We start from the raw sequence: 115,343 nt of genomic DNA, 5'->3' as shown, positions 1-115,343 counted from the left end.
AGGAGCGGCGGCGGGGCTTTCCGCGCGGCGCCCGCTGCGGTGTCGCGGGGCGCCTGCGCGGGCCGGTCCGCGGGGTGGTTCGCGGGGTGTCGGAACGCGGGCTCTTCGCCGGTTCCGGCTGCTGTCCCCGGGTGCTGTTCGGGGTCCGCCCGCGCACGACGCCGATGAACCGCTCCACGGCCTCGGTGGTCTCGTCCTGCAGCCACGCCAGGGCGACGCTGGACTGCGGGGCGTCCGGGACCGGCCGGGAGGTGAGGTCCTTGCGGAAGTGCAGGCGGAACAGCGACTGCGGGAGGACGAGCAGGCCCTGCCCCGCCGCCACCAGCTTGAGGGCGTCCTCGGTCGTGGCGGGGCGCTCGGCCGCCTCCCGCGCGGGTGGCCGCTCCCAGTCGATGACGTCGTCGAGGGGGCGCAGCAGGACCTGGTCGGCGAGATCCACGGTGGACAGTTCGTCGGCGGCGGTCACGAGGTGGTCCTTCGGGGCGACCACCACTGTCGTCTCGGTGTAGAGGGGGATCGCGTGCAGGCCGGCGCGGTCCCGCGGCAGGCGCAGGAGCGCGGCGTCGACCTGGCGGTCCAGGACCATGGCCGCGGCGTCGGCGGCGGGCGCCTGGACGAGGTTCAGGGGGACCTCGGGAGACCGCTCGTTCCAGACCCGCACCCACTTGTCGGGCGTCACCCCGGGGACGTAGGCGAGCCGGAACGATGAGCCTGTCACGTGGGCAGATTACCGGCCGTGAACGGCGGCGGTCCGCGTGCCCGTACCCTGGGCGCCATGACGTCGCACAAGACGCCCCAGACGATGAAGCCCGCGACCGCGGCGAAGAAACTGGGCGTGTACCTCGAAGCCACCCCCGCGGAGTTCCGGGAGGGCGTCGTCTCGCGCGACGAGCTGAACGAACTGCAGGCCAACCCGCCCGAGTGGCTGCGCGAGCTGCGCCGCAACGGCCCGCACCCCCGGCCGGTCATCGCCGCGAAACTGCGCATCTCCATCGGCGGCCTCGTCCGCGGGGACATCACCGAAGCGCTCACCACGGCGCAGATCGAGCAGCTGAAGGCCGACAACCCGGACTGGCTGCAGCGCGAGCGCGCCACCCAGGTCGAGGTCCGCAAGGAAGCCGAGCGGGTCGCCACGAAGAGCCCGGAGCCCCGCCGCCCCCGCTCCTGACCGCTGACACCGGCCTGCCCCACCCCTGACGCGGGCGGGCGGGCACCCCCACTCCTGACCGGAAGGCGCGGCTGCCGGGGACGGGCGGGCCGCTCCTGGATCACCTGCGGCGCTGTCGGTGTCGACCCGCCACATGGCGGGCATCGCCGCGGTGTCGGACCGCCACTTCGGGGGCTGCAGGAACTTGCCACGGGTCCGGTCGCGGCCGCCGCCCGCTACCCAGGGGCGGCCGGTTTGGTGATCATGCAGGGATGTCGATCACCCCACCCCCCGACCTGACCGATCTGACCGACCTGGCCCCGCCTGCCGTGCTCGACACGATCAGCACGCCCGCCGGGGCCATCACCGTCGTCCGGGAAGACCTCCTGCCCGGCGGGACCAAGCAGCGCGCCGTCCTCCCGTACCTCAGGGAACTCATCGCCGCGGGCGCGACGTCCTTCGTCTACGCCAGCCCCGCGCCCGGGTTCGCCCAAGTCGCGCTCGCCTACGTGAGCGCCCGATTAGGTGTGCCGTGCACGCTGTTCTGCGACCGGATCGGCGAGGAGTTCCACGAGTTCTCGCTGATCGCCCATTCCTACGGCGCCGCGATCCACCCGTCCCTGTCCCTCAAGGACGCCGAGGAAGACGCGTTCACCTACGCCAGGACCACCGAGAACTGCGTCAAACTCCCCCTCGGCTTCGGTGACGCGAGATACCTTCACCATTACGGCGCCGCGCTCGCCCGCGAGTGGGAGCACATCACCGCATCGCTGGGCCACCCGCCGCGCCGCATCTGGCTGCCGGTCGGCAGCGCCACCCTGGCCACCGCGTTCCGGAAGGTCCTGCCGCCGGAGATCACGCTGCACTGCGTCAACGTCCGCGTGCTCGACGACGACGACGAACGCCTGCGCGGTCTCGCGAACCTGCCCGGCGTGGTCGTCCACCGCGCCCGCGAGGCATTCCTCGAACCGTGCGCCCATCCGGTCCCGGTCCCCTCCAACGTCCACTACGACGCCAAGCTGTGGCCCGTCATCAGTGAGCACGGCCACCACCAAGACCTCTGGTGGAACGTCGCACGGTGAAAGACGGCGGCCAGGGTGGGGCGCCGGGACCCCACCCTGGCCGCATCCGTCAGCCGGGGAAACCGGCGGTGATGGCGGTGAACTCCCAGTTGGGGCGGTCGCGGTTGACCGACCAGAAGGTCAGGCGGCCGATGTCGTGGGCGTTGGCCCAGTCGCGGACCCGGGTCCAGGTCTGGGGTGTGGTGACCTCGCCGACGTCGCTGCTGCCGTTCATCCCGGAGATGCCGATGTGGGCGTACGCCTGCGCGTCGGTCCAGCCGAAGACGGACTTGAGCTTGGTCTTCAAGCCCTCGGCGGCGTTGACGGTGGCTGCGTACATGTCGGCGTGGCCGCCGAAGTTGAACGGCATGATGGTGAAGTTGTCGATGCCCGCCTGCAGGGCGTTGGCCCGCTCGATGAGGCGGTTGCCCCAGGAGTCGGGGCCGGTGTTGAGGGTGGGGAAGGTGAGGATCGTCCGCAGGCCGGGGTTGTTCTGCTTGACGATCTTCAGCGCGGTGAGGACGCGGTCCTGGACCGCGGCGTTCTCGAACTCGTCGGTGTTCTCGATGTCGACGTCGATCGCCTTGAGGCCGTAGGCGTCGATCACCTTCTGGTAGGCGCCCGCCAGCGCCTCGGCGGTGGCGCAGTTGGGTCCGAGCTTGTTGCCGCTCCAGCCGCCGATCGACGGGACGATGTCGCCACCGGCGGCGCGGATGGCCCTGATGGTGGACTCGTCGACGCCCCCGCGCAGGGGGCGCTGGCTGTCCCACGCCGGGTTGCAGCCGTTCTGGGCGAGGATGAACGCCATCGTGAACCACTTGACGCCGGTGGCGCTCATGACCTGCGTGGGGTCCGGCGGGCTGCCCCAGCCGAGGTAGAGGTAGGGCGCGGCCTGGACGAAGCCGGGACCGCCACCCGCGGTGGTGGTCCCGGTCACGGCCGCCGACGCGGGGGAGAGGTTGCCCGCGCCGTCCTTGGCGCGCACGGTGAAGGTGTACGCGGTGCTCGGGGACAGGCCGGTGACCGTGGCGCTGGTGCCGTTCACCGGGATCACCCGGGTGCCCTGGCGGACCTCGTAGCCGGTGACGCCGACGTTGTCGGTGGCGGCGTTCCAGGCGAGCGAGACGCTGGTGGCCGATGTCCCGGTGACCCGCGGGTTCGCGGGGGTGCTGGGGGCCTCGGTGTCGGTGCCCCCGCCCGGACCGTCGAGGCTGACGTCGTCGGCGTGGTAGGTGCCCTGGCCGTACCAGCCGTGCAGGTAGACCTCGGCGCTGGTCTGGGCGGCGCCCGTGGTGAAGGAGACGGTGAGCTGGCGGTAGGTGGCGGACGAGGGCGTCCACACGGCCGAGCCGCCGGTCACCCCCAGGTAGACGTAGTTGCCGCGGACCCACGCCGAGAGGGTGTAGGCGGTGCTCGGCCGGACGGCGACGGTCTGGGCGCAGCGCGCGTTGTCGCTCGCGCTCGCCGCGCCCGCGAGCGCTTTGGCGCCGCCGTGCACGGGGCTGCCGACGACCGAGCCGGTCCTGCCCGAGCACGACCAGCCCGACAGGTCGCCGGACTCGAACCCCGGGTTCGTCAGCAGGTTGACGGCCTGCGCCGCGGTCGGCGCGGCCACCAGTCCGACGCCGGTGAGAAGTGCCGCGCCGAGACAGGCGAGCACTCGGTTTCGGTTGCGCACGTGACCTCCGGGTGCAGGGAGTGGGTGGAGGAGATGCGGGTCCAATAATTGGTCTGGACCATAAGTCGATTGAAGTCCAGCGCCCTGCGGGTGTCAACAACCGTGATCAGGAGAAACCCCGCGGCGGTCGATCGGACGTCCACCGAAAAACCCGGCCGTCAAGGGTCTCGGCGATCACGTTTCGTCAGGTGGCGAAGGAGATTTTTTGTAACGCGCGTGAGTACTTCCTCGGATAACCCGATCAGGTGTCACTAGATCGAGGGACGGGGTGGGGCGTGTGTTACGCGGACGACGAGGCACGAGACGGGGTCTGATCGGCTTGCTGGCCTGCGCGGTGGGCGCGACGGCGGTGACGGTGACCGCGACCGGTCCCGCGCTGGCCGCGGTGCCGACCGGGTTCGCCGACTCGGTGGTGATCGGGGGCCTCAGCGCCCCGACGAACGCGGCCTTCGCCCCGGACGGGCGGGTCTTCATCGCAGAGAAGAGCGGGCTGGTCAAGGTCTTCGACTCCCCGACGGACACCACGGCCACCGTGTTCGCGGACCTGCGTCCGCAGACCCACGACTTCTGGGACCGCGGCCTGCTCGGCCTCGCGGTCGACCCCGCGTTCCCGACCAGGCCGTATGTCTACGTCGCCTACACCCACGACGCCATGCCCGGCGGCACCGCCCCGCGCTGGGGCGACCAGTGCCCGACGCCGCCCGGCGCGACGGACCAGGGCTGCGTGGTCACCGCGCGGCTGTCCAAGCTGACCATGGGCGCGGGCGGGGTGGCGGTCCAGGAGCAGCCGCTGATCACCGACTGGTGCCAGCAGTACCCGAGCCACTCGATCGGCACGGTCGCCTTCGGTCCCGACGGGGCGCTCTACGTCGGCGGCGGTGACGGCGCGAGCTTCAACTTCGCCGACTACGGCCAGGTCGGCAACCCGTGCGCCGACCCGCCGTCACCCGCTGGGGTGAACCTGACGCCACCGACCGCGAAGGGCGGCGCCCTGCGGTCACAGTCGGTGCGCCGCCCGGCGGGCGAGCCGGTGACCCTCGACGGCACCGTCATCCGCGTCGACCCGGACACCGGGGAAGGCATGCCCGCCAACCCCTTCGCGGGCAGCGCCGACGCGAACGCGCGCCGCGTCGTGGCCTACGGGCTGCGCAACCAGTTCCGGTTCGGCTTCCGCCCCGGCACCCAGGAGCTCTGGCTCGGTGACGTCGGCTGGGGCACCTGGGAGGAGATCAACCGGATTCCGAACGCCACCGACGCCGTCGCCGAGAACTTCGGCTGGCCCTGTTTCGAGGGCACCGGCAGGCAGTCCGGCTACGACGGCGCGAACCTGACCGTGTGCGAGTCGCTGTACACCTCGGGCGGGCAGACCGCGCCGCACTACGCCTACAACCACTCGGCGAAGGTCGTCGCGGGCGACCCCTGCCCCACCGGCGGCTCGTCGATCTCCGGCATCGCCTTCGAGGACGGCACCAGCAACTACCCGGCCGCCTACCAGGGCGCCCTGTTCTTCGCCGACAGCTCGCGCGGCTGCGTCTGGGCGATGCGGCTCGGGGCGAACGGGCAGCCGGACCCCGCGTCCATCGTGCCGTTCGTGACCGGCGCCAACGTCCCGGTGCAGGTGCTCATCGGCCCCGGCGGCGACCTGTACTACCTCGCCCTCGGCGCCGGGCAGCTGCGGCGGGTCACCTACGCCGGCGGCGCCAACCGGGCGCCCACGGCGCTCGCCACGGCCACCCCGTCCTCGGGCCCGGCCCCGCTGGCGGTGCAGTTCGGCGGCGGCGGCTCCACCGACCCGGACGCGGGCGACACGCTCACCTACGCCTGGGACCTCGACGACGACGGCGCCTACGACGACTCCACCGCCGTCGCGCCCACCAGGACCTACGCCACCGCCGGTGTGGTCGAGGTTGGCCTGCGCGTCACCGACCCGGACGGCGCCACCGGCACGGACACGGTGACGGTGACCGTCGGCGCCCCGGTGGGACTCGACCCGGTGGCTGTGATCGACACCCCGACCGCCGCCCTGCGCTGGCACGTCGGCCAGAACGTGTCGTTCTCCGGCCAGGCCACCGACCCCCAGGACGGCCCGCTGGCCGCGTCGAACCTGAGCTGGCAGCTGTCGATCCAGCACTGCTCGGTCCAGGGCTCCTGCCACCAGCACGTGGTGCAGACCTGGGCCGGGACCGCGTCGGGCTCGTTCACCACGCCCGACCACGAGTACCCGTCGCACCTGGAGCTGACCCTGACCGCGCAGGACTCCACCGGCCGCACCGGCTCGACCACGGTGGAGCTGCTGCCCCAGACGGTGGCCCTCTCCTTCACCGCCAACCCCTCCGGCGCCAAACTCGCCGTGGGCGGTGTGCAGTCGACAACCCCCTTCACCCGCACGGTGATCGTCGGGTCGAGCAACTCCATCAGCGCGCCGAGCCCCCAGAACCTCGGCCTGCTCGCCATGAAGCACCGCTTCGCCAACTGGTCCGACGGCGGCGCGCAGACCCACAACATCGTCGCCCCGAGCACCCCGACGACCTACCAGGCGACGTTCTCGCTGTGCTGGCTGCTGGACCCGTGCTGATCGCACTCCATTGAGGACGTAGGAACCAGGAAGGCCCGCTCAGATGAGCGGGCCTTCCTGGTGTCACCACTGAGGAACCGAGGGCGTGATATCGCCCGCCGCCTCATTGAGCTTGAATACCCGCCACGACCCCGGTTTCAGGCCGGTCGGCGTGTTTGGCGTCGTTCTGGTATACCAAGCTGTCGGGAGGTGGGGGTGATGATGACGGAGCCGGACGGTTTCGAGCCGGAGTCGGGGCGGGTCACGCGGCGTCTGCGGGACGAGATCCTGGACGGGGCGCGGCTCCCGGGGAGCAGGCTGGTGGAGCGGGACGTGGCCGCGGAGCTGGGGGTGAGCCGGGTGCCCGTTCGCGACGCGCTGCGGGCGCTGGTGGCCGAGGGCCTGGTGACGCCCCGGCCGCGGAGTTGGGCGGTGGTCAGGGAATTCACCGCGTCGGACGTCTCGGACCTGAACGAGGTCCGCGCGGCGTTCGAGCCGCTGGTGTTCCGGCTGGCGGCGCAGCGCAGGACCCGTGACGGGCTGCGGCGCCTGCGCGCGACGGTGGACGGGGAACTGGCCGCGGCACGGGCGGGCGACGCGGTGCGGGCCCGTCGCGCGGCGGCGGACTTCCACGAGGTGGTGACTTCCTTGGCGGCCAACGAGTTGCTGAGCGAGCTGCACCGGCCTCTGCGGAGCCGGATGCGGTGGCTGATGGGTCAGCACGATGACCTCGTCGCGGTGGCGCGGCAGCACGAGGGCCTGTACGCCGCGATCGCCGACCGGGACGTCGCCGGTGTCGAGCGGCTGGTGGCCGAACACCTCGCGACCGGGCAGGGCATGGCCGCGGACCGCGTCCGGTAGTTTGGTATACCATCACGCTCATGGCATCCCTGACCTTGACCAACGTGCGCCCCTGGGGCGGCGACCCGGTGGACGTGGTGATGGCCGGGGGCGTCATCACCGAGGTGGTGCCCGCGGGCTCGGCGGACGTGGCGGGGGAGCGGGTGGACGGTGGTGGCCTGCTGGCGCTGCCGGGGTTCGTCAACGCGCACGCGCACGTGGACAAGAGCTGGTGGGGGCGGCCGTGGGTCGCCGCGGGCGGTGAGGGCGGCACCCAGGGGCGCATCGCGCACGAGCGCGCGGAACGGGACAAGTACGGCATCCCCAGTCTCGACAGCACGACGGCGGTGCTGCGCGAGTTCCTGCGCCACGGGACGACGGCGACCCGCACGCACGTCGATGTCGACCTCGGGGTCGGCCTGCGCGGGATCGAGACCGTCCACGCGGCCGCCGCCGCGCTCGACGGCGCGATCGAGGTCGAGGTCGTGGCCTTCCCCCAGGACGGCGTGATCCGCCGCCCCGGCGTGCTGAAGCTGCTCGACCGGGCCGCAGGCGCCGGTGCCCGCGTCGGCGGCATCGATCCCGCCTCCATCGACCGCGACCCGGTCGCCCAGCTGGACGGCCTGTTCGACATCGCCGAGCGCCACGGCGTGGGACTGGACATCCACCTGCACGACGGCGGGGAACTCGGCGCCTTCCAGTGCGAACTCATCATCGACCGCACCCGCCGCACCGGCCTGCTGGGCAAGGTCACGATCTCCCACGGCTTCGCCCTGGGCGACGTGCCGGTCGACCGCCAAGCCGACCTGCTGGACCAGTTCGCCGACCTGGGCATCTCCTGGACCACCGTGGCCCCCGCCCGCCACACCCCCCTACCGTGGCGCGGCATGCGCGACCGCGCCATCCCGATCGGCCTGGGCACCGACGGCATCCGCGACCTGTGGTCCCCCTACGGCGACGGCGACCTCCTCCGCGTAGCCCAGAACTTCGCCCGCCTCCACGCCCTCCGAGACGACGAAGACCTCACCTGGGCCGTGGAACTGGCCACCACAGCAGCCGCAGGCTTCGTCCACCGCCAACCCCACGCCCCAACCCCACCCACCCGCGCCGACATAGTCCTACTCAACGCCGAAAACCCCCAAGACGCCCTGGTCCGAACCCCCCAACGCCACCTGGTAATCGCCGCAGGCCGCGTAGTAGCCCAAAACGGCGAACTGGTGATCTAACGGCCCAGCACAGCTGATAGTGACGCAACTAAGCGACGGACAGCCCCGCTCGCGCGGGGACGACGATCTCGGGCGCGTCGGCCGGTGCGCGGTTCAGGGACCAGCCCCGCTCGCGCGGGGACGACATCAGCTCTACCGTCACACCACCCACGCGCACCGGACCAGCCCCGCTCGCGCGGGGACGACTGGCCCTCCGGCTACACCGCCACGGTCGGCTACGGACCAGCCCCGCTCGAGCGGGGACGACCCGGTGGTGTCGCCAACGACGGCGCCGGTCTTGGGACCAGCCCCGCTCGCGCGGGGACGACGTCGACGCCCTCAACGACGCGTGGCGGCAGCTGGGACCAGCCCCGCTCGCGCGGGGACGACATCTGCTCGCATGTCCTGGCCTACGTCGAGGGCGGACCAGCCCCGCTCGCGCGGGGACGACATTCAGTGGCCGGATGGCGAGTTCCGGGACGGGGGACCAGCCCCGCTCGCGCGGGGACGACAGACCACTGGCGCCCGTAACGGACCACATGAGGACCAGCCCCGCTCGCGCGGGGACGACCCCACCACCGACACCGTCGAGGCCCCGCGGGCGGGACCAGCCCCGCTCGCGCGGGGACGACGCGCGGGGAACAGGGAGCGGCCGTCGGTGCCGGGGACCAGCCCCGCTCGCGCGGGGACGACCTCACCTTCGACTCCGACGTGTGGCAACGCTGGGGACCAGCCCCGCTCGCGCGGGGACGACACTTCTTGACCTGGGAGTTTACCTGGCTTGAACTGGTTTTGGATTCACTTTGTCGTCCGGCTGCGTCGTGAGTCTTGCGTGCAGGGCTCACCGGTGCGGCTGCCGCCCATTCTTGGGCGGGACTACTTGCCTCAATGCTGCGTGGCGGCTGACAAACCCCTCGGGCAAGCCCGCGCCTCCTTGCCGACGAGCCCTGAGCGAGGGCTCTCGTGCGCTCAGGCTCTCACGTAGGGGCACTATGCCGGTCGTCATCACCCTCGTGGGTGAACGCCTGGGGCTGCATCCGACGGGGGTACGGGCGGGAAAGGCGGGATCGCGGGTGGCGGCTGGCCTGCGTCGTGCGTGGTTAACCCTCAGTTCTGGTAAATGGTAAGACACCGTGCGTGACTCCTCTGTTCTTACGTTCACTCGGTAATGCGGCATCGCGCCACTCGTTCGTGGTGCGGGGTGCCGTCGCTACCGAAAGGACCTCCCTGCATGAGGAAGCGCACGACGGCGGCCATTGCCGCGCTGGGTGTGGGTATCGCCTGTCTGACGGTTCCGGGCACCGCCAGCGCCGGTCAGGCCGGTCCCCTGGGTGAGTACGACCAGTTCATCGTCAGCTTCGCCGACACGGCCAAGCGGGAGGTGCGTGCGCCTGGCCTGACGCGCCTTCGCGAGCTGTCCACGGGAGGTGTTGTGCTCCGGGCGGAGCGCGGGCTCGACCGGGCGGGTGCGGCGCGGCTGATGGCCGAGCTGCGCAAGCAGGACGGGGTCGTGGCCGTGGAGCCCGACCTGCTGATGACGGCCCAGTCCGTGCCGGGCGACCCGAGCTACGGCCAGCAGTGGCACCTGTTCGAGCCCCAGGCGGGCATGAACCTCCCGACCGCGTGGGACACCGCCGACGGCGCGGGTGTCGTCGTGGCCGTGCTCGACACCGGCATCACCGCGCACTCCGACCTCGCGGCGAACGTCCTGCCGGGCTACGACTTCATCAGCGACGCCACCTCCGCCCGTGACGGCAACGGCCGCGACGCCAACGCCGCCGACGAGGGCGACTGGTACCTGGCGGGCGAGTGCGGCGGCGCGCCGAGCCCGAGCAACTCCAGCTGGCACGGCACCCACGTCGCGGGCACCGTCGCCGCTGTCACGGACAACGGCACCGGCGGCGCGGGTGTCGCCCCGGCGGCCAAGGTGCAGCCCGTCCGCGTGCTCGGCAAGTGCGGCGGCCGCACCTCCGACATCGCCGACGCGATCACCTGGGCCTCCGGCGGCCGCGTGTCCAAGGTCGCGGCCAACCCGACCCCGGCCGACGTGATCAACATGAGCCTGGGCGGCTCGGGCGCGTGCAGCCGCACGTACCAGCGCGCCATCGACGACGCGGTCTCCCGGGGCACCACGGTGGTCGTCGCGGCGGGCAACTCCAACAGCGACGTCGCGGGCTTCACCCCGGCCAACTGCGCCAACGTCGTCTCGGTCGCCTCCAGCGACCGCGAGGGCAACCGGTCGTTCTACTCCAACTTCGGCGCGGGCATCGACGTCACCGCCCCCGGCGGCGAGGTGCGCAACGAGACCGACGCGCCCGGCACCCGCACCAAGCCGCAGGACGGCGTCCTGTCCACCCACAACAGCGGCACCACCGTCCCCGCCACCGAGTCCTACCACTTCTCCATGGGAACCAGCATGGCCGCCCCGCACGTCGCGGGACTCGCCGCGCTCGTCCTCGGTGAAGGCCCCCGGACCCCGTCCCAGGTCGAGGCGCTGCTCAAGGCCAACACCCGCCCCCTGCCCGGCACCTGCGCGGGAGGCTGCGGAACGGGCCTGGTCGACGCGGCCGCCACCATCGCCGCGCTCTAAGCTGAAGTGCGACCCGCGCCCCTCCCGCCAGCCGGTGGGAGGGGCGCGGTCATCAGAAACTCGCTCCGCTGGCACCACCACATGCCAACGCGACGGTGGCGCGTGCCCGCGCGAGCATGTCGGGGAGCCCTCGACGCCGATGATCCGATGGTCGCTGACGTCCTGAGAGGACTGTCCTTTCTCGACCGGTTCCGCCTTGATCGAGGTGCCCGTGCTGGTCGGCCTGGTGTGCGTGAGCCTGTGGCTGCGGCGGAGGGTGGGCAGCGGCGGTCAGACGAACCGCCAGAGGTGGTCGTTGGCGCCGTTGTCGTCCCAGATGATGACCTGCTCGCCCCGCGCCGAGGAGGCGTTGGTGACGCCGAGGACGCGCCCGCCGTTGGCGCACTGGATTCGGAAGTAGCCGTTCCCGCCGTGGCGCAGGCGCCAGCGGTGGTCCTCGGTGCCGTTGTCCGCCCACTGCACCACCCTCGCGCCGTTGGTGGTCGCCGCGTTCTCCACGCCGAGGACCTTGCCGCTGTGGGAGTTGCGCAGCCGGAAGTACCCGCCGCTGTCCGGGACCGCGGTCCACAGGTGGTCGGCGGTGCCGCTGTCGTCCCACTGGACGGCCAGCCCACCGTCTGCTGTGGACATGTCGCGCACGCCCAGGACCAGCCCGCTGGCCAGGTTCTGGACGCGGCGCGCGCCGGTGGGGACGAACCGCCAGCGGTTGTCGGCGCTGCCGTTGTCCGGGTCCTGCACGGCCTGGGCGCCCGCGGCGGTGGAGCCGTTCAGGATGCCCAGCAGCTTGCCGCTGTGGGTGTTGCGGATCTTGTGGGTGCCGTCGCCGACGTCGATGACTGTCCACTTGTGATCGGCGGTGCCGGTGTCGGACCACTGCAGGACGCGCGCGTTGTCGGCGGTCGACATGTCCTGGACGCCGAGGACCTTGCCGCTGTTGCCGTTGCGCAGCCGCACGGCCGCGCCGTCGGCGACCAGCGACCAGGTGTGGTCCGGGGTGCCGGTGTCGTTCCACTGTAGAGCGAACGCGCCGTCCGCTGTGGACATGTCCTGGATGCCGAGGACGAGGCCGCTGGCGGCGTTGACCAGCCGGTAGCCCGCGTCGCCGGAGGTCCGCCAGTACACGGTGTAGTTGTGGCCTTGGGCGTCGTAGAACGGCAGCAGCGGGACGTTCGAGCCGTTGGCGGTCGCCGTGAAGGCCAGCGCGGTCGAGCTGGTACGCGCGATCGAGGCGACGTCCAAGGCGGGCAGGGTGCTGAAGGAGGTGTTGCCGTAGTTGCCCGACAGGACCACCGGGCCGTAGGTGATCGCGGCGACGCCCGGGTTGTCGTTGGCCGCGCGCATGACGACCCGCATGGGCAGGCGGACGCTCACCCGGTCGCCGGAGGTCCAGGATCGGGTGAGGCCTGCGTAGCTGCCCGGTGTGGTGGCGATGTCCTGGGCGACCCCGTTGACGCTGACCGTCGCGCCGCTGGTCCAGGCCGGGATACGCAGCCGCATCGTCCACGTGCCGCCGCCGGTGACGGCCAGGGTGGTGGTGTCGCTCGCGGGGTAGGTGGTGGTCTGGGTGACCGTGACGCCCCGCTCCGCCCACGTCAGCACCGACGGCATGAACAGGTTCACCGTGAGCGTGGCGCCGTTGTGGAAGTAGATGGAGTCCATCAGCTTGGTGTTGGTCTCCAGTGCCGTGCCCTGGCAGCACCAGAACGTGCCGTAGTCGGTGCTGTGGCTGCCCCCGCCGACCGCGGGCCCGACCTGGCCCCGGCGACCGCCCGGGTTGAGGGCGGTGAAGTAGCAGACGTGGCCGTGGCCGCTGGCCGGGTTCTGCTGGCCGATGAGGTGGTTGAGCAGCGCCCGCTCGTAGTAGTCGAAGTAGGCGGCGTTGTCCGGGTCGAGCAGCCACAGCTCCCGGGTCAGCTTGAGCATGTTGTAGGTGTTGCACGCCTCGGCGGCGTCGGCGTTCAGGTGCGCGGCGATCGCGTTCGGCGCGCGGAAGTGCTCGGCCTGGCTGTTGCCGCCGATGACGTAGGTGTGGGCCCCGACGGTGATGTGCCAGGCGTTGGTGGCGATGTCGCGGTAGCGGGTGGTGCCGGTGGCCTTGTACTCGCGGGCCGCGCCCACCCACTTGGGCACCTGGGTGTTGGCGTGCAGGCCGTTGAGCCGGTCCTGGTTGGCCGCCAGGGGGTCGAAGACGGCGGCGTGGTCGAACCTGCGCGCGGCGGTGAGCCACCGGGTGTCGCCGGTCTGCTGGTACAGGTCGGCCAGCACGGCGTTCATCCCGCCGAACTCGGTGCGCATCGTGGTCTGCATCTGGGCCTGGGTCAGCCTGCCGGTGCGCCAGTCGACCCACCCGGCGAAGCGCAGCAGCACGTCGCGTGCCTGCGTGTTGCCGATGTGGCGCCACACGTCCAGCAGGCCCGCGAGGGTCTTGTGGAGGCAGTAGTAGGGGACGCCCCTGCGGGTGCCCGACTCCACGACGGTCAGGTCGGACTCGGGGAAGCCGGAGAGGTAGCCCGCGCTGAAGCCCGCCGCCGCGTTGTTCGCCTGGCACTTGGCCAGCTCGGCGACCATGTGGTTCGCCTTGTCCCGGCAGACCGTGTCGCCGAGCACCGCCCACGCGTGCGCCCACGCGGTGAGGAAGTGCCCCTGGCTGTGCGTGCGGAACTCGAAGTTCGGCGCCTCCCAGCCCCCGAGCGCCGCCGCCCCCTGCGTGGACAGGCGGTGGTTGGCGCGGAAGTTGTAGAGCAGCCGGTCGACGTCGATGAACCGCAGGTAGGCCATGGTGCGGTTCTGGTTGTCCAGCCACCGGCTCGACGTCAGCCGGACCTGGCCGAGCTCGAACGGGTGGGCGGAGACGCCGATGTCGCCCCGCACGGGCGGAATCGCCGCGAGGGCGCTCGGCGCGCCGATGGTGGGGACGGTGGACGCCACGGCGGCCACCCCCGCCGCCTGCAGCAGCCTGCGTCGGCTCAGACCTGATGACGACCCTGATGACGACATGGAGGCCTCCTGGAGTGCGGACAGGCTCCGCCGGGGCGGGATGGGCAGGGTTCGGCCCGTGGAGCGGTCAGATCGCGGCGAGACCGCTTGGTCGAATGTGACCGGCGCCACTCGCTGCATGTGAACGCTAACACTAGATCGTTGCCCTGTTCAAGGGCGAAGTCTCGGGCAGATAAACGTCACCAGAGGGCTGGGCGGTAGGCGAGGAGGGTGGATCTGTTATCGCTAACAGGAGTGGGGCGGCTTTACGCGCGTGGTTCGGCGCGACTGGGCCTGCCATCCCGTCTGGCTCAGCCAGTGTCGCGGCTCATTCCGGCTGGGCCGTGGTGGCGGCTGCCCTCCGTGTCCGGTGCCGGTGGGATCGCCGACAGGAGTCTTTCCGCGAGCACGCGGCAGCGGCTGCCGAGTTCCGGTGGGTCGAGGACCTCGAAGTCGTGCCCCAGCAGGACCACGTGCATGAGCACGAAGTCGAGGCTGGCGGCGCCGCTGAGCACCTCACAGCGCTCGTTGCCCCTGCCTTGGACCAGGGCGGCCGACGCCGGGATCTGCGCGCGCACGGTGTCGGCCGGCGCGTGCACGAGGAAGCGCGCCTGGTGGGGGTAGGCGCGGCTCGCCACGCTCTCCTGCACGTACGTCGCGGCGTCGGGGGCCGGGCGCGGGCGGAAGCGCCAGGTGCGGGCGGACACGCCGGTCATCCGGTCGACGCGGAAGTTGCGCCAGTCGTCGCGGTCGAGGTCGTAGGCGAGGAGGTACCAGCGCCGGTCGGAGGCGACCAGGCGGTAGGGCTCGACCCGCCGGGGCCGCACCCCGTCCCCGGACGGGTAGTCGAAGCTGGCCTCGACCTCGTCGCGACAGGCCCTGGCCAGGGTCATGAGCGCCTCGGGGTCGACCGGCGCGCGGCCTCCGCCGAAGGACTCCACCGAGGACGCCAGCGCCCGCACCTCGTGCCGCAAACGGGTGGGCAGCACCCGGTCGAGCTTGGTCAGCGCCCGGAGCGCGGCGTCGGCCGCCCCCGCGACCGCGCCGCCCGCCCCCGCGAGCAGCGAGACCGCCGTGGCGATCGCCTCCTCGTCGTCGAGGAGCAGCGGCGGCAGGTCCTGCCCAGGGCCGAGCTGGTAGCCGCCGCCGACACCCTGGCCGGCGTGCACCAGGTAGCCGAGCGCGCGCAGCCGCTCCACGTCACGCCGCACCGTGCGCGGGGTGACGCCGAGCCGGTCGGCCAGCTCGGGGCCGGTCCAGACCTGGCGTTGCTGCAGCAGCCCGAGCAGGGTGAGCACCCGCTCCGTCGTGCCCCGGTCGTTCATGTCACCCACCATGGCAGAAATAGCGGACCAACCCTGTCCGCTTTGGATGTCAGGGTGGCGGCATGGACGACGACCTCGACTGGAACCGGCGCGAAGGAGCCCTACCCCGACGCCCCCATGGCCGACCTCGTCCTCCACATCCACCGCGAACTGATCCACCACGCCTGCTGCGCGACCTCTACCTGCACACGAACGGAGCCACCCGATGAGCCGCCACATCCAGGTCACCTTCGACGCCCACGACCCCCGAGCCCTCTCCACCTTCTGGCGCGACGCCCTGGGCTACGTCCACCCCGGCCCGCCCGGCATGGAACTGCCCGAGAACGCCGACCCGCTGGCCGCATGGGACGACTTCCTCGCGCGGGTTGGCGTGCCTCGGGACCAGTGGAACACCAGGTCGGCCATTGAGGACCCGGACGGACACGGCCCCCGGCTGTTCTTCCAGCAGGTCCCGGAAAACAAGGCCGTCAAGAACCGCGTCCACCTCGACGTCCGCGCCGCTCCCGGACTGCAAGGGGAACAGCGGATGGCCGCCTTGGAAGCCGAGTGCGACCGGCTCGTCGCACTCGGTGCGACACGGGTGAGCCGCCGTGAGCCCGAACCCCCGATGAGCGCGGGCTTCATCGTGATGACCGACCCCGAGGGCAACGAGTTCTGCCTCGACTGACTCAGTGTCCAAAAGGGTGCGGCCGTGGCCGGGTGGCGGTCGCGTTGCCGTCACCCGGCCACTGGGCGGTGGTGTCGGTCAGGCGGCCCACTGACCGCCTGCCGCGGCTGCGGAGGCAAAGAGGAAGTAGAACCTGGTGTTGTCGGCGACGTTGGTGGCGATGACGGTCCACTGGTTGGCGTTGGCGGTCTTGTAGCCGGACTGGCAGTACAAGGGTGCGGAGTACGGCAAGAAGCACACCTTGACGCTGCGGGTGGTGGTCGGCTTGAGGTTGATGTCGGCGCAGTTGGCGGTCGTGGCGAGGAAGCCCGAGCCCGGCGGGTAGTCGTGGTAATCCGCGGGCTTGCTGAACGACTTCGCGCTGCCGTAGCAGCTCAAGGCTGACGAGTCCCCCGCGGTCTCGGCCGTCGCGGGCGTCGTGGCCGTGGCACCCACCAGAGCGGCCAAACCGACAGCGGCCGCCACTCTCCTTGCGGTTGCAGGCATAGTTGATCCCCCAGTGTCCTTTTTGGTGTTCCGTTCGGAAATTCCCCGTGAAAGGACTATGGCAGTGGGCAGATCCCGGCGAGGCGGAACCGACAAGCATCACTCGTACGGGTGATGCGGCCACCGTCGCCGTCGCATTGCTGAGGAGCGCTCGGAAACGCTGGAGCAGGCCACCCGGTGTCGGCGAGTGCGACCGACGCGGAATCCGAGACTTCAGGCGTTCGCTATGGTCCGAAGTGGACGTATGGCGCCCAGGCGGAGGGCTCGTCGGGGCGGGCGGTTCTGGCCGCCTTGGCCGCCTCGTGCAGGGCGGCGGCGGGGGGTAGGTGGTCCAGGAGCCGGTAGACGGCGGCGGCGAGGTCGGCGCGGTCGGGGATTGACCACAGGGTGGCGATCACGTGCCGGTAGCCGGCGAGGTGCAGGGCGCCTGCTGGGCTCAGGGCCTCGTCGGGCATTCCGGTTGACGCCGAGGTCTCGCACGCGGACAGGAACGCCAGTTCGGCTTCCCGCAGGTCCAGGGTGGCAATCTCGGCCACGGTCAGTGGGCGGTCGTGCAGGGCGAGGGCGCTGCGGGCCGGGTCGAGCACGTCCTGACCGCCGTGGCAGGCGACGTGCACCCAGGCGTGCCGGGGCAGTTCGGCCATGACCCGGTCGGCGGTGGCCTCGGCGTCGATGAGCCGGGTGCAGTCGCCGGTCCCGGCCACGATGGCGACCTCGGTCTCCACCGCGGGCAGGCGGGGCGCGCCGGGTGCGTCGGTGACACCGACGACCAGCCTGCGGGTCGACTCGGCCCGACCGCGGCGGCGGGCGCGCAACAACGACGTCAATGTCGTGGTGTACGACGACACGACGTCGTCCGCGGCGCCGTCCCTGGGTGCGGCCATGTGCAGCGGCAGCGCCGTGAACGGCCCGGTCGGGCACCACCAGACGCGGCGGCTGTCGGGGATCTCCCGCAGCACCGGCCCCACGACAGCCGACCACAGCCACGCCATGCCCTCGGCCAGGGTGTCCTGGGCGTCGAGGTAGGCGCCGAGGCCGCCGCCGAAGTCCAGCGCGGCCAACTTTCGCGCCCAACCCGCCACTTCCGACGAGGTCACCGCCAATGGCACGACCCGGACCCCGGCCGAGGTGACGATCAGCGCGTCGCAGCGCGTCGGCGCGGCGTTGACCAGCACCACCGGACCGTCGTCCGCAGCGCCGCGCAGCTCGGCGAACGTGCCGCGGCGCAGGAACCCCTCGAAACCCGGCACCGCGCGGATCTGCTCCACCAGCTCGGCGTGCCGGTGTGCCAACCGCATCCGCTCGTGCGCCACGGCGGACGCGTCGGACCACCCCGCCACGGCGGGCGCGCGCAGGTCGGCGTGGACGTGGCGCAGATCCTCCTCGGCAAGGCCGGTGTGGACGTGGCGCTGATCCTGAACAGGGCTGGTGTGGGCTTGGTGTAGATCTTCGGTGAGGCCGGTGTGGGCTTGGGGCAGGTCTTCAGTGAGGCTTGCGCGGACGTGGCAGATCCTGGGCAAGGCCGGTTCGGGCTTGGTGCAGGTCCTCGGGGCCGGTGCGGACGTGGCGTAGGTCCTCCGTGAGGTCTGTTCGGACGTGGCGTAGGTCTTCGGTGAGGTCTGGGCGGCCGTGGCGCTGATCCTGGGCAAGGGCTGCGCGGACGTGGCGCAGGTCCTCGGCCAGGTCGGGGCGTACCGCGGCCAGGCCGTCCACCGAGCCGTACGCGGTTTCGCCCCTGGTGCGCAGGACCTGCGCCCACAGGATCGACCGGCCGTGGTCGAGCAGCTCGACGGCCGTTTCCGGGCGACCCGCCGTCAGGGCGGCGGCTGCGGCCGCGGCGGCCAGGCCGCCGTAGTCGGCCAGGTAGCGGCGCTGGTCGTCCTGGTCGAGGCCGATGTCCGCGATCAGCGGGAGCAGGTCGACCGCCAGGGCGTACGCCTCGCACGCGCCCACGTCGTCGCCGCCGCGGCGGGCGACCTCGGCTGCCCAGCGCGCGGCGTGCACGCGGTACCAGCTCGGGGTGACGGGGTCTCGGGCGGCGTCGAGGAAGTGCGCGCGGGCGGGGCCGTCGTCACCGCGCATCCCCGAGAGCTCGCCCAGCTGGACGGTGACCATCCAGCGGTTGCCGGGCGCGGGCCGGGTGCCGCGCAGCGCGGCGATCGCCTCGTCGAGGTCGCGGGGGTCCCCGGTGGCCGTGTGGCGCAGCTTGAGCGTGTTGGCGAGGTTGATGCGGACACCGGCCGCGGTCTCGTCGTCCAGGGTGAGGTCCACCGCGGCGCGCAGCACCGTGATCGCCTCGCCGAGGTCCTCGACGCGGTGGGTGAGGCCCGCCTGCTGGGCACCCACGTCGACTCCGTGGCGAAGTCCTGGGCTTGATGGAGTTCGCGTGCCGTGCGGGGATCGCGGTGAGCAGTCCGGTGGTGGGCCTTGTGCTCGACCACTTCGGACCGGTGGCGGGGTTCGCCGTGACCGGGGTGTGCGGGCTGGGGGTCGCGGCCGCCGCCGTGCTGCTGCGGCGGACCGCGGCGCCGTCGCCCGCCGAGCGCGATACCGCGGCGGCGTGAACGCCCGGGGTGGTTGTGTGTCTACTTTGGAGTTCAGGCCGCCGCGTGGTCGGTGTGGCGCTCCGGTGTGGACACGGCCCGCGCCAGCATCACCAGCTGCACGAGCAGCGTGATCGCCACGATCACGATGGCGACGGTCAGCGCCGTCTTGGCGACGCCCGACCAGTCGGCCGCGCCGTCGCCGAAGGAGAACGGGAACGCCATGCGCAGGTGCGCCAACGCCACCAGCCCGCCCGCGGTCGTCACGACATCACTGAGCCGGGCCAGTGCGCGGCGCGGGCGCAGCAGGCACATCACGTTGAAGGCCAAGGCGATCACGAGCACGATGTTGGCCGTCACCACCACGGCGCCCGCGTCCTCGGTCAGGACGGGGACCGCGCGCCAGCCCGGAGCTATGTTGATCAGGAAGAGCGCGACGACGTCGACCAGCGCGGCGATCAGGTAGCCGACTCGGCGCGGCGCCGTGCGGGTGGTCCGATGGGCTAAAGCGGTCATGACATCCTCCGGCCGTTTCCATCAGCGTGATCGCCGCCCAATCCTTCCGCGCGTCACCACGGCCGGTCACGGTCGCGGCCCACCGGCGGGGCGGCCCACCGGCGGCTACTCGGCATCATCATCAACATCGTTCCCGAAACCGCGCCAACCCGCAGCGCGACACCGCGCGGGCGCATCGTGAACGTCCGCTCCGCTTTACTCTCGTAACTTCTCGAAATGTTTGACCACAACCAATGGCGTCTCAACACTGTTGATTGTCAACCGTGTCTCAACAGGTGGCTCGTCCGCGTGGCAGGGCACGACCTGCGCACCACCGTCGGTCCTCCAGGGAGATCCCATGACTCAGAGGTCGAGTCGAGGTTCACGCTTGTCGCCGCTCCGGTTCACCCTTGCCGCGGTGCTCGTGGCCACCGTGGCCATGCCGTTGACCGCGCGGCCTTCCCCGGCGACCGCGCTGCTGACCACCGTGCAGGCGGAGGCGATGACGAACGGCGGTGGCTGCACCGCCGTCCAGCAGGACCGGGCGGTGTACTACTGCAACAACGACAGCACCCACACCTCGTACGCGTTCGGCCAGGCCGGGCGCTACAGCGTCAAGGTCAGGGGCGCGTCCAGCGCGGCCAACACGGCGGGTATCAGCGTGTACGTCGGCGGCGCCAAGGTCGCCGGGCTCACGTTCACCGGGACCGCGTACACCACGCAGTCGGCGGTGTTCGACCTGACTTCCGCGGGCACCAAGGAGATCCGCCTCCGGCTGGAGAGCGACAACGGTCAGAACGACACCTACGTCGACTACATCGAGCTGCACCACGACGGCGCGATCCCGCCACCGCCGCCCGCGCCGAACCCGCCGTCCACCGGCGCCTACGCCAGCGGGGTGTACCGCAACCTGTTCCGGGAGTGGGACCCCTCGCTCACCGACGCGGCCATCACCGCCAAGCTCAACGCCTACTGGAACCACTTCTTCACCGGCACCGACGACACCAAGCGCCTGTACTACACCGCGGGGTCCAACGGTAACGGCGCGCTGGCCTACGTCAAGGACACCGGCAACAACGACGTGCGCTCCGAGGGCATGAGCTACGGCATGATGATCGCCGTCCAGATGAACAGGAAGGCGGAGTTCGACGCGCTGTGGAACTGGGCGAAAACCCATATGCAGCACAAGACCGGGCCGCGCGCGGGCTACTTCTGCTGGCAGGCCGACTTCAGCGGGTCGTGCCGGGACAACAACCCCGCCTCCGACGGCGAGGAGTACTTCGCCACCGCGCTGTTCTTCGCGGGGCACCGGTGGGGCAACGGATCGGGCATCTACAACTACACCGGCGAGGCCAACACCGTCCTCAACGACATGCTGCACAAGGAGGACATCAACGGCGGTGTGGTGGACAGCGTCACGAACATGTTCAACCGCACCGAGAAGATGATCGTCTTCGTGCCGTACGCCAGCGCGGCGACCTTCTCCGACCCGTCGTACCACCTGCCCGCGTTCTACGAGCTGTGGGCCAGGTGGGCGACCGGCTGGAACGGCAACCAGGCCGCCGACCGGCAGTTCTGGAAGGACGCCGCCGCGCGCAGCAGGCGGTTCTTCGCCCAGGCGACCCATCCCACGACCGGTCTGAACCCGGACTACGCCGAGTTCACCGGCGCGCCGAACAACACCGGCAACCACGGCGACTTCCGCTTCGACGCCTGGCGCACCTCGGTCAACTGGGCGGTGGACCACGCCTGGTGGGCGGCCGACGCCAACGCCAAGACCCTCACCGACCGGATGCAGACCTTCTTCGAGTCCCAGGGCGTCAACGCCTACGCCAACCAGTACTCCCTCGCGGGCAGCCCCCTGTCCTCCGACCGCTCACCCGGCCTGATCGCCTCCAACGGCGCCGCGTCGCTGTCAGCCACCAACAGCCGCGCGTGGAAGTTCGTGGAGGCCATGTGGAACCTGCAGCCACCCACGGGCCAGTACCGCTACTACGACGGCCTGCTGACCTTCATGGCGATGCTGCACGCGAGCGGCAACTTCCGCATCCACCAGCCGGGCGGGGGCGTGGTCGACACCCAGGCCCCGACCGCGCCGGGCAGCCCGACCGCGCCGTCGAGGTCGTCCACCAGCGTGACGCTGTCCTGGTCGCCCTCCTCCGACAACGTCGGCGTCACCGGGTACACCGCCTACGCGGGCACCGCCACGACCGGCGCGGCGGGCTGCGCCGACGTCGCCGCGACCACCTGCACCGTCACCGGCCTGTCCCCGAACACCGCGTACCGCTTCACGGTCAAGGCCCGCGACGCCGCCGGGAACACCAGCGCCGCCTCCGCGGGCGTCTCGGTGACGACCACCTCGTCGCCGACCACCCCGCCGAGCGCTTTCCAGCAGATCGAGGCCGAGTCCCACGACAGCGGCTCCGGCGTGTCCACGGCGTCGTCCGACGGCGGGGTCGTCGTCGCCTTCGCCGGTGCGGGCAGCCACATCGCCTTCGACAACGTCGATTTCGGCTCCGGTGGCGCGGGCCGCGTGCAGTTCCGCGCGGCGAGCACCGCGCCCGGGGTGAACGTCCACGTGCGCATCGGCGGCACGTCGGCCTCCCCTGCCTGCACCGTGTACCCGGACGGCAACGGCAGTTGGCACCTCAAGTCCAACACCTGCTACCCGAAGGTGACCGGGCTGCGGACCGTGTACCTCACCGTCACCGCGCCGGTCAGGATCAACCACCTGGTGTTTGCTCCCTGAGCCGAACTCGACGGGCGGCTCGTCCTTTCCCAAATGTTGTTGCGGATAAGGACAAGCCGCCCGTCCGAGTTCAGAGGTGTGCGCTACGGCGCCAGGAACCAGGGCTTGGTGGTGGTGTCGCCGCGGAAGAACCTCTCCAACAGGGTGGCCACCTTCTGCCGGGCGCTGGTGGCGGGGTGGATGCCGTCCTGGTTGAAGTCCGAGCAGCGCCACTCCAGCCCGTCGGACCGGCCGGGGACACCACCGGGGGCGTCGTCCGGTCCCACCCCGTCAGCCCACAGGTACGGGCCCCACGACAGCCACGGTGCCACCGCGCTCGAACCGCTGAAGGCGAGCCGAGGGTCACCGGCGACCTGGTCCTCGACGAGCCACCTGACGGCGAACGCCTGCTCGTAGGCGCCGAGACCGCGCGTCGGCGAGCCGTAGTCGCCGTAGACGCGGCTGGACAGGTAGGCCAGCCGCAGGTTGGGGTACTTCTGCTTGGCGATCTGGACGATCGTGCGCAGGTGGTCCCGCAGCCCCTGCGCGCCTGCCGGGAACGGGCCGAACTGGCCGAGGTTGTCGCCGTTCATCTGCTGCTTGAGCCACAGCACCTGCACCTGCGCGGGCGCCACGCCCGCCGCCTGCAGCCGCGAGGCCAGCCCCCGCCAGGTGTCGGCCGCCGGATCGATCCACAGCGCCGCGCCCTGGCCGCCCTGGGCCCCGTCGACCAGCCGCAGCCGGGGGTGCAGCGTGGCGTCGCCCGCGACGTTGCCCATGAAGTGGCTGAACTCCTGGGTGGTGTTGGACATCCCGATCGAGATCATGCCCACCAACCCCCCTGCGGGGTCCACCGCGCCCGACGCCGTCCTGGGCCGCACGTGGTTGACGGCGATCCCCCGCCCCGCCTGCTCGTGCGCGCTGGGCCGCTGGTTGGCGCCACCGGGGTAGAGGCCGCCCTGCTCGCCCAGGTACCTCTCGCCGGGCGCCATGTCGGACAGCGGGGTCCTGCCGGTCGAGGTCTGGGCGCAGTCGGCGGCCACCACCGCCTGCCCCGTCACCGGCACGAGCAATGCCGCCGCCGTCACCAGCGCGAGCAGCCCGACCTGTTGTCCACGCAGCATTCTCATACCACCACCCTGACCGACTGACCCGACCCGTCAAGCACCCGAGTGGCGGAGCCCGGCCGTCACATCGCGCTGATCCCTCTGCCGGTCGCGGTGTGGCGTGACTCGAACTCGTCGGCCCGCAGAATGATCACCACGGTCGACCTGGCCTTCCACCAAGACATCTGGCGCGCAAGCCTTGGCACGTGGCGGTTTCAGTGCGGGCTGCCTGCCGGAGGGGTGTCGGGCGGGCGGCTGAGGAGGAGGTCGGCGGCGCGGGCCATGACCTGGTCGCGGGTGCGGCCGGGGTGGTCCGCGGCGAGGAAGTTCTTGCCGATGGCCGCGCAGAAGGCGAGCAGGCTGCGGGCCTCGACCTCGTCGGGGTCGGGGCAGATGGTGCCGATGGCGTCGCGCAGCAGTTGCATGCGCCGGTTGTCCACGCGGCGCAGGCGTTCGGCGACGGCGCTGTCGCGGCGGGCCCAGTCGCGGACGGCGAGGTCGATGGGCAGCAGCCGGTCGCCGGAGAAGGTGAGCTGCCCGGCGAGGCGGGCCTTGTCCAGCGCGTCCCCACCGACCTGCTCGATCCGGTCGAGGACGTCGTCGACGCTCTCGCGCTCCCACGTGTCCAGCATTTCCCCCAGCAGCGCTCCGCGGTCGGCGAAGTACCCGTAGAACCCGCCCTTGGTCACGCCGAGCGCCTTGGCCAGGGCCTCGACCCGCACGGCGTCCACGCCGCCCGCGGCCAGCGCCCGCAGCCCCTCCTCGATCCACTTCCCACGCGGTGTGCGCAACGGGCCCATGGTGTTGCCGATCCCACTTCCCCGCCGGTTGTACGACGCTGTATGACGAGCCTAGCCTCACGTTGTACGCCATCGTATATCCTGAGGGGGAAATCGCATGATCAAGTGGGCTGGTTGGCTCATCGCGCTCTACGGGGCCGCGCACACACTGGGCTCCCTGACGGTGGAGGGCGCCGCGCGCCACGCCGGGGCGTGGTTCAGCGGGGAGCTGTGGGCGGACGATTTCGCCGACATGAGCGCGGCCAACAGCGCGTACTGGCTGAGCCTGGGGAGCTTCGGCGTGCCGCTGATCCTGATTGGCGCGATCGTGCTGTGGCTGGACCGCCGCGGCATCACCCCTCCGCCGTTCATCGCGTGGACGCTGGGGATCGCGACCATCGTCGACGCCGTGATCCTCCTGCCGACGCCCTGGCCGATCCTGCTGCTCGCCAACGTCCTGTTGCTGGCCGGAGCCCGGCGCGCCGCCCGCCGACCAGCAGGCGCGGCGCCTGCCGCACCAGGAGCCTGATCAGCCCGCCCAGCGTTCGCGGTGTTCGGTGAGCCAGGCGAAGTGGTCGGCGGCCATGGCGCGGAAGACCGTCGGCGCGGCGAGCCTGCCGACGCGGCCCAGGTCGCCGTTGACCTTGCCCTGGGCGACGACCCGCTCGACGCGCGGCTTGCGGGTGGCGGTGTACGCGGCCAGGGCGGCGGCGATGTCCGTCGCGCCGCGCAGGTGGCGGGCGAGGACGATCGCGTCCTCCAGGGCCATCGCCGCGCCCTGGCCGGACGCGGGTGAGGCGGCGTGGGCGGCGTCGCCGATGAGGACCACGCGGTCGCGGTGCCAGGTGGGCAGCGACGGGAGGTCGTGGGCGAACCACGGGGCGAGGAGGGCCGGGGTCGCCTCGATGAGCCGGGCCGCCTGCCGGACGTCGGCGTAGCGGGCGATCAGCTCGGCCCGCCACCGCTCGCCGGAGAGGGCGGCCAGCGCGGCGCGGTCGGGCTCGCGCATCGGCGGCTGGGCGAACCACCAGACCTCGCCGCCGGGGTGCGGGGTGTGGCAGAACAGGCCGTGGCGCCCGTACGTCAGCCGCAGCACCCCCGGCTCGCCGTCGACAGCGACGCCCCGGGCGTAGCCGCCGGTCTCGACCAGGCCGGTGTAGCGGACCGCGGGCGCGCCCGGGTCGAGCAGCGCGCGGGCCGCCGAGCGCAGGCCGTCGGCTCCGATGAGGACGTCGGCGGTGGCCGAGGTGCCGTCGGCGAACCCGACCCGCACGCCGTCGGGCCCGGATTCGGCTGACGTCAAGCGTTTGCCGTAGACCACCCGGGCGCCCGCGGCCTCGCAGGCGTCGCGCAGCACGCGGTAGAGGCCGGCGCGCTTGATGGTGTGCGCGACCGTCCCGCAGGGCAGCGGGGCGCCGTAGCTGATCCGGCCGATGCGCGCGCCGTCGCTGCCGGAGACCACCACGCCCGGCGTGGCGAAGCCCTCGGCGGCCACCGCGTCGAGCAGTCCCAGCTCGGCGAGCACGGCCAACCCGTTGGTGGGCAGGGTGAGGAAGGCCCCGACGCCGTCGGCCGCGCGGTCGTACGCCTCGGCGACGACGACGTCGATCCCCGCGCGGCGCAGCGCGACCGCCGCGACCGAGCCCGCGATGCCACAGCCCGCGATGAGCGCCTTCATCCGTTCTCCTCCACGTCAATGGTGATCCCGTCGTCGTGCCGGACGGCGGTGACGCGGGGCTCGTCGCAGACCAGGCCGGGGGACAGCAGGACGCTGGTGACCCTGGTCGCGCCGAAGCGCGGGCCGCGGGCGTCGAGCAGCGTCACGTACGGGCCGAACCAGCGCGTCGGCCAGCCGAGGTCGCGGCGCAGGTCCGCGGTCGGGTAGCGCTGGTGCCACGCCATCGCGCGCAGCGCGCCCGCCACGTCGCCCCCGACGCGCAGCGGCAGCACCGAGGTGAGCATGGCCGGGGTGCCGCGCGCCAGGCCGCCGGGCATCGGCACGCTCAGCACCGCGTCCGGCGCGTCGGTGACCGACGCCAGCACGACCGCGCGCCAGTCCTCGCCCGGCGGGGTCGCCGCGATGGCGGCCACCGGGGGCCGGGTGCGGGTCGCGCCCGCCATGACCCGGGCCCAGTGCTCGCGGTCACGGCGGTGGGCCCGCGATCCCGGGTACCGCGCGACGTCGTCCAGCAGCGCCGAGTAAGAGCCGAACGGCCGCCCGGCGCGCCGCTCGCCGACCGCCTCGGCGTAGTGCCGGGCGGCGCGGGCCCAGGTCAGCAACACCGACTCGCCGTCGTGCACCAAGTGGTGCACGCGGGTGAACCACAGGTGGCGGTCCTCGGCCACCCGGTAGACCGCGTGCCGCGACAGCGGGCCGCGGGCCAGGTCGACATCGGCGGCGAGGTCGGCGCGCATGGCCGCGACCGCCGCCGCGGGGGACAGGCCGGTGACCAGCTCGGCGCTGGTGTCCAAGGTCGGGTCGAGCCACTGCCTCGGCCCGTCCGGGGTCGCGGTGAACCGCAGCCGCGACGTCTCGTCCTCGCGGGCGGTCGCCTCGATCGCGCGGCACAGCGCGCCCGCGTCGAGCGGGCCCGTGATGTCGAGGTAGGCGCCCGTCCACAGGGCGGGGTCGGCCGGGTCGCCCGCCGTCCACAGCTCGTGCTGCGCCGGGGTGAGCGCGCGCACGCTCAGACCGCGTGGAAGCGGCGGACGGCGAGCAGCAGGCCCTCGGGCGACAGCGTGAACACGTCGACGAACGACTGGCAGCGGCCCGTGCGGCCGGTGAAGCTGCCGACGACGGCGACGCCGTCCCCGTCGGCGATCAGCCGGTGCAGGTCGTGGCGCCCGCCCCGGCAGTCCGGTCTGTCGCCCAGCATGTCGGCGTGCACCAGCGAGGCGTACGCGTCGGAGTCGTCGTCGTCGAGGTAGAGGTAGGACAGCCGCACGTGGTCGACGCCCGCTGCGGTGGCTGCCATGCTCCCCGGGACCGGTCTGGCGTCGTGCATCGTGGCTCCCCTTCGGTGGTCAACTGTTCACCCACGGTCCCGTTGGCCGCCAACACGTCGCTATCTCGCCGCTATCCGCGGTGGAAGTGCCGCCAAAGTGCCTTGCGCGTGGCGGTGTATCCGCTGGTCACAGGGGTTTATCTGCGGTGAACTGAGCATCGCTCGGGTGTCCGTTTCGCAGGGCGGCCGAAGTGGTGGCCGACGCTCGCGCGGGCGGGCTAGATTCCCCCCAACCTGGTCCCGGTGCGCGGAGGTGCGAGATCGAGTCGACGACATCGACGGGCGCGGCGTCGTTCCGCATCCTGGGCCCGGTCGAGGTCGTGGGGGCCGCAGGCCGCGTCCCGATCCCGCCGGGGCGGCAGCAGGTCGTGCTGGCCTGCCTGCTGCTGGACGCCAACCAGGTGGTGAGCACCGAGTACCTGGTGGACACCCTGTGGGACGACCGGCCGCCGGACACCGCCCGCACCCAGGTCCAGATCTGCGTGTCCCGCCTGCGCAAGAGCCTCGGCGACGCCGGGGTGGACGCGCCGATCACCACCCGCCCGCCCGGCTACCTGATGCGCGTCGACCCCGACCTGGTCGACGTGCACCTGTTCACCCGCAGGGTGTCCCGCGCCCGGGAGCTGGTCAGGGCCGATCAGCCCGCCGACGCCACCGCGCTGCTGCGCTCGGCGGTGGAGCTGTGGCGCGGGCCGTGCCTGAGCGGACTGGGCAACCGCGGCCTGCGCACCCGGGCGCTGCGCCTGGACGAGGAGCACCTCTCGGCCATCGAGGCGTGCCTGGAGCTGGAACTGGGCCTCGGCAGGCACCGGCAGCTCGTCGGCGAGATCAGCACCCTGGTGCGGGTACACCCTTTGCGCGAGCGGCTGCGCGCGCAGCTGATGCTCGCGCTCTACCGCTCGGGCAGGCAGGCCGAAGCGCTCGACTCCTACCGCGAAGGCCGCGACCTGCTCATCGACGAGCTGGGCCTGGAGCCGGGGGAGGACCTGCGCGCCCTGGAGGCGGCGATCCTCGCCGGGGAGCCGACGCAGGCGTCCGGGCGCCCGCCCGCGCCCGCCCCACCGCCCCCGCCGCCGCCGCCGCGCGCGCAGGTCCCCCGCCAGCTCCCCGCGGACACCGCCGACTTCATCGCCGACGAGGACCTGCTGCGCGAGGCCGAGTCCGTGCTCGTGGGCGGCGGTCGCGCGGTCGGCGTCGTGGTGATCGTCGGCAGGCCGGGGGTCGGCAAGAGCACGCTGGCCGCCCACATCGGACACCGGCTGGCCGAGGAGCACTTCCCCGACGGGCAGCTCTACTGCGACCTGCGCGGCACCCGCGCCGAGCCGAGCGCCGCGCTGGAGGTGCTCGGCCGGTTCCTCACCGCGCTGGGCATCCCCGGGTCGGTGATCCCGGCGACGCTGGACGGGCGCATCGACATGTACCGCACGCTGCTGGCCACCAAGCGGGTGCTGGTGGTGCTGGACGACGCGGTCACCGAGTCCCAGGTCGTGCCGCTGCTGCCGGGCAGCAGCACGTGCGCCGTGCTGGTGACGACCCGCAGCAGGCTGACCGGGGTGCCGGGGGCGCGCCAGATCGAGCTGGACGTGCTCGACCAGGACCGCTCGCTCGACCTGCTGGGCCGGGTGATCGGCGGGCCGAGGGTGGCCGCCGAGCCGGAGGCCGCCGCGGCCCTCGTGCGCACCGTCGGCGGGCTGCCGCTGGCCCTGCGCATCATCGCGGCGCGCCTGGCCGCCCGTCCCCATTGGACACTCGCGTCGATGGTGCACCGCCTCGCCAGCGAGCGGCACCGGCTCGATGAGCTGGCGCACGGGGAGATGACGATTCGCGCGAGCCTGTCGCTGACCCACGACGGGCTGGACGCGCGGACCCGGCGGCTGTTCGCGCTGCTGAGCCTGGCCGAGGGGCCGACGCTGCCCGGCTGGCTGGCGGGCGCGGCCGTCGACGACGACCGGCCGTTCCCGTCGGACCTGCTCGAACCGCTGGTCGACGTGCAGATGCTGGACGTGGCTGCGGTGGAGCCCACGGGCGAGTTCCGCTACCGCTACCAGGACATCATCCGGCTCTTCGCGCGGGAGCAGGTCACCGCCGAGCACGGCTCCGACGGCGCGGTCCGCCGCATGCTCGGCGGCTGGCTGTCGCTGGCGGGCCAGGCGCACCAGCGGATCTACGGCGGCGACTACACCCGGCTCATCGGGACCGCCGAGCGCTGGAACCCGCCCGCCGCCTACGCCGAGCAGGTGCTGGGCGAGCCGATGGACTGGCTGGACGGCGAGCAGGCCAACCTGTGCGCCGCCGTCGCCCACGCGGCGCGGGCCGGGCTGGACGAGCAGGCGTGGGAGCTGGCGGTCACGCTGGCGACGCTGTTCGAGTCGCGCGGCTACCTCGACGACTGGAAGACCACCCACGACGTCGCGCTGGCCGCGACCCGCGCGGCGGGCAACACCCGGGGGACGGCCGCGCTGCTCGGCTCGCTCGGCACGCTGCACATCAACCGGGGCCGCCCGGTGGAGTCGAGGAGGGCGCTGGAGGCCGCGCTCGCCCTGTTCGGCGAGCTGGACGACCCGCTCGGGCTGGCGCTGTGCCGCCGCGACCTCGGCCTGCTGACCCGGCAGGGCGGTGACGACGACGGCGCGATGGCGCTCTACGCGCTGTCCATCGCCGACTTCGACCGCGCGGGCGACGTCGTGGGAAGGGCCATCGTGCTGACGCAGAGCGCGCACATACTGATGCGCCGCGATCGGACCGAGGCCGCCCACGCCCAGCTGGAAGAGGCGATCGAGATCTACCGGGCCGTCGGCTACTCCGGCGGCATCGCCCACTCCCTGCGCCGCGTCGGGCAGGTGCAGTCGCTGTGGGGAGACCACGAGCAGGCGCTGGGCACCATGTTGGAGGTGCTGGACATGGTCCGCCGCTCGCGCGACGTGATCGGGGAGGGCTACCTGCTGCGCAACCTCGGCGAGGTCAGCGCCGCCGCGGGCCGCGACGAGCAGGCCCGGCGCCACTTCGTCGACGCGATCGAGGTGCGGGAGCGGATCATGGACCTGGCGGGCGCCGCCGAGATCCGCCTCGACCTGGCCTCGGTGCTGATCCGCCTCGGTGAGGCCGGGTCGGCCAGGGCGATGGTGGAGCGGGCCGCCGCGGTGTTCCGCGAGCGGGGGATGGAGCGCGAGCTGGTCGAGGCCGCACGGCGGCTGGCGACCCTCTCGATGGTGTCGGTCTAGCGGGGTCCTCGGCCCGGCAGGGCCGGTCGCCCTACTCCCAGGGGTTGGTCGCGGAGGTGACCTGCGCGTCGCCGGTGGTCGGGGCGGGAGCCTGCGTCGCGGCGGTGGCGGCACCGGAGCCGAGGGCCAGCGCGATGGCGGCGAACGTGGTGACGACGGCGGCCTTGGCGATGTCGGTGACGGTCATTTCTGACTCCTTCTTCGGTGTTCCCGGAGCGGGTATGAACCAAAGTTAGGAGCCCGCGAAATCCCCGGGCTATCCCGCTTCTTATCACCGCGCTATCTCCGTCGTTTTTTCCGCCATCTCGGGATAGCTCTGCCGGTTGAGCTGGGCAAACTGCCCTATCCGCTGCCGGTTGGGGTGGAGATGGCGACGCGATAGCGGCATCCACGCGAATGGCGTCTATACGCAAGTGGCCCACGTGTGGAAGAGGGAATTGCAGATGGCGATCCAGACCGGCGTCGAGGTGTCCGAATCGGAGTTCGGCAGGCTGCTGCGCAGGCACCGCGAGCGGGTCGGGCTGACCCAGCGGGAGCTGGCCGACCTCTCGACGATCAGCGTGCGCGCCATCCGCGACCTCGAGCAGGGACGGGCCCGCAAGCCCCGGCCCGACACCGTCCGGCTCATCGCCGACGGGCTGCGGCTGGGCGGGCAGGCGCGCGCCGACCTGGCCGCGGCCGTCGACCACGGCAGGCTCCCGGGCGGCGACTACGACGCCGCGCTCGCCCCGCCGCCCGCGCCCGCCGAGGCGATCGTCGGCCGCGACGCCGAGGTGGCCGCCCTCGTCAGCGAACTGCTGGAGCGCCCGCGGCCGGTGCGCGTGCTCGGGCTCGCGGGCGTCGGCAAGACCCGCTTCGCCCTCGCCGTGGCCGCGGGCCTGCACGAACACCGGATGCCGGTGCTCTGGGCCACCGCCCCCGGGAGCGTCGCGGCCCACGACGGCGCGCTGCGCGATGAGCGGCTGGGCGCCCTGCTCGCCTCGGCCGCCGCCGAGCTGTGCGCCGACTCCGGTCCCGCGCCGGCCACCGCCGACCTCGCCGACGTCATCGGCGAGCGCCCGACGGTGCTGGTGCTCGACGGCGGCGGCCGGGCCGACCGGGTGCGCGCGTTGTCGCGGCACTGCCCCGGCTTGCGGGTCATCGTGACCGGGACCGAGCCCGGCGACGACGCCGAGCGCGCGTTCCTGCTCGCCCCCCTGGAGCCCGACGCCGCCGCCGAGCTGTTCGCCGACTGCGCCGCCGCGGTCCGCCCCGGCGCCCGCCCGCGGCCCGCGCTCGCCGCCGAGGTGTGCGCGCTGCTCGACGGGCTGCCCAGGGCGATCGCCGCCGCGGCGTCCTGGCTGGCCGTCTTCGACCAGGACATGCTCGTGGCCTCGCTGCGCTCGGACCCGGCGGGGCTGCTCGACCACCTCGCGGGCGCGGGGCCCGGCCGCGACCACCTGGCCGCCGCCGTCGCCGCGCTGCCCGCCGACACCCGCGCCCTGCTGCGCCACCTCACCGACCCGTTCACCCTCGCCGACCTCGCCGCCGCCACCGGGGCCCCGCTGCCTGATGCCGGTCGGACGTTGCGCGCGCTGCTGGTCCGCGGTGTCGTCGGCCAACCGGAGCCCGGCCGCTTCCGCGTCCTGACCCTCGTCTCGGCCCTGTTGGCGGCCGTCCCCGCCGAAGGCACCTCCTAGGTGCCCCTGCAACTGCCGCTCCCGCGCCCCGGCGTGCGGTTGACTCGGCGCATCGAGGAGCAACCGTCTACTCAGGACCACAAGGAGACCGTCATGGTGAAGCCGACGACCGCGGTCATCACCGGGCTCGGCGGGTGCGTTCCCGACACCCTCGTCAAGAACGAGGCGGTGGCCGCGCGGCTCGGGGTCGACGCCGACTGGATTCGCGAGCGCACCGGCATCGAGCAGCGGTTCGTGACCGGCGCCGACGAGGCCACCTCCGACCTGGCCGTGCGGGCCGGGAAGGCCGCGCTGGACTCCTGCGGCGCGACCGGCGCCGACTTCCTCATCCTCGCCACCACCACGCCCGACCACCAGGTCCCCGGCACCGCGCCCGCCGTCGCCAGCCGCCTCGGCATGGCCGGGGCGCCCGCCTTCGACCTCAACGCGGCCTGCTCCGGGTTCCTCTACGCGCTGGCCGTCGGGGCCGGGATGCTGGCCACCGGGCAGTACCGCACCGGGCTGGTCATCGGCGCGGACACCTTCACCACCTTCGTCGACGACGACGACCAGATCACCGCGCCGATCTTCGGCGACGGCGCGGGCGCCGCGGTGATCAGGGCGGGCGGGGTGGACGAGCCGGGCGCGATCACCGCGAGCACCCTCGGCAGCGACGGCGACCTGACCCCGCTCATGATCGTCACCGCGGGCGGCTCCCGGCAGCGGGTGGCCGAAGCCCCGGGGGACAACCACTTCACGATGCGCGGCAAGATCGTGTTCAAGAACGCGGTGCGCCGCATGTCCGAGGCGTCGGCCAGGGTGATGGCCGACATGGGCTGGTCGGTCGACGACGTGGACTGGCTGGTCGGCCACCAGGCCAACCGCCGCATCCTCGACGCCACCGCCGACGCGCTCGGCATCCCCGGTGACAAGGCCGTGGTCAACATCGAGCGGGTCGCCAACACCTCCGCCGCCTCCATCCCGCTGGCACTGTGCGACGCCGCGTCCGAAGGCGCGTTCACCCCCGGCGACCGCGTCGTGCTGACCGCGTTCGGCGGCGGCGCCACCTGGGCCGCCCTCGCCCTCACCTGGCCCGACCTCCCCCCGATCGCGGCGGCCAGCCGCTAGGCCGTGTTTCAGATGTGGAGCACGGCATAGCCGCGCCAGTCCACACGCTGACGGCACGGCCGGATACGCCCGAATACAACACCGGTATGAGGACGATCCGTCCGCACCATCAGCGCGCGGACTGATCACGACTCTGCCACCCCCCACATCTGAAACACGGCCTGACCACGACAGGAGAACCGCCATGTCCGACACCCTCGCCACCCTCGACGCAGTCATGGTCCACGTGCTGCCCGAGCTGAGCGGCAGGATCGAGGCCGCGCAGCGGCTGACCACCGACCTCGGCATCGACTCCATGTCCATTGTGGAGATCGTCTTCCAGTTGGAGCGCCAGCTCGGCATCGAGATCCCGGACGCGGAGATGGAGTCCGCCGAGACCGTCCAGGACATCGTCGACCTCATCGACCAGAACCGCGGCTGACCGCGCAACCGGCAATTCCACGACAGGAGCGGTCCATGTTCGACACTTCAGGTTTCGGCCCCGCGGGCGGGCGGGCGCTGAACGGGCCCCAGCTCGGCATCTGGTACGCGCAGCGGCTCGCCCCGACCAGCCCGGTGTTCACCATGGGCGGTTACCTGGAGATCCACGGCCCGTTCGACCGGGACGCCTTCATCGCCGCCAGCCGCGCGGCGGCGGCCGAGCACGACGGCCTGCGGCTGCGCTTCACCGAGGTCGACGGCGTGCCGGTCCAGGCGAGCGGCCCGGAGCACGACCTCGCCCCCGACGTGGTCGACCTCAGCGGCGCCGCCGACCCGGCCGCCGCCGCCGTCGCCCACATGCGGGCGGACATGGACACCGTCATCGACCCGGCCACCGGGCCGTTCCACCACGTCGTCATCTACGTCCTGGGGCCGGAGCACCACATCACCTACGGCCGGGTGCACCACCTGGTGCACGACGGCCTCAGCGCCGCGATGGTCGACCGCCGCGTCGCCGAGCTGTACACCGCGCTCGTCACCGGCGCCGAGGCGGGACAGCCGCTCGGCTCCTTCCTCAGGGTGCTCGACGAGCAGGACGCCTACACCGGTTCCAAGGCCGAGAAGCGCGACGCCGCCTACTGGCGCGAGGTCATGGCCGACGCGCCCCGCCCCCGCCCGGTGGTCGAGGGCCGCGCCCCGATCCGCCGGGTGGCGCACGAGACCGCGGTCCTGGACGAGTCCACCTTGGACGGTCTGCGCGCGGTGGGCGAGCGTGCCGGGGTCACCTGGCAGCACGTGCTCGTCGCCGCCGCGGTGCTGCACCGCGCCATCGAGACCGGCGAGGGCGACGTCGTGATGGGCCTGCCGCTGTCCGGCCGGACCACCATCGCCGCCCGCACCACGCCCGGGATGCTGGCCGACGTGCTGCCGCTGCGCGCCGCGGTCCGCCCCGGCGACACCGTCGCCGAGCTGGCCGCCGCGGTGTCCTCGGCGATCCTCAAGGCCCAGTGGCACCAGCGCTACCCGTCGGCGAGCCTGCTGCGCGAGCTGGGCTGGCAGGCCGAGGGCCGGTTCGGCCCGGTGGTCAACATCCTGACCGGCGACGAGCCGATCTCCTTCGCGGGCACCCCGGCCGTCCCCGCCACGCTCTCCACCGGCGGCACCGCCGACGACCTGACCATCACCGTCACCCGGCCCCAGGCCGGTGCGGGCGTCACCGTCGACCTCGCGCTCGACGCCGCCTACACCGCCGAGGTCGACCTGGCCGCGCGCCTGCGCCGGTTCCTCGCGGTGCTCACCGCCATCGCCGCCGACCCCGACCTGCGGGTCGCCGCCGTCGACGCGCTCACCCCCGACGAGCGCGAGCGGGTCCTGCGCGGCTGGAACGACACCGCGACCGAGATCCCGCCGCTGTCCCTTGTAGACCTGTTCGAGCTGGCCGCCGACCGCGACCCGGACGCGCTCGCCGTCATCGACGGCGACACCGAGATCGTCTACGGCGAGCTGGACGCGCGCGCCGACGCCGTCGCCTGGCTGCTCGACGCCGCGGGCGTGCGCCGGGGTGAGCTGGTCGGCGTGCTGCTGGACCGCGGTGCCGACTTCGCCGCCGCCGTCGTCGGCGTGGCCAAGGCGGGCGCGGGCTACGTCGTGCTCGACCCCGACTTCCCCGACGACCGTATTGCCTTGGTGCTGAACGAATCCGGTGTGCGCACCGTGCTGAGCGGCGCGCGCCACGGCCACCGGGTCGCCGATCGCGCCCGGGTGCTCGACATCGCCTCGGTGTCCGGGCGGGGCGCCCGGGTGGCCGTGCCGGTGTCGCCGGACGACGTGGCGTGCGTGATGTTCACCTCCGGCTCGACGGGCCGCCCGAAGGGTGTGGTGTCGTCGCACCGGGCTCTGGTGGGCACGTTGTTGGCGCAGGATTACGCGACCTTCGGGCGCGGCGAGGTGTTCCTGCAGTGCTCGCCGGTGTCGTGGGACGCGTTCTCGTTGGAGTTCTGGGGTTCGCTGGCCTTCGGCGGGACCTGCGTGCTGCACCCTGGGCAGCGCCCGGAGCCCGCCGTGGTGGCGGATCTGGTGGCGCGCCACGGGGTCACGATGCTCCAGGTGTCCTCCAGCCTGTTCAACTACCTGGTCGACGAGCACCCCGAGGCGTTCGCGGCGCTGCGGGTCGCCTTCACCGGCGGCGAGCCCGCCTCCGCCGTGCACGTGGCCCGCGTCCTCGCCGCCTGCCCCGGCCTGGCCGTGGCCAACGGCTACGGCCCGGCCGAGTCGATGGGCTTCACCACCGTGCACCCGCTGACCTCCGATGTCGCCGGGCCGGTGCCGATCGGCAGGCCGGTCGTGAACAAGCGCGCCTACGTGCTCGACAACCGGTTGCAGCCCACGCCGCCCGGGGTGACCGGCGAGGTGTACCTCGGCGGCGCGGGCCTGGCCCGCGGCTACCTCGGCAAGCCCGGCCTGACCGCCGAGCGCTTCGTCGCCGACCCGCACGGCCTGCCGGGGGAGCGGATGTACCGCACCGGCGACCTGGCCCGCTGGAGCGGTGACGGGGTGCTGGAGTTCGTCGGCCGGGCCGACGACCAGGTGAAGGTGCGCGGGTTCCGGGTCGAGCCCGGCGAGGTCGAGGCCGCGCTGGCCCGCTGCCCCGGGGTCACCCACGCGGCCGTCATCGTCCGCCAGGACGTCGGCAAGCCCGCCCGGCTCGTCGGCTACGCGGTGTCCACTGTGGATGGTCCGACGCTGCGCGAGCGGCTGGCGGACACCCTGCCCGAGCACCTGGTCCCGGCCGCGGTCGTGGTGCTGGAGCAGCTGCCGATCACCGCCAACGGCAAGCTCGACAAGGCCGCCCTCCCCGCGCCGGAGTTCACCGCCGACAGCGCGGGCCGCGCGCCCCGCGACGCCCGCGAGGAGCTGCTGTGCGGGCTGTTCGCCGAGGTGCTCGACGTCGAGTCGGTCACCGTCGACGACAGCTTCTTCGACCTCGGCGGCCACTCGCTGCTCGCCGCGCGGCTCACCGCCCGCGCCCGGGAGGTCCTGGGCGTCGACCTCGGGGTCCGCGACGTGTTCGCCCACCCGACGGTCGCCGCGCTCTGCCAGATCGCGACCGACGCCACCACCGCCACCACCGCCACCACCGCGCCGCCCGCCGCCGCCGAGCGGCCCGAGCGGGTCCCGCTGTCCCACGCCCAGCGCAGGCTGTGGTTCCTCGACCGGCTGGAGGGCGCGGGCGCCTACGCCGTCCCGCTGGCCACCCGGCTGACCGGCCCGGTCGACGCCGACGCGCTGGCCGCGGCGATTGCCGACGTCGTCGCCCGGCACGAGACCCTGCGCACCGTCTTCCCACAGGACGGCGACGAGCCCTACCAGCACGTGCTGGCCGCCGCCGCCGCGCACCTGCACCGCGAGACCGTCGCCCCCGCCGACCTGGACGAGCGGCTGCGCGCCCTGGCCGCCGAGCCGTTCGACCTGGCCACGACCCCGCCCGCGCGGTTCGCCCTGCTCGCGGTGGGCGACGAGCACGTGCTGCTGACCGTGCTGCACCACATCGCCACCGACGGCCAGTCGACCGGCCCGCTGTTCGCCGACCTCGCCGCCGCCTACACCGCCCGCGCCGCCGGGACCGCGCCCGCGTGGGCCCCGCTGCCGGTCCAGTACGCCGACTACGCCCTCTGGCAGCGCGAACTGCTCGGCGACCCGGACGACGAGACCAGCACGTGGTCGCGGGAGCTGGCGCACTGGCGCACCGCGCTGGCCGGGCTGCCCGAGGAGCTGGCGCTGCCGCGCGACCGGCCGCGCCCGGTCGTCGCCCGCCACCGCGGCGGCGCGGTCCCGATCGCCCTCGGCGCCCAGCGCCACGCCCGCCTGCTCGCCGTGGCCCGCGCCGAGCGCTGCACCCCGTTCATGGTGCTGCAGGCCGCGCTCGCCGCGACCCTGACCCGGCTCGGCGCGGGGGAGGACGTCCCGATCGGCACGCCGGTCGCGGGCCGCCACCACCCCGGCCTGGACGAGTTGGTCGGCTTCTTCGTCAACACCCTGGTCCTGCGCTCGGACACCTCGGGCAACCCGGCCTTCCGGGACCTGCTCGGCCGGGTCCGCGCCGCCGACCTCGACGCCTACGCCCACCAGGAGCTGCCGTTCGACGTGCTGCTGGAGGCGCTCAACCCGGTGCGCTCGCTGTCGCGGCACCCGCTGTTCCAGGTGTGCCTGGCGCTGGAGGGCGCCCAGGGCGACCCCGGCCTGCCGGGCTACGCGGGAACGCGGTTCGTCGACACCGGCACCGCCAAGTTCGACCTGGAGTTCCTGTTCCGCGAGGACGCGGCGGCGGGCGTCGCGGGCGCCGTCGTCTACGACGCCGACCTGTTCGACGCGGCCACCGTCGAGCGCGTGCTGGCCGTCTACCTGCGGCTGCTCGACCAGGTGCTCGCCGACCCCGGCGCCCGCGTCGGCGACGTCGACGTCCTCGGCGAGGACCGCGGCCTGATCCTCGGCGAGTGGACCGACACCGCGGTCGCCGTCCCCGAGGTGTCCCTTGTGGACCTGTTCGAGGAGCGGGTGGACCGGGCGGGCGGGCACACCGCCGTGGTCTTCGGCGATGACGCCGTGACCTACGCCGAGCTGGACGGCCGGGCCAACGCCGTCGCCGCCGCCCTCGGGGACGTGCGCGGCGAGATCGTCGGCGTGCTCCTCGACCGCGGCGTGGACTTCGCCGCCGCCGTCGTCGGGGTGCTCAAGGCGGGCGCGGGCTACGCCGTGCTCGACCCCGAGCACCCGGACGACCGGCTGCGCTCGGTGGTCGCCGAGGCGGGTGTCCGCGTCGTCGTCACCGGCTCCGCCGAGCGGGTCCCCGGCGCGCTTGCCGTTGCCGTGCCGCCGGTTCCGACCCCGCGCGCCTCGGTCGCCGCCACCCCCGACGACGTGGCATGCGTGATGTTCACTTCCGGCTCGACGGGTCGTCCGAAGGGTGTGGTGTCGTCGCACCGGGCGCTCGTCGGCACGCTGCTGGCGCAGGACTACGCCACTTTCGGGCCGGGTGAGGTGTTCCTGCAGTGCTCGCCGGTGTCGTGGGACGCGTTCTCGCTGGAGTTCTGGGGTTCGCTGGCCTTCGGCGGGACGTGCGTGCTGCACCCGGGCCAGCGGCCCGAGCCCGCGGTCGTCACCGACCTCGTCGCCCGGCACGGCGTGACGATGCTCCAGGTGTCCTCCAGCCTGTTCAACCACCTGGCCGACGAGCACCCCGAGGCGTTCGCCGGTCTGCGCCTGGCGTTCACCGGCGGCGAGCCCGCCTCCGCCGCGCACGTCGCCCGGGTGCTGGCCGCTTACCCGAACGTGGCGGTGGCCAACGGCTACGGCCCGGCCGAGTCGATGGGCTTCACCACCGTGCACCCGCTGACCGCCGACATCACCGGGTCCGTCCCGGTGGGCAGGCCGGTCGTGAACAAGCGCGCCTACGTGCTCGACAACCGGCTCCAGCCCGTCCCGATCGGCGTGACCGGCGAGGTGTACCTCGGCGGCGTCGGGCTCGCCCAGCGGTACCTGAACCGGCCCGGCCTGACCGCGGGGCGCTTCGTCGCCGACCCGTACGGCCCGACCGGCGAGCGCATGTACCGCACGGGCGACCTGGCCCGGTGGAGCGGTGACGGGGTGCTGGAGTTCGTCGGCCGGGCCGACGACCAGGTGAAGGTGCGCGGGTTCCGGGTCGAGCCCGGCGAGGTCGAGGCCGTGCTCGTCGGGCACGACCTGGTCAGCCAGGCCGCCGTGGTCCCGGTCCGCGACGGCGGCGACACCCGCCTCGCGGCCTACGTGGTCGCCGGGACCGACGGCCCCGCCCTGCGCCGCTGGGCGGCCGACCGGCTGCCCGAGCACCTGGTGCCCGCCGTGGTCGTCGTGCTCGAGCAGCTCCCCATCACCGCCAACGGCAAGCTCGACAAGGCCGCCCTCCCCGTGCCGGAGTTCACCGCGTCGGCCGAGGGCCGGGCCCCGCGCACGCCGCAGGAAGCCGCGCTGTGCTCGCTCTACTCCGAACTGCTCGGCGTGGAGGCCGTCACGATCGACGACGGCTTCTTCGACCTCGGCGGGCACTCGCTGCTCGCCGCCCGCCTGATCAGCCGCGTCCGCACCACCCTCCCCGACGCCGGGGAGATCACCGTCCGGGACGTCTTTCAGGCGCCCACCGCGGCGGCGCTGGCCGAGCGCCTGGCCCAGGCCGCGCCCGCCCGCAAGCGACCCGCCCTCCGCCGCCGCGCCACCGCGGGCACCGTCAGCTGAAGTCCGAGGAGAACCCCGTGACACTCGCCTACCCGACCGACCAGGAAGCCGGATTCGGCAGCGCCCCGGAAGACATCGTGTGGTCGCTGCCGGAGGAGTCCACAGCGGACACCGCGCTGCTGGTGCTGCCGCACGCGGGCGGCAACGCCCACGCCTACGTCGACTGGCGCGACCTGCTCCCGTCCGGCGTGCGGCTGCTCATCGGCCAGTACCCCGGCCGCGGCGCCCGCTTCGCCGACCCGCTGCCGCGGTCCATCGACGACCTCGCGGGCCCGATCGTGGAATCCCTCCCGCCGGGCGTGGCGAACCTGGTGGTCCTCGGCCACAGCATGGGCTCGCTCGTCGCCTTCGAGGTGGCCCGCAGGCTCACCGAGCGCGGCACCCCGCCGAAGGCGCTCATCGCCTCCGCCTGCCGCGCGCCGCACCTGCCCAACCAGGCGCCGGTGTTCCCCGCGACGCTGGACGACGACGCGCTCGTCGCGGCCATCAAGGCCCGCGGCGGCACCCGGGACGCCATCCTCGACGAGCCGGAGCTGCGGGAGATCATCCTGCCCGCGATCCGCGCCGACTTCGCCGTGGACGACGACTACCGCCACGTCGGCGAGACCGCGGCCCTGGGCTGCCCGATCACGGTCATCGGCGGCGAGGCCGACCCCATCGTCCCGGTGGCGACCCTCGCCACCTGGGCCACCGCCACCACCGCCCCCGTGACCGTCCGGACGCTGCCCGGCGACCACTTCTACTTCCAGCAGCAGCTGCCCGACTTCCTGGCCCTGGTCACCTCGGTGATCGACGCGGCCACCCGCCCCTGAGAAGGAGAGGACACGCGACCATGGCCGCGCCCACCGCCCCCCGCACCGACCTCGACGTCCGCCAGGACGCGGGCAAACCCGCGATCCTGCACACCCCGCCGCTGGCCGACATGGCCGAGGCCCGGGAGTGGCTGGCCGCCAACCACGTCGGCATCCGCGCCGCGCTCCTGCGCCACGGCGCGCTCATGCTCCGCGGCCTGCCGGTCGCCACCACCGAGGACTTCGCCACCGCGCGCGACATCCTCATGCCCGCCCCGGCCGACTACAAGGAGAAGGCCACCCCGCGCTCGGACTTCGGCCACGGCGTCTTCTCCTCCACCGACCTGCCCGCGATGCAGCCCATCCGGCTGCACAACGAGAACAGCTACACCCTGGACTTCCCGGGCACCCTGCTGTTCGGCTGCCTGATCGCCCCGACCGGCGGCGGCGCCACCACCGTCGGCGACATGCGCGCCGCCCTGGCCCTGCTGCCCGCCGGGCTGCGGGAGCGCTTCGAGCGGACCGGCTGGCTGCTGGTGCGCAACTACTCGGAGATGGCGGGCCTGCCCTGGAACCGCAGCTTCGCCACCGAGGACAAGGCCGTCGCCGAGGAGTACTGCCGCGAGCACACCATCGGCTACGAGTGGGTCGACGAGGACTCCTTCCGCACCCGCCAGCGCCGCTCCGCGGTCATCACCCACCCGGTGACCGGCGAGCGGGTCTGGTTCAACCACGTGTCCTTCTGGAACGAGTGGACGCTGGACCCCGACATCCGCGAGGTGCTGGTCGAGACCTACGGCGAGGACGGCCTGCCGTTCAACACCTTCGTCGGCGACGGCGCCGCGCTGACCCAGGAGGAGGCGGCCGCCCTCAGCGCCGTCTACGACGAGGTCACCGTCCGCGAGTCCTGGCAGGCGGGCGACCTGATGCTGGTCGACAACATCCTCAACGCGCACGGCCGCGACGCCTTCGCGGGCGACCGCAAGATCGTCGTGGCGATGGGCGACCCCGTCCCGCTGTCGGACTGCGCGCCCACCGCCGCGCCCGCCACGACCGCGTTCGGGGAGTGAACGCGCGATGACCCAGCCCCTCACCACCCACGCCCCCGACCTCATCGCGCGCCTCGCCGAGGTCCCCGCCGAGCGCATCGCGCTGGTCGCCGACGGCCGCGACCTGACCTTCGGCGAGCTGCGCGAGGCGGCGGGCCGCGTCGCCGCCGGACTCGCCGAGCGCGGCGTCGGCCGGGAGAGCGTCGTCGCGATCAGCCTGCCGCGCGGCGTCGACCTCGTGGTCGCGCTGCTCGGCACGCTCACCGCGGGGGCGGCGTACCTGCCGGTCGACCCGGCGCTGCCGCCCGCCCGCAAGCGGTACCTGCTCGACGACTCCGGCGCGGACGTGCTGATCGACGCCGACAGCCTCGGCGACGTGCTCGCCGAGGCGTCGATCGCGCCCGTCGCGGTCGGCCCGGACGCGCTGGCCTACGTCATCTACACCTCCGGCTCCACCGGCCTGCCCAAGGGCGTCGAGGTGACCCGGCGCAACGCCGCGATCCTGCTGGCCGACCTGGAGGCCGTCGGCGTCGCCGCGACCACCGCGGGCCGGGTCGGCTGGAACGCCTCGGCGTCCTTCGACGCCTCGGTGCAGCAGTGGACGCGGCTCTGCCGGGGCGACACCGTCGTCATGGTGGACGACGCCACCCGCGCCGACCCCGCCCTGCTGGCCCAGCTCGTCGCCGACCAGGCGCTGACCGACCTCGACCTCACCCCGACCCACGCCGACGCCCTCATCGATCACCTCGGGGAACGCACGGGTGAGCCGCTGAGCCTGCTCATCGGCGGCGAGCCGATCAACCCGGCCCTGTGGCGGCGGCTCGTCGCGCTGGTCGACGCCGGGATCATCCGCGCCGCCAACCTGTACGGCCCGACCGAGACCACAGTGGACGCCACCGTGGGTTGGCTGGGCGGGGACACCCCGACCATCGGCTCGGTGCTGCCGGGTCTGCGGCTGATGCTGCTGGACGACAAGCTGAACCCGGTCGGCGACGGCGAGCTCGGCGAGATCTACCTGGGCGGCGCCCGCGTCGCCCGCGGCTACCGGCGCAGGCCGCGGCTGACCGCCGAACGGTTCGTGGCCGACCTGGGCGGCGACGGCGGCCGGATGTACCGCACCGGCGACCTGGCCCGCCGCCGCGCCGACGGCGCCCTGGAGTACGTCGGCCGCCGCGACGGGCAGGTCAAGGTGCGCGGCTACCGGGTGGAGCTGGGCGAGGTCGAAGCCGCGCTGTGCGGGCACCCCGGCGTCACCGAGGTCGCCGTCGCGCTGCGCGAGGACTCGCTGGTGGCCTACGTGCGGGGCGACGCCGACCCCGAGGAGCTGACCGCGCACGCCGCGACGACGCTGCCGCCGTACATGGTCCCGTCGCGGATCGTCCCGGTGGCCGAGTTCGCGCGCACCGTGAACGGCAAGCTGGACCGCGACGCCCTGCCCGACCCGGCTGAGCCCGCCCCGTCGGGCACCCCGGCGGAAGTCCTGGCGGGGCCGGTCGAGGAGATGATCGGCGAGGTCTGGTCGCAGGTGCTGCGCAAGCCGCACATCCGCCCGGACGACAACTTCTTCAAGCTCGGCGGGCACTCGCTGCTCGCGATCAAGCTGGTCGCCCGGGTCCGCACCGACCTGCGGATCGCGCTGCCCGTCAAGGCCGCGTACCAGCACCCCCGGCTGCGCGACCTGGCGCGGCACATCGAGTCACTGCTGGCTGCCTGAGCCGTCCGATCCCCGCCTGAGGAGTTCCCCGTGATCCCGCTGTCGTACGCGCAGCGCCGGTTGTGGTTCGTCAACCGGCTCGAAGGGCCCAGCCCGGCCTACAACGTCCCGGTCGTGCTGCGGCTGAGCGGCGCGCTGGACCGCTGCGCGCTGGCCGCCGCCCTCGCCGACCTGGTGGGGCGCCACGAGGTCCTGCGCACCGTCTACCCGTCGGTCGACGGCGAGCCGTGCCAGCGGGTGCTCCCCGACTTCCGCCCCGAGCTGGGCGTGGTGGACGGGGTGGCGGGGGTCGAGCCGTTCGCCAACGAGCCCTTCGACGTCGCGGTGGACCCGCCCATCAGGACCCGTCTCTTCGCCGAGGGCCCGGACCGCCACACGCTGGTCGTGCTGCTGCACCACATTGCCGCCGACGGCTGGTCGATGGCCCCGCTGATGCGCGACCTGGCCACCGCGTACGCGGCCAGGACCGGCGGCGCGGCGCCGGACTGGGAGCCGCTGCCGGTGCAGTACTCCGACTACGCGTTCTGGCAGCAGGACCTGCTGGGCGACCCGGACGACCCGACGAGCCTGGCCGGGGAGCAGCTGGCGTTCTGGCGGGAGCAGTTGGCGGGCGCGGCGCCGGTGCTGGCCCTGCCCGCGGACCGCCCGCGCCCGGCCACGCCGACCGGTGCGGGCGGGCGGGTGGTGCTGCACGTCGACGGGCGGGTGCACGCCGGGCTGCTGGAGCTGGCCCGCTCCCAGGGGGCGACGCTGTTCATGGCGCTGCAGGCGGGCCTGGCCGCGGCGCTGGGCCGCGTCGGCGGGCTGAGCGACGTCCCGATCGCCACCGCCGTCGCCGGGCGCGGCGACGAGGCGCTGGACGAGCTGGTCGGGTTCTTCGTCAACACCCTGGTCCTGCGCGCCGACCTGTCCGGCGAGCCGGACGCCGCCGCGCTGCTGAGCCGGGTCCGGGACACCGCGCTGGCCGCGTACGGCAACCAGGACCTGCCCTTCGACCTGCTGGTCGAGGGGCTCAACCCGGAGCGGTCGCTGGCCCACCACCCGCTGGTGCAGGTCATGCTGACGCTGCAGAACAACGAGGCCGCCGAGGCCGCGCTGCCCGGCCTGGTGGTCGAGGAGGCCCCGGCCGAGCTGCGCACGGTCAAGTTCGACCTGTCGGTGTCCTGTGTGGAGCTGGCCGAGGGTCAGGGCCTGGGCATGTGGTTCGAGTACGCGGCCGACCTGTTCGACGCCGAGACCGCGGAGCTGTTCGGGGCCGTCTTCACCCGGGTGCTCGCGGCGATGGCCGATGACCCCGCCGCCGCGCCGGGCGCCGTCGCGCTGAGCGACGCCGAGCGACGCTACCTCGACACCCGGCCCGCCACGACCGCGCCCGCCGCGATCACCGCGCCCCCGGCCGAGGTCACCCCCGTCGAGCTGACGCCGCGCCAGGAGATCCTGCGCGGGCTGTTCGCCGACGCGCTGGGCAAGCCAGTGGCCGTCGGCGACAACTTCTTCCGCTCCGGCGGGCACTCGCTGCTCGCGGTGAAGCTGGCCGGGCGCGTCCGCTCCGCGCTGGGGGTGGAGATCACCGTCCGCGACCTGTTCCAGGCGCCCAGCGCCGCCGCGCTCGACCGGCGGATCGCCCAAACCGAGGCCGTCGCCCGACCCGCCCTGGTCCCGGTCGAGCGGCCCGCGCAGATCCCGCTGTCCTACGCGCAGCGCCGCCTGTGGTTCATCAGCAGGCTGGAGGGCCCGAGCGCGGCCTACAACGTGCCCGTCGTGCTGCGCCTGCCCGGCGGGGTGGACGCCGCCGCCCTGCGCGCCGCGCTGGCCGACGTCGTCGCCCGGCACGAGGTGCTGCGCACGCTGTACCCGGAGATCGACGGCGAGCCGTTCCAGGCCATCCTGGACCCGGGCGAGGCCGTGCCCGAGCTGGCCGTGGTGCCCGAGGCCGACCACGCCGCCGTCGCCGCCGCCCTGGACCACCGGTTCGACCTCTCCGGCGAGCTGCCGGTGCGGGCGTGGCTGTTCGGCGGCGAGCTGTTCGTGCTGCTGGTGCACCACATCGCCACCGACGGCACGTCGACCGGCCCGCTGCTGCGCGACCTGGCCGACGCCTACGCCGCCCGCGCCGCCGGGACGCCCCCGCGCTGGGAGCCGCTGCCGGTGCAGTACGCCGACTACGCGATGTGGCAGCGCGCCGCGCTCGGCGAGCTGTCCGATGAGGACAGTGTCGCGGCGGCGCAGCTCGCCTTCTGGCGCGCGGCGCTCGACGGCGTGCCGCCGGTGCTGGAGCTGCCCGCCGACCGGCCGCGCCCGGAGGTCCCGTCGCACCGCGGCGGCGTGGTGCCCTTCGCGCTCGACGCCGACACCCACGCCCGGCTGCTCGCGGTCGCCGCGTCCTCCGGTGCCACGGTGTTCATGGTGGTGCAGGCCGCGTTCGCGCTGCTGCTGTCCCGGATGGGCGCGGGGACCGACGTCCCCGTCGGCACCGTCGTCGCGGGCCGCACCGACGACGCCGTCGACGAGCTGGTCGGCTTCTTCACCAACACCCTGGTGATGCGCACCGACCTGGCAGGCGACCCGACGTTCGGCGAGCTGGTCGAGCGCGTCCGCGACTACGGCCTGGCCGCCTACGCCCACCAGGACCTGCCGTTCGACCTGCTGGTCGAGGCGCTGAACCCGGTGCGCTCGCAGTCCACGCACCCGCTGTTCCAGGTGATGCTGGTGCAGCAGACCGACACGGCGCTGCCGTTCGGCACCCTGCCCGAAGACACGGGGGACACCGCAGACACCAGCAGGGTCGCCAAGTTCGACCTGACGCTGGCGGTGCGCGAGCGGCTGGAGGGCGGCGCGCCCGCCGGGGTCGCTGGCCTGCTGGAATACGCGGTCGACCTGTTCGACAAGGGCACCGCGGCCTCGCTGGCCGAGCGGTTCGTCCGCGTGCTGGGGACCGTCCTCGCCGACCCGGGCGCCCGCGTCTCCGCCGTCGAGGTCATGACCGGCGACGAGCGCGAGCGGGTGCTGTCCTGGAGCCAGCCCGCCTACGCCGACCCGGTGCTGACCGCGCCGTCGTTGGCCGAGACCTTCGCCAGGCAGGCCGCCGCCACCCCGGACGCCGTGGCCGTGACCTGCGACCGCGAGGAGCTGACCTACGCCGAACTGGCGGGCCGGGCGAACCGGCTGGCCCGGCGCCTGATCGCCGACGGCGTCGGCCCGGAGGACCGGGTCGCGCTGCTGCTGCCGCGCTCCCTCGACCAGGTGGTCGCGGTGGTGGCCGTGGCGACCGCCGGGGCGGCGTACGTCCCGGTCGACCTGGCCTACCCCCGCGAGCGCGTGGAGTACGTGCTCGCCGACTCCGCGCCGCGGTGCCTGATCACCACGGCCGAGCTGGCCGACGGCGACTGGGCGTGCCCGGCGCTCACCGTGGACGCGCCCGGATTCCCCGACGCGCCCGTCACCGACGCCGACCGCGTCCGGCCGCAGGCCGACGCGCACGCGGCCTACGTCATCTACACCTCCGGGTCCACCGGCAAGCCCAAGGGCGCGGTCATCACCAACCGCAACGTCCTGCGGCTGTTCGACTCCACCGAAGCCTGGTTCGGGTTCGGGCCGGACGACGTGTGGACGATGTTCCACTCCTACGCCTTCGACTTCTCCGTCTGGGAGATGTGGGGCGCGCTGCTCCACGGCGGCAGGCTCGTCGTGGTGCCGTTCGAGGTGAGCCGCAGCCCGCAGGACTTCCGGCGGCTGCTCTCCGAGGAGGGCGTCACCGTCCTCAACCAGACCCCGTCCGCCTTCTACCAGCTGATCGAGGCCGACCGCGACAGCGACCTGCCGCTCGCGCTGCGCTGGGTGGTCTTCGGCGGCGAGGCGCTGGAACCGGCGAAGCTGCGCGACTGGTACGCCAAGCACACCGATCCCGTGCTGATCAACATGTACGGCATCACCGAGACCACCGTGCACGTCAGCTACCTCGCGCTCACCGGCCCCGACCACGCGGGCATCGGCGTGCCCATCCCCGACCTGCGCGTCTACGTGCTGGACGAGCGCCTGCGCCCGGTGCCGCCTGGGGTCACCGGCGAGATGTACGTGGTCGGCGAGGGCCTGGCCCGCGGCTACCTCGACCGCCCTGACCTGACCTCGACCAGGTTCGTGGCCTGCCCGTTCGGCGCGCCGGGGGAGCGGATGTACCGCACCGGCGACGCCGCCCGGTGGACCGCCGACGGCGGGCTCGTCTACATCGGCCGCGTCGACCAGCAGGTCAAGATCCGCGGCTTCCGGATCGAGCTGGGCGAGATCGAGTCCGTGCTCGCCGGGCACGGGACCGTCGCCCAGGCCGCGGTCATCGCCCGCGAGGACACCCCGGGCGACCAGCGGCTGGTGGCCTACGTGGTGCCTGCCGGGCCGATCGACGCCCCGGAGCTGCGCGCCCACGTCGGCCGGGCGCTGCCGGAGTACATGGTCCCCGCCGACGTCGTCGTGCTGGAGCGGCTGCCGCTGACCAACAACGGCAAGCTGGACCGCAGGGCGCTGCCCGCGCCGGTCCGCGAGTCCACCGGCCGCGCCGCCACCACCGCGCGGGAGAAGGCGCTCAGCGCCATCTTCGCCGAGGTGCTGGGGCTCGACACCGTCGGCGTGGACGACAGCTTCTTCGACCTGGGCGGGCACTCGCTGCTCGCGGTCCGGCTGATCAGCCGCGTCCGCGCGACGCTGGGCGTCGACCTGGCCGTGCGCGACCTGTTCCGCGAGCCCACCGTCGCCGGGCTGGACCGGGTGCTCGGCGAGCACCCGGGCACCGCGCGGGCCGCGCTCGTGCCGATGCCGCGCCCGGACGTCGTCCCGCTGTCCTACGCGCAGCACCGGCTGTGGTTCCTGGGCGAGCTCGCGCAGGGCCGCTCCTACAACGTCACCTTCGCCTCCCGGCTGACCGGCGAGGTCGACCCGGCCGCGTTCGCCGCCGCGCTGGACGACGTCCTGGCCCGGCACGAGGTGCTGCGCACGGTGTTCCCGGCGGTGGACGGCGAGCCGTTCCAGGCCGTGCTGTCCCCGGCCGAGGTGCCACCGTGCCTGGTGGTCGCCGACCACAGCGGCGACCCGGGCGCGCTGGCCGCCGCCGTGGACGCCGCGCTGGCGCACACCTTCGACCTCGCCGCCGAGATCCCGCTGCGCGTCTGGCTGTTCGCCGAGGGCGCCGGGTCGTGGGTGCAGGTCGTGCAGCTGCACCACATCGCCGCCGACGGCTGGTCGATGGCCCCGCTGATGCGGGACCTGGCGATGGCCTACGAGTCGCGCCAAGCGGGCGTCGCCCCGGGGTGGACGCCGCTGCCGGTCCAGTACGCCGACTACGCGCTGTGGCAGCGCGCGCTGCTGGGCGCGGAAAGCGACCCGGAAAGCCTGCTGTCGAAGCAGACCGGCTTCTGGACCGCCGCCCTGGACGGCGCGCCGCAGGTGCTGGACCTGCCCGCCGACCGGCCGCGCCCCGCGGTCGCCGCGCACCGTGGCGACGTCGCCCCGTTCGCCCTGGACGCCGACACCACGGCCCGGCTCAACCGGATCGCCGCGGACGCGGGCGCGACGACGTTCATGGTGCTGCAGGCCGGTTTCGCCGCGCTGCTGTCCCGATTGGGCGCGGGGGCGGACATCCCGATCGGCACGGCGACCGCTGGCCGATTGGACGAGGCGCTGGACGAGCTGGTCGGGTTCTTCGTCAACACGCTGGTGCTGCGCACGGACGTCTCCGGCGACCCGACCTTCGCCGAGCTGCTGGCCCGCGTCCGCGACTTCGACCTGGCCGCCTATGAGCACCAAGACCTGCCGTTCGAGGTCCTGGTGGAGAAGCTGAACCCGGCCCGCTCGACCGCGCACCACCCGCTGTTCCAGGTGATGCTCGTGCTGCAGAACACCGCGGGCGCGGCCGACTCGTTCGGCGGGGTCGGCGTCGAGGAGCTGGGCGCGGAGCGCGACACCGCCAAGTTCGACCTCATGCTCACCGCCGCCGACGGGGGAGACGGGCTGGCGGGCACCTTCGAGTTCGCCACGGACCTGTTCGACCGGTCCACTGTGGAGCTGCTGTCCCGCAGGCTCACCCGGCTGTTCGAGGCCGTCGCCGCCGATGCCGGGGTCCGGGTCGGCGAGGTCGACCTGACCCTGCCGGGCGAGCCCGAGCGGGCCGCCCTGCTGGCGCCCGCGCCGAGCGCCGTTCCGGCGGGCACGGCGGTGTCGCTGTTCGCCGAGCGGGTGCGGACCACACCCGACGCGGTCGCGGTCTCCGACGAGTCGCGGTCGCTGACCTTCGCCGAGCTGGACCGCGCCGCCAACCGGGTGGCGCACCGGCTGGTCGCGGCGGGCGTCGAGCGCGGCGGCGCGGTCGGCGTGCTGGCCGAGCGCACCGCGGGCTTGCTGGTCGCGGTGCTGGGCGTGCTCAAGGCGGGCGCGGCCTACGTGCCCGTGCCGGACAACGCCCCCGCGTCCCGGCTGGCGGTGATCATGGCCGACTCCGGCGCGACGGTGCTGCTCAGCGACCGCGCCCCGGAGTGGTCCGGCCCCGAGTGGTCCGGCCCCGAGTGGTCCGGCCCTGAGTGGTCTGGCCCGGTCCTGCCGCTCGACGGCGACGGCCAGGACACCGACCCCGGCGTGCCGGTCGGCGAGGACGACCTGATGTACGTCATGTTCACCTCCGGCTCCACCGGCAGGCCCAAGGGCGTCGGGGTCACCCACGCCAACGTGGTGCAGCTGGTGTTCGACCGCTGCTGGAACCTCGACAACCACCGGCGGATGCTGGTGCACTCGGCGTTCGGGTTCGACGCCTCCGTCTACGAGATGTGGGTGCCGCTGCTGCTCGGCGGGGAACTCGTCATCGCCGAAGGGGACGGCGCCGACGTCGACCACATGGCCGAGGTCATCGCCCGCCGGGATGTCACTGCCGCGTACTTCACCGCCGGGCTGTTCGCGGTGATGGCCGACGAGCGGGTGGACGCGCTGGGCAGGCTGCGGGAGGTGTGGACCGGCGGCGACGTCGTTGCCCAGGCGACGATCCAGCGGGTGCTGGACCACTGTCCGGACACCGTTGTGGTGCACAGCTACGGGCCGACGGAGACGACCTTCGCGTCCAGCCAGCAGCGGATCACCGACAGTGTGGAGACTGTCCACCTGGGACTGCCGTTGGACAACAACCGGCTGCACGTCTTGGACGACCGGTTGCGGCCGGTGCCGCTGGGCGGTTCCGGCGAGCTGTACATCGCGGGCGAGCAGTTGGCCCGTGGCTACCTGGGCCGCGCCGCGCTGACCGCGCAGCGGTTCGTGGCCGACCCGTTCGGCAGCGGTGAGCGCATGTACCGCACCGGCGACCTCGTCGCCTGGACCTCCCGCGCCGAGCTGCGCTTCCTCGGCCGCGCCGACGGCCAGGTGAAGCTGCGCGGCTACCGCATCGAGCCCGGCGAGATCGAGGCGGCGCTGACCGCCCACCCGGCCGTGGCCCGCGCGGCCGTCGTCGTCCGCGAGGACCGCCCCGGCGACAAGCGCCTCGTCGCTTACCTCGTTCCCGTTGATGGCCCGATCGACGTGGACGAGGTCCGCGCGGCGATCGCCGTCGGGCTGCCCGAGTACATGGTGCCCTCGGCGATGGTGGTGCTCGACGCGCTGCCGCTGACCGCCAACGGCAAGCTCGACCGGCGCGCGCTGCCCGCGCCCGCCCAGGCCGTGGGCGGCGGCCGGAGCGCGGCCACCCCGAGGCAGGCGGCGCTGTGCGCGGCGTTCGCCGAGGTGCTGGGCGTGGCCGAGGTCGGCATCGATGACGGGTTCTTCGACCTCGGCGGGCACTCCCTGCTGGCCGTGCGGCTGATCAGCCGCGTCCGCTCGGTGCTCGGCGTCGACCTGGCCGTCCCCGACCTGTTCCGGGCCCCCACGGTCGCCGGGCTGGACGCGCTGCTCGACGGCCGGGCCGCCACCACCAGGGCTGCGCTGGCCCCGGCGGCCCGCCCGGACGTGGTGCCGCTGTCCTTCGCCCAGCGCAGGCTGTGGTTCCTGGCCGACACCGGCTCCTACGCGATGCCGCTGGTGTCGCGGCTCACCGGCCCGGTCGACGCCGACGCTTTCGCCGCCGCCCTGCTCGACGTGATCGGCAGGCACGAGGTGCTGCGCACCGTGTTCCCGGCGGTCGACGGCGAGCCGTTCCAGGCGGTGCTCCCGGTCGAGGAGGTGCGCTCGGTGCTCTCCGTCGCCGACTTCACCGGCGACCAGGACGGCCTGCGCACCGCCGTGGACGTCGCCCTGGCCCACGACTTCGACCTGGCCGCGGAGATCCCGCTGCGGGTCTGGCTGCTGCGCGCCGCCCCCGAGGAGCACGTGCTGGTGTTCCTGCTGCACCACATCGCCGCCGACGGCTGGTCGATGGCCCCGCTGATGCGCGACCTCGCCGTCGCCTACGAGTCGCGCATGGCCGGGGTCGTCCCGGACTGGGCGCCGCTCCCGGTGCAGTACGCCGACTACGCGCTCTGGCAGCGCGACCTGCTCGGCGACGCCGCCGACCCGGGCAGCCTGGCCGCCCGCCAGCTCGCCCACTGGCGCACCGCGCTGGCGGGCGCCCCCGAGGTGCTCGACCTGCCCGCCGACCGGCCGCGGCCCGCGACCGCGTCGCACCGGGGCGACGTCGTCGCCTTCGACCTCGGCGCGGACCTGCACGCCCGGCTGGCCGAGCTGGCCGCCGAATCCGGCACGACCCTGTTCATGGTGCTGCAGGCCGGTTTCGCCGCGCTGCTGTCCCGGTTGGGCGCGGGCGAGGACATCCCGATCGGCACGGCGACCGCCGGTCGGCTGGACGAGGCGCTGGACGAGCTGGTCGGGTTCTTCGTCAACACGCTGGTGCTGCGCACCGACGTCTCCGGCGACCCGACCTTCGCCGAACTGCTCGACCGGGTCCGCGAGCACGACCTCGCCGCCTACGAGCACCAGGACCTGCCCTTCGAGGTCCTGGTGGAGAACCTCAACCCGACCCGCTCGACCGCGCACCACCCGCTGTTCCAGGTGATGCTGGTCCTGCAGAACACCGGGGACGGCGGCGCCGACTTCGGCGGGGTCACCGCGACCGGCGAGGAGTTCGAGACCGGCACCGCCAAGTTCGACCTGATGCTGACCGTCTCCGACGGCGGCGGGCTGCGCGGCGCCCTGGAGTTCGCCACCGACCTGTTCGACCGCGAGACGGTGGCGCTGCTGGCCCGCAGGCTGGTCCGGCTGCTCACCGCGGTCGCCGCCGACCCGGCGCTGCGCATGTCCTCGGTGGACCTGCTGGAGGCGGGGGAGCGGGAGCGCCTGCTCACCGGGTTCAACCCCGTGCCCGTCGCCGTCCCGGCGGGCACCGTGCCCGCGCTGCTGGCCGAGCGCGCCCGCCGCACCCCGAAGGCGGTCGCCGTCTCCGACGAGACGCGCTCGCTCACCTTCCGCCAGCTCAACCGCGCCGCCAACCGGCTGGCGCACAAGCTGATCCGGGCGGGGGTGCGCCGCGGCGACACCGTCGGCGTGCGCGTCGCCCGGTCCGCGGACCTGATGGTCGCGACCCTGGGCGTGCTCAAGGCGGGCGCGGCCTACGTCCCCGTGCCCGACAACGCCCCCGAGGCGCGCGTCCAGCTGATCCTGGACGACGCCGGGGTGAGCGCGATGGTCACCGACACGGACGCTGGCACCGACCTCGCCTTCGCCGGACCCGTGATCCGGGTCGACCAGTCCCGCCGCGGCCGCTTCGACGACCCGGGCGTGCCGATCGGCGAGGACGACCTGATGTACGTCATGTTCACCTCCGGCTCCACCGGCCGCCCCAAGGGCGTCGGCGTCACCCACGCCAACGTCGTGCAACTGGTGTTCGACCGCTGCTGGGACGCGGAGAACCACCGGCGGATGCTGGTGCACTCGGCGTTCGGGTTCGACGCCTCCGTCTACGAGATGTGGGTGCCGCTGCTGCTCGGCGGGGAACTCGTCATCGCCGAGGGCGACGGCGCCGACGTCGACCACATGGCCGAGGTCATCATCCGCCGGGACGTGACCGCCGCGTACTTCACCGCCGGGCTGTTCGCGGTGATGGCCGACGAGCGGGTCGACGCCCTGGCCCGGCTCAAGGAGGTGTGGACCGGCGGCGATGTCGTTGCCCAGGCGACGATCCAGCGGGTGCTGGACCACTGCCCGGGAACCGTTGTCGTGCACAGCTACGGGCCGACGGAGACCACGTTCGCGTCCAGCCAGCAGCGGATCTCCGGCAGTGTCGACAGCGTCCACTTGGGACTGCCGTTGGACAACAACCGCCTGTACGTGTTGGACGACAAGCTCCAGCCGGTCCCGCTGGGCGGGTCGGGTGAGCTGTACATCGCGGGCGAGCAGCTGGCCCGCGGCTACCTCGGGCGCTCGGCGCTGACCGCGCAGCGGTTCGTGGCCGACCCGTTCGGCAGCGGTGAGCGCATGTACCGCACCGGCGACCTGGTGTCCTGGACGACCGCGGGCGAGCTGCGCTTCCTCGGCCGCGCCGACCACCAGGTCAAGATCCGCGGCTACCGCATCGAGCCCGGCGAGGTGGAGACCGCCCTGGCGGCCCGCCCCGACGTCGCCCTCGCGGTCGTCGTCGTCCGCGAGGACCGCCCCGGCGACAAGCGCTTGGTCGCCTACGTCGTCCCGGCCTGCGCAGCGGCGACGCCGAGCGCCGAACTGTCCGCCGAACTGTCCGCCGAGCTGCCCGGACAGCTCGTCCCCGCGGCCCCGACCTGCACGGCGGCCGCGTTGCGCGCCGAGCTGTCCGCCGCGATGCCCGAACAGCTGGTCCCGTCGGCGTTCGTGCTGCTCGACGCCCTGCCGCTGACCGCCAACGGCAAGGTCGACCGGGCCGCGCTGCCCGCCCCCGAGCTGCACCGGGCCGAGGGCCGCGCCGCCCGCACCCCGCGCGAGCAGGTGCTGTGCAACCTCTTCGCCGAAGTGCTCGGGCTGCCCGAAGTCGGCGTCGACGACGGGTTCTTCGACCTCGGCGGGCACTCGCTGATCGCCGTGCGCCTGCTCAGCCGGGTCCACACCGACCTCGGCGTCCGGCTGTCCGTGCGCGACCTGTTCCAGGCGCCCACCCCGGCGGCGCTGGCCCAGCGGCTCGGCGAACCCAAGTCCAGCACCGCGGCACTGCGCCCGCTGCTGCCGCTGCGCACCGCGGGCACCGGCACGCCGCTGTTCTGCGTGCACCCCGGCATGGGCCTCAGCTGGCCCTACGCGGGCCTGGCCAGGCACGTCGACGTGCCGATCCACGGCCTGCAGACCCGCAGCCTCACCGACCCCGACTACCGGGTCTCCTCGGTGGCGGAGATGGCGGCCGACTACATCGGCCAGATCCGCCGCGTCCAGCCGCACGGGCCGTACCGCCTGCTCGGGTGGTCGTTCGGCGGCGTCGTCGCCCACGAGATGGCCGCCCAGCTCCAGGCCGACGGCGAAGAGGTCGACCTGCTGGCCCTCATGGACGCCTACCCGGTGCCCGAGGGACAGCGGGGCACGGAGGTCACGCTCGAGCAGATCCTCGACATCCTCCTCGCCTCCCCGCAAGCCCGCGCCGAGCACACCGTCTTCGACGCCACCGCCCTGGCCCGCACCCTGCGCGCCGAGGACCCCGTCGTCGCCGACTTCACCGAGGACGAGACGGTCACCCTCGTGCACGCCTCCGTCGCCCACATGCGACTGATGCGCGCCCACCACCCGGCCACCTTCACCGGGGACATGCTGTTCTTCACCGCGACCCGGGACCGCTTCCCGAACACCCCGACCGCGCAAGCCTGGCGCGAGCACATCACCGGGGAGGTGCTCGCCCACGACATCGACGCCGCGCACCTGCGCATGGCCGACCCGGCCCCCCTGACCGACATCGGCACCGCCATCGCCGCCGCCCTGTCCGACAACAAGATCCCCACAGCCTGATCCACCCACCTGATTGGAGCCCCGACATGGCCAACCCCTTCGAGGACACCGACGGCGCCTTCGTCGTGCTCGTCAACGCCGAGGGCCAGCACAGCCTCTGGCCCACCTTCGCCCCCACCCCGGCGGGCTGGACCGCCACCTTCGGCGAGGACACCCGCGACGCCTGCCTCGCCCACATCGAGACCACCTGGACCGACATGCGCCCCAAGAGCCTGCAGGCCCAGTACGCCTGAGACTCGGCGCGAAAGGGCGGCGCACCCCGGAAACGGGGTGCGCCGCCCTTCGGCATTCCCGCAGGTCGTTCCCGCAGGTCGTGCCCCGCAGGTCGTGCCCGTCGACTGCCCGTGGAGCTGCCGCCGCAACTACCGCAGGCGGGCCCGCGCGCCGCTTAGGTTTCCCCTGTCCGGCAGAACCGCCGGAGTCGCAGGGAAAACACTCAGCTGGAAGCGGGAAGCACCATGTCTGTTCGCCGTGTCCCCGACGTGCGTCGCAAGCGTGCACCAGTGATCGTGACCGGGACGGCTTCGGACTCGCACACGTGGAACCTCGTCTTCCTGGAGCTGTACTGCGGCGAGCGCGGACACGACGTCGTCAACCTCGGGCCCTGCGTGCCCGCCGACCTGCTCGCCGAGGAGTGCGTGCGGCTGGCGCCCTCGCTGGTGGTCATCAGCACCGTCAACGGCCACGGGCTGGTCGACGGGCAGCGGGCCGTCGCGGCGATCCGGGCCCGGCCCGAGCTGGCCGGGCTGCCGGTCGTCATCGGGGGCAAGCTCACCACCGGCTCCGCCGCCGACGTCGGCCCCCTGCACGCGGCCGGGGCCACCGCGGTCTTCGCCGACGGCGACCTCGCCGCGTTCGACCGGTTCCTCGCCGACGCCGCGCGGGTGGCGTCGTGATCACCTTCGGCGAGTACGTCAAGCGGGCGCCCGCGCTCGTCGTCCAGCCCCGCATGGGGTTCGGCGACCACCGCGCGATGCGCCGCGGCCTGGCCGCCACCCGCGCGGCGGAGGCGACGACCGTGGGCACCATCACCGTCGACAGCTACACCCGCACCGGCGACCTCACGACCGCGCGCACCGCGACCTCGCTGAACGGCTACCCGATCGCGACGCACCCGACGGCCGCCACCCGGTCCCTGCACAGCCCGGACTACCCGGTGCAGGTCCGGCACGGCTCGTCCACCCCGGCGCCCATCGTCCGCGCGCTCACCGACGCGGGCCTGCACGCCACCGAGGGCGGGCCCGTCTCCTACTGCCTGCCCTACGGCCGCACCCCGCTGGCCGAGTCGGTCGCCAACTGGCGGCGCGCCTGCGAGCACCTCGCCGAGCACGCCGAGGGCGCGCACGTGGAGAGCTTCGGCGGCTGCCTGCTCGGGCAGCTCTGCCCGCCCTCGCTGCTCATCGCGGTCAGCGTGCTGGAGTCGGTCTTCTTCACCCGCCACGGCATCCGCAGCGTCTCGCTCAGCTACGCCCAGCAGACCAGCGCCGAGCAGGACGCCGAGGCGCTGCACGCGCTGCGCACCCTGGCCGCCGAGCACCTGCCCGCCGACACCGACTGGCACGTCGTGCTCTACACGTACATGGGCGTGTTCCCGCGCACCGCGCGCGGCGCGCGCAACCTGCTCGCCGCCTCCGCGGAGCTGGCCGTGCGCACCGGCGCCGAGCGGCTCATCGTCAAGACCACCGCCGAGGCGCACCGCATCCCGACCGTCGAGGAGAACGTCGCCGCGCTCGAACTGGCCGCCGCCACCGCGGCCACGGCGAGCAGACAGCCGCCACCGGCGGACACCGGCCTGCTGGCGGAGGCCCGCGCGCTCGTCGACGCCGTGCTCGACCTGCACCCCGACATCGGGACCGCGCTCGCCGAGGCGTTCGCCACCGGCGTGCTCGACGTCCCGTTCTGCGCGCACCCGGACAACGCCGGGCAGGCCCGCGGCACCGTCGACGCCGACGGCTGGCTGCGCTGGTCGGACGTGGGCGCCATGCCGATCGCCGGGCCGCCCTCGCGCACCCCGCCGCTGACCTCGGAGCGGCTGCTCTCCGCACTGCACCAGGTGGCCCGAAAGTTCGACCGATGACCCCCGGAGGCGAGATGCACCACCCAGAACTGGCCGAGCACCTGGTCGCCCCGACGACCCTGGCGGCGATGGCAGTGCAGCAGGAGGCCCTGCAGGCCGCCCGCGACTTCCTGCGCGGCCAGGGCTTCACCGAGCTGCTGCCGCCGCTCATCGGCCCGGTCACCGACCCGGGCGGGCGCGGGGCCAAGGCCATCGACGTCGACTTCTACGGCCACCGCTACAAGATGATGACCAGCGCGATCCTCTACAAGCAGGCGTCGCTGCGCGGCTTCCCGAAGCTGTTCTACATCGCCCCGAACGTGCGCCTCGAACCCGTCGAGACCGCGGGGACCGGCCGCCACCTGGTGGAGTTCCACCAGATCGACGTCGAGATCGCGCACGGCACCCGCGAGGACGCGATGGCCGTCGCGCAGGGCATGCTCCAGCACGTCGTCACCCGCGTCTGGGAGACCGTGCCCGACGTGCTGCGCGGCCTTGGCCGCGACCCGGAGGCGTTCACCGAGCTGCTGGCGGGCCCGTTCGACCGGTGCACCCACGAGTCCGCTGTGGAGCAGCTGCACGCGGTCGGGCACCCGCAGTCCGCCGACGGCGAGATCGACTGGGAGGGCGAGGAGCGCCTGTCGCACAAGGCGGAGCGCCCGTTCTTCATCACCGACTACCCCAAGGGCTCGCGCGGCTTCTACGACCGCGAGGACCCCGAGCGCCCCGGCTCGCTGCGCAACTTCGACCTCATCGCGCACGGCGGCTACGGCGAGCTGGTCAGCGGCAGCGAGCGCGAGTCCGACTACGCCACCATCGTCACCCGCATGCGGGAGAGCGGCGAGAACCCCGCCAAGTACGACTGGTACCTGCGCATGGCCCGCGAGGGCATCCCGTCCAGCGCCGGGTTCGGCATGGGCGTGCAGCGCATGGTCCGCTTCCTCACCGGCCTGGACGCGCTCTGGCAGGTCAGCGCCTACCCGAAGCTCCCGGGGGTGGCCGCGCCGTGATCGAGTCCCCCGGCTTCCCCGCCGAGCGGGTCCGCGACCGCGCCCGCCGCGGCACCGCCGCCGTGTTCCCGCCCGCCGACTCCTACGGCACCCGCGTGTTCGGCGCCGACCCCGCCCACCGCCCGGACGACCTGGACGCCGCGCGCATCGCGCCCCCGGTGTTCATGCCCGAACGGCTCGGCAAGCTCATCGAGCTGGGCCGCGAGCCCGGCCACGACGACGTCGACCTGGCCACCACCGTGGGCGGCTTCCGCTCCGCGCTGCCGCTGTACCTCTCCGCCTTCGGCTCGACCCGGTTGGGGGCCAGGGAGCTGAGCACCGCGGCCAGCGCCCAGGCCGGGCGGCTGGGCATCCCCATGGTCATCGGGGAGAACGTCGTCCCCGTGCACGGCGCGGGCGCGGCGTCGCCGATGCTGGCCAGGATCGAGACCTACCTGGCCGCCTCGGAGGACGTCGGCGGGAACCTCGGCGGTGTCACCGTGCAGCAGAGCACCGAGGACGCCGACGCCGAGGTGTGGAACCTCGTCTACAGCTCGCCGCTGGCGACCCCGCTGCTGGAGACCGGGCGGCTCGCCTTCGAGCTGAAGATCGGCCAGGGCGCCAAACCCGGGCTGGGCGGCATGACCGTCCTCGACGCCGCCGAGGCCGCGCGCCTGCGCGAGCGCTTCGCCGTGCGCCCGGTGCTCGGCGCGGACGCCGAGCTGCGCTGCGCCACCCCCGGCACGTTCACCGAGGAGATCGTCCGCCAGCAGATCCGGTTCATGCGCAACAACTTCCCGCGCGCCGCGATCTGGGTGAAGCTCTTCCCCGGCCGCGACGTCGCCGCCGCGGCCCGCGTCGCCTGGGCGGCGGGCGCGGACGCGGTCACCGTCGACGGCGCCGAGGGCGGCACCGGATGGGCGCCGACCGCGTTCCTGGACTCCGTCGGCCTCCCACTCGGGGAGTGCCTGCGCCGCATCGGGCGGCCCGAGGGCTGCCTGCTGGCCAGCGGCCGGATGTGGGAGGGCGCGCGGACCGTCCGCGCGCTGGCCTCCGGCGCCACCGCCGTCGGCCTGGGCCGGGCCGCGCTGCTGGCCGTCGCCGAGGACCCCGACGCGGGCCTGGAGCGCCTCGTCGACGCGCTCGCCCTCGAAGCGCGGCTGCTGATCAGCGCCCTCGGCAAGTACAGCCCCGCCGCGCTCACCCCCGACGACCTCTGGTGGCCGAGCCCGGCCGCCGAGCCCGAGCTGATCGGAGCCCGCCCGTGACCGCCCTGCTGGAGGTCGGCGCCCGCAAACCCGACCACGCCATCGCCATCACCGACCTCGGCGCCCGGCTGGGCATGGACGCCCGCGCCCTGTGGACGTTCCGCAAGTTCTACGGGCTCGACAGCGTCCGCCGCGCCCCCGGCGAGGACCTGCGCACCACGCTGTCGGCCGCCGTCGCCACGCTCAAGGAGCTCAAGGGCAACGAGCACCGCGTCAAGTACGTGATCGCGGCGCGGACAGTGTCCACAGTGGAGAAGCGGATGGACCGCACGCTCCAGCGCATCTGCGACGACTTCGGCCTCACCGAGGCGGTCGCGTTCACCGTCACCCAGCACGCCTGCGCCAGCGGCCTGCTCGCCGTCGAGGTGGCGGGCGGCCTGCTCGCCGCAGACCAGGACCCGGACGCGCTCGCCCTGGTGCTGGTGGGGGAGAAGGTCTACACCGACGCCCTGGAGATGATCCCGGAGAGCACGGTGATGGGCGAGTCCACCGCGGCCTGCCTGGTGACCGCCTCCGGCGAGCGCGACGAGCTGCTCGGCTACGCCACCCGCACCCGCGGCCAGTACAGCGACGCCTTCCCGCCCGACCCGCTGGACCCCGGCTTCCTCAACGAGCACAACGACCTGCTCGCCGAGGTCATCACCGAGGCGGCGGACGCGGCCGGGATCGCCGTCGCCGACCTCGCGCTCCTGCTGCCGCACAACGTCAACCGGCTGTCCTGGTCGTGGGCGTGCAAGGTGCTCGGCATCCCGCTCACCCGCGTGTTCCTGGACAACATCCCGGTCACCGGCCACTGCTTCACCGCCGACCCGTTCATCAACTACGTCGACGCGCTCGCCGCGGGCCGCCTGCAGCCGGGCGAGCACTACCTGATGGCCTCCGTCGGCCTCGGCGCCACGTTCTCCGCCGCCGTCCTGCGGCACTGATCACCCAGCCGTCCACGGCACTGATCACCGCCGTCCCGCGGCACCGACCCGAAGGGAAGCACCCCCATGTCCCCACCCCAGCACTCCTTCCTGGAAGGCGTGAAAGCGGCCTGCACCGGCGACGCCGCCACCCCGCTCGTGTTCCTCGGCAACTTCGAGGTCGAGGACGAGTGGGCCCGCGACGAGATCGGCCTGCCCACCGCGGGCGGGCGCTCCGCGGCGGCCGTGGTCAACCGCATGGACGAGTTCGCGCTGCTGCTCGCGGGCGAGGACGACCACGTCGTCCTGAAGTCCCGGCCCGACCCGGACTACCTGGCCTACCTGGAGGGCCTGGGCATCGGCCTGCCGCGCGTCCTCGTGGTCGACCGCAACAACCCGGAGAACACCGTCAGCGCCGACGCCGTCGAGTCGCCCGTGCTGCAGGCCAGGCTCGCCGAGCTGGCCCGCTCCGGCCACCAGCTGCTCCCGCACGGCATGTCCGAGCTGGAGGAGCGGCTCTGCGCGGCCACCGGGCTGCCCTCGGCGCTGCCGCCGGTCGGGCTGGTCAAGGCCGTCAACAGCAAGGTCTACAGCCGCAGGCTCGCCCGCGAGCTGGGCATCCCGCTGGCCACCGGCTGGGAGTGCGAGACCGTCGAGGAGTTCCGCGCCGCCGCCGAGGAGGCCAAGGCGTCGGTCGCCGCGGGCCGCAAGGTCGGCGTGAAGGACGCCTACGGAGTGTCCGGCAAGGGCATCGCGGTCATCGACCGCGAACAGCGCTTCGACCAGCTCGTGCGCATGGTCACCCGGCGCGCCGAGCGCACCGGCGACCCGCGCATCGCCGTCGTCGTCGAGGAGTGGGCGGACAAGGCCGCCGACCTCAACTACCACTTCACCGTCGGCCGCGACGGCGGCGTCCGGTTCGACTTCGTCAAGGAGGCCATCACCTCCGGCGGAGTCCACAAGGGACACCGTATCCCGGCCCGCATCACCGCGGCGCAGCGCGCCGAGATCGTGGAGACCGCGCACGTGCTGGGCAAACACCTGGCCAGCGTGAACTTCCACGGCCTCGTCGGCGTCGACGCCATCACCACCACCGACGGCGGCCTGCTGCCGGTGCTGGAGATCAACGCCCGCAACAACATGTCCACCTACGGCGTGCCGATCCAGGAGCGGTTCATGGGCCCCGGCACCGTGGCCCTGGCCCGCCAGTACGACGTCGCGCTCACCGAGCCCATCGGGTTCGCCGAGCTGCGCGCCGCGCTCGGCGGGCTGCTCTACACCCCCGGCGGCTCCGGCCTGCTGGTCAACAACTTCGCCACCGTCAACGCCGCCGCGGGTGACGGCCCGTTCTCCGGGCGGCTCTACGGCCTGCTCATGGCGTCCGACGACGCCGAACTCACCGCCGTCGACACCGCGATCGCCGCGGCCGTCGCGGGCCTGCGCAAGGAGGTTCCCGCCCATGCCTGAGATCCAGGGCGTCCCCGTCACCGAGCTGGCCGAGCGCTTCGGCACCCCGCTCTACATCTACGACGGCGCCGTCATCACCGGCCAGTTCACCGGCCTGCGCTCGCGGCTGCACCCGGCCGTGGAGATCTTCTTCTCGCTCAAGTCCAACCCGAACATCAGCGTGTGCGCGCTGCTGCACTCGCTGGGCGCGCGGGCCGAGGTCTCCTCGATGACCGAGCTGCTGACCGTCCGCAAGGTCGGGGTGCCCGCCGAGCAGACCATGTTCCTCGGCCCCGGCAAGAGCCAGAACGAGATCACCGCGTGCCTGAAGGAGGGCGTCACCCTCATCTGCGAGTCCTTCGGCGAGCTGGCCGCGATCGACGCCACCGCCAAGGAGATGGCGGTGCCCGCCAAGGTCGTGCTGCGGGTCAACCCGAGCTTCGCGGTCAAGGGCGGCGGCCTGACGATGGGCGGCAAGCCCCGCCAGTTCGGCATCGACGAGGCCGCCCTGATGGAGCGCGCCGACCTGCCCTCGGACTACCCGTCGGTCCAGTTCATCGGGTTCCAGGCGTACATGGGCACGCGCTTCCTCACCGAGGACGTCGTCGTGGAGAACTCCCAGCGCATCCTGGAACTGGCCGAGACCCTGTCGGCGGCCACCGGCGTCCCGCTGGGCCTGGTCGACGTCGGCGGCGGCCTGGGCGTGGCGTACTTCGCCGGGGAGCGCGACCTCGACGTCGAGGACCTGACGACCAAGCTCAACCCCGTCTTCGCCGACTTCCACGCCCGCCACCCCGAGACCCGCCTGGTCATGGAGCTGGGCCGCTACCTGGTCGGCCACAGCGGCACCTACGCCACGCAGGTCCGCTACGTGAAGGAGTCGATGGGGGAGCGCTTCGCCGTCGCCGACGGCGGCACCAACCACCACATGGCCGCGGTCGGCATCGGCTCGTTCGTCAAGCGCAACTTCCCGATGCGCCTGATCAACCGCGACAGCGCCGCCGAGGCGGTCAAGTGGAACGTCACCGGACCGCTGTGCACGCCCAACGACACCCTCGGCAAGGCCGTCGAGCTGCCCGCCGACCTGGCCCCCGGCGACATCGTCGGCGTCGAGCGCTCCGGCGCCTACGGCCCCACCGCCTCGCCCGTGCACTTCCTCAGCCACGGCTACCCGGCCGAGGTCATGGTGCACCAGGGCAGGGCCCTGCTCATCCGCTCGCGCGACGACTCGCAGACCGCGCTCGCCCCGCAGATCCTCCACGAATTCTAGAACCATCCTCCTGAAAGGACACCACCAGCCATGACCGCGATCCTGCCCGACACCCAGGTCCACACCGCCATCGTCGCGGCCCTCTCCGAGGTGGTCGGCGCCGAGCTGACCGGCGTCACCGCCGAGACCCGCCTGTTCGACGACCTCAACCTGGACTCCACCAGCGTCCTGGGCCTGCTGATGGCGCTGGAGGACAGCCTGGACATCCAGGTCGAGCCGGAGAACCTGGAGCAGCGCCACCTGGAGACCGTGGGCGCGCTGGCCGAGTTCCTCGCCGAGAGCCGGTGACGGCGGTGCCCGCCATCAGCCACACCGGAGCGCCGCCGGGACCCGTCCCGGCGGCCCCGGGCCTGGAGCAGGTCAGGGTCCTCCGGTTCACCGGGGCGGACTCGACCTCGGGGCCGCACGAGATCGGCCTGTTCGACACCCAGACCGCCGCCATCCACGGCGACCTCGACCCGGGGTGGCAGGCGGGCAAGCCGTTCGTCACCTACCACGACATGGCCCAGCGCGCGCACGACGAGCTGGACCTCACCGGGGTGGACCTGGTGGTGGTGGTCGACGCCACCCCCGACTGCCGCCACCAGAGCCTGCCCGCCTGCCTGCTCTCGCACCTGATGGGCACCGACCCGCTCATCGTCGGCATCACCGACCAGGGGGTGACCGCCCCGTTCACCGCCCTGCGCCTCGCCTACGACCGCGTGCGGTCGGGGAGCGCGGCCAGGGCGCTGGTCCTGGTGCTGGAGCAGAGCACGCTGCCGCCAGAAGACGGCAGCCCGGCGCCCGAGGGCGACACCGCGGTCGCGCTGCTGCTCACCGCGGGCGGGGCGCTGCCCATCAGCCGCCCGCAGGTCGCCCCGGAGCCCGGGGCGTGGACCGGCGGCCTGGCCGAGCACCCGGGGCACGCGTGCGCCGGGCCGTGGGTGGCCCTCGCCGAGCACCTGTCCGCCGCCGAGTGGGGCGGCGTCCTGGTCACCGGCCGGGACGAGCGCTACTCGGCCGGGGTCGTGGTGACCGTCCCCGCCCCCGTCCTGCCCGCCTCCTCCCGGGAACTGGAGCTGACCCGATGAGAACCCCCGCGCCAAGCCCTGGACTCCAGCCGCACCCCAGGGGAACGGAACGCGACCCGGCCACGAGTCCCCACCCGACAGGACAGTGCCCGCCCACCACGGTCAAATCCGGGGAGGCGGCAACTGTGCAGGCCGTGGCGGCCGAGTTCGGGGTCGTCCCGGCCCTGGCGCGGCTGCACGCGGCCACCAGCCCCGGAGTGCTCCCGGCCGGTCCCGGCGGGCACGTGCTGCTGCCCGCCGAGATCGCCGTGGTGTGCGACCGGTTCTCCAGCCCCGGCGGCGCCCGCGCCCGCCAGGACTTCCTGGAGGAGCCGCTCGGCGCGGTGCCGACCGACTCCGGCGAGCTGACCGCGCTGCGCGTCGCCACCGCGGGTCCGGCGGACCCGGCCTGGGCCGAAGGCGTGGCCTGGCTGCGCCTCGGCCTCGTCGACCGGCTGCTCGCCAGGGCCGCCGAGCACCTGCGCGGGCGGTTCGTGCAGGGCCAGTCGACGCTGAGCCTGCCGCTGGTCCGCGCGCTGCTGGCCGACGGGATCGCGGCCCGCGCCCAGGCCCAGGCGCTGCTGGCCGCGTGGCCGGACGCCGACACCACCGCCGCCGCGCACCGCTGCCTCGCCGAGGCCGAGCGGGTCGGGCTGCACCTGGTCGGCGCGTCCGGGTTCGTCGCCGACGGACCGGGCCGCGACGTGCGGGCCGCCGAGCTGCTCGCCGACACCTACCCGCCGGGAGACGGCCGTGGCTGACTTCCTGACCGAGCTGCGCGCCCGCGCCCGCGCCGACGCCGCCCCGCTGCGGGAGAACGCGCTGGTCGTCGACCGCGACCCGACCGCGGTGCACGACACCTTCGACCGGCACCCGCACCTCAGGGCGTACATGGGGCTGCCGCCGGAGTACGCCGACGAGCCGGTGCGCGTCGCCGGGACGCCGGTCCACTTCACCACCTGCGTCGAGCAGGTCGTGGCGATGGAGGAGCTGGCCAGGGCCGACGCGGGCGGCGTGCTCGGCCTGCCCGGCCCGTCCATGTCCGGCTACGTCGTCGCCGAGCTGGCCGACGCCGAGCAGCGCGAGCGCTACTACGGGATGCTCGCCGCCAGTCCGACGTGGACGTTCTTCGGGATGACCGAGCCCGCCCACGGCTCGGACCCGGCGGGCATGGGCACCACGATCGAGCCCGAGGGCGGCGGTTTCGCCCTCACCGGGACCAAGCGCTACGTCGGCAACGGCGCCCGCGCGGGCATCGGCGTGGTGTTCGCCCGCCGCGCGCCCGGCCCGCTCGGCGTGGAGGCGGTGCTGGTGGAGACCGACCGGCCCGGCTTCTCCGCCGTGCCGATCGAGACCCTCGGCCTGCGCGGCCTGCAGCTCAGCGAGCTGCGGATGAGCGAGGTGCCGATCGGCGAGCGCGACCTGCTGGGCAGGCACCTGTCGGCGACCCGGCGCGGCATGACCGCGGCGACCCGCACCTTCCACCGGTTCCGGCCCGTGGTCTCGGCGATGGCGCTCGGCGTGGCCCAGGCCGCCTACGACTACCTCGCCGAGCACCGCCCGTCGGCCGACCTGGCGGAGTTCGCGGGCAGGCTGGCGGGCACCCGCGCGCTCATCCTCGGCGCGGCGCGCGTCGCCGACCACGACCAGCGGGACGGCACGATGGCGTCCGCGGCCAAGATCCGCGCCACCCGGCTCGCCGAGGACATCACCGCCGCCGCCCCCCGCCACTTCGGACCGGGCGCGCGCTGGGAGCACCCGCTGCTGGACAAGCTGATCCGCGACGCGCGGGCCTTCGAGTTCATGGAGGGCACCGGCAACATCCAGCGGCTCACCCTGGCCCAGGGCTACCTGCACGGGCGGCTGCGCGATGTCGCCCCGGTCTGACGGGCGGCTGCCCGAGCCCCGGGGCGTGGACGTCTGGCACATCCGGCTGGACGGCCCCGGGTGGCCGCACTCGCTCGACGCGGCCGAGCGGGCCAGGGCTCGCCGCGACCACCGCTACGCCGTCGCGCACGGCGTGGCCCGCACGGTGCTCGCCGCCTACCTCGGCGGCGCGCCCGGCGACCTGCGGTGGGGCCGGGGCGTCCACGGCAAGCCCGGGTTCACCGGCGCCCGCGCCCGCTGGCGCTGGAACCTCAGCCACTCGGCGGGCCACGCCCTGCTCGCGGTGTCGGTGACCGCGCACGTCGGGGTGGACATCGAACGCGTCCGCCCCGACCTGGGCCCGGTCGACCTGGCCACCCGGTTCCTGCCCCGCGACGAGGCGGGCCTGGTGGCCACGTCGGCCGACCCTGCCACCGCCTACCACCGGCTGCTGTCCCGCAAGGAAGCGTGCGTCAAGGCCGACGGCGGCCGAATCCTGGAGTCCCTGCACCTCCCGGTCCGCCGCGCGGGCCGGGTGCCGGGCCACCGGCTGGAGGTCCACGACCTGCCCGCCCCACCCGGCTTCGTCGCCGCGATCGCAAGCCCCGACCTCGGCCCACTGACGCTCTACGGCCCGTGGTCGCCTAGGCGGGAGCCTGCTGGAGCCTCGATGCGAGGAGGACAGCCATGACCGCCGACCGCGTCGGCGCCGCGTCCGTGCACCGCGATCCCCGCGGGGCCGCGCACGCCTTCTTCACCCCCGACGACACCCCCGTCGTCACCGCCACCCCGAGCGACCGCGGGCATACCGCGCGGGCCGCGGCCTGGGCGCTGCGCGTCCTCGGCCACGGCGACTCCGGCGGCGGGCTGCTGCTCGTCACCGATCCCGGGGTCGGGCGGGAGGCGGAGTGCCTGGCCGCCGTCCTCGCCGTCGACGACGCGCTGACCGGCGGGCTGGCCCCGCTGCTGCGCGACCCCGTCCTGCTGCGCCGCCTGACCGCCGCCGCGGGCATCCCCCTTCCCTGAACAGGAGCGACCCCGACATGGACACGACAACCCCGCAGCGCATGGATTGGGCTCGGGTGGGCGCCCTCATCGCGGGCCAGGGCGTGTCCCTGGTCGGCGACAGCATGCTCCTGATCGCCATGAGCTGGACCGCCGTCCAGCTGGGCGGGACGGGCGCGGTCACCTTCCTCATCCTGTGCGCCACCATCCCCAAGGCCCTGATGCTCGTCTTCGGCGGCGCGGTCGCCGACCTGCTCGGACCGCGGTTCGTGCTGCTGCGCACGGCGTCCGGGCGGGCGATCCTGCTCGCCGCGGGCGCGGTCGGGGTGTACTTCGCCGAGAACGTCGCGACGCTGGCGGTGATCGTCATCGTGGAGGGCGTGCTGCTGGGGCTCGGCGCGCCGTCGTTCGGCAGCGTGCTGCCCACGCTCGCGCCGGGGCCGAACCTGGTCAGGGCGAACTCGCTCTACGCGACCGTCACCCGGCTCGCCCCGATCATGGGCGCCCCGCTGGGGGCCTGGCTGATCGCGTCCGGGGAGCTGTGGCCCGCGCTCGTCGTCGTCACGCTGACCTGCCTGGCCTCGCTGACCGCGCTCGTGTTCGTCACCCGGGACCTGCCCCGGCCCGCTGAGCCGGTGTCGCTGCGCCAGGTGACGGTCAACAAGGCCCTGCTGCACCGCTCCGCCGACGGCCTGCGGTTGCTGCGCGCCAACCCCCGGCTGCGCTGGCTGTTCGTCTCGGCGTTCACCCTCGACCTGGCGTTCACCTGGCCGATCGCGGCGGCGCTGCCCCTGCTCGCCGACGAGCGCACGTGGGGCGTGAGCGCCGTCGCCACCGTGATCGCCGCGTTCAGCGCGGGCGCGCTGGCCGCCACCGCTGTCGGGGCCCTCATCGCGCACCGGCTGCCGCTGGTGCTGCGCCTGGTCGCCAGCGCCGGGCTGATCGGCGTGGGCCTGCTGCTGATGGCGCTCATGCCGACGGTGCTCTCGCTGGCCGCCGTCGCGTTCGTCGTCGGCCTGGCCAGCGGCCTCAACGGGCCCGCGATCGTCAGCCTCTACCAGGACGCGGCCCCCGCCGACCGGCTGGGCGCGGCGATGGCCACCCTCGCCATCGCGGGCATCGGCACCGCCCCGTTCTCCATCGCCCTGTTCGGCAGCCTGTCCGCGCTGGTCGGCGTCCAGGCCACCTGGGTCGTCTGCGGCGCCATCGCCCTGTCGGCCCCGCTGTCCGCGATGGCCGCCCTCCGCACCCCGAAGCCCGAGCCCGCCCGCGAACTCGCCACGGTCTGACCCGGCGGTGGCCGGTGGGGTCGCTGTCAGCGCTCGGTGCGCGGGTTGTGGGATCTTGTCGAGACCGTGGGGGATCAGTCGGTCGGGTGATCGGCCGACGCGAAGGGAGCACACGATGACGGCAACCGAATCCAGCGCCGACCAGCGGTACATGGAGGAGGTCGTCGACCGCTACTGCGCCGCCTGGAACGCCCACGAGCTGGAGACCCTGCTGTCGATGCAGACCGGCGACATGGTCTTCCACCTGCACCTGGAGGGCTCCGACGAGGTGGCGGGCGCCGAGGCCGTCCGCGAGCAGTACGCGGCGTTCTTCCACGTGATGCCCGACTACCGGGCCGAGACCGCCCGCCTCACCGTCCGCGGGGACCTCGCTGTCGTCGAGTACACCATCACCGCCACCCTGGCCGAGCCGTTCCCCATCGGCAGGTTCACCGGCAAAGCGGGCCACCGCGCGGCCTTCGAGGCAATGGACGTCCTCCGGTTCTCCGGCGACAAGGTGGCCCGCAAGGACGTCTACGTCGACGCCTTCGCCATGCGCGCGGGCTGGGACATGTGACCGCGGGTTCGCGGTCAGGCCGGTGATCCCGGCGCGGGGGCCGAGATGGCGAGCAGTTCGTCGATGAGCACGACCAGCGCCTCCGGTTGGTGTTCGGCCAGCACCTTCATCGCCTCCGCCCACGGCTGCCTGGCGAGGATCGCCACGATCGGGCCCGCGCGGTGGGCGGGCCCGACGTGCCTGGCCAGCGCCGCCCACGCGGCGCACTGCTTCTCGGGGTCGGGCATCGAGCGGATGAGCGGGGCGGCGCGGTCGAGGTCCCCCTCGGCGATCAGCGCGTCCAGCCGCGAGGGCGCGGTCCTCGATACGAAGTGTTCCGGGATCTCGTTGATGGCGGTCGTCAACGCGGCCACCCGGTCGGGGTGATCGGCCGCGGCCGTGCGCAGCGTGGTCAGCTCCTCCCGCCGCCAGTCCGGGTCGGTGATGAATCGGGCGAGCGCCTCGGCTCGCCGGTGATCGCCGGTCATGGTGACCATCCGGATCAACTCCGACATCCCCGGCATCTCGCCGCCGACGGTCTTGACCAGGGTCTCGGCTTCGGTGATCAGCCGGTCGGTCTGCGTCGGATCGCCCGCGGCGGCCGTGATCCCGATGAGCCCGACCACCACCCGGAATCTTTTGTGGACAGTGGCGTTCGCGGTGTCCGCGGTGATCGTGGTGACCAGGGTCGCGGCGCGGGCGACCAACTCGCGGGCTCGGTCGCGGTCACCGGCTCCCACCACCGCCCACGCGATGCCGATGAGCACCCGGCAGCGCTTGTCGGGCTCCGGGACGGACTCGGCCAGTTCCACCGCCCGGCCGGGGTTCCCGTTGGCGGCCAGTGCCCGCGTCAGGAGGTACAGGGCCTCGACGCGCTCGTCGGAGTCGGGGATCGACCGGGTCAGCGCCTCCGCCGAGTCGAGGTCCCCCATCGGCACCACGGCTCGGACCAGGGCGAGCAGGGCCTGCTTCTGCTCGATGTCGTTGTTGGTCGACCGGGCGAGGTCCTCGGCGGTGGCCCCGATGGCCCGCGCCCTGGCCAGGTCCGCGCCTGCCACCAGGCCCATCAGCGCGGTCAGCGCCTGGACCCGCTCGTAGTGGCCGGTGATCAGCTCGGCGAGCGCGAGCAGCCGGTCGAGGTTGTCCGCGCTGACCGTGGCACTGATCAGCGCGACCAGGGCTTGGCCGTACCCCACGGGATTGCTGATCTTCCTGGCCAGGGCCTCGGCCTCCGTCGCCGCGGCGCGGGCCCGGTCCAGGTCACCGTGGGCGATGGCTTCCTGGGCGAGGAGGACCAGCTGCTCGCAGTCATCGACCTGCGCGAGCAGCACCTCGTCGTACGTCGGCAGCCCATCCGTCTTCCAGGCGGGCAGCGGTTCGGGTGTCTGGTGGCGGATCAGCTCCGCCAGCCTGCGGGCCCGGTCCTCCTGGCCCGCGGCGGTCATCGCCTTGGCCAGCACCTGCAGGGCCGCGCGTTCCACATCGGGCTTGGACAGCGTCCTGGCCAGCGACGTGGCCTCCATGGCGAGCGCGCATGCCCGCCTGCCCTCGCCGCGGTCCGCGGTGGCGTCGGCGACCGCGATGAGCGCGCGGACCCGCCAGTGCCGGTTGCTGATCGACCTGGCGCACGCCTCGGCCTGGTCGGTGTCCCCGGCCGCGGCGAGCGCCCGCGCCACGGCGGTCAGCGCCTGGCCCCGCGCGACCAGGTCGGTGATCAGCCCGGTGACGGCCCGCGCCCGGTCGAGCGCCCCGGCCCCTGCCAGTGCCCCGACCACGATGACCAGCGACTCCTCCCGTTCGACCACGTTGGTGATGGAGTGCGCCACCAGCTCGGCCCGGTCGAACTCCCGGGAGGCGACGAGCGCCCGGACCAGCGCCACCAGCGACCTGCGCCGCCAGTACGGGCTGGTGATCGACTGCGCGAGGGCCTCGGCCCGGTTGACGTGGCCGAGCGCCGCCCAGACCGCGGGCAGCTCGCACGGGATGTAGGAGTTGCGCTTGCGGAGGTGGTCGCGGTGCACGGCCAGCCGGACCATGGCCGACACCGCCGCGGCGCCCGGGAGACCCCCGTCCGCGATGGCCTCCTGGGTGCTGGTGATCTCGGCGATGGCCGTGACGTCACCGCCGGAGATGTCCAGTATCCGGTTGTGGCGGGCCAGGTCGGTGCCGCAGGTGATCATCCTCGGCAGGTCGCCGACCGCCTTGAGCATGTTGAAGTAGCCGCTCAACAGGTACTCCGGGGAGGACGGCGGCCACCCCGCCTCGCGGTATCGCGCGTACATCTGGTGCAGCCGGTCGCGGTAGCCCGCGATCCGGGCGTCGCCGAGCATGGTGATCGCGGCCTTCTGCAGTTCCTCGTGGCCCAGCACGTAGACCGCGGTGTCCGGCCGCCACCGCGCGTCCCTGAGGGTGAAGCTGCGGCCGGTGACGGTGCGCAGGTGGTCGTCCACCTCCCACTGCGACCGGCCGGTCAGCTCGGCCAGGTCCCGGGGGCCGAGCCCGCCACCCGCCGCGGCGAGCAGCCCCAGCAGGTCCTGCTGGACCTCGGTGCCGGTGAGCAGCTGTTTCAGCTCGCGCTCCATGTCCGCGCGGATGGCCGTCGCCTTCGCGGAGGTCGCCAGCGTCCGGGCGATGCCGGTGTCCCGCAGCGGGTGGTGCTCGGGCACGTCGGGCGGGACCGGCGGCCGCGGCCTGCTGGAGACGACCACCCGCAGCCCGCGCGGCAGCTCGGCGGGCAGCAGCGCGGCGATGCTGTGGGCGTCCGGGCCGGTGGTGACCCCGCGGTCCTCGTCGAGCCCGTCGACGACCAGGACCAGCGGCTCCCCGCGGTCCTCGCAGGCATGGGCGGCGTCGGTGAGCAGCCCGAGCATGTGCGCCTCGCGGGTGTGCACGGTGAGCAGCGCGGGCAGGGGATCGTCCAGCAGCGCGGCGAGCTGTTCGAGCACGTTCTCCACGAACGCCCCGCGGTCGTTCTGGCTGGCCAGCCGGGCGGTGATGAAGAAGGACACCACCCGCACACCGGGCGGCGGGTTGAGGACGAACCACGACAGCAGGGCCGACTTGCCCGCCCAGGCAGGCGCCCGCCACAGGGCATAGCTGCCCGCGCACGCCGGATCGGTGGCGAACGCCGCCAGCTCGGCCCGCTCGGCCTCGCGCTCGACCAGCTCCCTGGGCACGATCCGCTTGACCTGCTCGCGGTACCGGGTGCGCACCGGCGCGCCGGTCCGCAGGTTGATGTCACCGATGTGCACCCCGGTGTTGGCGACGTAACCCCCCGACGCGTCCCCGGTCCTGGCCGCGGTCGTGTCGCCCCCCGCCTTGTCCCGCCGATCCCGCACCCGGTCCCCACCCGTCCTGTCAGTTCAGCCGGATACCCGTGTTGGCGTCGCCATCCCCCGAGGCAGCGGCGTCACCGGTCTTCTCGGCCACCACCGGCCCGGCGAGGTGACGGGCCTCCCCGGAGACGCCGGTATTGGCCTGCCCCCCATGAGCCGTGGCATCACCGGTACGGCTCACCCGAACCGAAGCACCCTGCGGCGCCCGCACCGCGGCCCAGACGGCAACCCCGACCGCGGCCACCGCCCCCAACGCCGACACGATCGCGGCAACCCGGTCCGCCTGATCCCACCGGGCCACGGCGAACCACCCACCGAGACCCGCCACCAGCGCACAGGTCACGACCAACACCACACGTCGCCCTCGCATACCGCCACTGTCGCACAACAGACACGATCCGTGACCGCCGGCTACAGAGCTTCCCGCCTCGTGTCGATCAGCTCGCTCAGGTCGCTGAGGTCCGAGCCGGTCTCCGATCCCTCATCAGTCGTCAGTGTGGGCGCGCGTCGCGATCGCCACCGCGTCGGCTCTCATCACGGGGGCGACCGTCACCGTCTACGAGTGGGGGCGCGGCACGGAGACGCTCCCGGCCGGAACGCGCACCGAAGGGGGACCCACCTCGGGGAGCGCGGCTTCGCGTTACGCGGAGATCGTGGCAGTGAAGACGGGTCTTGCCTTCAGGCGGCCTCCGAGGAGGTCGTGCTCACCGCGTGCGAAGCACGCCCGATGAATCCGCCTCGCGCAGCAGGTCGGGGAGTTCGCGCACACCCCGCAGGACGTGGGTGGGGTGTTCGGCCTCGAGTTCGGCGCGGGTCTGGGCTCCGGTGAGGACGGCGGCGACGATGCCCGCCCGGGCGGCGCGGCCCGCTCGGATGTCGAGGGTCGTGTCGCCCGCGGCCAGGACGCGCGCGGGGTCGGTGACGCCGGTCAGTTCCATCGCCCGGTGGATCATGTGCGGCCGGGGGCGCCCGCCCGCCACCTCCGAGGCGCACACGACGGCGTCGACGTGGTCGCCGACCCGCCAGCCCACCGCGTCGAGCAGGGGGTCGGTGATCGCGCGGTCGAAGCCGGTGGTGAGCACGACCCGCACGCCCGCCGCGCGCAGGGCGGCCAGGGCCTCGGGCACGCCGGGCAGCGGGGTCGGGGGCGTGGCGGTGTAGGCGGCGCGCAGGCGGGTGACGAACTCGGCGTGCAGGTCCTCGACCGCGGCGGGGTCGCCGGTGAGGGCGGCGAGGGCTTCGCGCTTGTCGGCGCCCATCCACGGGCGGATGTCGGCGCCCGGCGCGCCGTGGTCGGCGACGACGGCGGCCAGCACGTCGTACACGGCGCCGCCCTCGTCCACGGTGGTGCCCGCGATGTCGAGCGCGGCCAGGGTGATCATGGGGAATCCTCTCGGGACAGCCGGGCGCGGACCGCGGCGGAGAGCCGGTCCACCACGACGATGAGCACGACGACCACGAGGATGTGGGTGAGCATCTCGTCGAACTTGAACAGCCGGATGGACTGGTTGATCAGGAATCCGATGCCGCCCGCGCCGACGAGGCCGAGCACCAGCGACGAGCGGACGTTGACGTCGAAGCGGTACATCAGCAGGCCTGCCAGCTGCGGCAGCGCCGAGGGCAGCAGCGCGTGCGCGGCGACCTGCGCGCGGCTCGCGCCCGCCGAGCGCAGCGCCTGCGACGGGCCGGGGTCGGCGTCCTCGATGACCTCCGCCCACAGCTGCGCGAAGCGGCCCGCCTGCTCGGCGTGCCCGACCTGGCCGTCCGCCGCCGCTGGACCGGCGTCTACGCCTCAGCCCCCGGCGAGTTCCTCACCGCCGCACCGCACCCCACGACCAGGGTCGTCTCGGTGACGTCCGGCATCGGCATGACCACCGCCTTCGGCCTGGCCCCCGCCACCCTCGACGACCTCCTCACCCCACGCTGACCTCCTTCGCGCCCGGACCCGCTCGCCGCCAACCCAACGCCAGTCGCGGGCCGGTTCGCCGACGACGAAGGTGCTTGTGAGTCCCAGGCCACGGCGGTGCCCGGCGTCCACCAGGATTGGCGACACGCAGAAGGGGTTTCCTGAGGGGCATGCTCCCGGTTGCGCACCGATAGGGCGCTAACACACGCGGTAGCGGCGTATTCCGCCAAGATTCAACCCCGCCTTTGCGGGGTATCTTCCTCGGCGCCGCCGGCGAAGGGATCTCCGTGTTGACCGACACCAACGCCGACGAACCCGTAGAGGACCTCGCAACAGAGACCGACGAGCTGGTGCGCGAGGTCGCCGCCACCCCCCAGCAGACCGTCATCATGCGCCATGCCCTCACCGCCTGGGCCGACAGCCACGGCCTGCCCACGGACCTCGTGGCCGACATCGCCCTCGCCGCCACCGAGGCGATGGCCAACGTGGTCGACCACGCCTACCCCCCGGAATTCCCCGGCACCCTGCACCTCACCGCCACCGCCACCGCGGGCTTCGTCACCGTCACGGTCATCGACACCGGCCGCTGGAACGACACCCCCACCGGCCCCAACCGAGGCCGAGGCACCTCCCTCATCCGCGCCCTGGCCCCCGAAACCGCGATCACCAGCACCCCCACCGGCACCACCGTCCGCATGACCTGGCCGTGGACCACCACCCCACCCGGGCAAACCTGAACGACACACGAGCTGACAGCCCGTTCGCGAGGCACCACAACCCAGCCCAAGCGAGCCAAAGGCGGCCCCGCTGGCTACGTTGTCGAACCAGCGGGGCCTATCCCTGACCTACCACGCGTGGTCCTTCAGGGCTGACCACTATCTAACCGATCAAGCGACTTGGTAAACCTCCTGTTCCCCACAAATCGACTGTGGAACCAGCCCCGCCCGCGCGGGGAGCGCGCTGCCACCGCGCACGCTGGCAGGTCCAAGCGCGGAGTCCGGCGGAGCTGTCGTCGACGCATCGCCCCGAGGTTTCGCGCGAGTTGCTCGCCGGATGTGTGGCTTCTGGCGAAAGTCTTCCGACGCGTGTGACGACAACCGCGCGCGTTGACGTCATGTGAATGGGTGTTCGCAGGTAGAGGCCGGGGTGCTCGTCTCGCTAATCTCGGTGAGACGACGAATGAAGGCGGCAGGTCGTGGGCGACGGCAGGGTGGCTCCGGCGCGCGGTAGGCGCACCGCGACCTCGCTCGTCGCCGCCCTCCTCACCGGCGGTGTGGGGCACGTGGTCGGTGGGGGGACCTGGTCGGGTTCGGCGATCGCTGTCGCGGCTGCCCTGCTCCTGTTGCCGTGCTGGCTGATGACCGCGCGCGAGCGGGGCCTTCCGGCGATCGTCGCGATGCTCGTCCTCGGCCAATCCGGCACGCACGTGACCTTGACCGTGCTCGCCGACTCGCACCTCGCCCACCTGGCGGTCGACCGCGGGGTGTCCGCGCTCGAGATGGTGGCCGCGCACGTGGTCGCGACCGTGGTGCTGGCGTGGTGGCTCCGCCAAGGCGAGCGACGGGTGTGGGCGGGCGTGCGCGGGCTCGTCACGAGACTGCTTGTCGCCGCACCGGTTGTCCACCCGGCCGCCTGCCCGCGACCCGCGTTCCCGGAGACGGCACTGCCCGCGCGTGCGGCGCTGCTCTCGCACACGGTGGTCACCCGCGGTCCGCCCGCCACCGCTGTCTGATCCGCTTCCCGACCCGCCACCGGCGCGCCCTCGCTCCGGTGCCGCTGCCGGTCGCCCCCGCACGTCCCCACCCACTTCAGGAGTTCCGCCATGACCACGATCGATCCCGAACCGCCTGGATCAGCCACCCCGGAGGCGCCCGCCAAACCGCGACCGCGCCGCGCGCTGTCGGCGTTGGCCCGTCGCGTCCACTTCCTGGCGGGCCTGGCGGTCGCGCCGTTCCTCGCCGTCCTCGCGCTGACCGGGCTGCTCTACGCCTTCACTCCCCAGATCAACGACGTGCTCTACGGCGACAAGCTGTACGTCGAGGCGACCGCAGGCTCTGTCCGGCCGCTCACCGAGCAGGTTGACGCCGCGCTCGCCGCCCACCCGGACGGCGAGGTCACCTCGGTGATCGTGCCCGCCGATCCGGAGCGCACCACGCAGGTCGTCCTCGACAAACCCGGCCTGGCGCACGGCGACGACCACTTCTCGACCGAGGCGCTGACCATCTACGTGGACCCGTACACCGGCAAGGTCGTCGGCGATCTGGTCACGGTAAACAACCGCCCACCCGCCCAGGTGTGGCTGCGCGAGCTGCACAGCTCGCTGCACCTCGGTGAGGTCGGCAGGCTGTACGCGGAGTTCGCGGCGAGCTGGCTGCCGTTCCTGGTGCTGGGCGGGCTGGTGATGTGGGTCGGCAAGCGGCGGCGCCTGCGGACGCTGCTGGTGCCCGCGAGCACCGGGTCCCCTCGGGTGCGCACCCGGTCGCGGCACGGCGTGCTGGGCCTGTGGCTCACCCTGGGCCTGCTCGGTCTGAGCGCGACCGGCCTGACCTGGTCGGTCCACGCGGGCGCGCGGGTCGACTCGGCCATCTCCGCGCTCGATGCCAAGTCGCCCAGCCTGAGCGCGCCGAACGTGATGCCGCGGGGCGAGCCGGTCGGCTTGGACCGTGTCCTGTCCGTCGCCAGGGCGCAGGGCATGGAGGACCAGCTGACGATCACCCTGCCCGCGTCGGCCACCAAGGCGGTGAAGGTCGCCGAGACCTCGGAGGGGCTGCCGGTCCGCAAGACCACGATCGCGGTCGACCCCTACACCGCACAGGTCACCGCACGGCAGGGCTGGCAGGACTTCCCGCTGCTCGCCAAGCTGACGACACTCGGCATCCAGGCGCACAGCGGCACCCTGTTCGGGTTCGCCAACCAGCTCGCGCTGGCCTTGGTCGCTATCGGCGCGTTGGCCCTGTTGGTCCTGGGCTACCGGATGTGGTGGCAGCGACGCCCGACCTCCGGCGGTCTCACCCCCGCGCCCGAACCGGTGTGGCGGCAGATGCCGCTCCCGGCCCTGGCGGCCGCCGTCGCGGTCGCGGCGGCACTCGGCTGGGCGATGCCGGTCTTCGGCGCCACCCTGATCGCGTTCGTGGCACTCGACAGCGCGTACCGCTTCGGGAAGGGCTGACCGGTGTGCGGGCGGGCAACGCCCGCCCGCACCCAACTGCGACAGCCGTCCGAGGCGCGGGGTTGACAGTTACGTAAAAGGGGTGGTGCTCGATGTGGGGGGTGACAGATGATCGCCCGATTGCGGAGGTCGGGGGTTGGAGGGTGGAACGCGGTGGGTGAAGTGGTCGGATTCCTTGTCGGCTGGGCGTTGGTAAGACACCAGCGAGCCAGTGCAGGCGGTGGTGTAGGAGAGGATCAGGCTGACGCTTCCGCCGCCAGGCTGTGGGGGCTGATTCATCTGCGATTCAGCCGTTACCCCGTGATCGCCGAGTTGGACGCGGCGTTGCGGGCCGGCCGGGTCCCCGCACCGTATGTCGAGGCGGTCGTCACCCGGCTGCTCGAAGACGCGTGTAGGCAAGATTCCCAGTTCGAATCCCGAGTCCATGCGGCGTACCGGGATGCGGCCATTGCTCGGAGCGGCATCACCGTCTCGACGATCACCAACTCCCTCGCCATCAACAGTCCCCTGAATACCAGCGGTGGCTTCATGGCCATCCAGGCGGGCGGGGATGTCAGGGCCCGATACAAGTCCATCCAGAACTACGCCTCCGACAATCCCGGCATGGCGGTGCTGATCGGTGTCTTGCTTCTGGTCAATCTGGTTCTGGTGTCGTTTGGTGGGGTGTGGGTGATCAGCCGAGCCGCAGGAACAGATCAGGTGGCGGGACAGTCAGTCCTGCCAGTTGGGACAGCTGAGGACCAGATTGTTCCGACAGGCGGAACACTGTTGGCCACTGGCTACCCGCTGGCGTGTGGACTCCGCGAGAACTTGTCGGCGCATTGTTGGTGGGAGGACGGCTATCTCGATGAATTCGCTGGCGCGTCCCAAACGCCGCCCGATCGATTCACCAGCATCAGCGTCTTCGATAGCATCGCGTGCGGCCTCAAGCAGGACCAGACCGTGCTGTGCTGGGACGCGCCCCGGAGTTGGGTGGATGGCCAACCCCGCGCCCAACCGCCATCCCCTTCGGGCTCGTTCGTGAGCATCGTTGTCGGCTGCGGAATACGCAGCACTGGAATCATCCAGTGTTGGGGAGATGATGCGCCTGATGCGCCCGACGGCAACTTCCGAATGCTGGCCTATGGGTCCGATGGCAACGCATGCGCGATACGCGACAACAACATGATCACCTGTTGGGGTCGGGACAGCAACGCTGTTGTCCAGAATTCGCCACCGGTCGGGGGGTTCACCACCGTGTCTGTGGGACAGGACCATGCCTGCGCGCTGCGTGTTGATGGTGCGATCACCTGCTGGGGCGAGAATCAGGACGGCCAGACGTCCTTCCCTGACGGGCACTACTCAGCGGTCGCCACCGGTGAGCGGCACTCCTGCGGACACCGCGTCGACCGGACCATCACGTGTTGGGGTCGCAGCGACAACGGCGACATCACGCCTCCTGACGGGGAGTTCGCGGTCTTGGGCGCGACCAACAGCGGTGACTACTCGTGCGGAACCCGCGACGACGGGACTGTTGAATGCTGGGGACTCGACCACGACGAGGCGCCTGCGCGCGGCGAGGTCTTCGCCCGCCCCTGACGGCTTCTGTGAGTGTCACCCTGAGGGCCACCTCAGTGCGGACGCGTATCAAGCCCTCGCACTGCGCACGGCACGAGCCGAATGGGCGTGCGGTGCGGTCATCCCGGTTCGTTCCTGGGCAGGGTGGGTGCCTGGACGGTCATCGTGGTGACGGGGGGTTTGCGGTTCGGCAACCAGGTGCAGCAGTTGCCCGCCTGCTCCGCCACGCGCGCCAGGTCGGCGTCGGCAGCTCGTGAATGCCCAACCGCATGTCCAAAGTAGACAGAAACTCCTCGTCGGCGCCGGTGAACTCCGCCTTCGCGGCGTCACGCGCGAACCCCGCCTGGTAGAAGGCGCGTCTACGGCGGGAGTCCTCAGTGGTCACCGAGGGCGCGAACGCCGCGTGGGCGGGCGCTCGGTGCCCTCGGCGAACCTCTTGGGCGGCCCAGTGCCTGCCAACCCGGTGCCGTTGCCCGCGGTCACGACCACACCGCGACGGCGTGCTTGGCCAGTGCGAGCTGGCTGAGCTCGGTGCTGCCCTCGATGATCTCCATGAGCTTGGCGTCGCGGTAGGCGCGGGCGACCGGGTGGCCGTCGTGGGCGCCCGCGGACGCGAGCACCTGCACGGCCGCCGCCGCGCCGCGGGCCGCGTTCCCGGCGGCCAGGTGCTTGGCCTGTATGGCGGCCATGACCTGTTCGGGGCTCCCGTCGTCCCAGCACGCGCTCGCGTGCTCGCAGACCCGGGTGGCCGCCTGCTCGGCGACGTGCAGCTCGGCGAGGTGGCGGGCGACGAGCTGGTGCTCGACCAGCCGCACGCCGAACTGCACGCGGGTGCTCGCATACCGGGCGGTGGCGCGCAAACAGCAGCGGAGGATGCCCACGCAGCCCCATGCCACCGACAGCCTGCCGTGGGTCAGCGCGGAGGTGACCAGCCACTCCAACGGCACCCCGGCCGTGGCGAGCAGGTGGTCCGCGGGCAGCCGGACGCCGGTCAGCGTGACGTCGGCGTGCCCGGCGGCGCGGCACCCCATCGGATCGGGCACGCGCGCCACTCGCACGCCGGGCGCCCGCGTCGGGACCAGCACGGCCCCGGCGCCGTCGCCGTGACGGCCGAACACCACGATGGTGTCGGCGTAGGCGGCGCCGGTGACCCACGTCTTGCGGCCGGTCACCACCACCTCGTCACCCTCGGGCCGGATCGTGGTGGCTATGGCCGAGAGGTCGCTGCCCGCGTCGGGTTCGCTGAACGCCACGGCCGCCAGTTCGCCCGCGGTGAACCTCGGCAGGTGGGTGGCGCGCTGCGCCGGGTCGCCGAAGCGGCGCACCGTCCACGCCGCGATGCCCTGCGAGGTCATGAGGCTGCGCAGCGACGAGCACAGCGCGCCGGTGAACGCGGTCAGTTCGCCGGATCGCCTGCTGCTCCAGCCGAGGCCGCCGTACTCGACCGGGACGTCGGGGCACAGCGCGCCCGCGGCGCCCAGCGCGGGCAACACGCCCGGCGGCAGCGTGCCCGCCACATCCCACTCGCTTGCGCTGTCACCGACCAGGTCGGCCACCAACGTCGCGACCGCGCCGTCATCCACGGTCCGGCACGTCCAGCCGCAGCACCATCCGGGTCATGGCGTCCACCGTGCGGAAGTTCGCCAGCGTCAGCTCCGGTCCCTCGACCGCGATCCGGAAGGTCTGCTCAAGGTGCACCACCAGCTCCAAGGCGAACAGGGAGGTCACCAGCCCCGTGCCGAACAGGTCCTGCCCGGGGCCGACGTCGGTGCGGAGCCTGCGGGACAGGAACGCGAGCAGTTCGGCGCTGATCTCAGCCGATCGGGTCCCGGCTGAGGCGCCGGGTCCCGGGACGGGGGGTGTGGTCATCGTGGATCTCCGTACGGGTGGAAGCCGAGTCCGGTCTTGCGGCCCAGCCGGCCTGCCGCGACGTGGGTCAACAACAGCTCAGCCGGGCGGTAGCCCTCGTCGCCGGTGTGCTCGAGCAGCACCCGCAGGGAGTCCACGACGGTGTCCAGGCCGATGATGTCGGCGGTGGCGAGGGGTCCGGTGCGGTGGCCGAGGCAGCCGGTGAACGCGGCGTCGACCGACGCCGCGTCCGCCACGCCCTCCTCGACGATCCGCGCGGCCTCGTTGATCATTCGCTGCAGCACCCGGTTGACGACGAACCCCGGCCCGTCGCCGACCGTGACCGCGGTCTGGCCGACGGCGGCGAGCAGCGCGCGGGTGGCCGCGACGGCCCCGGCGCCGGACCGGGGGCCGGGGATGAGCTCGACCGTGCGGACCAGGTACGGCGGGTTCATGAAGTGGACCCCCAGGAAGTCGGCCGGTCGCGCCACCCACCGCGCCATCGTGTCGATGGGGATGGCCGAGGTGTTGGAGATGACCGGTGTGCCCGCCGCGATCACGGCGGTCGCCCCGGCGAGGACCTCGGCCTTGACCCCGGGCTGTTCGGTGACCGACTCCACGACGAACCCGGCCGGGTGGATGTCCGCCAGCACGGTGGTGGTGACGAGTTCGCCGGTCCGGCTCCCGGCCGGGAACGCCCCCATGATGGTGGCCAGCCGCGTCTGGTCCCGGACCTGGTCGCGTGCGGAGGCGAGCACGGCGTCGGTCACGTCGACGAGCACCACCGGCAGGCCGTGCCCGAGCAGCAAGGTGGCGATGCCCGTCCCCATGACGCCCGCGCCCAGCACCGCCACCGGCTTGTCGTCGGTCATGACCCCTCCGCGCGGCGTTATCAGAAATAGCGACGGAAGGATGCGCAATCGTCGTCGATAAACTGTTTTATCGCCGTTGTTCTGCGTACGGGCGGGCCAACTCGATCCGGTCGCATCGGACCGATTTTAGGTGGTGCCATCGCGGTCGGCCATCCGCCGTTCGGGACGCGAATTGCGCCAATCGAGTGAGGCTCCGGCGGGATCTGTGATTACTGGATCTCGCAGGCCGCGACATTCGGATGTCACTTGCCGCCCTTTATCTCACCATCGTGCTGGTGAACTGCACTTTTTTCCGGAACGGAGTAATTCGGAGCGGCCAAATGGTGGTTGCCAGGGTTCAGGTCGACTGCGAATCATGAGTTTCGTGTCTTTTCCTGGGGGAGCGGTTGAGGGGAATTCGCGTGCTGAGGAAGATCAGCCGAGCGGCTCCGGACACATCGGACAGGTCATGGTTCACGACGACACCACCCGGTCCTACCCGGCCGGACGCACTCTGCCGGAACTGTTCGCCGAGCGCGTGCGCAGGCACGGCAGCGCGCAGGCCGTGCGGTCGCTCTCGGAGAACCTGACCTACCGCGAGCTGGACGAACGAGCCGAGCGCGTCGCCGGGTACCTCACCGCCGTCGGAGTGCGGCGCGGCGACCGGGTGTGCGTGATCAGCAGGCCGGGGCCGCGCGCCACCGTGGCCCTGCTCGCGATGGCGCGTCTCGGTGTCTGCTCGATCAGCCTGGAACCCGATGTCCCGCCGGAACGCCTGCGCGTGATCCTGCGCGACTGCCGCCCGGAACTCGTTCTGGTCACCGACCCCGATCACCGCCCCGACACCGGTGGGGTGCCGCTGCGCGACATCAGCGTGCTGCCCGCCGTCCCAGTTCCCATCAGCCCAGTTCCCATCGGCTCGGCCCCCGCCGTCCGGCAAGCGCCGCGGCCGCACGACCCGCTGTGCTGCGTCTACACCTCCGGCTCCACCGGAGCACCCAAGGGCGTGGTGCTCACCCACCGCAACCTGGTCAACCTGGTCTGGTGGCACGAGCGGACCTTCGGCCCCGTCGAGGGCGAGCGCTGCGGGCAGATCACCGCCCTGGCCTTCGACGCCTCGCTCTGGGAGGTGTGGTCGACGCTGTGCCTGGGGGGTTGCCTGTGCATCGCCGACGCGGGCCTGCGCGGCGACTTCCGCTCGCTGAGCCGGTGGATCACCAGGGAGGAGCTGCACACGTGCTTCCTGCCGACGGTGACCGCCCAACGCCTGCTGAACAGCGGCGCGCTGTCCGGGGCGCGCCACCTCCGCCATCTCCTGATCGGCGGCGACAAGCTCGCCGCGCTCCCCGACGGACTGCCCTTCGCCCCGGTCAACGTCTACGGCCCCACCGAGGCGTCGGTGTACGCGACCTGGTGGCGGCACGACGGTTCGGCCCCACCGCCGATCGGCCGCCCCGTGCACAACGTCCGCGCCCACGTTCTTGACCAGTACCTCCGCCCGGTGCCGCCGGACCGCGTCGGCGAGCTGTACCTGGCAGGCGACGGCCTCGCGCTCGGCTACCTCGGTGCGCCCGGCCCGACCGCCTCGCGGTTCGTCGCCGATCCCTTCGGGCCACCGGGGACCCGCATGTACCGCACCGGGGACATGGTGAGCCGGTCCGCAGGCGGGGTCCTGCGCTTCCACGGCCGCGCCGACCGCCAGGTGAAGGTGCGGGGCACGCGGGTGGAGCTCGACGAGATCGAACTGACGCTCGCCCGGCACGCCCAGGTCGCCGAGGCGGGCGTCGTGTGCGACGGCGGCGCCGACGGGGACCCCGCCGTCACGGCCTGCGTCACCACCACCACGGGAGCGGACATCGACCTCGTGGCACTGCTGGCATGGCTGCGCGAGCGGCTGCCCCCGGCGATGGTGCCGTCCCGCATCACCCGGCTGCCCGCCATGCCGAAGACGCTCAGCGGGAAGATCGACCGCACGGCCCTCGCCGGTCTCCCGGCCGCCGACGTGCCCCCGAGTCGGTGGGCGCAGCCGCGCACGGACGCCGAGCAGTCCGTGCAGGCGCAGTGGGCGGCGGTGCTCGACGGCCGGATCGCGGGCGTCCACGAGAACTTCTTCGACGTGGGTGGGTCCTCGCTCAGGATGGTGGAACTGAGCTGGCGCCTGGAGCACCTGTGCGGCGTCAAGATCACCGTCGCGCGGCTCTTCGAGCACCCCACCATCGCCGCGATGGCCCGCCTGCTGCGACCGCCCCGGCTGCCCGGCCGCACCGGTCACGAGGACATCGAGCTGTGAGGACGTGATGAGCGCGCACGCCGACCCCGTGGCGATCGTGGGCATCGCCTGCCGGTTCCCCGGCGCGGACACCCTGGAGCGGTTCCGGCACGACCTCGACACCGGGCGCGACATGATCCGGGCCCCGGGTGGGCAACGGGTGTGCCAGACGGGCCACGACGCGGGCGCCGCCTACCTGCCGATGGGCTACCTGGACCGGATCGACCTGTTCGACCACGACTTCTTCGGCATCTCGCTGCGGGAAGCCGAGCTCATGGACCCCCACCAGCGGATGCTGCTGCAGCTGGCGCACGAGGCGTTCGAGGACGCCGGGCTCGCGGCAGGCGCCCTGCGCGGGTCGGGCACCGGAGTCTTCCTGGGCACGCACCAGACGGCCTACCAGACGCTGTACACCGAGTTCGACCCCCAGCAGATCCTCGGCTCACTGCCGTCCGCCTCGGCCGCCCGGCTCTCCTACGTCTTCGACCTGCGGGGGCCCGCTCTCGTGGTGGACACCGCGTGCAGCAGCAGCCTGGCCGCGGTGTCGATGGCGGTGCAGCAGTTGCGCGGCGGCGCCGTCGGCATGGCGCTCGCGGGCGGCGTCAGCGTCTGCCCGGTGCTGCCCCCGCGCACCGGGCACCAACCCCTGCTCGGCATCGACTCACCCGACGGCACCTGCCGCCCGTTCGACGCCCGCGCCAACGGCACCGTCGGCGGTGAGGGCGGTGCGGTGGTGGTGCTCAAACGGCTCGCCGACGCCGTGGCGGACCGCGACACCGTGCACGCGGTGATCACCGGGGCGGCCCTCAACCACAACGGGCACCGCGCGGTCAGCATGGCCGCGCCCAGTGCGCGCGCCCAAGCGGCGGCCATCATCGACGCCTGCCGCGACGCGGGCACCGAGCCCGGCGCGCTCGGGTACGTCGAGTGCCACGGCTCGGCCACACCCCTGGGGGACGCGGTGGAGGTCGAAGGACTCCGCCACGCGCTGTCCGACTCCGGTCCCGGTCCCGCGCGCCCGCCGTGCGCCATCGGCTCGGTCAAGGGCAACATCGGCCACCTCGACGCCGCGGCAGGCATGGCGGGACTGCTCAAGGTCGTGCTCAGCGTGCGTGAGGGCGTGCACTACCCCACGGCGCACTTCACCGCGCCGAACCCGCAACTGGACCTCGGCGACCTGCTCACCGTGCCGTCCCGGACCACCCCGTGGTCCACTGAGGACGGCTCACCGCGCCGAGCCGGGCTCAGCTCTTTCGGGCTGACCGGGACCAACGTGCACGTCATCGTCGAGCAGGCGCCGCCCACCCCGCCGGACATCGGCCACGCCTGCGATGTCCAGGACCAGCCTGCCCAAGACCAGCCTGTCCAGCACCAACTGGTCACGCTGTCGGCGAAGACACCGGCCGCGCTCCGGCGGTACTGCCTGCGCTGGGCCGATTTCCTGCGGAAAACCCACCATTCCCTCGCGACGGTGGCGCAGGTGATGAACCTCGGCCGCGACGATCACCGCTACCGGCTGGCGTTCGTGCCGGGCAGCACCGCGGAACTGGCCGACGCGCTGGCCTCGGCGGCCGTGCCCGACCAGCCGGTGCGGGCGTCCAGGCCCGTGGTCATGCTGTTCTCCGGCGCGAGCGGCCCGATGCCGCCGTCCACCGCGGTGGCCGAGGTCACCCGCCAGCACGCGCTGTACGAACTGCTCGCCTCGCTCGGGCTGCCCACCGGCCGGTTCATGGGCTGCGGGACTGGGAACCAGGCGATCCGGGTCGTGCGGGGACTGCCGTCTCCGGCCGAGGGCCCGCGTGCGGGGACCGGCCACGGCATCGACCCCGCCCGCCTGCGCGCCGCCGTCGACAGCTTCGACCGCGACGGTGCGGTGCTGGTCGAACTGGGCCCCGGCGAGCAGTTGTCCCAAGAGGTTCGTCCCCTGACCGACCTGCCCATCGTGTCCGTCGCCGACGGTGAGGGGCGGCAGTTCCTGCTGAGCAGGCTCGGCCTGCTCTACACCCTGGGCGTCACCATCGACTGGGCGCGCCACCACGCGGACACCGCCCTGCCTCGCATCCCGGCGCCGACCTACCCGTTCGAGCCGGTGCGCTGCTGGTGCCGCCCGGCCACGACCGCCAGCGCCACCGAACCCACGACCGGCGCCGGGACGACCGCGTCCGCCCCGGCGCGCTCCGGCCCCGACGACATCGAGCGCAGGCTCGCCGCACTGTGGTCGCGGGCGCTGAAGGTGCCAGAGGTGCGCCGCGACTCCGACTACTTCGCGCTGGGCGGCACGTCGATCATGGGCATCACCGTGCTGCGCGGCATCGAACGGGAATTCGGCGTCGAACTGGGTTTCACCGACCTCTACGACCACCCGACGATGGGGCGACTGGCCGGGCGCGTCCACCACCTCATGCTCTCGGGGCAGCGCAGTCAGGCTCGCACGCCCATCGCCCCGGTGCCCCGGGAAGGCGCCCTGCCGCTGTCCTTCGGCCAGGAACAGCTGTGGTACCTCGACCAGCTCAACCCGCACAGCCCGCTCTACAACATCCCCGTCGACCTGCGCCTCACCGGAGCGCTGGACACGGCCGCGCTCACCGCCGCGTTGCAGGACCTCGCCGAACGGCACGAAGTGCTGCGCAGCCGCCTGCCCCACCGCGACGGTGAACCCCTCGCCCTCACCTCGGTCCCGCCACCCCGCCTGCCGGTCACTGATCTCAGCGCCCTTCCCGAGGCCGAGCGGACCCGCCGCGTCGACGACCTCATCAGGCGGGCCGCGACCCGCCCCTTCGACCTCGCCTCGGGTCCACTGTGGCGCACCCAGCTGCTCACCCTCGCCCCCGACGACCACGTGCTGCTGCTCACCTGGCACCACATCGTCTTCGACGGCTGGTCGCCCTCGGTCTTCTTCCCCGAACTGGCCGAGCTGTACGCGGCGCGGCGCGACGGCCGCCCGCACGCGCTGGCCGCACTGCCCATCCAGTACGCCGACTACGCGGCCTGGCAGCGCGAGCGCTGGTCCACCGCCTCCGCACCGGGACTGGACTACTGGCGGCACCGGCTCGCCGGGTTCCGGCAACCCGAACTGCCGCTGGACCGCCCCCGGCCACCGGTGCGCGGGTTCGCCGGGGACGTCGTCGAGTTCACCGTGCCCGCCGTGTTGGCCGAACGGGTCCGCGACTTCGGCAGGCGCCACGGCACGACCTCGTTCGTCACCATGCTGGCCGCGCTGACGGCGCTGCTGCACCGCTGGGCGGGCTGGACGGACATGGCGATCGGCGTGGCGACCTCCGGGCGCGACCACCCCGACACGCAGGGGCTCATCGGCTACTTCAACAACGCGCTCCCGTTCCGCACCGAGGTCACCGGCGACCTGTCGTTCGAGGACCTCGTCGCGCACTGCGCCCGCACCGCCACCGGCGTGCTCGACCACGACATCCCGTTCGAGAAGGTCGTCTCCGCGCTCGGCGGCAGGCGCGACCCGGCCCGCCACCCCGTCTTCGACGTCGCCTACACCCACCAGAACGCCCCCGCCCAGCTCGCCGAGCTGGCCGGGATCGGCGTGGACCGCCAGTCCGGTGGTCACCTGTCCGGCATCGCCCCGGGAACGGCGAAGTTCGACCTGACCCTCGGCGTCATCGAAGAAGGGCACGGCGCCATGCCCGGCTACGTCGAATACGCCGTGGCGCTGTTCGACAGGAGCACCGCGACCCGGCTCGCGGACCGGTTCACCGCGCTGATCGAGGAGGTGATGACCGATCCGCGACGGCCGCTCGGCCTGCGGCGCCCCGACCGGGAACCGGCGCGGGCGCACGGCATCGCGGAGCCGGTCCCGTTCTGGCACCGGGTGCAACAGCACGCCGCCGCCCGCCCTGACCACCCCGCGGTCGTCGACGAGCACGGCAGCCACACCTACCGGCAGCTCAACCGGATGGCCAACCGGCTCGCCCGGCGGCTCATCGCGGCGGGCGTGTCCGAGGAGACCCCCGTGCCCGTCCTGGCTCGCCGCGATGTCGACCTGGTTGTCGGCTGGCTGGCGGTGGCCAAGGCGGGCGGCGCTTTCGTCCCCGTCGACCCGGCCTCGCCGCGCCCCCGCGTCGACGCCATCCTGACCGACATCGGCGCTCGCCACATCGTGCTCGGCCGCGGCGTCGACGCCGCGGTGGCCAGCGCCATGCCTGCCGCCACCCTGCCTGCCGCCACCCTGCCTGCCGCCACCCTGCCTGCCGCCACCCTGCCTGCCGCCACCCTGCCTGCCGGCGCCGCGCCTGCCGACGCCGAGCTTTTCGTCGTCGACGCGGGCGCCACCGGGTCCGACGACGAGAACCCGGCCTCCACCGCCGCCGCGCGCGGGCTGGCCTACGTGTGCTACACGTCCGGATCGAGCGGGCGTCCCCACGGCTGCGCCGTCGAACACGGTCAGCTCGACGGCGTGATCCAGTGGTACCGCGAGGAGATGGCGCTGACCAATGAGGACCGGGTACTGCAGGGTGCCTGGCCCAGCTTCGACACCACCATCATGGAAGTCTTCGCCACCCTGGACCCCGGGGCCACCCTGCAGCTCGCCGACGCGGCGCTGCGCGACCCCGGCTCCCTGCTGGACTGGATGGCCGGAAACGGCACCACGGCGGCCTTCCTGCCGACCCCGCTGGCCGAAGTGCTGCTCTCCGAGGTCGAGCCGCCGCCCGGGTTGCGGCTGCGGGTGCTCAGCACCGGGGGCGACCAGCTGCGCACCCGTCCCGCGCCGTGGTTGCCCTTCCGGCTGCTCAACATGTACGGCCCCACCGAATGCACGATCGTGGCGACCGCGGGGGAGGTGGCGCCCCAGCGGGGGACCGCCCTCGCCGGTACCGCCTTACCGACGACTCCGCCGCCCGATTCCGTCACGCCCGATTCCGCCACGCCCGGTGCCGTCATGCTCGGCGCGGGGCTGCCGGACATCGGGGTGCCCATCAGCGACACCGTCGTTTATCTGCTCGACCGTGACAACAATCCGGTTCCCGAAGGCGACCTGGGCGAGATCCACATCGGCGGAGCCGTGGTCGGCCGCGGGTACCACGGCCTGCCCGGCCTGACCGCCACCCGGTTCCTGGCCGACCCGTTCACCGGAGAGCCGGGAGCGCGGATGTACCGGACCGGCGACATCGGGCGGCGCCTGCCCGGCGGCGCCCTCGAATTCCACGGGCGCGCCGACGACCAGCTGGAGATCCGCGGCTACCGAGTGGAACCCGCCGAGGTGGAGCAAGCGCTCAGGAGCCATCCCGCGATCCGGGAAGCCCTGGTGGTCGGCGCCCCCACGGCCGCAGGCGGCAGCCGCCTGGTCGCTCACGTCGTGCCTCGCGGGCCCGCCCCGGACAGCACCGCTGTGATCGCCTGGGCCGCCGCCGCGCTCCCGGCGTACATGGTGCCCGACCACGTCCTGATCACCGAGAGCCTGCCCACCACCGCCAACGGCAAACTGGACCGCAAACGCGCCCGGCAGAGCACCGGCATCCCGCCCGGCCGACCGGGCCGCCCCACCGGGCCCCGAAGCGCGAGCGAACAGGTCGTCACCAGCCTCTGCGCCGAGCTGCTCGACCTCGACCACGTCAGCGCGCGGGACAACTTCTTCGAGCTCGGCGGCGACTCCCTGCTCGGTATCCGCCTCGGCGTGCGCGCGGCGAAGGCGGGTGTCCAGTTCAGTCCTCAAGACCTGCTGCGGCACCGCACGCTGGGGGAGCTGGCCGCGGCCTCGGCGCCGGTCATCCCGCACGCCAACCCGGCGCCGGTCGCCCCCGTGCCGCTGACCCCGATCATGCGCATGTTCCTCGACGCGATGCCCGGCGGGGCCTCCGGTTTCGTCGAGGCACACGTCCTGGAGGCCACCTCGCGGCTGAGCCCCGACACGGTGCGGGCCGCGTTGCGCACCGTCGTCGAACTCCACGAGCCCCTGCGCTACCGGCTGCGCCGCAATGTCCTCGGCTCATACGTCGACTGCGTTTCCCGGGAGGAGGCCGACCTGGTCGACGTCAGGACCCTCACCGCCCTGACCCCCCAGCAGGAGCGCACCGCCATCGAGCACGACTGCGACGAGCTGGGCTCGGCCATCGACCTGGAAACCGGCCCGGTGCTGCGCGCCCGGTTCTACGACCGCGGCGCGGACCGCACTCCGCTCATCCTCCTGGTCCTGCACCACTTCGTCTTCGACAGCGTGTCCGCGGTGGTGCTCTTCGACGACTTGGACGCCGCGGTGGGGCAGCCCTCCGCCGCGCGGGCGGTCCCCGAGCGCCCCCCGGTGTGGCGGCGCTGGGCCGAGCACCTGCGGGCCATGGCCTTGTCCGACACGCTGGCGGCCGAACTGCCCTACTGGACCGCCACCCTGCAAGCAGGCGCCACAGCACCCTTCAGCGAACCGGCCAGCTCCGGTGAGGGCGGTTCAGCGCACCGGGAGATCGTCCTCGACCGGGTCCCGGCGGTCCTCGCCGTGGGCACGGCGGCAGGCGAGGAAGCGGCGATCTGCGCGCTGGCGTGCGGAGTGGCCCGCTGGCGGAACACATCGCGGATCGCCGTCATGGTGGAGGGCGCCGCGACGCCGAACCCCTACCGCCCGCACGGGCCGAGCGCCACCGTTGGCTGGTACACCAGCCTGCACCCGCTGGTCCTGCCCGCCGATCCGAACCGCGGCACCGCCGACTGCCTGCCCGCCATCACCGACACCCTGCGCGCCGTGCCCCACGACGGTGTCGGCTACGGCATCCTGCGGCACCTGAGCCCGGCCTCGCGGGCGGTCGCCGACCTGCGGTCCCTGCCAGAACCCAGGATCATGCTCGGTCACCAGGGCAGCGACGGCACCGGACTGGACACGGGCATCACCTCGTTCACCGTTCGCCCCGACCTCTACCCCCGGGCGCGGCGCTCGATCACCGACTGCTTCTCCCTGGTGCTGATCTCCGCCCTTCACGGCGACCGCCTCTCCCTGTCGATCATGTACGACGGCCGGTCCACGCGAGCCGACATCGACACGCTGGCCGATGACGTGGCACGGGCGTTCGCGGAACTGGCCGAGGACCCGACGTGCGGTCCGTAGCGATCGAGGCCACCGGCTGGTGCCTGCCCGAGACCGGCGTCGCGGTGGCCGAACTCCCCGAACTCCCCGGGATGTCGGCGCAGGAGAGGGAGATCTGCGCGGGGCTGGGCATCGATCGCGTATGTGTCGACGACGACGCGAACAGCCGCACCCTCGCCATCCGCGCCGCGCGTCAGGCACTGGCCGAAGCCGGACGGACAGCGTCCGATGTGGACGCCCTCATCCTGATCGAACCGCGAGTGCCGGACACCCTGCTGGCGTCCGAGGCCACGGCGGTGCAAGCCGCGCTGGGAGCCAACCGCGCGCTGACGTTCTCCGTGGGCGGTCTGGGCTGCGCGTCGATCGCGCCCGCGCTGCTGACCGCCCGTGGACTGCTCCGCGCCGACCCCGAGCTCGCCACGGTGCTGGTGGCGCACGGCAGCAAGCCCCCCACCGCCAGGCGATACCGGCACCCGGTCACCGTCCAGGGCGACTGCGGTTTCGCGGTGGTCCTGTCCAGCCACGGGCCCGTCCGGATCATCGACGTGGTGCTGGAGAGCGACGGCGACTACGCGGAGCTGTTCCGGGTGGAATACCGGGGCGTGCCGGTCGAGCACTGGCGCGAAGAATGCGCCGACATCGACGCGTACAGCTTTCAGCTCGCCCTGCGCACGCGCGACCGGCTGCGGGCGGTGAACCGGCGTCTGCTGGATCGCAACGGTCTGCGCCAGTCGGACGTCGCGGGCTACCTCTGCCAGAACCTTTCCCTTGCCGCGCTCCGCTTCTACCAGGAAACCCTCGGCGCGACCATCGACAGCGTTTGCGCCGACAATTTGCGCCACTACGGGCACCTCGGCCCGGCCGATGCCCTGTTGAACCTGCGCACCAGCCTCGGTCGTGACCGCTGGCGCTCGGGCGACCACGTGATCCTTCTCAACGTCAGCCCCGTCGCCGCCTGGAGCGCGATTCTCATCGAGATCACGACCGGCGACGCGAACGAGGACATCTGCCTTTAGCCAGGGGGATGTGGCTCCGGGGCGGCGCTGCCCCGGAGCCACATCCGGTCAGAACCCGATGTTGCCCGGTCCTCGCTGGATCACGAACCCGGAGTTGTTGACCAGCGCCGGGCCCCTGTTGCCCTGCACCGTCACGTGGCTGAACGTTCCCCTGCCCGGGGTGTTGAACTCCATGCCGATGGTCCCGGTCCCGTTGAACGACACCCTGTCCAGCGTGAGGTCGCTGACCGTCTGCTGCCAGCTCAGCAGCAGGCCCTGGTGGGTGCTGTCGATGACGTCCATGTCGCGCAGGACGACGGGGGCGTTGATGGGCGCGCTCGGGGCGTAGATCCACAGTGCGCCGATGTCGCTGCCCCAGTCGAGGCTGTGCGTGCCCGCCCTGGTCAGGGTGTTGCGCCGCACCAGGGTGGTGCCGCCGAACGGCCTGGCGTCGTGCCAGCTGGACACCGTGACGCCGGAGCCCTGGAAGACCGTGTCGGTGATCAGGTTGTCCTCGACGCGGTTGTCGGTGCCGCCGTAGATGGCCGCGCCGTTGGCCAGGATGGGCAGGCTGACGGTGTTGAAGGCGAACACGGTGTCGCGGACGTGCCACCCCGCGCCGTTCCACGACCACATCGCGAGCGCGTCGTCGCCGGTGTTGCGCAGGGTGCTCTGCTCGACGCGGACGTTGGCGGCGGTGCCGTTGACGTTGACCCCGTCGGCCATGGTGTTGCGCAGCCGCAGGCCGACGGCGTAGAGGCCGTTGGTGGAGCCGCCCACCCAGAGGCCGACCTTGGCGTGGTTGGACGCGAGGTGGCGCAGCAGCGAGCCGGTGCCGAAGTCGCCCTCGAACGCGGCGTCGGAGTTCGGCGCCGAGTCCGGGTCGCGGGTGGTGACGTCGCCGTCGAAGGTGAAGTCGCCGAGCTGGGTGTTGCTGCCCTGCACCATGAATCCGCCGCGGCGGTTGGCGCCGTGGAGGACGGTGTGCCACATGCCCGCGCCGCGCACGTCCACGCCGGCGACGTTGACCAGACCGTTGATGTTGTAGTTGCCCGCGGGCAGCCACACGCCCTTCACCGGCCCGCCCTGGGCCGCGGAGATCGCGGCGCGGATGGCGTTGGTGTCGTCGCCGCCGTCGTTGGCGACCGCGCCGTGGGCGTTGACGTTCACGTACCCCGCGGGGGCGCCGTAGGGCGCGTCCACGAGTTCGGTCTCGATCAGGTCCACGGTGATGTGCGCGGTGGCCGCGGTGTCCTTGGCGAAGCGCAGCACCGTGCCCGCCGGGTAGGTCCGCGGGAGCAGCGCCCGGGAGTCGTCGAAGTAGCGGTGCGGGCGTTCCCCGCCGGGGGCCGCGGTGAACGGGTACGGGCCGTACATCCAGCTGTACTTGGAGGTCAGCGTCAGGTCGCGGACCTTCGTGCCGTCGGCGTACACGGCCAGCGGCGCGCTCGTGCCGGTGCCGTCGGCGCTGTCGGGGATGCTCGCCCGGACGGTGACGGCGTTCGCGGGCTTGGTGAGGGTGATCTGGACGTGGCGGCCGGTGCCGCTCAGCTGCACGGCACGGCGGCCGGAGGCCTCGGCCTGGACAGTGGTATAGGTGCGGCCCGCGGCGAGCACGGTCCCGGTGGTCGTGGCGGTCTCGGCCTCGTGGGTCGAGTACGGGAGGGTGGCGCCGCGCGCGTCCAGCGCGACGCTCCCGGCGACGGTCACGCTGTCGAGGTGCACCCCGCCGGTGTCGCCGCTGTCGACCTGGTAGCCGACCAGGTTGACCCCGCTGCGCAGCGGCAGGGTGTGGCTGAGGGTGCGCCAGTCGCCCGCGGGGAGGGTGATCCGCTCGTGCCGCAACCCGTTGGCGTAGGCGGACAGCGTCCGGGAACCGCCGGTGTTGTTGCGGTACCGCAGGGTCACCGCGGCCTGGCCCGCCGTCGGCCGGTTCACCGTGCGGATCACCCGCGCGCCCTGGGTGAGGCCCGTGGCGTAGCCGACACCGGCGTCGGTGGCGCTGCCCGCCCCGCCCGCCAGGAACGCGGTCTCCAGCTCGACGGTGGCGCCGGAGGGGTCCGGCGGGGGAGTGGTGGTTGTTGTTGTCGTCGTTGGGCTGCCCGGGGCGACGGCGAGGTTGTCGACGTTGACGTTGCCGGAGTCGGCCGGGCCGTACTTGAGCGCGACGGTGTTCGCGCCCGCGTTGAGCGCGACCTGCTCGGTGACGGTGCCCCACGATGCCCAGCCCGTGGTGGCGGGCAGGCTGACCTGCCGGGTCGTGCCGTTGACGATCAGCGACATCGTGCGCGCGGACCCGGTGCCGTTCGCGTAGCGGATGGTGGCCCCGGCCGTCCTGGCCGCCGCCGACGACACCGCGAAGGTGACCGCCGCGCTGCCCCGGTTGGCGTCGACGAACCCGCCGACGTACCCCGACCCGGTGTGGCCCGCGTGCTCGCTCTCGACGCGGGCGCCGCCGGACAGCTGCGCGGCCTCGGCCTCGCCTGCGCCCGCCGGGACCGGCGCGACAGCGATGTTGTCGAGGTTGACGTTGCCGTTGTCGGCCGTTCCGTACCTCACCGCGATCGTGTTGGCCCCTCCCGCCAGGGTGACGGTGTGGCGCGCGGTGGCCCAGGTGCCCCAGTTCGCCGTGGCGGGCAGGGAGATCTGGCGGGTCGTGCCGTTGACGACCAGCGACACGGTCCGGGTGGAGCCGGTGCCGTTGGCGTAGCGCACGGCGACCTCGTTGCCGCCCGCGCTCGCGCCGCCGACGGCGAAGGTGACGCTGGCGCCACCCCTGTTCGCGTCGACGAACCCGCCGACGTAACCGGACCCGCTGTACCCGGGATGGTCGCTTTCGGATCGGGCGCCGCCGCTGAGGGCGGCGGACTCGGCCTCGTAGGTGCTGGGGGCCGCGGACACCCAGGAGGTGACCGCGAGGCCGCTCGCGACGACGGCGACCGCGAGCGCCGCGGCCTTGGCTCTGGTGGGGACTCGACTCAACATCGTTGTTGACTCCTCGGGGACAGGGTTCAGCGGGAGACAGGGTTCAACGGGGGGCAGGGTTCAACCGGAGACAGGGTTCAGCCCTTGATGGCGCCTTCGAGGGCGCCGTTGCGCAGGAACAGGCGTTGGAAAACGAGGAAGAGCGCGACGGGGATGACCGTCGAGATGGCCAGCGCGGCGAGGAACACGTCCAGTTCCACGTAGCGCTGCAGCGCCGGTAGGCGCACCGACAGGGGCTGCAGCGCGGGGTCGGGCAGCACGAGCAGGGGCCAGAGGAAGTCCTTCCAGCTGGCGACGACGGCGAACACGGAGACGACGCCGATGATGGGGCGCGAGAGCGGCAGCACCACCGACCAGAAGATCCGCAGCGGTCCGGCGCCGTCGACGCGGGCGGCCTCGAACAGCTCCTTGGGGAGGTTGGCGAAGAACCGCTGGACGAGCAGGACGGTGAACGCGCTGGCCCCGGACGGCAGCCACACCGCCCAGAAGGTGTTGATCATCGAGGCCCGCACGACCGTCAGGTAGAGCGGGACGAGCAGCACGATCGAGGGCACGAACAGCGTCGCCAGCACGGCCGCGTTGACCACCGCGCCGTAGCGGGGCCGCAGTACCGCGAGGGCGTAGCCCGCCGTGGTCGCGACCACCAGCTGCACCAGCCACGAACCCGCCGCCAGCGCCACGGTGTTGACGAAGTGCTTGTCGATCTCGACCCGGGTCCACGCGGTGACGAGGTTCTCCAGGTCGATGCCGTTGGGGAACACCGCGAGCGGCTGGCGCAGGGTGTCCTGCGTCGGGGTCACGGCCGCTTTCGCCAGCCACAGCATGGGACCGAGGCCGACGAGCAGCAGCGCTCCCAGCAGCAGCGCCTGCAGGGTGCCCGCCACGCGCCGGATCGCGGCGGTTCCCCACTCCGATGGCGAGATCAGGCCGCGGTTCACGTGGAGCTCCAGGACCGGGTCAGGCGCAGGTAGATCGCGGAGAACAGGGCGAGCGTGAGCGCCAGCAGGATGCTCAGCGCGGTGGCCGCGCCGTAGTCCCCGCCCAGGCTGTTGGCGAAGGCGTAGTCGTAGATCAGCAGCAGAATGGTCATCGTGGAGTTCGCCGGGCCGCCCCCGGTGAACAGGAACGGCTCCAGGAACACCTGCGCGGTCCCGATGATCTGCAGGATGAAGGTCACCAGCAGCACGCCGCGCAGCCGGGGCAGGGTGATGTGCCAGATCTTGCGCCAGATCCCGGCGCCGTCGATCTCGGCGGCCTCGTACAGCTCGGCGGGCACCGCGGCGAGGGCGGCCAGGTAGATGATGATGGTGCCGCCCGCCGCCGCCCAGGTGGCCTCCAGCACCAGCGCGGGCATCGCGGTGTCGGAGTCCTGCAGCCATTGCAGCGGGCCGATCCCGACCGCGCCGAGGATGGTGTTGAAGACGCCGTCAGGGCTGGCGTCGTAGAAGAACTTCCACAGCAGCACGGCCGCCACGGGCGGCACCACGACCGGCAGGTAGGCCAGCGCGCTGAACACGCCCCTGCCCTTGCGGACCTCGCTCATCAGCACGGCCGCCACCAGTGGGATCGGGTACCCGAACAGCAAAGCCAGCAGCGCGAACCAGAGCGTGTTGCCCACCGCCGTCCACAGCAGCGGGTCCGAGAGCACATAGCGGAAGTTGTCCAGCCCGACGAACGTGGCGTCGCTGACCAGGTTGGTCTTCTGGAAGCTCATCACGAGCGACTGGACGATCGGGCCCCAGGAGAACAGGCCGAACACCACCAGCAGCGGGAGCAGGAACAGCAGGGTGCTCAACCCGCCCCCGCGCGCCCAGGTGAGCGGGCTCCGGCGGCGCGGGCGGACCGGCGGCGGGAGCTCCGCCGGTCCGCCCAGGTCGGTGGCGGGCGCGTGGGTGACCACGTCAGCCCCGGTCGAGCAGGGCCTGGGCCTTGGCGTCCGCGGCGGCCAGCAGGGCGGGGATGTCGGCGCCGCGCTCGGTCAGCACGGTCTGCACCAGGGTGTCGAGCAGGCCGTAGACGTCCTGTGTGGACTTGACGGGCTCGGTGACCAGCTGCTGGTCGAACATGGCGTCGGTGTAGGGGGTGAACTGGCCGAGCGGGACGTTGACGTACTCGGCGACCCAGCCGCGGGCGGCGTCGTAGGTCGCCTTGTCCAGCACGGGCAGCTGGGGCGAGCCCACCGGCTGCTTAGCCTCGGACTGGGTCTTCGCCTGCAGCACGGCGGCGTCGCGGTCGGTCAGCTTGCCCATGTAGTAGAAGTCGATCCACTGGACCGCGGCGTCCTTGGTCTTGTCCCCCGCCTTCGGGCTGACCACGGCCAGCGTGCCACCGCCGAGCACGCCAGCGGTGGGCTTGTCGGCCAGCGGGAGCACGGTGACGCCGTAGTCGGCCGGGTCGAGGGCGTTCTGGGTGACCAGGTTGTCGTAGTTGCCGCCACCGGAGACGTACATGCCGACGCGGCCCGCGGCGAAGTCCTGGTTGATGGTCCCCCAGTCGTACAGGAAGTTCGCGCCCATGCTGTTGTCCTCCCAGCGCATCGCGCGCAGGAGTTCGAGCACCTGGGCCATCTCCGGGGTGTCGACGGTGGCCTCGGCCTTCTCGCCGCCGATCACCTCGGTGCGGCCGCCGAAGGCGTAGTCCAATGTGGTCAGTATCCAGCCGCCGGTGTTGTCGGCGGTCATCTGGGCGTAGCCCGCCTGCCCGGTCCGCTCGCTGATCCGCTTCGCGGCGGCGCGGATCTCGGGCCACGTCGTCGGCGGCTTGTCGGGATCGAGCCCGGCCTTGGTGAACAGCGCGCGGTTGTAGTGCAGGGCCTGGCCGTACGCGGCGATCGGGACCGCCCACTGCGCGCCGTCGGCGGACTGGCCCGCCTTGGCGACGTTGGGGTTGAACGAGCCTGCGTAGGGCAGCGCCGCGACCCGGGAGCTGATGTCGGCGATCTGGCCGTTCTCGATGAGGCCGCGGCCGTCGGTGAACGGCACGGTGAACACGTCGGGGATCGTGCCGCCCGCCAGCTGGGCGGTGAACGTCGCCGCCGTCCAGGTGTACTCCTGGGGCCGCACGTCGACGTCGGGGTTCGCCGCCTCGAACTGGGTGACCCGCTGGTTGAAGGCGTCGATCGCGGCCTGCTCCAGGCCCGCGTCGATGGCGACATCGACCACGACCTTGCCGTCGGTCGCCACGGTGTCGGCGCCCGTGGCGCCACCGGAGCCGCAGGCCGACGCGGCGAGGACGACACCGACCGCGAGCACCGCGGCCGTCGGGTTGTGCTTGGCAGACTTCATTGTCGCTCCAACGAACTCTCGGTCAGACACGCAGCCAGACGGCGGCGTCGGTGGGCAGGTCCGCGCTGTCGAGCACCGCGCTGGCGAGCAGCACCCCGCGGTGTTCGGGCAAGGCGATGGGGTCGGCGCCGAGGTTCACCACGCAGGCGATGCCCCCTCGGCGGAAGGCGATGACGTTGTCGGCGCTGTCGAGCCAGGTGAACGCGTCCCCGCGCAGCGCGGGCTCCGCCCGGCGCAGGCGCAGCGCGGCCCGGTACAGCGACAGCACGGACCCTGGGTCGTGCTCCTGCGCCTCGACCGAGCGCTGCCCCCATTGAGCGGGCTGCGGCAGCCACGTCGGGGCGGTGCCGTCGTCCGGGCCGTCGCCTGTGTCGTTGTCCGGGCCGTTGTCCGGGCCGTCGTCCGGGCCGAAACCGAACGAGGGCCCGCCGGTCGTCCAGGGCAGGGGGACCCGGCAGCCGTCGCGGCCCGGGTCGGTGCCGCCGGAGCGGGCGTGCATGGGGTCCTGCAGCACATCCAGCGGCAGGTCCTCCACCTCGGGAAGGCCCAGCTCGTCGCCTTGGTAGACGTACAGCGCGCCGGGCAGCGCCGCGGTGAGCAGCGCGGCCGCCCTCGCCCGGCGGGTGCCCAGCTCGAGGTCCGTCGGCACGCCGAAGCGCTTGCCGAGGAAGTCGAACGAGCTGTCCGCCCGGCCGTAGCGCGTGACCGGGCGGGTGATGTCGTGATTGGACAGCACCCAGGTCGCGGGCGCGCCCACCGGGGCGTGCGCCTCCAGCGTGGCGCTGATGGACTCGCGCAGCGCCTTGGCCTCCCACGGGCGGGTCATGAAGTCGAAGTTGAACGCCGAGTGCATCTCGTCGGGGCGCAGGTAGCGGGCGAAGCGGTGCCGGTCCTCCAGCCAGATCTCCCCGACGAGCACCCTGGGCTCGGGGTAGGAGTCGGCGACGGCGCGCCAGCCCCGGTAGATGTCGTGCAGCTCGTCGCGGTCGATGAACGGGTGCTCGCCCTCGGCGTGGGTCTCCGGGACCTCGGGCAGCGCCGGGTCCTTGACCGGCATGCTGGCCGAGTCGACCCTGATGCCCGCCACGCCCCGGTCGAACCAGAACCGCAGGATGTCCTCGTGCTCGGCGCGGACGTCCGGGTTGTTCCAGTTGAGGTCCGGCTGCTCCGGGGCGAACAGGTGCAGGTACCACTGGCCGTCGGCCACCCTGGTCCAGGTGCCGCCCCCGAAGCTGGAGCGCCAGTTCGTCGGGGGCAGCTCGCCCCCGGGGCCGCGCCCGTCGTGGAACCAGAACCGCGCCCGCTCCGGCGAGCCCGGCCCCGCGGCCAGCGCCGCCGTGAACCACGCGTGGTCGCTGGAGACGTGGTTGGGCACCACGTCGATGATCGTGCGGATGCCCAGCTCGGCCGCCGCGGCGATGAGCGCCTCGGCGTCGGCCAGGGTGCCGAACGCCGGGTCGATCGCGCGGTAGTCGGCCACGTCGTAGCCGCCGTCGGCCAGCGGCGAGCGGTACCAGGGGGTGAACCAGATGGCGTCCACCCCGAGGTCCCGCAGGTACGAGAGGCGGGAGCGCACGCCCGCCAGGTCGCCGGTGCCGTCGCCGTCGGCGTCGGCGAAGCTGCGCGGGTAGACCTGGTAGATCACCGCGTTCCGCCACCACTGCCCCGTGCTCACGTTCCGTCCCCTCGACTGGGTTCGAACGGCCGACCATGCGGTCGATCGTCGCTGATAGGATGAGGTTTAGCGCTCCACCAGTGGAGCAGGACGTTAGCCCGTGGGCCACGGGGTGTCAACGGTCGCCGCGGCTACGCTGTGCTCGCTGAGGGAGAGGGGTCCACCAGATGCGGGTGACGCTGAAGGACATCGCGGAGGCGGCGGGCGTCAGCATGATGACCGTCTCCAACGTGGTGAACGGCAACCACGCGCGGGTGTCCGCGGAGACGATCGCGCGCGTGCGGCGCATCGTCGCCGAACGCGGCTACGTTCCCAGCGCGTCCGCCCGGAGCCTGGCCGCCCGCACCTCACGCCTGGTCGGCCTGCTGGTGCCCGCCGCCGACGAGGACATCCTCACGCTGAGCCCGCACAACACCGCCATCCTCGGCCAGGTCGAGCGCGAGCTGCGCAAACGCGGCTACCACCTGATGCTGCGCGGCATCGCCGCCCAGGCCGAGATCACCGAGGCCCTGCGCTCGTGGAGCCTCGACGGCGCGATCCTGCTCGGTTTCGTCGACGAGGAGATCGACCGGCTCACCCCCGCCGCCCTCGGCAAGGTCCCGGTGCTCACGATCGACAGCTACTCCCTCAACCCGCTCACCACCGGCGTGCGCTCCGACGACTTCACCGGCGCCCGCCTCGCCGTCGAACACCTCCTGGCCTTGGGCCACCGCGAAATCCTCTTCGCGGGCCCCAGCTTCACCGACGTCGGCGTCGTCCACGAGCGCTTCCGCGGCTTCACCGCCGCCTTCACCGCCGCCGGACTGTCCTGGAACGACAGTCTCATCGAGACGGTCAACACCACCCACGCCGACGGCGTCGCCCTAGGCGCCCGCCTGCTCGCCGACCACCCCACCGCGACCGCCGTGTTCGCCACCGCCGACATCCTCGCCATCGGCCTGATGGAGGGCCTCGCCACCGCCGGACACCCAGTCCCCACCCACATCTCCGTCGTAGGCTTCGACAACCTCGACCTCAGCGCTTACGTGACCCCAAAACTGACCACCGTCGCCCAAGACATCACCGCGAAGGCCGCCACCGCGGTCGACCTCCTCCTCCGCTCCGTGCAACACAGAAAACGCCCCACCACCTCAATAACCCTCGACGTCTCCCTGGTCGAACGCAACTCCACAGCACCGATATGACCGACGCTCCAGCCACGGTTGGCGATCCCCGCCTCGCGTGGCGGTGGTCAGTGGCGGCGGGCTGTGACGAGCCAGGCGCGCGAGTCGAAGTACACGCCGCTGTCGGTGTTGTGGGCGTCGAGGGTGGCACGTAGCCGTGTGCGGGCTTGCTCGGCCGCCGTGGCATCGAGGTCGGCGAGCAAGTCCTGGAATTTCAGCAGGCGGAGCACGTTGTCGTAGGCGGTGACGCTGTCCGGGCCGTAGTAGACGGGCTCGTGCACGTCGGTGAAGCCGACTTCCGTGAAGCCCGCCGCCGTCAGGATGCCTTCCGTGACGGCCGGATCGGCGAGGGAGAACGCGTCCGGGCCGCGGGGCGGGGCCGGCGCGGCGGTGAGGGCTTGGCGGATCGCGGTGGCCCACTCATTGCGGTCGCGCTCTTGCCACACCAGCAGCACCAGGCGCGCCGCGGGGCGCAGAGCGCGCCCGATATTGGTGAACGCGGCGACCGGGTCGGCGAAGAACATCGTTCCGAATCTGCTGACGCAGAGGTCGAAACGCGTCGGCGGGAAGCGGTGGACCTGGGCGTCCGCCTGCTGGTAGGTGATGTTGGCCAGTCCCGCGTCGTCGCTGAGCCTGCGAGCCCGTTCGAGCATCGGCGCGGAGATGTCGACGCCTACCGCGCTTCCATCGACGGCAGCGCGGGCCGCCTCGCGCGTGGTCAGCCCTGTGCCACAACCGATGTCGAGCACATGGTCACGAGAGCCGACGCGGGCAGCGGCACGGAAGAGTCCGTTGTGCAGACGCAATTCCGCGTCGTAGTCGAACACATCGGCCATCTCCATCACGAATCCCCTCGACACCGATCTCAACCCAACTCAGGGGAGGGTAGCCAGTCGGCGGGTCCGGGTCCGCAGCGAATAAGGCGACCTGTGCGCCCGGTGTCGGGGACGGTGTCGCCAGCACGTCGATGGCAACCACGAGCATCGTGTGGCCGGAAGACGGCAAGACGGAGAACTGGATGTTGCCGAGAAGTCGATGTACGATTGGGAGCGCTCCCAGGTCGCATCCTCCACTCTGCTCGAGGAGCTGAAACATGTCGCGACGGCGTTGTCGCCCGGCTGCACTGATCGTTCTGGCCCTGTCCGCGCTCCTGTTGCCCTCGGTGTCGGCGGCGGGCGCCGCCGCGGGCACACCCCACACCCGCGCGGCGCCGCTCACTGAGCTGACCGTGGTGTCCGAACAGGTGGCGTCCGGTCTGCGGCGCCCGGTCGCGATCACCGGGCTGCCGGACGGCCGAATGCTGATCGCGGAGAAGGGCGGCACCGTCCGCGCCTACCACCCCGACACCGGTTTGGCGGCCGAGCCGGTGCTCGACCTGAGCGCCCGGATCGACGCGGAGGAGTGGGAGCGCGGCCTCCTCGGCATCACGCCCGCGCCGAACTTCGCGAGGACCGGAATCCTCTACGTGGCCTACACGAGCCTGCCCGCGGGCGAGCTGACCCTGGCGCGAGTGCCCATCGGCGCTCCTGAGCGGGTGCAGGTGCTGCTCACCCAGGAGCACGCCGAGTACGGCAACCACAACGGCGGGCAGGTGGCGTTCGGCCGCGACGGCTACCTCTACTGGTCCCTCGGCGACGGCGGCCACGCGAACGACCCGTTCAAGGCCGGTCAGGACCTCGGCACCCTGCTCGGCAAGATCGTGCGGATCGACGTCAACCGCACCTGCGGGCCGAAGCCCTACTGCGTGCCCTACAACAACCCGTTCGCCCGCGTGCCGGGCGCGAAGCCGGAGATCTGGCTCTACGGGCTGCGCAACCCGTGGAAGTTCTCCGTCGACCCGGTCGACGGCTCGCTGTGGATCGGTGACGTCGGCCAAGGCTTGGTCGAGGAGATCAACCACATCCGCCCGTGGCAGGGCGGGGCGAACCTCGGCTGGTCCTGCCGCGAGGGCACCCCGGTGTTCGACCCGCAGCAGTGCACGCCGGGCGGGCGCTACACCGACCCGGTCTTCGAGTACGACCACTACAACGACAACTGCTCGGTGACCGGCGGCGTGGTGTACCGAGGGTTCCGCACCCCGCAGGCGTGGGGGACCTACGTCGCGAGCGACTACTGCTCGACCCGCGTGTTCGCGGTGCGCCCCAACTCCGAGGGCGGCTACGAGTCCGCCACGATCGGCAACTTCCCCACCCAGCCGACCGCGATCGGCACCGACGCGCGCGGCGAGCTGTACGTGCTCAGCGACCTCCCCGGATGGCTGAGCCGGGTGCGGTTCGAGCACGTCCCGCCAGCTTCTGGCGGCGCGGTGGCGAACCGCTGAACCCCGGGGGGAACCCCTCCGCAAGACGCCTGGGGACGGCCGTATCCAAGCGGCCGTCCCCAGCTCACTCCGACGCACCCCTCGCAGGTCACGGTGCCCGCCCGCGGCCTCCCCGGCCTGGCCGCCGCGGTCATCCGCCTCGCACCCAACTCGACTGCCTCCCGTACGAAGAACTGCCCGCACGATGGACATGACTGCCGGAGGCGCACACCAGGTCTCGATGTCTCACCCACTGAAATGCGTGGATCGCAAGTGCCTGACGCGAGCGGGCACACCGGCTGGGGCACCGTCGAGGACGATCACCCGTCCCCTGTGGACCTGCCCCTGTGGACCTGCGCAGTTGCCGCTGGCCAGCCGCGAGCCAGCTAGGGTTGACCTGGCGATAGCGGGTCGAGTGCGGAGGGTGTCGTGGAGCAGGACCGGCGTGCTCGGCTTCAGGAGCTGCTGATCGCGGATCGCGACGGCGGCTCGGACTTCACCGTCGCCCTGGTGTGCGCGCGGTGCGTGAAGGAGTTGTCGGTCACCGGCGCCGGGGCCACCGTGCTCAGCCACCTTCGCAACGGCTCCGACGATACCGGCCACCCGACTCGGGGCCTGGTCCACGCGACGAACCCGACCAGCGCCGGGCTGGAGGACCTGCAGCTCACCGTGGGTGAAGGACCGTGCCTGGACACGTTCGCCTCGGGCGGTCCGGTGCTGGTGGCCGACCTGGCCGCCGAGGGCGCGCGGTGGCCCGCGTTCACCCCCGGCGCGCTGGCGCTCGGCGCGGCGGCGGTGTTCTCGTTCCCGCTGCAGATCGGGGTGGTGCGGCTGGGGTCGTTGGACCTCTATCGCGATGTGCCCGGTCCGCTGTCGCGCAGCGAGGTGAGCGACGCGCTGATCCTCACCGACATGGCCACCCAAGGCATCGCCGACGAACTCGACGGGCACGGCACCGCGGACCTGAGCTGGCTGCTCGATTCCCACGTCGAGGTGCACCAGGCCACCGGCATGGTGCAGGTGCAGCTCGGGACGAGCACCGAGGCGGCGCTGATGCGGTTGCGCGGGCACGCCTTCACCCACGACCTGCCGCTGGCCGAGGTCGCCCGACAAGTCGTCACGCGCACACTGCGCTTCACGCAGGAGGAGGATCGGCCATGACGCGTGTTGAGGAAAGGTCGTCACGATGAGCACCGGACGGGACCAGCGGTTGGCCGACGTGTTCGTGTCGTTGGCCGACACCCTGGTCGCGGACTTCGACGTGCTCGACTTCCTCGGCCTGCTCGCCGAGCGGGCGGTGGAGCTGTTGGAGGTCGACGCCGCCGGGGTGATCCTGTCGGACCAGCGCGGCGGGTGGTGGCCCGCGGCCGGGTCCTCCGAGCACGCCGAGTTGGTGGAGGTGTTCGCAATCCAGACCCGGCAAGGTCCGTGCCTGGACTGCGTGCGGACCGGTGTCGTGGTCACCAGCGCTGACCTGACCGCCGACAAGGGTCGGTGGCCGCTGTTCGCGCCCGCCGCGATGAGCGCGGGCTTCCACGCGGCAGCCGCGGTGCCGATGCGGCTGCGGGATGAGGTCATCGGGGCGTTGACGCTGCTGCATACCGAGCCGGTGGCCGTTGACGGCGCCAGCATCGCGTTGGGGCAGGCGCTGGCCGACATCGCCACCATCGGCATCCTGCAGCAACGCGCCGTGCACCGCGAGGAGATCGTCTTCGAGCAGTTGCAGGCCGCCCTGCACCACCGCACGGTCGTCGAGCAGGCCAAGGGCGTGTTGGCCGAGGCCGGGGGCCTGGACATGCACCAGGCCTACACGCGCCTGCGTGATCACGCCCGCACCCATCACCTCCGGCTCTCCGATGTCGCCCGCGATGTCGCCACGGGCGCGCTGGGCACGGCCGAGGTACTCACCCATTCCTCCCAGGCCGATACCCGGCGGTGGTAGTGACACCAAAACCGGGTATCTGAGGGCATGCAGCCGACACCGCAGACGCGCAGCGAGTCCTCACGCAGCCGGGAACAGCGGGTGGCGCGCGCGTTCGTCGCGTTGGCCGACACGCTGGTCGCCGATTTCGACATCGCGGAATTCCTGGACATGCTCACCGAGCGGTGCGTCGACCTGCTGGACGTGGCCGCGGCCGGGGTCGTCCTGGTCGACCCCAACGGCGTGCTGCACGTCGTGGCTGCCTCCTCGCAGCGCACGCAGTTGCTGGAGCTGTTCGCGCTGCAGGCCGGGAGCGGGCCGTGCATCGACTGCGTCCGCACCGGCCACCCGGTCGCCGGACACGACCTGACCACCGGCCCCCAACCGTGGCCGCGGTTCGCCGCCGCGGCCCACGAATGCGGCTTCCGGTCGGCACAGGCCCTGCCGCTGCGCCTGCGCGACCAGACGATCGGTGCGCTGAGCCTGCTCAACACCGCACCGAGCGTGATGGAGCGGGCCCAGATCGATCTGGGCCAGGCTCTGGCGGACATCACCACCATCGGCATCCTGCAACACCGCACGATCGAACAACGCGACCAGCTCACCGGCCAGTTACAGACCGCCCTCACCAGCCGTGTCGTGATCGAACAAGCCCGCGGGGTGCTCGCCCAACGCGGCGGCCTGTCCATGGACGATGCCTTCACCGCCCTACGCGCCTACGCACGAGCGAACAACCGCCCCCTCACCCCACTGGCCCGCGCCGTGGTGGAGGGCGCCATCGACCTCGACCCCATCCTCACCACCCACACGACGTAGAACGGCTAGCCGGCTGGTCGAGCGATGCGGATGTGGGTGATCCGCACATCACCGTGGCCAACCTCGCGCAAGGACCGGACGGCAAGTCCTGAAGGTGGTGGACCAGTCCTGGCTCGACGACCAACGTGACGTGCTCCTGACGATGCTGCGCCAGCGACGTCGACGCGCTTGCTCTGGGCCCGACGCATGGCCTGGCGATCCGGTCGCCGGACCTGACACCACTGGCAGGCGACAACCCTCGATCGGGGGAAAGATCAATTCGCCGTTCGTCTCTATCCTCGGTTCATCGCTGACAGAACCCGGAACCGTATCGACGGCGACGTTGGCACGGCTTTCCAGACGCGCAAGGCCCGCGACGTTCACTTCGGGGACTCCTACGACCGCCGCGGGGTGATCGCGCTGGCGGCCGTCGCGGTGCTGCTGGCCGCGGGCCTGGTCATGATCGTCGCCAACGGGCACGATGCGGCTCCCCAGCGGCCGGAGTCGCCGCTCGGTGCGGTGGTCCGGTACGACGAGGTCGACTGCGAGTCGGGGTGGGTCGTCCCCGACGACGGGCAGCGAGCGATCCCGAGCGTCGGATATACGCCGCCGGCCGAGGCGGTCCGGGCGTCGGGCGCGGCGGTGATCGTGACTGTGCAGGGGACGAGTGGCACCGCCGTCGTCCTTCAGTCGGTCGAGGTCGAGGTCGTCCGACGGGCACCGCCGCCTGCCGCGCTGTTCCTGCGGGCGGGGTGTGCCAGTGAGGTCTGGCCCCGGCGGTACGGCCTCGACCTGGACCGGCCGCGGCCCGCGGTCGCGCCCGAGCCCGGCACCGCGGGCTTCCCCTACCGGATCGATCACGCCGAGCCGGAGCAACTGATCGTGACGCCGCTGGTCACCTCGGCTGTGGTGGAGTGGCGGCTGCGCCTGAAGTGGACCTCTGGCTCCACGTCGGAGGAACTGGTGCTCGACGACGGCGGCAGGCCGTTCCGCACGGCCGCCGTCACCGGCTCACGGGAGTTGTGCCTGGACCGGGAGTACATATGGCGACCCGACTGCTGATTGCCGTCCTGCTCCTGCTGGCCGCCTGCGCGGCACCGCCCGATGAACCTCGGTGGACGCGGGCCGAGTCAGTGCCGGGTGCTGTGGACGGGTGGGACGGTGGCTTTCTGGCTGCGGGCGACACCCTCGCGGTGTCGAACGACGGCCGGGCCTGGCGTCCTACGGAACCGGTCCGCATCCGGACCCATGTCGCCACAGCCGCGCACGGCGCGGTGGCCCATGTCCTCGGCTGGACGGCGACCGCGCTCATCGTCTGGCGCACCGAGGACGGCGACCACTGGCGGCCCTCCGTGCTGCGCGAGACCGCGCCTGACGCCAAGCTGGAACTCGCCATGGCCGCGGGACCACGCGGGGTGATCGTCGTCGCCAGCGACCCGGAGCACGCCGGGATCACGGTCTGGCACTCCCCGGACGGCCACTCCTTCGGGCCGCCCGCACCGCTGCCCGAGGCCGCGGCGGTGGTGCCACGCAGCGAACTGATGGCGGTGGCCACCCCGGACGGCTTCCTGGTGGTTCCCGGACTCGGGTTGGGGAGCGAGTCGGTCCCGGTCGAGAACGTGATCCGACCGCCCGCGCTCTACGCCTCCCCGGACGGCGTCGACTGGTCCGACATCGGCCCCGGTATGCCGGAGGGCCGGGTCGAGGGCATGTCCGGCAACGGTTCCACGGTCGTCGTGGTGACCCAGGCCTTCGACTCGACAGGGCAGCAGCTCTGGTTCCACCGCGATGGGGTGTGGCGGCGAGCCGGGATCGACCCCGGCAGGCTCGGCGATCCCGCCGTCCTGCCCGCCGCGCAGCGCGTCCTCGACGAGATCCGCCACTGGGGCGACGGATTCCTCGCGGTCGGTCACGTTTCGACCGCCGATGCCGCCAACGGCACCAGCTACGTCTGGACCTCCGCCACCGGGTCGGGCTGGAACCGGTTGCCGCACACCATCGGGACCGTCCGCGACATCGCGGTCTCCGGCTCCACGACCCTGCTCACCGGCGAGGTGGAATCCTGGATCAGCCACGCGCCACCCGTCTTCGCCGCGACCCCGCCCGAGCCGCCCCCGCCGACCAGCGGGCCGCCCAAGTACGCCCATGACATCCCGGTGTACGACCCATGGTCCGAGCGCTTTCCCCCCGCCGCGGGCACGGCGCACTGCGAGTTCGAGTCGGCGGTCACCGAACGCCACGACGCCTGGGAGTGCACCGCCAACGGCGCCACCTACGACCCGTGCTTCCTCCACCCCGCCGGCCTGCGGGTCGCCTGCTGGTCGAGTCGGGAGGCGGTGGTGTTCTCGGTGCCGGAACCACTGCTGTACGAGGACCTCATGAGCGCCATCGAATGGCGGATGGACCTGGCCACCGGCGACATCTGCACGACCTACACCGGCGCTCCGGTTTTCAACGGCAGGGAACCCCTGTGGATGGTCTGCCAACCGGGAAAACAGGCGCGGTACGTCTGGAGCTGGGTGTCGGAAACCGAAATCCAGACCTCGACAACCATCGACGGCGAACTGACCCACACGAAGGTGATCGCCCGATATCGCTGACCAGCGTCATCCAGATGCCACGACGTCGCGATCACCACCTGCGCCATCGCCGTGCGCGAACCCCTGCCCGCCACCATGATCGCCGAGCTGGCCGAGCACCACGCGGGCGACGCGCAGGCTCTGACCGACGCCTTGGCCGACGGCGCCGTGGCCGCACCGCGCAGCGACACCGGTGCTGGACCCGTAACGGGTTGACACCCCTCACCAGACCGGACACCCAGTTCGACGTGATCGAGGTCAACTCGCCTTGCGGTTGCGACGTGTGTCGAGATCGATGACCTGGCCGAGTACTTCCTCCTTCTCCCTGTTCATGGTCTCGGTCAGGGTTTCGAGACGGGCGCTGAGGGACTCGATGGCGGGGAGTTCCACGTCTTCCCGGTCGGCGACGTCCGAGACCACGCGGACCTGCTCGCGGAGCTCGTCCAGTTCCCGTTCGCGTGGAACGTATTGTTCGCGGACTCGGATCAGAAGGTCGTATGCGTTGGCGGGTTGGAACCGCTGCACGCTCGCGAGCAGCGTCGGCATGAACGAGATCAGCGCGAACGTGCCGACGAGCGTCCACGCCGCCGCGTCGAGCGTGGAGCTCGCGGATCGCAGCTCGGAAAGTGCCTCCAGCCGGGCGAGCAGACCGCTCGACGAATCGTTGATCTCGGCGATCGCGGCACTCCGAAGTCTCGCGGCATCGGTGTCAACCTCCACGAGCCGTAGAGCGAGGTCCTCGCGTGCGCCGGCATCCGTCGTGAGGTCGAGTTCTCGCTCCAACGGGAGTCGCCTGGCCTTCCTTTCCCCCTCCACCTGTTTCTGAATCTGCACGGTCTGCTCGGAACGGGTGATGAGGAGCTGCTTATTGATCTCGGGTCTGAAGACCGAGAGGACCAGCGGCACGGAGATGACAATCGCGGTGAGAACACCGAACGCGACCTGCGGGAGCAGCGTCAGCAGCTTCCGCAAGCTGCTGATCCTCGTCGCGCCGTGGCCGACGAGCGACACGACCGTCACCCGCTCCAGCACGAGGACGAGGACGCCGAACGCGATTCCCCCCAGGACCCCGGCGATCGGCCCGAATCCGAGTTGGGTCAGGCTCAGCCACACTGACGCCGCCGCGACCAGTGCGCTGACCACCATCGACGCGCCCAACGTGGTGTACCGGAGCCTGGTGCCGGGAAGATCACGCAGCAGCGTGGGGTCGGCGCCGGTGAGAGCCGACAGGCTCCACCGTCGAGGTCGAGGAGTCGCCATCGAGTGACGCGGAGGAGCTTCCCGGGGTGAGCCGGTGCGGGCGCTCTCCATTCGCCAGAACACGGGCGGGCGGTCGACCACCTGGTCCCGGGCGGCCCGCACCGCTTCCGGGCCCGCCCCGTACTTCTCCAACAGGGTGGCGAACCTGCTGGAGACGCCGTCGGCGCGCGCCGGTTCGGCCCGGACACCTCCGGACACCTGATCATCGGCCATTGAAGCTCCACCACCCTCGGGGCGCCGGTCCCATGAGCTGGATCTCCGTCGCGGCGTCGGACAGGATCTGACGCATCTCGTGCCCTGACAACTCGGTCAACTTCATCGGCCCACTCACTACGACACACCCGCTCGGCTTGCCCTGCGGGTCGAACACCGGGTTCGCCACCAGTCCCAGCGGCCGCTCGGACCGCATCAGCTCCCCCCAGTTCAACCCGTACCGGTCGCGCTCGTCGAGCCGGTCCCATCCAGCGGGGTTCAGCGTGATCGCCCGCTGGACGAAGTCGCGCCACTCCTCGGCGAGGAGCACCTGTTCGTTGAACGAAGTTCCCGCCAAGCCCTTCCCGACCTTGTAGTACGGCTGCACGTCGGCGGTCGACGCACCAGCGCGAACCCCGTCGACCTTGCTGAGCCGCCGCCACCGCCAGAACCAGGTGACCTGGTAGTGGTAGACCGCGATCTCGTCCCACGGCGTGCCGAACTCATCCACGATGGAGGCGACCGTGGCGCTCAACGCGGCGCGGAGCCTGCGATCGTAAGCCCGGATCTTGCTCGTCTGAATCGCCTGATCAACCGACCTGACCGCGTCGTAGCAGACGAACGCCGCGATCACGATCACGCTCGCGTAGAGCAGGACGGCCCGCCCCTCCCACAGGTTCCTGCTCGGCAGGTTGAGCTGTGCGAGGGTGATGACGCTGCCCGCCAGTGCGGTGATCGCGGCGCGAACCAGCCGGAAGAGAACCACCGGCACAGTGTGGATCATCGTCGAGCATCCTGATGGAACTGGTTGGAACTAACCAGAAGATGCTCGACACCGTGTTTGGTTCCCGCCATCGGTCTCCCCGCGGCAACGCGGTGACCTGCGGCGGTTCAATGGCACAGCCATCAACGGGTGAACAGTGCGCCACTGCTGTCACCCGATCAGCGTATGGAATGCGAATCAGTGGCAGAGCAGGCAACTGCAAACCGATGATCGCCGGTGCGCGGCGATGGTGCCGTTCCTGCCGTTGTTGTGTCAGGTGAGGGGGCGTCAGGCCCGCGAGCACATTCGCGGGGAATCCGGCGTTGGCGAGTTGTCGCAGGTAGCGGCACACCATCTGCGGTAGCGTGAGAGGCGACCTGACCCGTTGATCTTCGGCGGAAGGTCGACTCGGGAAACTGTCCGCGATGGGGTGGTTCGGGTGGGCGCGGCGCGGGTGCTGGCGTCGGTGGCGAGTGTGCGGTCGGCCGCCGCGGTCGCCGCGTTCTTGAACACGGGCGCCGGGGTGGTGCGTTGTGAGCGGGGCAGGCGCCAACGGTGAAAACGAGCGCCGTGTCCGCGCGGCGCTGCGCCGCGCGCAGCTGCTGCTCAGCGCCGCCGAAGACCTCGCCGACGCTCCCAGCGTCGTCGAGCTGCGCAACCACGTCGACCAGCTCATCGCCAGCGACGTCAAGCCCGCCCGGGTCGAGTTGTTCCTCACCCAGGACCTGGGTGCCCGCGCCGCCGCCGAGGACCGGCACGACCCGACCCCGGGTCCGGACCGGCCCACCACGTCGGGCCAGTGGAACCAGTTCGACCCGAACGAATCCGGCCTGATCGCGCAGGTCGTGCGCGAGAACCGGCTGATCCACCACGCCGACCTGCGCAGCGCCGACCGCGCGGGCTTGTCCGAGATGGCCGCGCGGTCCTACCTCGACGCCGGGCTGCGGGCCGTCGCCGCCGTCCCGATCAGCGGCGTTGACGGGATGCTCGGCGTGTTGGAGTTCGTCTGGGATCAGCCGCACGAAGCCGACCCCGCCGAGCTGGCCGTGATCGTCAGCCTGGCAGGCTATGTCGGCATCGCCCTGCAGCGCGCCCGGCGGCTGCAGAGCCGCATCGCGGTGGCGCGGGAGCTGCAGGACGCGATGCTCAGCGAGCTGCCTCGACTGGCCGGTTTGGACATCGCCGCGCGCTACCGGGCGGCCACCGACACCGAACTGGTCGGCGGCGACTGGTACGACGCCTTCCCCTTGCCCCTGAATCCGAACACCACCACACCGGGCACCGGGGAACCGGACATCACCACGCCGGGTCCCGTGGCGCTAGTGGTCGGCGACGTCACCGGACACGACATCCACGCCGCCACCGGCATGGGCCAATTGCGCGCCATGCTGCGGCAAACCTGCTGGGACCACCAGCCCGAGGACTCCCCGGCCGCCGCGCTGACCCGCCTCGACCACGCCTCCCACGGCCTGGGGGTGGCCACCGGCACCGCGATCCTGGCCTACCTGCACCCCTTGGGCGATGGCACCGGCCGGTGGTCACTGACCTGGAGCAACGCCGGGCACCCGCCGCCGGTCCTGATCGGACCCGACCGCGGCAGCGGCCTGCTGCACGGCACCGACCCCCTGCTCGGCTTTCCCCAGCTGCTCAACCGCCCCCGTCGCAACCAGCGCATCACCCTGCGACCCGGGGCCACCCTGCTGCTCTACACCGACGGCCTCATCGAACGCCGCGGACACGACCTCGACACCGCCATGGCAACCCTCGCCCGCCACGCCCGCCATCCAACCGCAACCGCCGCCGACCACGTCGAGCACATCCTCACCGCCATGACCACCAACGCCCCCGCCCACGACGACGACATCGCCGTCCTCGCCGTGCGCATCCGCTGACCACGGCACACCAGCGGCCGCGCGGTTCGCCGCCGCGGCCGGCGCGAACCTCACCGGTGCGGTCTCCGGCGGAGTCGTGGCGCTGCACCGCCGCGACGACGACGGCATGGAACCCGCAGGCGCACCCGGAAGAACACCGACGACTACGCGGTGAACGAATTTCGCGCAAACTGCGGGATCGGATGCGCGGCGCAAGGGGCGACGTCCCGAGGCCTGCGTAGGCGGCCGGTGCCCGGAGCATCGGTCAGCGTCGGGTGACAGGTCGAGCAGGAGCGTGTGAAGCGGGACGGGTAGCCGTTGTCTGCGTTCCAGACGCGACACGACCGGGTGGCCAGATGCGCTGGCGCACCCCAGCCGCCGACCTCCTAGTGCCCGGTGACGTCCATGACCAGCAATACCAGGGAGAGGAGGAGTTGGAGGGCTGCGATGCACGTGCCTGCGACGGCGGTCCAGTCCAGGCGGTACTCGGTCTTGGTGGTCATCGACCACGCGCCGCACGCCATCGCGCTCACCGCCAGGACCGTCCCCCCGGCCAGGGCGGGCCAGCTGAGCAGGCCGAGGCACAACGAGAGCGGTCCGAGCCAGGCACCTCTGCCTGGGCGGTCCTTCGCCGGGAACTGTCGCGTCATGAGGCACATGTTCTACGAGGCGTCGACGGGCCGGTGTGACTTCGACGCGGACGCTGGTTGATCATCGCCACATCCCTGACCTGTTCCGCCCTTGCTACTCCTGCGGCACATTCCGCTCGAATCGCGTACTGGTAAATCGGTCCCGGGCGGTGGTGTGGTGGTGCCGAGCACGGGGTCACAACCACGATCGAACGACTGATTCCATATTGTGGAAGGGTATGCCAAACTGAAGGGAGCTGTGTCAGCCTCTGGCCATGAAGGTTTCCGAGGTGTTGCCGCTCCCGGCCAGGGATGTCTGGTCGGTCCGCCAGTTGCGCTCCCTGACCCGGCGCGTCAGCGCCCAACTGGGCGCCGAGTTGGCCGAGTTCGCCCAGTACGACTCGGAGTCGCGGTGGTGGGCACGGTTGGCCCTGACCGGAGGCGTCGAGCTGTGGCTGCTGTCCTGGCTGCCCGGCCAGGGCACCCGTCCGCATGACCACGGTGGGGCGGCGGGCTCGTTCACCGTGGTCCGAGGCGAGCTCACCGAGCACTATCGCTATCCGCGGCAGGTGGAAAGGAACGGGGTGGTGCGGGCGGGGGAGACGATCGCGTTCGGTGCCGGGTGGGCACATGTCGTCGCCAACAGGTCCGAGGCGCCCGCGCTGAGCGTGCACGCCTACTCACCTCCGCTGGTCGAACCCCGGGAGTACGCCGGCCTGGCCGACATCCCGGGCGAGATCCCGCCGCTGCCGCCGCGCCGGGTGTCGCTGCCCGCGCAACGTGGCACCGTCGTCCTGGAGATGGCGTGAGCGTGGACCTGTTCCTTGCCGGGGCCCGGAGTGAGATCGAGCGGGTCGACGCGTTGAAGGCGCACGCCCTGGCCCGGGAGGGTGCGCTGCTGATCGATATACGGCCGTACTTCAACCGGCTCGCCGAGGGCGAGATCCTGGGCGCGTTGCCGATCGAGCGCATCGTCCTGGAGTGGCGGCTGGACCCCGCGGGTTCGCACCGGCTGCCTGAGGTCGCCGCGGAGCGCACGGTGATCGTGTTCTGCAACGAGGGCTACGCGTCGAGCCTGGCCGCTCGCGACCTGCGCCGGATCGGGTTGCGCAACGCGACCGACCTGATCGGGGGCTTCCGCGCCTGGGAAGCCGAGGGCCTGCCCGTGGTCGATGGCGGCTCCCCGGCGTTCACCTAGTTCCCGCGAGCAGGAGTGCGACGCGGCGGGCGACGTGGGTGAGCTGGTTGGCGAGGGTGGCGAAGCGGTCCTCGGTCAGCCGGACTGACGGCCCCTGCACGGCGATCGCCGCGACCGTGCCGTGGTCGCAGCGCACCCCGACGGCCAGCGCCCGGACACCCGGGTTGCGCTCCTCGTCGTTGAGGGCCCAGCCGCGGTCGCGGACGCCGCGCAGGTCGGCCAGCAGCGCTTCGGCGTCGACGACCGTGCGGTCGGTGTGGGCCACCAGCTCGCCGAGGGCGGCGACCTCGGACTCCAGGTCGTCGGCGGCGGCGAGCAGGCATTTGCCCATCGCCGAGGTGTAGAGCGGGACGCGGGAGCCGGGCACCTGGTCGAAGCGCAGCGGCTGGCTGGACGGCACGTCCAGCACGACCTGCACGTCCTGGTCGGTGCGGATGCCCAGGTTGACCGACTCGCCGGTGCTCTCGGCCAGCTCGGCCAGCAGCGGCAGCGCCTGCTCGTAGCCGAGTTGGTCCGACGCCCGCGCGCCGAGCACGGCCAGGGTCGGGCCGAGTTGGTAGCGGTCGCCGCGCGGAACCTGCATGAGCAGGCCGCCGTCCGCCAGCGCCCTGGTCACCCGGTGGGTGGTGCTGACCGTCAGGCCGGTGCGCCTGGCCAGCTCGCTGATGCCCTGGGTGCGCTCGCCGCTCTCGAAGCAGCGCAGGATCGCCAGGGCCCGCTCGATGGCCTGCGTCCCGGATCT

General features: G+C 72.6%; 85 protein-coding genes and 1 CRISPR repeat array (2 of these 86 cut by a window edge). Of the genes, 54 read left to right on the top strand and 31 right to left on the bottom strand.

What is annotated here, in order from left to right:
• On the bottom strand, window positions 1-718 hold the 5' portion of the coding sequence (locus ACTG9Q_RS22860) for a LysR family transcriptional regulator substrate-binding protein (RefSeq protein WP_455574901.1). Its footprint begins 2 nt before the window's first position; the window shows 718 of its 720 coding nt (coding positions 1-718); it begins with the start codon at window positions 716-718; only part of the stop codon is in view: it crosses the left edge, with 1 base visible at window position 1.
• A 57-nt stretch (window positions 719-775) separates the two neighbouring features.
• Here ACTG9Q_RS22860 and ACTG9Q_RS22855 point away from each other — a divergent pair, with 57 nt between their 5' ends.
• Window positions 776-1,168 (top strand): DUF5997 family protein, encoded by a 393-nt coding sequence (locus ACTG9Q_RS22855; protein WP_455574900.1) that lies wholly within the window; start codon window positions 776-778, stop codon window positions 1,166-1,168.
• Between the two features lie 251 nt (window positions 1,169-1,419).
• Window positions 1,420-2,229 carry a hypothetical protein gene (locus tag ACTG9Q_RS22850; RefSeq protein ID WP_455574899.1) on the top strand — a complete coding sequence of 270 codons (810 nt, stop codon included), beginning with the start codon at window positions 1,420-1,422 and terminating at the stop codon, window positions 2,227-2,229.
• A 49-nt stretch (window positions 2,230-2,278) separates the two neighbouring features.
• On the opposite strand, the gene ACTG9Q_RS22845 is transcribed toward ACTG9Q_RS22850, so the two are convergent.
• Complete coding sequence (locus ACTG9Q_RS22845; protein ID WP_455574898.1) at window positions 2,279-3,886, bottom strand: carbohydrate binding domain-containing protein; 1,608 nt, start codon at window positions 3,884-3,886, stop codon at window positions 2,279-2,281.
• A 355-nt stretch (window positions 3,887-4,241) separates the two neighbouring features.
• Between ACTG9Q_RS22845 and ACTG9Q_RS22840 the strand changes: the two genes are divergently transcribed.
• From ACTG9Q_RS22840 to ACTG9Q_RS22825, 4 genes are all read left to right on the top strand, one after another.
• Window positions 4,242-6,461, top strand: coding sequence for a PQQ-dependent sugar dehydrogenase (locus ACTG9Q_RS22840; protein WP_455574897.1), 2,220 nt, complete (start codon window positions 4,242-4,244; stop codon window positions 6,459-6,461).
• A 198-nt stretch (window positions 6,462-6,659) separates the two neighbouring features.
• A complete protein-coding gene (locus tag ACTG9Q_RS22835; protein ID WP_455574896.1) occupies window positions 6,660-7,301 on the top strand; it encodes a GntR family transcriptional regulator in 642 nt (213 codons plus the stop codon).
• Window positions 7,302-7,321: 20 nt separating this feature from the next.
• Window positions 7,322-8,506, top strand: a complete 1,185-nt coding sequence (locus ACTG9Q_RS22830; protein WP_455574895.1) for an amidohydrolase family protein — start codon at window positions 7,322-7,324, stop codon at window positions 8,504-8,506.
• Window positions 8,507-8,542: 36 nt separating this feature from the next.
• Window positions 8,543-9,239: direct repeats of the CRISPR family, unit length 28 nt; unit sequence GGACCAGCCCCGCTCGCGCGGGGACGAC.
• A 477-nt stretch (window positions 9,240-9,716) separates the two neighbouring features.
• A complete protein-coding gene (locus tag ACTG9Q_RS22825) occupies window positions 9,717-11,075 on the top strand; it encodes a S8 family peptidase (protein ID WP_455574894.1) in 1,359 nt (452 codons plus the stop codon).
• 270 nt (window positions 11,076-11,345) lie between these two features.
• On the opposite strand, the gene ACTG9Q_RS22820 is transcribed toward ACTG9Q_RS22825, so the two are convergent.
• Together ACTG9Q_RS22820 and ACTG9Q_RS22815 are read right to left on the bottom strand one after the other, a co-directional pair.
• Window positions 11,346-14,072 carry a beta-L-arabinofuranosidase domain-containing protein gene (locus tag ACTG9Q_RS22820; RefSeq protein WP_455574893.1) on the bottom strand — a complete coding sequence of 909 codons (2,727 nt, stop codon included), beginning with the start codon at window positions 14,070-14,072 and terminating at the stop codon, window positions 11,346-11,348.
• Between the two features lie 290 nt (window positions 14,073-14,362).
• Complete coding sequence (locus ACTG9Q_RS22815; RefSeq protein ID WP_455574892.1) at window positions 14,363-15,376, bottom strand: helix-turn-helix transcriptional regulator; 1,014 nt, start codon at window positions 15,374-15,376, stop codon at window positions 14,363-14,365.
• A 205-nt stretch (window positions 15,377-15,581) separates the two neighbouring features.
• On the opposite strand from ACTG9Q_RS22815, the gene ACTG9Q_RS22810 reads away from it, so the two are divergent.
• Entirely contained in the window at window positions 15,582-16,043 is a 462-nt protein-coding gene (locus tag ACTG9Q_RS22810) for a VOC family protein (RefSeq protein WP_455574891.1), read from the top strand.
• Window positions 16,044-16,121: 78 nt separating this feature from the next.
• Here ACTG9Q_RS22810 and ACTG9Q_RS22805 read toward each other — a convergent pair whose 3' ends face one another.
• The 3 genes from ACTG9Q_RS22805 to ACTG9Q_RS22795 all read right to left on the bottom strand — a co-directional run bounded on the left by ACTG9Q_RS22805 (window position 16,122) and on the right by ACTG9Q_RS22795 (window position 18,875).
• Window positions 16,122-16,478, bottom strand: a complete 357-nt coding sequence (locus ACTG9Q_RS22805; protein ID WP_455574890.1) for a hypothetical protein — start codon at window positions 16,476-16,478, stop codon at window positions 16,122-16,124.
• 275 nt (window positions 16,479-16,753) lie between these two features.
• Window positions 16,754-18,049, bottom strand: coding sequence for a CHAT domain-containing protein (locus ACTG9Q_RS22800; protein WP_455574889.1), 1,296 nt, complete (start codon window positions 18,047-18,049; stop codon window positions 16,754-16,756).
• Window positions 18,012-18,875, bottom strand: coding sequence for a hypothetical protein (locus ACTG9Q_RS22795; protein WP_455574888.1), 864 nt, complete (start codon window positions 18,873-18,875; stop codon window positions 18,012-18,014). Before ACTG9Q_RS22795 ends, ACTG9Q_RS22800 begins: the two co-directional genes overlap by 38 nt.
• A gap of 59 nt (window positions 18,876-18,934) precedes the next feature.
• Here ACTG9Q_RS22795 and ACTG9Q_RS22790 point away from each other — a divergent pair, with 59 nt between their 5' ends.
• Window positions 18,935-19,093, top strand: a complete 159-nt coding sequence (locus ACTG9Q_RS22790) for a hypothetical protein (RefSeq protein WP_455574887.1) — start codon at window positions 18,935-18,937, stop codon at window positions 19,091-19,093.
• A 33-nt stretch (window positions 19,094-19,126) separates the two neighbouring features.
• Here ACTG9Q_RS22790 and ACTG9Q_RS22785 read toward each other — a convergent pair whose 3' ends face one another.
• Window positions 19,127-19,588 (bottom strand): hypothetical protein, encoded by a 462-nt coding sequence (locus ACTG9Q_RS22785; protein ID WP_455574886.1) that lies wholly within the window; start codon window positions 19,586-19,588, stop codon window positions 19,127-19,129.
• 367 nt (window positions 19,589-19,955) lie between these two features.
• Here ACTG9Q_RS22785 and ACTG9Q_RS22780 point away from each other — a divergent pair, with 367 nt between their 5' ends.
• A complete protein-coding gene (locus ACTG9Q_RS22780) occupies window positions 19,956-22,316 on the top strand; it encodes a glycosyl hydrolase family 8 (RefSeq protein ID WP_455574885.1) in 2,361 nt (786 codons plus the stop codon).
• Window positions 22,317-22,399: 83 nt separating this feature from the next.
• Here the strand turns inward: ACTG9Q_RS22780 and ACTG9Q_RS22775 are convergent, their stop codons facing one another.
• Complete coding sequence (locus ACTG9Q_RS22775; RefSeq protein WP_455574884.1) at window positions 22,400-23,425, bottom strand: hypothetical protein; 1,026 nt, start codon at window positions 23,423-23,425, stop codon at window positions 22,400-22,402.
• Window positions 23,426-23,616: 191 nt separating this feature from the next.
• Window positions 23,617-24,201 (bottom strand): TetR/AcrR family transcriptional regulator, encoded by a 585-nt coding sequence (locus tag ACTG9Q_RS22770; RefSeq protein ID WP_455574883.1) that lies wholly within the window; start codon window positions 24,199-24,201, stop codon window positions 23,617-23,619.
• Window positions 24,202-24,298: 97 nt separating this feature from the next.
• Here ACTG9Q_RS22770 and ACTG9Q_RS22765 point away from each other — a divergent pair, with 97 nt between their 5' ends.
• Entirely contained in the window at window positions 24,299-24,709 is a 411-nt protein-coding gene (locus ACTG9Q_RS22765) for a DUF6463 family protein (RefSeq protein WP_455574882.1), read from the top strand.
• Here the strand turns inward: ACTG9Q_RS22765 and ACTG9Q_RS22760 are convergent, their stop codons facing one another.
• Genes ACTG9Q_RS22760 through ACTG9Q_RS22750 form a run of 3 tightly spaced genes read right to left on the bottom strand, consistent with a single transcriptional unit; the run spans window position 24,710 to window position 27,185 of the window.
• Window positions 24,710-25,858, bottom strand: coding sequence for an FAD-dependent monooxygenase (locus tag ACTG9Q_RS22760; protein WP_455574881.1), 1,149 nt, complete (start codon window positions 25,856-25,858; stop codon window positions 24,710-24,712).
• Window positions 25,855-26,865: a condensation domain-containing protein gene (locus ACTG9Q_RS22755; RefSeq protein WP_455574880.1), complete on the bottom strand. Its 1,011-nt coding sequence runs from the start codon at window positions 26,863-26,865 to the stop codon at window positions 25,855-25,857. The genes ACTG9Q_RS22760 and ACTG9Q_RS22755 overlap by 4 nt, the downstream gene beginning before the upstream one ends.
• A gap of 2 nt (window positions 26,866-26,867) precedes the next feature.
• Window positions 26,868-27,185, bottom strand: coding sequence for a hypothetical protein (locus tag ACTG9Q_RS22750; protein WP_455574879.1), 318 nt, complete (start codon window positions 27,183-27,185; stop codon window positions 26,868-26,870).
• Between the two features lie 194 nt (window positions 27,186-27,379).
• On the opposite strand from ACTG9Q_RS22750, the gene ACTG9Q_RS22745 reads away from it, so the two are divergent.
• Window positions 27,380-30,406: a BTAD domain-containing putative transcriptional regulator gene (locus ACTG9Q_RS22745; RefSeq protein WP_455574878.1), complete on the top strand. Its 3,027-nt coding sequence runs from the start codon at window positions 27,380-27,382 to the stop codon at window positions 30,404-30,406.
• A gap of 31 nt (window positions 30,407-30,437) precedes the next feature.
• Here the strand turns inward: ACTG9Q_RS22745 and ACTG9Q_RS22740 are convergent, their stop codons facing one another.
• Window positions 30,438-30,593: a hypothetical protein gene (locus ACTG9Q_RS22740; RefSeq protein WP_455574877.1), complete on the bottom strand. Its 156-nt coding sequence runs from the start codon at window positions 30,591-30,593 to the stop codon at window positions 30,438-30,440.
• A gap of 256 nt (window positions 30,594-30,849) precedes the next feature.
• On the opposite strand from ACTG9Q_RS22740, the gene ACTG9Q_RS22735 reads away from it, so the two are divergent.
• The 24 genes from ACTG9Q_RS22735 (at window position 30,850) to ACTG9Q_RS22620 (ending at window position 69,045) form a co-directional block, all read left to right on the top strand.
• Window positions 30,850-32,085 carry a helix-turn-helix domain-containing protein gene (locus ACTG9Q_RS22735; RefSeq protein ID WP_455574876.1) on the top strand — a complete coding sequence of 412 codons (1,236 nt, stop codon included), beginning with the start codon at window positions 30,850-30,852 and terminating at the stop codon, window positions 32,083-32,085.
• Window positions 32,086-32,178: 93 nt separating this feature from the next.
• Entirely contained in the window at window positions 32,179-33,192 is a 1,014-nt protein-coding gene (locus tag ACTG9Q_RS22730; protein ID WP_455574875.1) for a 3-oxoacyl-ACP synthase III family protein, read from the top strand.
• A gap of 184 nt (window positions 33,193-33,376) precedes the next feature.
• Window positions 33,377-33,613, top strand: a complete 237-nt coding sequence (locus ACTG9Q_RS22725) for an acyl carrier protein (RefSeq protein WP_455574874.1) — start codon at window positions 33,377-33,379, stop codon at window positions 33,611-33,613.
• Between the two features lie 35 nt (window positions 33,614-33,648).
• Window positions 33,649-39,879: an amino acid adenylation domain-containing protein gene (locus ACTG9Q_RS22720; RefSeq protein WP_455574873.1), complete on the top strand. Its 6,231-nt coding sequence runs from the start codon at window positions 33,649-33,651 to the stop codon at window positions 39,877-39,879.
• Window positions 39,880-39,896: 17 nt separating this feature from the next.
• Window positions 39,897-40,691 (top strand): thioesterase II family protein, encoded by a 795-nt coding sequence (locus tag ACTG9Q_RS22715; RefSeq protein WP_455574872.1) that lies wholly within the window; start codon window positions 39,897-39,899, stop codon window positions 40,689-40,691.
• A 20-nt stretch (window positions 40,692-40,711) separates the two neighbouring features.
• Window positions 40,712-41,740: a TauD/TfdA family dioxygenase gene (locus ACTG9Q_RS22710; RefSeq protein ID WP_455574871.1), complete on the top strand. Its 1,029-nt coding sequence runs from the start codon at window positions 40,712-40,714 to the stop codon at window positions 41,738-41,740.
• A gap of 7 nt (window positions 41,741-41,747) precedes the next feature.
• Complete coding sequence (locus ACTG9Q_RS22705) at window positions 41,748-43,433, top strand: non-ribosomal peptide synthetase (protein WP_455574870.1); 1,686 nt, start codon at window positions 41,748-41,750, stop codon at window positions 43,431-43,433.
• A gap of 30 nt (window positions 43,434-43,463) precedes the next feature.
• Window positions 43,464-55,346, top strand: coding sequence for an amino acid adenylation domain-containing protein (locus ACTG9Q_RS22700; RefSeq protein WP_455574869.1), 11,883 nt, complete (start codon window positions 43,464-43,466; stop codon window positions 55,344-55,346).
• A 26-nt stretch (window positions 55,347-55,372) separates the two neighbouring features.
• Entirely contained in the window at window positions 55,373-55,579 is a 207-nt protein-coding gene (locus ACTG9Q_RS22695) for an MbtH family protein (protein WP_455574868.1), read from the top strand.
• Window positions 55,580-55,855: 276 nt separating this feature from the next.
• Window positions 55,856-56,242, top strand: coding sequence for a cobalamin B12-binding domain-containing protein (locus ACTG9Q_RS22690; protein ID WP_455574867.1), 387 nt, complete (start codon window positions 55,856-55,858; stop codon window positions 56,240-56,242).
• Entirely contained in the window at window positions 56,242-57,423 is a 1,182-nt protein-coding gene (locus ACTG9Q_RS22685; protein WP_455575055.1) for a methylaspartate mutase, read from the top strand. Before ACTG9Q_RS22690 ends, ACTG9Q_RS22685 begins: the two co-directional genes overlap by 1 nt.
• Window positions 57,420-58,412 (top strand): asparagine synthetase A, encoded by a 993-nt coding sequence (locus tag ACTG9Q_RS22680; protein WP_455574866.1) that lies wholly within the window; start codon window positions 57,420-57,422, stop codon window positions 58,410-58,412. Before ACTG9Q_RS22685 ends, ACTG9Q_RS22680 begins: the two co-directional genes overlap by 4 nt.
• Complete coding sequence (locus tag ACTG9Q_RS22675) at window positions 58,409-59,659, top strand: glutamate synthase-related protein (RefSeq protein ID WP_455574865.1); 1,251 nt, start codon at window positions 58,409-58,411, stop codon at window positions 59,657-59,659. The genes ACTG9Q_RS22680 and ACTG9Q_RS22675 overlap by 4 nt, the downstream gene beginning before the upstream one ends.
• Window positions 59,656-60,585, top strand: coding sequence for a 3-oxoacyl-[acyl-carrier-protein] synthase III C-terminal domain-containing protein (locus tag ACTG9Q_RS22670; protein ID WP_455574864.1), 930 nt, complete (start codon window positions 59,656-59,658; stop codon window positions 60,583-60,585). Before ACTG9Q_RS22675 ends, ACTG9Q_RS22670 begins: the two co-directional genes overlap by 4 nt.
• Before the next feature lie 66 nt (window positions 60,586-60,651).
• Window positions 60,652-62,031 (top strand): preATP grasp domain-containing protein, encoded by a 1,380-nt coding sequence (locus ACTG9Q_RS22665; RefSeq protein ID WP_455574863.1) that lies wholly within the window; start codon window positions 60,652-60,654, stop codon window positions 62,029-62,031.
• Entirely contained in the window at window positions 62,024-63,280 is a 1,257-nt protein-coding gene (locus tag ACTG9Q_RS22660; RefSeq protein ID WP_455574862.1) for a diaminopimelate decarboxylase, read from the top strand. Before ACTG9Q_RS22665 ends, ACTG9Q_RS22660 begins: the two co-directional genes overlap by 8 nt.
• 30 nt (window positions 63,281-63,310) lie before the next feature.
• On the top strand, window positions 63,311-63,568 hold the full coding sequence (locus tag ACTG9Q_RS22655; protein ID WP_455574861.1) for an acyl carrier protein: 258 nt from the start codon (window positions 63,311-63,313) through the stop codon (window positions 63,566-63,568).
• Window positions 63,569-63,573: 5 nt separating this feature from the next.
• Entirely contained in the window at window positions 63,574-64,350 is a 777-nt protein-coding gene (locus tag ACTG9Q_RS22650) for a hypothetical protein (RefSeq protein WP_455574860.1), read from the top strand.
• 125 nt (window positions 64,351-64,475) lie between these two features.
• The gene (locus ACTG9Q_RS22645; protein WP_455574859.1) at window positions 64,476-65,090 is read left to right on the top strand and encodes a hypothetical protein; all 615 of its coding nucleotides are present in this window, start codon (window positions 64,476-64,478) and stop codon (window positions 65,088-65,090) included.
• Window positions 65,083-66,216, top strand: coding sequence for an acyl-CoA dehydrogenase family protein (locus ACTG9Q_RS22640; RefSeq protein ID WP_455574858.1), 1,134 nt, complete (start codon window positions 65,083-65,085; stop codon window positions 66,214-66,216). Before ACTG9Q_RS22645 ends, ACTG9Q_RS22640 begins: the two co-directional genes overlap by 8 nt.
• On the top strand, window positions 66,200-66,886 hold the full coding sequence (locus ACTG9Q_RS22635; RefSeq protein ID WP_455574857.1) for a 4'-phosphopantetheinyl transferase family protein: 687 nt from the start codon (window positions 66,200-66,202) through the stop codon (window positions 66,884-66,886). Before ACTG9Q_RS22640 ends, ACTG9Q_RS22635 begins: the two co-directional genes overlap by 17 nt.
• Window positions 66,883-67,221 carry a hypothetical protein gene (locus tag ACTG9Q_RS22630; RefSeq protein WP_455574856.1) on the top strand — a complete coding sequence of 113 codons (339 nt, stop codon included), beginning with the start codon at window positions 66,883-66,885 and terminating at the stop codon, window positions 67,219-67,221. Before ACTG9Q_RS22635 ends, ACTG9Q_RS22630 begins: the two co-directional genes overlap by 4 nt.
• A gap of 17 nt (window positions 67,222-67,238) precedes the next feature.
• Window positions 67,239-68,489 (top strand): MFS transporter, encoded by a 1,251-nt coding sequence (locus tag ACTG9Q_RS22625; protein ID WP_455574855.1) that lies wholly within the window; start codon window positions 67,239-67,241, stop codon window positions 68,487-68,489.
• A 115-nt stretch (window positions 68,490-68,604) separates the two neighbouring features.
• Complete coding sequence (locus tag ACTG9Q_RS22620) at window positions 68,605-69,045, top strand: ester cyclase (RefSeq protein WP_455574854.1); 441 nt, start codon at window positions 68,605-68,607, stop codon at window positions 69,043-69,045.
• 14 nt (window positions 69,046-69,059) lie between these two features.
• On the opposite strand, the gene ACTG9Q_RS22615 is transcribed toward ACTG9Q_RS22620, so the two are convergent.
• The 4 genes from ACTG9Q_RS22615 to ACTG9Q_RS22600 all read right to left on the bottom strand — a co-directional run bounded on the left by ACTG9Q_RS22615 (window position 69,060) and on the right by ACTG9Q_RS22600 (window position 74,031).
• Window positions 69,060-72,362 carry a tetratricopeptide repeat protein gene (locus tag ACTG9Q_RS22615; protein WP_455574853.1) on the bottom strand — a complete coding sequence of 1,101 codons (3,303 nt, stop codon included), beginning with the start codon at window positions 72,360-72,362 and terminating at the stop codon, window positions 69,060-69,062.
• Between the two features lie 19 nt (window positions 72,363-72,381).
• On the bottom strand, window positions 72,382-72,702 hold the full coding sequence (locus ACTG9Q_RS22610; RefSeq protein ID WP_455574852.1) for a hypothetical protein: 321 nt from the start codon (window positions 72,700-72,702) through the stop codon (window positions 72,382-72,384).
• A gap of 361 nt (window positions 72,703-73,063) precedes the next feature.
• Window positions 73,064-73,741 carry a phosphonatase-like hydrolase gene (locus tag ACTG9Q_RS22605; protein ID WP_455574851.1) on the bottom strand — a complete coding sequence of 226 codons (678 nt, stop codon included), beginning with the start codon at window positions 73,739-73,741 and terminating at the stop codon, window positions 73,064-73,066.
• Entirely contained in the window at window positions 73,738-74,031 is a 294-nt protein-coding gene (locus ACTG9Q_RS22600) for a PhnE/PtxC family ABC transporter permease (RefSeq protein ID WP_455575054.1), read from the bottom strand. Before ACTG9Q_RS22600 ends, ACTG9Q_RS22605 begins: the two co-directional genes overlap by 4 nt.
• Between ACTG9Q_RS22600 and ACTG9Q_RS22595 the strand changes: the two genes are divergently transcribed.
• The 5 genes from ACTG9Q_RS22595 to ACTG9Q_RS22575 all read left to right on the top strand — a co-directional run bounded on the left by ACTG9Q_RS22595 (window position 73,990) and on the right by ACTG9Q_RS22575 (window position 79,012).
• Window positions 73,990-74,286, top strand: a complete 297-nt coding sequence (locus ACTG9Q_RS22595; RefSeq protein ID WP_455574850.1) for a hypothetical protein — start codon at window positions 73,990-73,992, stop codon at window positions 74,284-74,286. The two genes, ACTG9Q_RS22600 and ACTG9Q_RS22595, sit on opposite strands and share 42 nt — an antisense overlap.
• A gap of 269 nt (window positions 74,287-74,555) precedes the next feature.
• Window positions 74,556-75,002, top strand: a complete 447-nt coding sequence (locus tag ACTG9Q_RS22590) for an ATP-binding protein (protein ID WP_455574849.1) — start codon at window positions 74,556-74,558, stop codon at window positions 75,000-75,002.
• A 458-nt stretch (window positions 75,003-75,460) separates the two neighbouring features.
• Window positions 75,461-75,997 (top strand): hypothetical protein, encoded by a 537-nt coding sequence (locus tag ACTG9Q_RS22585; protein WP_455574848.1) that lies wholly within the window; start codon window positions 75,461-75,463, stop codon window positions 75,995-75,997.
• A gap of 90 nt (window positions 75,998-76,087) precedes the next feature.
• The gene (locus ACTG9Q_RS22580; RefSeq protein ID WP_455574847.1) at window positions 76,088-77,434 is read left to right on the top strand and encodes a PepSY-associated TM helix domain-containing protein; all 1,347 of its coding nucleotides are present in this window, start codon (window positions 76,088-76,090) and stop codon (window positions 77,432-77,434) included.
• A gap of 153 nt (window positions 77,435-77,587) precedes the next feature.
• Complete coding sequence (locus ACTG9Q_RS22575; protein ID WP_455574846.1) at window positions 77,588-79,012, top strand: RCC1 domain-containing protein; 1,425 nt, start codon at window positions 77,588-77,590, stop codon at window positions 79,010-79,012.
• Window positions 79,013-79,470: 458 nt separating this feature from the next.
• Here ACTG9Q_RS22575 and ACTG9Q_RS22570 read toward each other — a convergent pair whose 3' ends face one another.
• From ACTG9Q_RS22570 to ACTG9Q_RS22560, 3 genes are read right to left on the bottom strand one after another with little or no spacing between them, the layout of a single operon-like run.
• Window positions 79,471-80,574, bottom strand: a complete 1,104-nt coding sequence (locus ACTG9Q_RS22570) for an acyl-CoA dehydrogenase family protein (RefSeq protein WP_455574845.1) — start codon at window positions 80,572-80,574, stop codon at window positions 79,471-79,473.
• Complete coding sequence (locus ACTG9Q_RS22565; RefSeq protein ID WP_455574844.1) at window positions 80,567-80,860, bottom strand: acyl carrier protein; 294 nt, start codon at window positions 80,858-80,860, stop codon at window positions 80,567-80,569. The genes ACTG9Q_RS22570 and ACTG9Q_RS22565 overlap by 8 nt, the downstream gene beginning before the upstream one ends.
• On the bottom strand, window positions 80,857-81,711 hold the full coding sequence (locus ACTG9Q_RS22560; protein WP_455574843.1) for a 3-hydroxyacyl-CoA dehydrogenase family protein: 855 nt from the start codon (window positions 81,709-81,711) through the stop codon (window positions 80,857-80,859). The genes ACTG9Q_RS22565 and ACTG9Q_RS22560 overlap by 4 nt, the downstream gene beginning before the upstream one ends.
• A 448-nt stretch (window positions 81,712-82,159) precedes the next feature.
• Between ACTG9Q_RS22560 and ACTG9Q_RS22555 the strand changes: the two genes are divergently transcribed.
• The 3 genes from ACTG9Q_RS22555 to ACTG9Q_RS22545 are packed head-to-tail and all read left to right on the top strand — an operon-like array spanning window position 82,160 to window position 92,008.
• Window positions 82,160-83,980 carry a non-ribosomal peptide synthetase gene (locus tag ACTG9Q_RS22555; protein WP_455574842.1) on the top strand — a complete coding sequence of 607 codons (1,821 nt, stop codon included), beginning with the start codon at window positions 82,160-82,162 and terminating at the stop codon, window positions 83,978-83,980.
• Window positions 83,981-83,987: 7 nt separating this feature from the next.
• On the top strand, window positions 83,988-91,013 hold the full coding sequence (locus tag ACTG9Q_RS22550; protein ID WP_455574841.1) for a condensation domain-containing protein: 7,026 nt from the start codon (window positions 83,988-83,990) through the stop codon (window positions 91,011-91,013).
• A gap of 44 nt (window positions 91,014-91,057) precedes the next feature.
• Window positions 91,058-92,008 (top strand): 3-oxoacyl-[acyl-carrier-protein] synthase III C-terminal domain-containing protein, encoded by a 951-nt coding sequence (locus ACTG9Q_RS22545; protein ID WP_455574840.1) that lies wholly within the window; start codon window positions 91,058-91,060, stop codon window positions 92,006-92,008.
• Between the two features lie 48 nt (window positions 92,009-92,056).
• On the opposite strand, the gene ACTG9Q_RS22540 is transcribed toward ACTG9Q_RS22545, so the two are convergent.
• The 5 genes from ACTG9Q_RS22540 to ACTG9Q_RS22520 form a co-directional block, all read right to left on the bottom strand.
• Window positions 92,057-94,972, bottom strand: coding sequence for a carbohydrate-binding protein (locus tag ACTG9Q_RS22540; protein ID WP_455574839.1), 2,916 nt, complete (start codon window positions 94,970-94,972; stop codon window positions 92,057-92,059).
• A 77-nt stretch (window positions 94,973-95,049) separates the two neighbouring features.
• Window positions 95,050-95,910, bottom strand: a complete 861-nt coding sequence (locus ACTG9Q_RS22535; protein ID WP_455574838.1) for a carbohydrate ABC transporter permease — start codon at window positions 95,908-95,910, stop codon at window positions 95,050-95,052.
• Entirely contained in the window at window positions 95,907-96,872 is a 966-nt protein-coding gene (locus ACTG9Q_RS22530; protein WP_455574837.1) for a carbohydrate ABC transporter permease, read from the bottom strand. Before ACTG9Q_RS22530 ends, ACTG9Q_RS22535 begins: the two co-directional genes overlap by 4 nt.
• 1 nt (window position 96,873) lies before the next feature.
• Window positions 96,874-98,256 carry an ABC transporter substrate-binding protein gene (locus ACTG9Q_RS22525; RefSeq protein ID WP_455574836.1) on the bottom strand — a complete coding sequence of 461 codons (1,383 nt, stop codon included), beginning with the start codon at window positions 98,254-98,256 and terminating at the stop codon, window positions 96,874-96,876.
• Between the two features lie 22 nt (window positions 98,257-98,278).
• Window positions 98,279-99,931, bottom strand: a complete 1,653-nt coding sequence (locus tag ACTG9Q_RS22520) for a glycoside hydrolase family 13 protein (protein ID WP_455574835.1) — start codon at window positions 99,929-99,931, stop codon at window positions 98,279-98,281.
• A 167-nt stretch (window positions 99,932-100,098) separates the two neighbouring features.
• On the opposite strand from ACTG9Q_RS22520, the gene ACTG9Q_RS22515 reads away from it, so the two are divergent.
• A complete protein-coding gene (locus ACTG9Q_RS22515; protein ID WP_455574834.1) occupies window positions 100,099-101,115 on the top strand; it encodes a LacI family DNA-binding transcriptional regulator in 1,017 nt (338 codons plus the stop codon).
• A gap of 47 nt (window positions 101,116-101,162) precedes the next feature.
• On the opposite strand, the gene ACTG9Q_RS22510 is transcribed toward ACTG9Q_RS22515, so the two are convergent.
• Window positions 101,163-101,936: a class I SAM-dependent methyltransferase gene (locus tag ACTG9Q_RS22510; protein ID WP_455574833.1), complete on the bottom strand. Its 774-nt coding sequence runs from the start codon at window positions 101,934-101,936 to the stop codon at window positions 101,163-101,165.
• Between the two features lie 251 nt (window positions 101,937-102,187).
• Here ACTG9Q_RS22510 and ACTG9Q_RS22505 point away from each other — a divergent pair, with 251 nt between their 5' ends.
• The 7 genes from ACTG9Q_RS22505 (at window position 102,188) to ACTG9Q_RS22475 (ending at window position 108,904) form a co-directional block, all read left to right on the top strand.
• The gene (locus ACTG9Q_RS22505; protein ID WP_455574832.1) at window positions 102,188-103,414 is read left to right on the top strand and encodes a PQQ-dependent sugar dehydrogenase; all 1,227 of its coding nucleotides are present in this window, start codon (window positions 102,188-102,190) and stop codon (window positions 103,412-103,414) included.
• A 408-nt stretch (window positions 103,415-103,822) separates the two neighbouring features.
• A complete protein-coding gene (locus ACTG9Q_RS22500) occupies window positions 103,823-104,554 on the top strand; it encodes a GAF and ANTAR domain-containing protein (protein WP_455574831.1) in 732 nt (243 codons plus the stop codon).
• A 25-nt stretch (window positions 104,555-104,579) separates the two neighbouring features.
• Window positions 104,580-105,335 carry a GAF and ANTAR domain-containing protein gene (locus ACTG9Q_RS22495; RefSeq protein ID WP_455574830.1) on the top strand — a complete coding sequence of 252 codons (756 nt, stop codon included), beginning with the start codon at window positions 104,580-104,582 and terminating at the stop codon, window positions 105,333-105,335.
• 81 nt (window positions 105,336-105,416) lie between these two features.
• Window positions 105,417-106,130 (top strand): GAF and ANTAR domain-containing protein, encoded by a 714-nt coding sequence (locus ACTG9Q_RS22490; RefSeq protein WP_455574829.1) that lies wholly within the window; start codon window positions 105,417-105,419, stop codon window positions 106,128-106,130.
• A gap of 390 nt (window positions 106,131-106,520) precedes the next feature.
• On the top strand, window positions 106,521-107,171 hold the full coding sequence (locus ACTG9Q_RS22485) for a hypothetical protein (RefSeq protein ID WP_455574828.1): 651 nt from the start codon (window positions 106,521-106,523) through the stop codon (window positions 107,169-107,171).
• Window positions 107,153-108,709 carry a hypothetical protein gene (locus ACTG9Q_RS22480; protein ID WP_455574827.1) on the top strand — a complete coding sequence of 519 codons (1,557 nt, stop codon included), beginning with the start codon at window positions 107,153-107,155 and terminating at the stop codon, window positions 108,707-108,709. The genes ACTG9Q_RS22485 and ACTG9Q_RS22480 overlap by 19 nt, the downstream gene beginning before the upstream one ends.
• A gap of 51 nt (window positions 108,710-108,760) precedes the next feature.
• Complete coding sequence (locus tag ACTG9Q_RS22475; RefSeq protein WP_455574826.1) at window positions 108,761-108,904, top strand: hypothetical protein; 144 nt, start codon at window positions 108,761-108,763, stop codon at window positions 108,902-108,904.
• Window positions 108,905-108,946: 42 nt separating this feature from the next.
• Here ACTG9Q_RS22475 and ACTG9Q_RS22470 read toward each other — a convergent pair whose 3' ends face one another.
• A complete protein-coding gene (locus ACTG9Q_RS22470) occupies window positions 108,947-110,161 on the bottom strand; it encodes a DUF4407 domain-containing protein (RefSeq protein ID WP_455574825.1) in 1,215 nt (404 codons plus the stop codon).
• Window positions 110,151-110,906, bottom strand: coding sequence for a hypothetical protein (locus ACTG9Q_RS22465; protein WP_455574824.1), 756 nt, complete (start codon window positions 110,904-110,906; stop codon window positions 110,151-110,153). Before ACTG9Q_RS22465 ends, ACTG9Q_RS22470 begins: the two co-directional genes overlap by 11 nt.
• A 530-nt stretch (window positions 110,907-111,436) precedes the next feature.
• On the opposite strand from ACTG9Q_RS22465, the gene ACTG9Q_RS22460 reads away from it, so the two are divergent.
• A complete protein-coding gene (locus ACTG9Q_RS22460) occupies window positions 111,437-112,795 on the top strand; it encodes a PP2C family protein-serine/threonine phosphatase (protein WP_455574823.1) in 1,359 nt (452 codons plus the stop codon).
• A 365-nt stretch (window positions 112,796-113,160) separates the two neighbouring features.
• On the opposite strand, the gene ACTG9Q_RS22455 is transcribed toward ACTG9Q_RS22460, so the two are convergent.
• The gene (locus tag ACTG9Q_RS22455) at window positions 113,161-113,424 is read right to left on the bottom strand and encodes a hypothetical protein (RefSeq protein ID WP_455574822.1); all 264 of its coding nucleotides are present in this window, start codon (window positions 113,422-113,424) and stop codon (window positions 113,161-113,163) included.
• 254 nt (window positions 113,425-113,678) lie between these two features.
• On the opposite strand from ACTG9Q_RS22455, the gene ACTG9Q_RS22450 reads away from it, so the two are divergent.
• Together ACTG9Q_RS22450 and ACTG9Q_RS22445 are read left to right on the top strand one after the other, a co-directional pair.
• Window positions 113,679-114,212, top strand: a complete 534-nt coding sequence (locus ACTG9Q_RS22450; protein WP_455574821.1) for a cysteine dioxygenase — start codon at window positions 113,679-113,681, stop codon at window positions 114,210-114,212.
• Window positions 114,209-114,601: a rhodanese-like domain-containing protein gene (locus ACTG9Q_RS22445; RefSeq protein ID WP_455574820.1), complete on the top strand. Its 393-nt coding sequence runs from the start codon at window positions 114,209-114,211 to the stop codon at window positions 114,599-114,601. The genes ACTG9Q_RS22450 and ACTG9Q_RS22445 overlap by 4 nt, the downstream gene beginning before the upstream one ends.
• Here ACTG9Q_RS22445 and ACTG9Q_RS22440 read toward each other — a convergent pair.
• Window positions 114,594-115,343: the 3' portion of an IclR family transcriptional regulator gene (locus tag ACTG9Q_RS22440; RefSeq protein ID WP_455574819.1), read on the bottom strand. The gene runs 27 nt beyond the window's last position; 750 of the gene's 777 nt are visible here — the last part of the coding sequence; the start codon falls outside the window, past its right edge — the gene reads right to left on this strand; its stop codon occupies window positions 114,594-114,596. The genes ACTG9Q_RS22445 and ACTG9Q_RS22440 overlap by 8 nt on opposite strands.

It is taken from the genome of Actinokineospora lacus (assembly GCF_053813445.1).
Note: the sequence above shows the minus strand (reverse complement) of the source record. Positions and strands in the feature narration are given on the sequence as shown.

What these genes read in the sequence shown, in the direction of transcription:
- ACTG9Q_RS22855 (WP_455574900.1), top strand. Translation starts at nt 776, where the DNA reads ATGACGTCGCACAAGACGCCCCAGACGATGAAGCCCGCGACCGCGGCG.
- ACTG9Q_RS22850 (WP_455574899.1), top strand. Translation starts at nt 1,420, where the DNA reads ATGTCGATCACCCCACCCCCCGACCTGACCGATCTGACCGACCTGGCC.
- ACTG9Q_RS22835 (WP_455574896.1), top strand. Translation starts at nt 6,660, where the DNA reads ATGATGACGGAGCCGGACGGTTTCGAGCCGGAGTCGGGGCGGGTCACG.
- ACTG9Q_RS22830 (WP_455574895.1), top strand. Translation starts at nt 7,322, where the DNA reads ATGGCATCCCTGACCTTGACCAACGTGCGCCCCTGGGGCGGCGACCCG.
- ACTG9Q_RS22825 (WP_455574894.1), top strand. Translation starts at nt 9,717, where the DNA reads ATGAGGAAGCGCACGACGGCGGCCATTGCCGCGCTGGGTGTGGGTATC.
- ACTG9Q_RS22820 (WP_455574893.1), bottom strand. Translation starts at nt 14,072, where the DNA reads ATGTCGTCATCAGGGTCGTCATCAGGTCTGAGCCGACGCAGGCTGCTG.
- ACTG9Q_RS22815 (WP_455574892.1), bottom strand. Translation starts at nt 15,376, where the DNA reads ATGAACGACCGGGGCACGACGGAGCGGGTGCTCACCCTGCTCGGGCTG.
- ACTG9Q_RS22810 (WP_455574891.1), top strand. Translation starts at nt 15,582, where the DNA reads ATGAGCCGCCACATCCAGGTCACCTTCGACGCCCACGACCCCCGAGCC.
- ACTG9Q_RS22785 (WP_455574886.1), bottom strand. Translation starts at nt 19,588, where the DNA reads ATGACCGCTTTAGCCCATCGGACCACCCGCACGGCGCCGCGCCGAGTC.
- ACTG9Q_RS22775 (WP_455574884.1), bottom strand. Translation starts at nt 23,425, where the DNA reads ATGAGAATGCTGCGTGGACAACAGGTCGGGCTGCTCGCGCTGGTGACG.
- ACTG9Q_RS22770 (WP_455574883.1), bottom strand. Translation starts at nt 24,201, where the DNA reads ATGGGCCCGTTGCGCACACCGCGTGGGAAGTGGATCGAGGAGGGGCTG.
- ACTG9Q_RS22765 (WP_455574882.1), top strand. Translation starts at nt 24,299, where the DNA reads ATGATCAAGTGGGCTGGTTGGCTCATCGCGCTCTACGGGGCCGCGCAC.
- ACTG9Q_RS22760 (WP_455574881.1), bottom strand. Translation starts at nt 25,858, where the DNA reads ATGAAGGCGCTCATCGCGGGCTGTGGCATCGCGGGCTCGGTCGCGGCG.
- ACTG9Q_RS22750 (WP_455574879.1), bottom strand. Translation starts at nt 27,185, where the DNA reads ATGCACGACGCCAGACCGGTCCCGGGGAGCATGGCAGCCACCGCAGCG.
- ACTG9Q_RS22740 (WP_455574877.1), bottom strand. Translation starts at nt 30,593, where the DNA reads ATGACCGTCACCGACATCGCCAAGGCCGCCGTCGTCACCACGTTCGCC.
- ACTG9Q_RS22735 (WP_455574876.1), top strand. Translation starts at nt 30,850, where the DNA reads ATGGCGATCCAGACCGGCGTCGAGGTGTCCGAATCGGAGTTCGGCAGG.
- ACTG9Q_RS22730 (WP_455574875.1), top strand. Translation starts at nt 32,179, where the DNA reads ATGGTGAAGCCGACGACCGCGGTCATCACCGGGCTCGGCGGGTGCGTT.
- ACTG9Q_RS22725 (WP_455574874.1), top strand. Translation starts at nt 33,377, where the DNA reads ATGTCCGACACCCTCGCCACCCTCGACGCAGTCATGGTCCACGTGCTG.
- ACTG9Q_RS22720 (WP_455574873.1), top strand. Translation starts at nt 33,649, where the DNA reads ATGTTCGACACTTCAGGTTTCGGCCCCGCGGGCGGGCGGGCGCTGAAC.
- ACTG9Q_RS22710 (WP_455574871.1), top strand. Translation starts at nt 40,712, where the DNA reads ATGGCCGCGCCCACCGCCCCCCGCACCGACCTCGACGTCCGCCAGGAC.
- ACTG9Q_RS22705 (WP_455574870.1), top strand. Translation starts at nt 41,748, where the DNA reads ATGACCCAGCCCCTCACCACCCACGCCCCCGACCTCATCGCGCGCCTC.
- ACTG9Q_RS22695 (WP_455574868.1), top strand. Translation starts at nt 55,373, where the DNA reads ATGGCCAACCCCTTCGAGGACACCGACGGCGCCTTCGTCGTGCTCGTC.
- ACTG9Q_RS22680 (WP_455574866.1), top strand. Translation starts at nt 57,420, where the DNA reads ATGACCCCCGGAGGCGAGATGCACCACCCAGAACTGGCCGAGCACCTG.
- ACTG9Q_RS22665 (WP_455574863.1), top strand. Translation starts at nt 60,652, where the DNA reads ATGTCCCCACCCCAGCACTCCTTCCTGGAAGGCGTGAAAGCGGCCTGC.
- ACTG9Q_RS22660 (WP_455574862.1), top strand. Translation starts at nt 62,024, where the DNA reads ATGCCTGAGATCCAGGGCGTCCCCGTCACCGAGCTGGCCGAGCGCTTC.
- ACTG9Q_RS22655 (WP_455574861.1), top strand. Translation starts at nt 63,311, where the DNA reads ATGACCGCGATCCTGCCCGACACCCAGGTCCACACCGCCATCGTCGCG.
- ACTG9Q_RS22635 (WP_455574857.1), top strand. Translation starts at nt 66,200, where the DNA reads ATGTCGCCCCGGTCTGACGGGCGGCTGCCCGAGCCCCGGGGCGTGGAC.
- ACTG9Q_RS22630 (WP_455574856.1), top strand. Translation starts at nt 66,883, where the DNA reads ATGACCGCCGACCGCGTCGGCGCCGCGTCCGTGCACCGCGATCCCCGC.
- ACTG9Q_RS22625 (WP_455574855.1), top strand. Translation starts at nt 67,239, where the DNA reads ATGGACACGACAACCCCGCAGCGCATGGATTGGGCTCGGGTGGGCGCC.
- ACTG9Q_RS22620 (WP_455574854.1), top strand. Translation starts at nt 68,605, where the DNA reads ATGACGGCAACCGAATCCAGCGCCGACCAGCGGTACATGGAGGAGGTC.
- ACTG9Q_RS22605 (WP_455574851.1), bottom strand. Translation starts at nt 73,741, where the DNA reads ATGATCACCCTGGCCGCGCTCGACATCGCGGGCACCACCGTGGACGAG.
- ACTG9Q_RS22580 (WP_455574847.1), top strand. Translation starts at nt 76,088, where the DNA reads ATGACCACGATCGATCCCGAACCGCCTGGATCAGCCACCCCGGAGGCG.
- ACTG9Q_RS22565 (WP_455574844.1), bottom strand. Translation starts at nt 80,860, where the DNA reads ATGACCACACCCCCCGTCCCGGGACCCGGCGCCTCAGCCGGGACCCGA.
- ACTG9Q_RS22560 (WP_455574843.1), bottom strand. Translation starts at nt 81,711, where the DNA reads ATGACCGACGACAAGCCGGTGGCGGTGCTGGGCGCGGGCGTCATGGGG.
- ACTG9Q_RS22555 (WP_455574842.1), top strand. Translation starts at nt 82,160, where the DNA reads ATGGTTCACGACGACACCACCCGGTCCTACCCGGCCGGACGCACTCTG.
- ACTG9Q_RS22550 (WP_455574841.1), top strand. Translation starts at nt 83,988, where the DNA reads ATGAGCGCGCACGCCGACCCCGTGGCGATCGTGGGCATCGCCTGCCGG.
- ACTG9Q_RS22540 (WP_455574839.1), bottom strand. Translation starts at nt 94,972, where the DNA reads ATGTTGAGTCGAGTCCCCACCAGAGCCAAGGCCGCGGCGCTCGCGGTC.
- ACTG9Q_RS22525 (WP_455574836.1), bottom strand. Translation starts at nt 98,256, where the DNA reads ATGAAGTCTGCCAAGCACAACCCGACGGCCGCGGTGCTCGCGGTCGGT.
- ACTG9Q_RS22515 (WP_455574834.1), top strand. Translation starts at nt 100,099, where the DNA reads ATGCGGGTGACGCTGAAGGACATCGCGGAGGCGGCGGGCGTCAGCATG.
- ACTG9Q_RS22510 (WP_455574833.1), bottom strand. Translation starts at nt 101,936, where the DNA reads ATGGAGATGGCCGATGTGTTCGACTACGACGCGGAATTGCGTCTGCAC.
- ACTG9Q_RS22505 (WP_455574832.1), top strand. Translation starts at nt 102,188, where the DNA reads ATGTCGCGACGGCGTTGTCGCCCGGCTGCACTGATCGTTCTGGCCCTG.
- ACTG9Q_RS22495 (WP_455574830.1), top strand. Translation starts at nt 104,580, where the DNA reads ATGAGCACCGGACGGGACCAGCGGTTGGCCGACGTGTTCGTGTCGTTG.
- ACTG9Q_RS22480 (WP_455574827.1), top strand. Translation starts at nt 107,153, where the DNA reads ATGGCGACCCGACTGCTGATTGCCGTCCTGCTCCTGCTGGCCGCCTGC.
- ACTG9Q_RS22470 (WP_455574825.1), bottom strand. Translation starts at nt 110,161, where the DNA reads ATGGCCGATGATCAGGTGTCCGGAGGTGTCCGGGCCGAACCGGCGCGC.
- ACTG9Q_RS22455 (WP_455574822.1), bottom strand. Translation starts at nt 113,424, where the DNA reads ATGACGCGACAGTTCCCGGCGAAGGACCGCCCAGGCAGAGGTGCCTGG.
- ACTG9Q_RS22450 (WP_455574821.1), top strand. Translation starts at nt 113,679, where the DNA reads ATGAAGGTTTCCGAGGTGTTGCCGCTCCCGGCCAGGGATGTCTGGTCG.